The sequence below is a fragment of the Serratia sp. Res13-Sevr-LER1-36-b genome (assembly GCF_015673035.1).
GTDB classification, from domain to species: domain Bacteria; phylum Pseudomonadota; class Gammaproteobacteria; order Enterobacterales; family Enterobacteriaceae; genus Chania; species Chania fonticola_C.
Genome location: NZ_JADACK010000044.1, coordinates 57,672 through 173,014 on the forward strand (window position 1 = coordinate 57,672; position 115,343 = coordinate 173,014).

Below are 115,343 nucleotides of genomic sequence, written 5' to 3' on the forward strand. Positions count from 1 at the left end.
TATCAAAGCGGGAGAAATCCAGCCCGCGGTCGTTGTAGCGGGTGGTCGGCAAGAAGGAGACATCGCCCTCTTTTTCCACCAGGAACATCACTGGCTCGCGTTCGTTGGTATACACGTCCAACGATGGGAAACGCACGTGCCCATTGGCATCGGTCACCTGGCTAAGCAGCGTCACGCCGTTTTTGGCGATCACCGAAACCTTGGCGTTACCGACTGGCGCACCGCTGTGGATAGATTGGACAAACACATCACGCGTTTTATCCTGTGAACGTTTGGCAATGATGCCCAGATCGGTTACGACAACAAAGCGCGAATCCCCCACGCTAGGTGAATCATCCCCTTCTTGCTCGCCCTGATCGCCTTCATCCTCTGCGGCCTGCGTCTTTTTCTTTTCTGGCTGCCATTCCGACAGCGTCAGCAGGAACACGCCGCGATGGGAATCCGTGCTGGTGGACAGGTAACGTGAGAGATCGATGCCCTTATAGCTCACTTCACCCGGTTGATCGTTGTTGATGACCGTTTGATATTTAAAGTGTTCGGTAAAATATTCATCGTTAAGCTGGTTGAACTGGGCCGAAGAGTATTCGCTGCTTTTGAATGAGACGATATGTTGCAGCTGGCTTGGGATCACCCGCTTGATATCGAGACGCAGGCCGGGCACGTTACGCGCCGCCACGCTGATTTGCTTGTCACCATTCACCGACAGCAGAGAACCCTGTGACATAAACTGCAAGGTTTTCGGGAAGTCTGGTACTTCGACGATACGGTAGACCTTCTCCGGCATTTTATAGCCGCCCGAAGAGGTCATCAGGTTAGTGATTTCCAGCAGCATAAAGCGGTGAGCCGGTGCGTCAAACTTGAAGCTGAACTGCGGTTGATAGGTCTCTTCCGCTTCATTCAGGGTCAGCGTCAGCGGCGTAGACTGGGCCATTACGCTGTTTTCGATGCTCTCGGTCCCGCCCCACTGATAAAAATCGTCCGGTTCGTTACTGGCTTCGGAATCGTTAGGATTATGCTGCGGCAACAGCCAGGCCTTGACCGCACGCCCGGCATCTTTGTCTTTGATCGCGTCGCTGAAGGCGACGATCAGCGCACGCTGGCCTTTGCTGCCATCGCTATCGACCACCTGGGCGCTAGCATCCTTCACCGTGAGGCTATACAGAGTTGGCACCGACACCCAGCTGTCTTTCGATTGAGAGATTTCATTGGCAGACACCACCGACTTGATGCCCTTGCCCAGTACCAGATGCACTTTACCACCGTGATCCAGCGCTTTCAGCGGTTCAGAATGCACCCAGGCGTTCAGCTTCTTGGCATCGTAGACCAGGGAAAAATTGAGTTTCTTCTCAGATTTGGCGTTGGCTTCGATCAACCCCATGGCGATCTGCTTTTCAAAGCTGGCCACGTCCACTGGCGCATTGAATTTGACGTTGAAGATAGCGCTGCGCTTTTGCGGATCTTGTGGGTCTTGAAAATACTCAGCTTGCCCAAGTTGATAGTCAAAAGCCGGGGCACTAAAGCTGTAGTTGGTATTGGCGAGTTTAATCTGCGGGGCCAGCAACACGGCGGGCTCGAGCTTAACCTCATATTTGCTGCCCATCGGCAATGGGTTTTTCGGCGTGAAGACCAGGGTCCAGGCATTATTCCATTTCCACTGCCCTTCAAGGGCCGGGCTGATGGAGATACCTTTTTCCACGGCCTTGCCGGCATCGGTCAAGGGTGCCACGGAGTTTCTAAAGGTGAGGGTGACCTGCTGCGGCGCAGATTTCTGCACGGCATAGTTAACCGGCTCAGGATCGGATACCCGCACGCTGGTTTCCTGATACACCATCGGTGCCGGTTCAATCGGCTGTGGCCGATTCAGCCACCATTGCCATCCGTAGAAGGCACCACCCGCGGCGCACAACAGCACCAGCAACGACAGGCTAATGGCTTTGGGATATTTGTCTACCCCGCCTTCCAGCCGCAGGAAGCCACGCTTCACACCGCCAGATACCGCTGCCCACCAGGCAGGTGCATTCCAGTTCAGGTTGCCCACCACCGGCTTGAACAGCCGCCCCAACAGGCCAAAAATCAGGGCCAACAGGCGGAACAGGCCTTTGATCAACGTAAAAGGCAAACGGAGGATAAACTTCAGCAAATCCATGATTGCAGCACCTTTTTATTCCTTGAAAGACACCCAGAGACAAGGTTCCCGACGGCGGAACCTAAGCAGCTAACAGCCCGCACCAATTCCAGAAATCAGTGACAACACCAATACAATAAGAAGAATGGTCATGATCACGCCAAAAGCAAACATGGCAATTTGAAAAGCCAGCGTACCAATACCGAGCATTACCGCAGCAGAAACCGCGCGCGGGTTTTCCTTACACGCCCCAGCAATAGCGCCCAGGATCACGGCCCCCACCGCCAATACGGCAGTGACGATCTTCAATATTCGATCGGCATCATACTGAGGCCGCGAGACCTTTTCGGGGATTTGATGGCCAGCCAATGAGGCCAACAGTGATTCTTTGATAGCCACCGCTTTGCCCGCAACGAGGCTTTCCAACGTCTGCTGAGGGGCAAATGGCCCGGCATAGAAATGCACCATCGCCAATAACAGCGCCAAACCGCCTAGCGCGATCCCCGACCAACCGAATATATTTTGTCTGAGCAAGCGAAACCCTCCCTGGTGACTCGCGATAATGTGCACATTATCTACTAGTTCCACACGGCGGTGGAAACACTATTGTAGCCATACCGCGTGAATTGCGCATTACCACGCATAAATCGGAAATTGCTGATCAAACGCAACGAGTTCACAACAGATAGGCTAAGCGGGCGCAGCATGCGGCGGCGCCCTACGGTCGAACATACAGCGCGATTACAGCTCGATATTGAGCAGTGAATCCAACTGCTGTAGCAGCAACAGCAGCGGCAGGCAGTTCGGCTGTTTATCTTTTAGCGCTTCTTCAAAATAGGGGGTGATGGCAAAACGCGTTGGTAGTGGCGCATTGGCATCGAGCAGCGCATGCATCCTTGGCAACAGTATCCACTGCAACCACTCTTCGGCCTGCATGCTGTCGATGCAAAAAGGTTCCGTGCTGGCAAAAGCCTCGGCTTCCGGCGGCGTCAACTGCCACAACGCCAAATCCCGCATGGACTGTTCAATCGCCTGTAAATTGTGGCGAACCTGGTTGGATATACTCATCGACATTCCCGAACAATTTAAGCATGTTAATCAGCCTACGGCTGCAAGCCGCAAAGCATAACATTTAAGCCCAAAGCACCCAATTTTATCTGGTGGCGCCACGCCTGGCACGGCACAATACGCGCACCCAAAAATCACTCATGATAAAAGACATGCCCGCAACATCACTCAATAAAAATCACGCTACGCCCGGTAAAGCCATGCTGGCTTCGGTTACCGGATATGCTATGGACGGCTTCGATCTGTTGATACTCGGCTTTATGCTGCCGGTGATCACCACTGAACTGGGTCTCACCTCATCACAAGCCGGTTCGCTGGTGACCTGGACATTGATCGGCGCAGTGATTGGCGGCGTGATCTTCGGCCATCTCAGCGACCGTTTTGGCCGCATCCGCGTGTTGACCATCACTATCCTGATGTTTTCGCTGTTTACCGGCCTATGCGCCGTTGCGGTCGGTTACTGGGACTTGCTTGCCTATCGCACCCTGGCCGGGATTGGACTGGGTGGCGAATTCGGTATTGGCATGGCGTTGATCGCCGAAGCCTGGCCCGCTGAGAAGCGTAACCGTGCCTCAGCCTATGTGGGCATGGGTTGGCAGCTCGGCGTGCTTGCCGCAGCCTTCCTCACCCCGCTGTTGTTACCTTATATCGGCTGGCGTGGCATGTTCCTGGTGGGCCTGCTGCCGGCGCTGGTTTCCTTCCTTATTCGCCGAACCATGGGCGAACCCAAAGAGTTTACGCAGCAAAAAACCAGTGAACAGCAACTCTCCTTTACTCAACGATTAAAGCTGCTATTTAAAGATCGCGCCACCAGCAAGGCCAGCCTGGGGATCTTTATCCTCTGCTCGGTGCAGAACTTTGGCTATTACGGGCTGATGATCTGGATGCCGACCTATCTGGCCAAAAACTTTGGCTTCTCGCTGACCAAATCCGGCGTCTGGACAGGGGTCACGGTGATTGGTATGACCTTCGGTATCTGGCTGTTCGGCGTATTGGCCGACCGCTTTCCCCGTTGGATCATCTTTGTCATTTATCAGGTTGGTGCCGTGGTGATGGTCATAAGCTATGCGCAGCTCACCGATCCCACGCTGATGCTGTTTGCGGGTGCACTGATGGGGGTGTTTGTTAACGGGATGATTGGTGGCTACGGCGCGCTGATTTCTGACACCTACCCGGTACAGGCTCGCGCCACAGCACAGAATATCCTGTTCAACCTGGGCCGCGGCGTTGGTGGGCTAGGGCCATTGGTGATCGGTGCGCTGGTCACTCAGGTTTCCTTTACCGCCGCGATCAGCCTGCTGGCTGCTATCTACCTGTTGGATATTTTCGCCACGCTGTTCCTGCTACCGAAGAAACAAAGCACGGGCGATACGTTGGGGGCAATCGGGTAAACCTTGAGGGGGAAGCCAGGCAGGATTTGCTGTCTGGCCTTTGCTCCAGACAAAAAGTTGGGGGCACTGCGTTAACAGTGCCCCCGGTTCGTTTTATAGCTAATCCCGCTACAAGTGTGCTCCCTGCTCAATCCCTGAAAACTTTTCCTTTCGGCCATCCTGACCAAAACAATCCTTCGCAAAATCCTCTAGCATCATCCTGACGCGGTTCCTCGGCCTTCCTGACCCACCAACAATCCTGTGCTGGCTCTCTATCTCCGTCCTGGAGGTGTCCTTGGTTTCAATCCTGAAACATCCTGTGTATCATCCTGATACCAATCCTTTTCACTCTTCCTGAGTGCATCCCTTTCTTCTTCCTGAAGCTGCATCATCCTGACGCTTTCCTGCTCCATCCGGCTTCCTTCCGGTAGACATAAGATCGCTTATTTCCTTTCCGTTAACAAGGGCATGTAGAACGGATTACAGTAAATTTGACTTAACCTACATCGTCTAAAAAACATAACAAACTGATATATATAACTAATAATTAAAAAATGGCTAACTAAAATGAAAAATTAAAAGCGATCTCTCACAGCTTTTGTAAGAGATCTCGCACACGCACTAAAGGCAAATTAGCCAATTACTTAACTCTGGGGCGTAAAGCATTGAGAAAATCCCCCAAACAAGCGGCTAATAGCGTGCGTTTTTTGCTGCCAAATTGCTCAAGCAGCACGTTGCCGCTGACATTACACAGCGACACCACCGTCATTTCCGATTCTGTGGTTGCCAGGAATAACGTAGGCGAGAGCTTAAGGCGTTTTTGCGTCACCAGATGCCCAATCAGATTCTCCTGCAGGCGAATAAAGTCGTCTTCACTCCAGACCTGCAATAGCGTCAACGAATGCTCGCCAAACTGCGCACTCATATCCCCGGCATATTGTTGGGTATAGAAGGTGTGGATATCCGGCTGCAGTTGCAGTTCCAGCGCCTGCTCCACCTTTTCCAGGCTAGCCGCTGGCGTAAAAGGCTGCGGCAGCCACAGCACCGTATCATCGCGATTTTCGACAATACAGGGGGAAGCCACGCCGTACAGTTCCTGGCTAGCCGGGGCATGGCCGTACTGCTGCTGCCATTCGTCAACATAGCGCTGGGTAAATTCACGCAGGGCGTGCGATACATCATGGTCCATATTTTTTCTCGCATACGGTAAACTGGTGCCTATTGTACCTATCTCACACCAAGGTGACAGCTCATGTCCTCCTATCAAGATCATCAGGCTCTGGCGGCACTGACGCTGGGCAAACCAACCGCATACCGTGACAGCTACGATGCCTCACTGCTACAAGCGGTTCCTCGCAGTATGAACCGGGAGCCGCTGGGGCTTTATCCCGATAACCTGCCGTTCCACGGTGCCGATATCTGGACGCTGTATGAACTTTCCTGGCTCAATGCCAAGGGGCTGCCGCAGGTCGCGGTGGGAGAAATCAGCCTGAATGCCAACAGCGTCAACCTGATCGAGTCCAAAAGCTTCAAGCTCTATCTCAACAGCTTTAACCAAACCCACTTCCCGGACTGGGAAGCGGTACGCTCTACGCTACAACGCGATCTCGCCGCCTGCGCGCAAGGGGATGTCAGCGTGAGCCTGTTCAGCGTCGATCGGCTTGAAGGCAGCCCAATCGCCCGGTTGGAGGGCGAATGCCTTGACCACCAAGACATCAGCATTGATAACTACGAGTTCGATACGGGCTACCTAGAAGGCGCAGCCGGTAGCCAAGTCGTAGAGGAAACGCTGGTCAGCCATCTGCTGAAGTCCAACTGTCTGATCACCAACCAGCCTGATTGGGGCTCGGTGCAAATCCGCTATCGCGGCCCGCAGATCAACCGTGAAGCCCTGCTGCGCTATCTGGTTTCGTTCCGCCATCACAACGAATTCCATGAACAATGCGTTGAGCGGATCTTTAACGATCTGCTGCGTTTCTGCCAGCCGCAACAATTGAGCGTTTATGCCCGCTATACTCGGCGCGGTGGTCTGGATATCAACCCTTGGCGCAGCAATGTGGCCTTCGAACCGGCGCATGGCCGTCTGGCCCGCCAATAATGCTCAACAACTGAGCTAACAGGCGGTTTGTATTGGTAAAAATCCGGAGACGGCGGTAAGGTTAAATCAAGAGTGCCCGCTTTTTGCTCAGGCATTCCAGTAGGCAATACAAAATTCTTACCGCAGTGCACAGAGACAGGTAAGGATTATTATCGCCCTATTTATGGGCGCAAAGGAGTTACCTTGATTACACATATCAGCCCACTTGGCGCTATGGATTTGTTGTCGCAGCTGGAAGTTGACATGCTGAAGCGTACCGCCAGCAGCGACCTGTACCGTTTGTTCCGCAACTGCTCCCTGGCGGTGTTAAACTCCGGCAGCCAGACCGACAACAGCAAACAGCTGCTATCGCGTTATGAAAACTTTGATATCAACGTGCTGCGCCGTGAACGCGGCGTAAAACTGGAGCTGGTGAACCCGCCAGAAGAGGCTTTCGTTGATGGCCGCATTATTCGTTCACTGCAGGCCAACCTGTTTGCGGTGCTGCGCGATATCCTGTTTGTCCACGGCCAAATTGACAGCGCCGGGCGTTTCCAACACCTGAATTCGGAAGACTCCATTCATATCACCAATCTGGTGTTCTCCATCCTGCGTAATGCCCGCACGCTTCACCTCGACGAAGACCCGAATATGGTAGTGTGCTGGGGTGGCCACTCGATCAATGAAAACGAATATCTTTATGCCCGTAAGGTCGGCAGCCAGTTGGGTCTGCGCGAGCTGAATATCTGTACCGGCTGTGGGCCAGGGGCGATGGAAGCGCCAATGAAAGGGGCCGCCGTCGGTCATGCGCAGCAGCGCTACCACAACAGCCGCTTTATCGGCATGACCGAGCCCTCTATCATTGCCGCCGAGCCGCCAAACCCACTGGTTAACGAGCTGGTGATCATGCCAGATATCGAAAAACGTCTGGAAGCCTTTGTGCGGATCGCACACGGCATCATCATTTTCCCTGGCGGGGTCGGTACTGCGGAAGAACTGCTTTATCTGCTGGGCATTCTGATGAACCCGGAAAACAGCGAACAGGTACTGCCGCTGATCCTCACCGGGCCGAAAGAAAGCGCCGATTATTTCCGCGTGCTGGACGAATTCATCATGAATACGCTGGGCGAGAAGGCCCGCCGTCACTACACCATCATCATCGACGATCCGGCCGAAGTGGCCCGTCAGATGAAAAAGGCCATGCCGCTGGTGAAAGAAAACCGCCGCAATACCGGTGATGCTTACAGCTTTAACTGGTCGATGCGCATTGCACCGGATCTGCAGCTCCCCTTCGAGCCAAGCCATGAAAACATGGCCAACCTCAACCTGTACCCGAATCAACCTGCAGAACAGTTGGCCGCGGCCCTGCGCCGTGCATTCTCGGGGATCGTGGCGGGTAACGTGAAGGAGAACGGCATTCATGCCATCGAACAGTTCGGCCCTTACAAGCTGCATGGCGATCCGTTGATGATGAAGCAGATGGACAACCTGTTGCAGGGCTTTGTCGCCCAGCACCGTATGAAGCTGCCGGGTACCGCCTACGTACCTTGCTACGAAATTGTAGCCTGATCATCACCTCTGGGCGGCGTCATAACCGCCCTTATTTTCTGACGTTGTTGCCTTACCTATGCCTATACATTTACTGATTGTCGATGCTTTGAACTTAATCCGCCGCATTCATGCGGTGCAAGGCTCCCCTTGTGTCAACGCTTGCAAGCATGCGCTACAGCAGTTGATTCAACACAGCCAGCCCACTCATGCCGTGGCGGTGTTCGACGAAGACGACCGTAGCGAGAGCTGGCGCCATCAGATTCTGCCCGATTACAAAGCCGGACGTTCGCCGATGCCGGAAAACCTGCATCAGGAGATGCCGCAGCTGCGCGAAGCGTTTGCCGAGCTTGGGGTGGCCAGTTGGCATTCTGCAGGCAATGAGGCGGACGATCTGGCTGCGACCCTGACGGCCAAAATTGCCGCTGGCGGGCACCAGGTGACGATTGTCTCTACCGACAAAGGCTACTGCCAACTACTGGCACCCAGCGTACAGATCCGTGACTACTTCCAGAAACGCTGGTTGGATATGCCGTTTGTGCAGCAAGAGTTTGGCGTGTTACCGCAACAGCTCACGGATTATTGGGGGCTGGCAGGCATTGGTAGCAGCAAGATCCCAGGCGTTGCCGGTATCGGGCCAAAAACGGCAGTATTGCTGCTGCAACAGATGGGGAGTCTGGATGGTCTGTATCAACACCTGGAGCAGGTGCCGGAGAAGTGGCACGGCAGGCTGTTAGAGCACCGCGAGCTGGCCTATATCAGCAAGCAGGTCGCCACCCTCCGTACCGATCTGACGCTGGATGGCAACCTACAACAGTTACGTTTGCCAACAAAGTAAGGGCGCTGCCAGCAGCAACGCCCATATGCCTTACTCCCGCTCGTCGCGGCGGCCAGGAATAGCTGACCACATGCGGCGCACGTGTACGGTGATCTCTTCACGATCGTGGTACAGCTGCTTGGCATGGATCTCTGCGCTAATCCCCTCGTTGGCCAAGGCTTCGTGGATACTTTGCAGGTTCTGCGCCACCTCTTCGTAGCGCTTCTTCATCGGCAGCTTCAGGTTAAAGATCGCCTCACGGCACCAGCCTTTGAGCAACCATTGGATCATCAGGCTGGTCACTTTTGCCGGTTTCTCCACCATATCGCACACCACCCAGTAGTTTTTGCTGGTGGTCGGTTCAAAGCGGAAGCCGTCGGCACGATGATGGGTCACCTGCCCGGTATCCATCAGGCTCTGTGCCATCGGGCCGTTGTCCACCGAATGCACCATCATGCTGCGTTTGACCAACTGATAGGTCCAACCGCCAGGGCAAGCCCCCAGATCGACCGCAAACATCCCGCTACCTAAACGCTCGTCCCATTCATCTGCCGGGATGAAAACGTGGAAAGCCTCTTCCAGCTTCAGCGTAGAACGGCTTGGTGCATCGGACGGGAACTTCAGCCGCGGGATCCCCATATAGAACGGGGAGTTATTGTTGCTGTAGGAATACCCCACGTAGCAACAACCCGGCGCGATAAAGAACACGTGAACCACTGGACGAGAGGGATTCTCACGCGCCATCAGCACTTTCTGCTCACGCAATGCACCGCGCAGCGGCACAGTCAGCTTGCGGCAGAACTTCAGCAGCTCTTTGCTTTCGTTGGTATCTGGCACTTCTACCCGTAATTCACCGCCGCGGTCGACCACGCCCATCAGCATGCCGACAATCGGTGAAACCCGATCTTCCGGCGGCAAATCACGCAGCAGTTCTCCCACCACCAACATCTGGCGGGCAAAGATCAGCTCACGGAACGGGATTTCTTTCGCCAGGCGATCGGCATCGTCCGGCTGATAGCATTCAAACAGCACATAGCCGCTGTTGTCTTTAACCCTGGCAAAGCCAAACACTTCCAACTGGGCGGCCTTGTCGGTAATTTCCGCCGCGCACTCTTTCTCAAAGCCTTGGCGGCAGTACAACGCGATCTTATTCATGGCGCTCGGCCTTTTTCCTCAGACGCAAAGCGCCAATCAACATCAATGCCCAACCGATCAGGAAGCAGGTCCCGCCTACTGGCGTGACATAAACCCAAACCTTTTGGTGAGACAGCGCCAGACAGTACAGGCTGCCGCTGAACAACACGGTGCCGAGCGCCAACAGCGCTCCGCTCCAGTAAAACCACAGGCTGACCCGACGCTGCATGGCAACAGCCAGCCCCAGGATAGCCAGAGTATGGAACCCCTGATAATCAAGCCCGGTGCGGATCCAGGCCATTTCATTGACCCCAAGCGCACTACTCAATACGTGCGCACCAAACGCGCCCAGAGCAACATAGACAAAACCACTGATAGCAGCAAAAATCAGCATAGAACGGCTACTCATCATTATTCACCTTAATCGAGATTAACCAGCCACAACGTCACCGCAGCCGGCCTTATTGTTCATAGCGAAAGCGGAACTTCTCCTGTTCGCTGGCCGCACGCGCCAAGATCCATTGGCGAAAGGCGGCTATTTTACCCAGTTCTGCCTGGCTGTCATGACATACCAGATAAAAAGCGTTTTTACTTACCAACACATCGTTAAACGGGCAGACCAGCCGACCGGCTTCGATCTCGGTTTGCGCCATCACGTTATTCACCAGCGCAATCCCCTGGCCGTGAACGGCCGCCTGAACCACCATGGCGCTATGGCTAAAGATCGGCCCTTGCTGCACGTTGATATGCTGTAACCCCAGTTGGCGGGTGTATGCCAGCCAGTCGCGGCGTGAAGTATCATGCAGAAGCGTATGATAAGCCAGATCGCCCGGCACTTTCAGTGCATGATCGCCCATTAACAGGCTGGGAGAACAAACCGGCAGCAGATATTCCGCATACAAACGCTCGGTGCGCACTCCCGGCCAGTTGCCACGGCCATAAAAGATCGCCACGTCAACATCATCCGCCAGCTTTTCTTCTTCGCGGTCAATAGCCTGGATGCGCACATCGATCCCCGGATAAGCTGAGTTAAAGCTGGAAAGACGTGGCACCAGCCACTGAATGGCGAAACTGGGCGGCAGGCTGACGGTCAAAGCCCCCTTGGCACTGCGAGCCTGAAGCTTGCGTGTTGCCTCATTGATCGAAGAGAAGATCTCTTTGATATCCAGGTAATAACTCTGCCCCTCTTCCGTCAGCAGCAGCGAACGGTTACGCCGTCGAAACAGTTTCAGCCCCAGGAAATCCTCCAGAGACTTGATCTGGTGGCTGACTGCGGCCTGGGTAACAAACAGCTCCTCTGCCGCCTTGGTAAAACTCAAATGGCGGGCTGCCGCGTCAAAAACCCGCAGAGCATTAAGTGGAGGGAGACGTTTAGACATGAATTAACCCTTTTGTATTGCAAACTGCGGCGTTGTCGGCTGAATGCGCCTTTATGCCGCCTGGCTGTGCCGAACAGGGATGTTCAAATGCCGCGAGCGCAAGGATATGCCTACGCGGCCAATCTGCAATTCATCGGCTTTAGTTACATTTATGTAACAAATGACCACCGGGTTTCGCAAACGAGATCAGGCTGCACGATACATAACGCCACTAGCCCATCCGCGTGGACTATTGCCATTAGTTTTTTTAATCCGAGCCATTATAAATTGTCCGTTGAGCATGCGCCAGTAAATACCTATAGTGGCGACACTTCCTGGGCCGGAACGAAAAGGGATTGGGTGTCGAGGACGCCGATGAACTTTTGGCTTGTGGTTGTGATGTTGTGTTTGCAATTTGTCCGCCAATTCGGACATGGTAGCTAGGCTACTGTTTTTCACTTCCTGTACATTTACCCTGTCTGTCCATAGTGATTTTATGCAGCACCGCCAACTTCGCGGTGCTTTTTTTTGCCTGAAACTTACTGTTTTATCTGAAAATTACTGATTACCTTCAACCATTTCCTTCACGTCGGCACGGTTAATCTGCTGCTCAACGCCGTTGGCGTCTTTGTAGCTGATCATCCCGGTATCGTCATCCACCTTGGGTTTTCCATCGGCGACAATGGTGCGCCCATCGCTGGTATGCATGACGTAGTTGCTTGAGCAGGCTGATAGGGTAAACGTAAGCATCAGGGCAGAGATAACTGCGGCTGTCTTGTTCATTTGTGACTCCTTGTAGATAAAAATGCTGTAAAACTCATTTCTGTTATTTAAGGGACTCATTCGAACGCCAATATTCAGCATAACAAACTTTCGTCAGATTTCCAGAAAACAGCGACAATTGTTCGGGACAACTTGTCTCTGACGGCAAAATAGGACAGGATCAATGGCTGACAAAGCCACTGATAATCAGCCGATGAAGCCTTTTGAGCCTACCTTGTTCCGCAGCCAGTTCCCGGCCCTTCAACAGGCAGGAATTTATCTGGACAGTGCCGCTACCGCGCTAAAACCGCAGGCGGTGATCGACGCCACGCAGCAGTTTTACAGCGCAGATGCCGCCACCGTACACCGTAGCCAACATCGTGCGGCGCAGGATTTGACCCAGCGCTTTGAACAGGCACGCCAGCAGGTCGCCACCTTGATTAATGCCCCCTGTGCGGACGATATCGTTTGGACCCGTGGCACCACGGAAGCCATCAATCTGGTCGCGCAGAGCTATGCTCGCCCACGCCTGCAGCCTGGGGATCAGATCCTGGTTAGCGAGGCGGAGCATCATGCCAACCTGATCCCGTGGTTGATGGTGGCAGAACAGACCGGTGCCAAAGTGGTAAAGCTGCCGCTTGGCCCCGATCGCCTGCCAGATTTGACGCTGCTCCCTACCCTATTGTGCGAGAAAACCCGCATTCTGGCCTTGGGGCAAATGTCCAACGTCACGGGAGGCTGCCCGGATATCGCGCTGGCTATCGAGTTGGCTCATGCGGTGAACGCGGTAGTGATGATCGACGGCGCACAGGGCATTGTGCATTGCCCTGCCGACGTTCAGCGGCTCGATATCGATTTCTACGCCTTCTCAGCGCATAAACTCTATGGCCCAACTGGCATTGGTGCGTTGTATGGCAAAACCGCGTTGCTGGCCCAAATGGGGCCATGGCAAGGCGGAGGGAAAATGCTGACGCAGGCTTCTTTCAGCGGCTTTACGCCACAAAAACCGCCGCACTGTTTTGAAGCCGGTACGCCAAATATTGCCGGAGTGCTGGGGCTGGGTGCCGCGTTGAGCTGGCTGGAAACGCAGGATATGGCCGCCGCCGAACAATACAGCCGCGCTCTGGCGCAAAATGCCGAACAGCGTTTGCAGCAATTACCCGGATTTCGCAGCTTCCGCAGTTCCGGCTCCAGCCTGCTGGCCTTTGATATCGCCGGGATCCACCACAGCGATATCGTCACCCTGCTAGCCGAACAGAACATCGCGGTCCGCGCAGGCCAACACTGCGCCCAACCATTGATCGCCGCATTAGGGGTCAGCGGAACGTTACGTGCGTCATTTGCGCCTTATAATACGCCGCAAGACGTCGATGCTCTGGTGCTGGCGTTAACTAACGCCATCGAATTACTGGCGGAATAAGATGCAAAATGGAGAACCGATGCTTGCCCCTCACCCTTTTGGCCGTGAAATCACCGCCGAGACGCTGATAGCAACCTTCAGCGCGCTAAAACAGTGGGAAGACCGTTACCGCCAACTGATCATGCTGGCGAAACGCTTACCATCGCTGGCGGACGACCTGCGGCATACGGAGATGGAACTGAGCGGTTGCGAAAACCGGGTCTGGTTGGGGCACCAGCGGTTGGCTGATGGAACACTGCATTTTTATGGCGACAGCGAAGGACGCATTGTGCGCGGCCTGCTGGCGATCCTGCTGACCGCCGTCGAAGGCAAAACGCCGCAGCAGGTACTAGCCATCGATCCCTTGGCCCTGTTTGATAGCTTGGCGCTGCGTGCACAACTCAGCGCTACCCGAACCAGCGGCCTGGCAGCCTTGGCGACAAGGGTGCACGCCATCGCTGCCAGCTATGCCTGACGAGCCGCCTTTGCCACCATCTTCTTCAACGCGTGGGAGACGGCAATAAAGCCAAAAGTCGCGGTGACCATGGTCGCCGCACCAAAACCCGCGCTGCAATCCATTCTCTTTGGCCCTTCTGCGGTACTGCGTGAGGCACACACTGAACCATCCGGCTGCGGATACACCAGCGGCTCGGTGGAGAAGACGCAGTCGATCCCCAGCTTGCCTTTGCTGTTTTTCACCACATTAAAGTCGTTCTTCAACCTTTCACGCAGCTTGGCTGCCAACGGATCCTGGATGGTTTTGGCCAGATCGGCCACGGCGATCTGCGTAGGATCGATCTGCCCACCGGCACCGCCGGTAGTGACTACCGGGATCTTGAAACGTCGGCAATAGGCCAACAACGCCGCTTTGGGCCGCACGCTGTCGATCGCATCAATCACATAGCTGAAATTATGGTTCAACAGCTCGGCGACGTTGTCCGGGGTAATAAAATCATCCACGCAGGTCACCCGGCATTCCGGGTTGATCGCCAGGATCCGTTCCGCCATCACTTCGGTCTTCGACTGGCCAACATGCTGGCGCAAAGCATGGATCTGCCGGTTGGTGTTGGTGACGCATACGTCATCCATGTCGATCAGAGTGATCGCACCAATGCCGGTTCGCGCCAGCGCTTCAGCCGCCCATGAACCGACCCCGCCAATGCCGATCACACAAACGTGCGCCTGGGCAAACAATGCCAATGCCGGTTGGCCATACAGGCGCGCCGTGCCGCCAAAACGCTGAAGATAGGCCTCTGAATAGGCTGTACTCATTTCGCTTTACTTACCTTGGTTGCAAATAGTCAGGGCCGGAAGATCCGGCCCTGCGGGTCAATCTATATGCCATCGTTCTCAGCGAGTCACCAACTGGGAACCACTCGAGGCGGTCAATGGCTGATTGGCGCTAAACAGCTGCGCCCCAGGATTACCGCCTTTCAATACCCAGACCCGGCCATAGTGATTGTAGAACCCGGCCGAGTGACCGGCTTCTGGGCCAATCCCCTGGTACATATCAAAATGCTGGCCCTTGATGGCGCCACCCACGTCAAGAGCGACCATCAGGCGCATTTCATATTTTCCCGTGAACTTGCCCTTGTTGTCCAGTAGAGGGACTTCTGCCAGCAACGTGGTACCAGCCGGGATCAGGGAGCGATCGGAAGCCACTGAGGCTTTGGCGATCAGCGGCACCGCGCTGGCCCCTTTCACCGGAGCGAAAGGCACCGGGTGGAAGAACACGAACGACGGGTTTTGCTCCAGCAGTTCGCGCACTTCAGCTTCGCTGTGGGTATCCGCCCACTGGCGAATGGCCTGCATTGACATATCGGCCTTGGCCACTTCACCGCGATCGATCAGCACCTTGCCGATACTGCGGTAAGCATGGCCGTTCTTGCCGCTATAACCAAAGAACACCAATGGCTGGCCGTTGCCGAAATCAACATAGCCGCTGCCCTGCACTTCCATCATGAAGTTATCCATCAGGGAGTTGGTGTAAGCAATGATGTAACGGCTGTCCAGCGCCCCTGAGTAGATACCGGCACGATCCGGCAGGCGGCGCTTGCCTTTGGCTGGCATGCTGTACAGCGGGTAGCGGAATTCCCCCTGTTGGGTATAACGAGCCTGCAGCACCGGGGTGTAATAGCCAGTGAACTGGACGTTGCCATAGCTATCTACGCCTTCCATCTGATAGGCGCTGAGGCCGAATTGGTTCAGTTGGCGCGTATCCGCCCCCGCCGCCATCCAGTTTTGCACCGCCTGATAGGTGGAGTTATTGCGGTTAAACAGCGACGGCGAAGCGTATTTAATCTCCATCAGCTGGTTGGAGTAATCCTGGCCGTTGATCGGGGCGCCTCTGGCATTGGGCCGATTCACCAACTCCAGCGACTGATCCAGATGACCATCTTTATACTGCTGCCCCCGGTCGGTCGGTTTTGACGAACAACCGGCCAGTACCGTAATCACTAACCCACCGAGCAGGTATTTGCCCCAACGTCCTTTCATTGCACACTCTCTCAGACTGATATGTTCCATACCCAATGGATACGGGTAAACTGGCTGAACGATAACAAACGGCTATAGATAAAGGAATCGCTACCGCTAAAAATTCCCAGCCAGATGATTATGATGAAAAAAAACGCAAATTGGGGACTAATGCAGCATAAAAATGGCTTTCGGTGAATTATATGCAAAAAGGGTTTGCAACAAAATGCCTGGAGAGTATAGTGCGCTTCCATCGGACGCGGGGTGGAGCAGCCTGGTAGCTCGTCGGGCTCATAACCCGAAGGTCGTCAGTTCAAATCTGGCCCCCGCAACCAACCGATACTGTGATAACGGTATCAAAAACAGGTTGGATTCGATGAAAGAAAAGGTATTATACGGACGCGGGGTGGAGCAGCCTGGTAGCTCGTCGGGCTCATAACCCGAAGGTCGTCGGTTCAAATCCGGCCCCCGCAACCAACCGATACGGCAATGGCGGTATCACATGAAGGGTTGGTTCGATAATATCAGTATCAAGACGGACGCGGGGTGGAGCAGCCCGGTAGCTCGTCGGGCTCATAACCCGAAGGTCGTCAGTTCAAATCTGGCCCCCGCAACCAATCTTGATAACATCAGACAAGCACCTTAACGGGTGTTTTTTTGTATCTGTATTTCCCCTACCTTCCCCATTAACCACGCCGCCCCTCCTTGGGCTACGCTGGTTTAACGCCGTGCCAATGCGCCACCGTTGGCGAAATAGGCTTTGATCCCAGCCAGAATAGATTGCGCCACCTGCTGCTGAAAATGGCTGGTGCGCAGCTTGCGCTCTTCTTCCAGATTGCTGATAAACGCCGTTTCCACCAGGATCGACGGAATATCCGGGGCCTTCAATACGGCAAAGCCGGCCTGATCGACACGATTCTTATGCAGACGGTTAATTTTACCCATCCGGTTCAGCACTTCCTTACCGAACTTCAAACTGTCATTGACGGTGGCGGTCTGCAATAGATCGAACATGGTGTGATCCAGGTAGCGATCGCCACTCTTGCTAACCCCGCCAATATCGTCGGCGGCATTCTGGGTTTGCGCCAAAAACTTGGCGGCGTTGCTGGTTGCCCCTTTGGTAGAAAGCGCAAACACCGAGGAACCGCGTGCCGAACGATTGCTGAAAGCATCGGCGTGGATCGAGACGAACAGATCGGCCCGCTGCTTACGAGCTTTGGCTACGCGCACCTTCAAGGGAATAAACACGTCTTCATTGCGCGTCATAAACACTCTCATGTTGGGTTCGCGTTTGATCAACGCACTGAGACGGCGGGCAATCTGCAGCACGATGTCTTTTTCACGGGTTTTGTTTTTGCCAATAGCCCCCGGATCTTCACCTCCGTGTCCAGGATCCAGCATGATCACAATCGGCCGATCGCGCCCAGCCTTACCGGCCTGCGGTGCTTCCGCCGGTAACGTCCGCTCCAGATCGCCCTTGTTGTAATCTTCCAGTAACGCCAACAGCGGATCATACTCTTCACCGCTGCCCCCCTTGGTAGGATAAAGATCCATCACCAGGCGGTTACGGTATTCGGAGACGGGTGTCAGGGTAAACATATTTGGGCTGACGCTTTGCTTGAGTTCCAGCACCAGCCTGACGGTATTCTTGTCAAACTGGCCGACCCGCGCCTGTTTCAGATAGGGATCTTCTTTGCGCACCTGCCCGGCGATACCTTTAAGCACGCTATTTAGCTGTACCCCTTCCACATCCACCACGATGCGCTCTGGATTGGTCAGGGCAAACTGTTTGTATTTCAGTGGAACATTGGATTCCAGCGTGACTCGGGTATAGGTCGAAGAAGGCCAGACACGGACGGCAATCACATGAGAAGCAGCGGCGAAACCAACGCGACTCACACTCAGCAACCAGGTTGCGGCAACCCCCTGCAACAAACGACGGCGGCCCGGATTGTGATTTGAGTTAGGCATGCGGCTCCGGTAAAAATAACGATTAAAAAAACAGCAAAAAAAAACAATGGCAAAAACTTTACCCAATCCATTCACCGCTGTCATCAGAAAATCTTTTTATGATCTTTCAATTTATTAATCAGTTAGCGCATTTGTCAGAAAAATCGTGCTCATTTCCTACTTGCCTTTGGCGCAATAAAAGAATAAAAATACAAAAATACCGTATAAATATGCAAATGAGGTCTTGCCGTGAAGGAACGTAGTACAGAGCTGGTGCAAGGATTCCGTCACTCAGTTCCCTATATCAATACTCACCGTGGCAAGACCTTTGTCGTCATGCTGGGTGGCGAAGCTATTGAACATGAAAACTTTTCCAGTATCGTCAACGATATCGGGCTGTTACATAGCCTGGGCATTCGTTTGGTGGTGGTCTACGGTGCGCGGCCACAGATTGACAGCAATCTGGCGCAGCATAACTACGAGCCGATTTATCATAAGCATACCCGGGTGACCGACGCCCATACGCTAGAGTTGGTCAAACAGGCCGCCGGCTTGTTACAGCTGGATATTACCGCACGGCTTTCCATGAGCCTGAATAACACCCCATTGCAAGGGGCGCACATCAACGTAGTGAGTGGCAACTTTATTATCGCCCAACCGCTTGGCGTGGATGACGGCGTCGATTATTGCCACAGCGGCCGTATCCGCCGTATTGATGAAGAAGCCATTCATCGCCAACTAGACAGTAAGGCCATCGTGCTGATTGGCCCAGTGGCGGTATCGGTGACCGGCGAAAGCTTTAACCTGACCTCGGAAGAAGTCGCCACCCAGTTGGCAATCAAACTGAAGGCCGAGAAAATGATCGGTTTCTGTTCATCACAAGGGGTGACCGATGCGGAAGGCAATATCCTTTCCGAACTGTTCCCCAACGATGCACAAAAACGTATCGAGCAGTTGGAAGAGGCTGGTGACTACCATTCCGGCACCGTGCGCTTCCTGCGCGGCGCGGTAAAGGCCTGCCGCAGCGGGGTACGCCGCAGCCACCTGATCAGCTATCAGGAGGATGGTGCACTGGTACAGGAGCTATTTTCACGCGACGGTATCGGTACCCAAATCGTCATGGAGAGCGCCGAACAGGTACGCCGGGCGACCATCAATGATATCGGTGGGATACTTGAGCTGATCCGCCCGTTGGAGCAGCAAGGGATTTTAGTCCGCCGTTCGCGCGAGCAGTTGGAAATGGAGATCGACAAGTTCACGATTATCGAACGCGATAACCTGACCATCGCCTGCGCCGCGCTCTATCCGTTCCCGGAAGAGAAGATTGGTGAGATGGCCTGCGTGGCGGTGCATCCGGATTACCGCAGCTCGTCGCGGGGCGAGATGCTGCTGCAGCGGGTAGAAAGCCAGGCTCGCCAGATGGGGCTACAGAAGCTGTTTGTGTTGACCACGCGCAGCATCCACTGGTTCCAGGAACGCGGCTTCACTCCGGCGGAAGTCGACGTGCTGCCGATGCAGAAACAGGCTTTATATAACTACCAGCGCCGCTCGAAGATCCTGTTGGCCGATCTTTGACTTACCCTGGCTAACCCATTGAATATCAGACGGGCGCAGCGTGCTGCGCCCCCTCGTTGTTACTTCCCGATCTGCAAGCGTTCGGCCAACCCGCTGCGGCGCTGCGTGGGGGTGCGGATAGCGCTTACCAACACCTTGTCTACCGCATACAGCGAAAGCCGCTGGCGTGCGCGTGTAATGGCGGTATAAACCAGCTCGCGGGTCAGCACCGGCAGAAAATGATTCGGCAGCACTAGTGCCGTATGGTCGAACTCCGAACCCTGTGATTTATGCACCGTCATCGCATAGGCGGTTTCATGCGCCGGTAAGCGGCTAGGCTGTACCGATTTGATGCTGCCGTCCGGTAATTGGAAATGCACGCGCAGATCGCCGCCCTCACCGGGTAAGGCAATGCCAATATCGCCGTTAAACAGCCCCAGCGCGCTATCATTACGGCCAATCATCACCGGCCGCCCCAAATACCAGCGCCCGGCGGGGCCAGGATTACGCCGGATCAAACCGGCACGCTGCAGCCCGCTTTCGATACGCTCATTCAGCCCGGCAACGCCAAATGGCCCTTCGCGCAGTGCGCAAAGCAACTGGAAGCGGCCAAAAGCATCCAGGATCGTCACGGCCCCAGCCCCTTCTGCCACCAGCCGCAGATAGTCGCGATAACCGGCAACGCAGCTATCCAGCAGCCGTTGATAATCTTCGGTTTCTGCCAGCGGGTAACCCGCCACGTCAGCATAGCTGCCGTTCAACGCTGCCAGGGCGCGCTTGCTATCGCCAGCATTCACCGCCAAAGCCAACTGGCCAATGCCGGATTTGGCATCAAACCGGTAACTCTTGCGCAGTAGGCACAGGCTATCGCGCACCGCTGCCTCGGCCTCCGCTGGCTGCCCTTGCACGGGGCAACCGGTCAGACGCGCCAACTGTGCCGCACGGGCCTCGCTATATCCCTGCTCGGCAAACCGGCAGATATCCCCCAGCACGGCTCCAGCCTCCACCGAGGCCAGTTGATCGCGATCGCCAAGGAAGATGACTCGCGCCTTGGGGGGCAAGGCGGCAATCAACCTTGCCATCATGGGCAAATCCACCATCGAAGCCTCGTCCACCACCAGCACATCCAGGTGCAACGGGTTCCCCCGGTGATAGCGCATGCGCTGGCTGTTTGGCTGGGCCCCCAGCAAGCGGTGTAACGTTGCCGCTTCCGTAGGGAATAAGGCTCGTTGCTCCAGGGTTAAATCCAACTGACGGCTAGCGCTTCCCAAGGACTCGGTTAGACGAGCTGCTGCTTTACCGGTAGGCGCAGCAAGTTGAATGCGCAGACGCTCCCCGTCCGCCAACTGCACCAGTGCCGCCAACAGCTTGGCAACGGTGGTCGTTTTGCCGGTGCCGGGGCCGCCGGAAATAATCGCGATGCGGCGCGTGGCGGCTACCGCTGCGGCAATTTTTTGCCAGTCGGGTTCGTCCGTAGCCGCGCCAAATAACCGATCGAGAATGGTGCGAAGCTGCGCCTCTTCAAGTTCCTGTGGCACGCTGTCGCTACTGATGAAAGTGGCGACATCACCTTCGCTCTGCCACATGCGTTGCAGATACAGCCGCTGCTGTTGCAGGACCATCGGCGTTGCCGTACTGCCATCGCTAACCGCAGGCGATCTCGCCAGACGCTGTTGCCAACTAGCCACGTCCGGTTGCCCGCAGGCCTGCCAGGCAGCCAGGGCCAACTCAGGCTGGCGGCCATCAAACAGATTTTCCGGCAATAGCTGTTCGAGCAACAGACAAACGTGGCCCGCACCGGCCTCCGAGCTCAGGCAGGCGGCGGCCAGCAGGATATCCGGTTCATCATCGTTGGCGACCACCTGGGCAAATTGCACGTCCAGCGGTCGCAAGGCGCCCAGAGCCAACGCCTGATGCAAAATCTCAATCATTGCCCATCCTCAACGTTGGCCGTTTCACCGCTAAACAGGCGATCCATTCCTTCAACCAGAGCATACTCCGGACGACAGGCAAAAATACCGTTGCCCTCATGCTCGGCATCTACCCCGCGTAAAAACAGATAAATCACCCCGCCAAAATGGCGCTGGTAATCATAATCCGCCAGGCGATGCCCCAGATAGCGGTGCAGCGCCAAGGTATAGAGTTGGTATTGCAGATCGTAGCGGTGTTCCGCCATCGCCCGCGCCATCGCCTCTTGGGTATAGGCGCTGCTGTCTTCGCCCAGCCAGTTGGATTTGTAATCCAGCAGGTAGTATTTACCCTGCCAGCAGAATACCAGATCGATAAAGCCTTTCAGCATGCCCTGAACCTGTTGGAAATCCAGCGCCGGGCAGCCAGCAGAAAGGGGATCGTAGCGTTTTACCAACTCATCCAGTTGCTGCGCTTGCAGCAGGCCACCGATCGGCAGATAGAACTGTAATTCTGCCTGCCTGGCTCCTGACGGTAAGGCGGATAGCGCGACGCCGCTGCTATTAAGCGGCGCATTCAGCAGCACGTGCATCCAGCCGGATAATACCGGCAACCAATGCTCCTCCAGCCCTTGGTGTTGCAACTGCTCCAGCAGCCACTGCTCATCTAGCGGTTGGGTAAAATCCAGCGCCTCAAACAGGCTGTGGAGGAAAGTGCCAGGGGCCGCACCGCGCGGGAAAGTATGGGGAGTAAATGCGGGGGGTGTAACCGTATCGCCCTCACCAACGGCATCAACGTCCAGGCGCGGCAACAGCTCCTGCATCCGGCTTGAGCCATGCTGTTGCAAGCCGGTATAGCTGGTTACCCGCCAGAAATCCTGCATCCTGCGTGGGAACTGCCTGGCCGTCAGTTCTGCGGCGGTTGCCGTCTGCGGCTGCCAGCTCTGTTCACCTGGCGCATCCACCAGCGACAGCGCAATGCCTTGGGTTGCCAACTGCTGCAGGCAGGTTTGCAGATAGGCAGCATCGCCCGCCTGCCCGGCCTGCACCAGATATCCCAGGGCACTGCGGTGCAAATCCGTATCGCCCTGCTTCTTGCGCGTACCGAGAAACAACGGCGCAATACCGATACTGCAGTGATATACCGAACGGGTCAGCGCCACATACAGCAGGCGCAAATCCTCTGCCAACCGTTCCTCTTCCGCCCAGGCCACGCTTTCTTCGTTGGCATTAAGATCCAGCAGGGCTTTAAAGGTCTGGCGATCGTGATACAGCACCTGCTGCTGCTGGCGGAAATTCCCCACAAAAGGCAGCCACACCAGATCGAACTCTAACCCTTTCGACTTGTGGATGGTGATTACCTGCACCAGATGACGGTCACTTTCCAGCCGCAGTTGCTGATTATCCGACTGGCGATTCGGCTGAGCGATCTGCTGCGCCAACCAACGTACCAGCGCATGTTCACCATCCAACTGCGCCGTGGCTTCCTGCAACAGCTCCCCCAGGTGCATGACATCGGTCAAACGGCGCTCGCCCCCTGGGCTGGCCAGCAGGTTTTCAGCCAGATGCCGCTTGGCCATCACCTCACGCAGCATCGGTAATACGCCACGGCGCAGCCAGTGGCTACGGTATTCATCAAACTCGTTGACCAAATCATCCCAAGCGGACTCGTTATGGTTTAGCCCATCCAGCGTCAAGGCATCCAACCCCAATAGCCCGGTGGCCAACGCGCAGCGCAGGGTTCGCTCCTGTTCGGGAGCCAGCACCGCCTGTAGCAGCCAGAGTAAATCTTTGGCTTCCGGCGTATCAAACACGCTGTCACGGTTGGAAAGGTAAACCGAAGGGATGGCCAGCGCGCTGAGTGCATCACGTACCAACGCCGCTTCGGCGCGGCTACGCACCAGAATGGTAATATCCGATGCCTGAACGTGGCGACGTTGACCCCCTTTGACCAGCCAGGCTTCTCCGGCCTGCCCGGCACTCAGCCAGTCGCGGATCTGGGCTGCGCACAAGCGCGCCATTAATTGTTGGTAATCACTTACTCCGGCCCCATCCCCGGGTTGCAACCAAAATTGCATGGCCGGTTGCGGTTTATTCTGCCACTCGAAGACCAGTTCCTGATTCTTCGCTGCGGCTGCTACCTCGATAAACGGGATTTGGCCAAACAGGAACGGCTTTTCCACCTGAGCAAACAGGCGGTTAACGCTGCCAACCATAGCCGGTGATGAGCGCCAGTTTGTCTCTAAGGTGTAGTGGGCACTTACCTCTGAGCGAGCCTTCATATAGGTAAAAATGTCTGCCCCACGGAAGGCGTAAATCGCTTGTTTTGGATCCCCAATCAGCAGCAGACCACACTCTTCCCGGCCAACATACAGTTTCTGGAAGATCCGGTACTGCTGTGGGTCAGTATCCTGAAACTCATCGATCATCGCCACCGGATAACGCTGACGGATCGCCAATGCCAATTGTTCACCACCGGCGCTTTGCAGTGCCGCATCCAGCCTGCTGAGCAGATCGTCAAAACCCAGTTCGGCACGCTGACGTTTTTCCTGTTGAATAGAAAGGCGTATTTCACTCAGCGCCCGTGCCATGATCAGGTCACGCAGGGTCAAGGGTTCGGCAAATAGCTCATCAACCGCCACAAACAGCGGATGCCTCGGGGCTTCACCTTTTTTGGTTTTCTCCAGCAGCACCGATTGGCGGAACTTCTCCAGCTCTTTAGGTAACTGGTAATCTTCGGTTTCCTGGCCCGCCCATTCCCCGACCTTATTCAGCCAGTTGGGTAAATGTTTGCTGCTGTAGCTGCGTTTGTCGACGCCAGACTGACTGATAAGCGCTTCCAAATCCGCCGCCGATGCCTGCCATTGCGCCTTGAGGGCATCGATCCGCGCAACTATCTGTTCATGGCGCATCAGCACCGTTTCTTCATCTTTAGGGGGCTGACGCAGAGTGGGAGCTTCGCCATGCAGGTAGCCCGAGAGATCGCTCAACAAGGCCTCTGGGCCGCTCCACTCCTGACTAACCGCCCGGGCAACGCCCAGTGGCAATGGGTAGCAGTGACGCCGCCAAAAATCGGCGCAGGCCTGACGGCGCAACGGTAGTTCGTCCTGCACCAGCGTTTGTTCAAACAGAATGCCCGACTCGAATGCATTGTGAGTGAGCATTCGCTGACAAAAACCGTGGATAGTGTAGATCGCCGCTTCGTCCATCTGGCGCTCGGCAGCCAGCAATTGCGCTGCGGCCTCTGGCAGATCGCCAATCTCCGCCATCAGCGCGGCAAACAGCGGGTCTGAGCTATGCCCACGTACGCAGGCAATGCGTAATGCGTGGATATTGCTGCGAATGCGGCCCCGGAGTTCCTCCGTCGCCGCTTCGGTAAAGGTAACTACCAGGATCTCTTCTACCGTGAGCGGCCGTGGAAACGCCGCTGCCTGGCCTAAGCCAAGCAGCAAGCGCAGATACAAAGCACCGATAGTGAAGGTCTTCCCTGTCCCTGCCGAGGCTTCGATCAGCCGTTCACCAAACAGCGGCAACGTCAGTGGATCAAGCCGCTGAGGAACGCCTTTCGTCATGGCGTCGCCACTTTACGAGGCAGCGTTTTTTGCAGGGACGAGGCGTTAGGATAGGTCACCCAACCTTCACCCGGCGCAGCAAAGTCGGCTTTCTGCTGGCTGCTGCCACTCACCTGAGACAACAGTGCCAGACCCTGTGGCTTAATCACCGCCTGATGGAAGTAATCCGCCAGTTTGGCAGGCGTTAGAGTCTGCACCTGGGCGATCAGCTTTTCACGGGTATCGAAGGCGAAATTACCGCGATCGAAATCGCTACTGAAACGGCCCGCTTCTTCACCTAAGGTCTGTGGACGCTGTTGCAGCTCATTGATCATGGCCTGTTTGTATTGGGTAAAATCGGCATCGCTCAATTCACGCAGGCGCTTTTCCGTCTTCGGATAGAAATCTTGATAGCGCTGGTAGAGATAGGCTGGCTGCTTACTGTTGCTTTGCAGCAGGAAACCTATGCCCCACTGGCGGCCAACCGGCATCGCAAAGGAGAACACCGCATAGCCGAGCTGCTCTTGGGTACGCAATTGGCTGTAGAACCAAGGTTGGATGATCTGCCCCAGCAATGAGCTATACGCCATGCTGGTCACTTCGTCATACCCCGTTGGGACATACACCGCCGCCAGCGCCGAATCGGTGCTGCTGCCAGGACGCTGCAGATTGGCAAACTGGTTTTTATCAATCACGACGTTTTCGCCGTGCCACCATTCCACACCGGTACAACCCAGGCTCTTCTTCAGTGAAGAGGCCAGCGTGTCCACCTGTTGCTTGCTCATATTGCCCACTACCAGCAACTCCGGCGTGGCCCCGGCCATCAGGCTGTCGCGGTAAGCCAGCACGTCTTGCAACGTTATGGTTTTCAGCACTTCGCGGCGTTCACTGCGCTCGGAGTAAGGCACGCGGGACAGCATCTGTACCGGCTGGATCGCCAGCTCAAAGGCTTTGCCCTTCTCGGCGGAATCCAACTGTTCCAGATACCAGGATTTCGCCTGTTCCAACTGCTCTTGCGTTGGGGTAAAGCTGGAGTAGCCTTCAATCAATGAGGTCAACAGCTGTGGCAAACGCTGGGTAAAACCATTGGCGCTAAACATCAGGCCATTATTGGGCGCGGTAGAGAAGCTAATCCCGCCCACCGAAGCCTGATAGCTCAACTCATCGAGCGAGATCCCCGCCAGATAATCCATCAACGAGAACAGCACCTGATTACGCGCCGAATCCATGGTTTTGGCGTTACGCAAAGCTACCGTCACATCGGCCTTGGGTTCATCGGCAAAATAGCGGCTTGGCATATACAGCACCCGCAACCCTGGCTGGTTCACCACCATTTCCGGTTTGGTAAACTCATGTGAGGGCTTGTTCAGGGTAAACTCATCCGGAATATAAGGGTTCAGCCCCGGTAAAGAAAGCGCGATATCTTTACCCAACTGCTGCCATTTCGCGAAGCGTCCCGCGCTGATTTTCTCAACCTGATAAGGTGCATCAACAAAGTAAGCCGTTTTGTTGTGCGGCTCATTCGGGCTGACAAACCAGATACGCGCATTTTGTGGCGTCATCTGACCCAGGCGTTCAGCGATGGCTTTAGGATCGTAGCGATCGGCCAGGTACGGCGCATCCAGCGTATTCTCTACCGGTACGCGCAGCATGGTGTCCACCAGCCATTCGATGTAATTCATGTCGCGGGTAATCGACGGGTAGCGGAAATCCAGATTCAGCACATGGGCGATCTCGTCAAAATAACTTTGTTTGATCCCTTCGCCCTGCAGCATTTTCAGATAGCTGAAGATCGCTGCCACCACCTGGTCACGCTCCGCCAGCCCCTTGTCGGTCAAGGAAACGCTGATTGAGAATACGCCGCCGTTGCGATCGACCATCGGGTCGGCACCCGCATTGATGGCATCTGCCAGCCCCTGCTTCTGCAGCCAATCGGAAAGCGTATTGGTGCTGCGGTTGCCAATCAGGTAGCTGATATAGGTATCGGTTTTGCTGCGGAACTCGGCGCTGTTGTTATCGATACGGAATTCGACCTTCAGCTGCTTGCGCGGCTGCGCCGGTACATAATGAATAATGATGCCCTGCTGCTCCGAGGTAACCGCCGGAACGGTGATCGGTGGCACTTTCGCATCATGATTAGGAATGCGGCCGAAGGTTTTAACCGCCAGCGCTCTCAGTTCAGGCAGGGATTGGTTGCTATACAGCACACCCTTCATCAGGTTGGCAGAATAGTAACGCTGATAAAAACCAACGAGTTCTTCGTGCAGCTTGCTGCCTGGCTTATCCTGCAAAGTCTCGAGGTTGCCGCCAGAAAAACGTGCACTAGGGTGAGCCGGATTGAGGGTTTCTGCCCCAACCTGCGCCATGCGCATACCGTCACGGGAGCGCGCCATCGTTAACTCGGCATTCACCGCGTTGCGTTCACGGTCCGCGTTGCCGGGATCGAGAATAGGTTCGGCAATGGCATCGGCCATGCGGTCGACTGCGGGCTCTAAAGCGTCGTTTTCCACTTCCAGATAGTATGCGGTGCGATAAGACGCGGTGCTGGCATTGTGGCTACCACCGTGCTTTTTCAAAAACTCGGAGAGGTTCTCGGGTTCTGGATAGCGCTTGGAGCCCATCAGTACCATATGTTCCAGGTAGTGAGCCAGGCCAAGTTGGCTGTTGGGATCTTCCAGCGAGCCTACCGGCAGCGCCAGGGCAGCCAGTGACTTTGGTGCCAGCGCGTCAGACACCAGCAGTACGGTCATGCCGTTATCCAGCTTGATAGCCTGATATTCACGCGGATCGTGATCGCTTTTGTTGATCTTTTCCGCCAGCGGTTGCCAGCCTTGTGCGGCCCAACTTAACGGCGCCCAAAACATAACCAATAACATCAACCCGGTAATGCGGGTCAACAGTCTGCGCATATCCAAAATAAACCCCTGTTCTCTGGCTGTCACGCCAACTCCCTGACGGTGACAGCATGGTGCAAAATGACACAACCGGAAGCGATGCCCAATGAAATTCAATTTCTAACTCAAAGCATTACGGTTTTAAACACTCAACTCACTATAGCCCACATCGTTGGGGGCGTTACGTACGCCACTCTACAACGTATATGCCTATACGTTATGTAAGACCAGACTTAACCTCAATGGTTGAGTATAAAAGCGTAAAATTTTTATCATCTCACTGCGACCTGTGTCACCGAGGGGGTATTACCCCAGGTTATTGCGGGCCACGGGCAACAGGTAACGCTCTGTTTCTTGCAGGATTTGTTCAAGGCGAACATTATCCATTTGGCGGAAAACGCGCTGGGTATAGGGATCTGCCCCCTCGCCCGGGATCCGCTGATCGCCCTGCCAGGCTTGCAGCAGCTTGGCACGCGCCTTGATCTGGACTTCTTCATCCCAGTCTATCTGCTGCGTTTGCGCCTGATAACATTGGCTCAACCAGGCCCAACCGCTTTTATTGAGCAGCATCAGCGGCTGCGACAGGCCACGGCGGTAGCCCGCCACTAGCTCCGCCAACTGCTCATGGGCCTCCTCGCTCGTAAGCGCAGCGAAGCGCCAGGCGGAATTCTTGCTGCCAAACATGCGGCTTTCGCCGCTACCACCAACGCAGCAATACACCAGGTGCTCCAGCCAAAGTAAGATACCGTCTACGGCCGAAAGCGTTGCTGGCCGCCAGCGTAGCAAGCCATCCTGCTGTACCTGATGCAGCCAACCGGTGATACGCATGCCCGCCACCTCGATATCCAGCTCCAGGCTGCCATTCTCCTGGCGCTGTTCACGCACCCGTTCAGCCAGCTCCGCCATTTCTTCCTGCTGCTTTTGCCAGTAAATCTCACCGAAAGCTCCGTAAGGTAATCCCCCCGATGCCCGCACCCGTTGGTATAACTTGCCTGCGTCCTCCCCCTCGATCAGCGTGTTCAGCAATTGGCTGTTGAACTGATAGCGGCTGAGGTTATCCAGCGTAAAAGGCTCGTCTTCCGGCAGATCGGTCTCTTCCAGAATGAAGTTAACGCCCAGACGTAGCTGGAAGAAAGCACGGATCGGATGGCGGTAAAAACGGAGCAGTTCATCAAGAGAAACCTGGGTTTTCTCTTCCACCAGCAGCGGTTGATTAAATTCCGGATGTGCAGCGCCACGACCATCAGCAGCGGCCAACCATTCTGCCGCATAGCTTTGATCTTCACTCCCCGGCAGGAAGTTTTCCGCAGCAAACGGCATGCGGGCATGGCGTTTAAGCAAGTGCTCACCGACCCTGCGTGCGCTGCCGTCCGCATCCAACGCTTCATCGCCGGGCAAACAGTAGCTTTGCTGCAGATATTCCAGTAGTTCAGTGACCAATACCGAAGGATAACGCTCACTGTTGTCCTGAATGGAACGGCCGATAAAGCTGATGTACAACTGGTGCTGGGCAGAGAGGATTGCCTCCAGGAACAGGTAGCGGTCATCGTCACGGCGGCTGCGATCGCCCCGCTTAATCTGCTGCGCCATCAGGTCAAACCCCAGCGGCGGCAAGGTGCGAGGGTAGACACCGTCGTTCATGCCCAGCAGGCAGACCACCTTGAACGGAATGGAACGCATGGGCATCAGAGTACAAAAGTTGATCTGGCCGGCCAGGAAACGCTGGCTGATGCGTTGTTGATCGAGCCGTGCGGCCAGTTCATCGCGCAGCAGCGTCAACGGCACGGCATCGGGATAGCGTGCTGCCAGGCCAAAGCTGGCTACTTTCTGCCACTGCTCTTCGATCAGCGCCAACGCCTCTTCCGTTTCGCTGTCCGTCTCAAAGAAGCTATTGAGCAGTTGGCGGCACAGCGGCAGCCATTCGGCTAACGGCCGCTCTTCGCTGAGGATTTGCCGCCAACGGCTGAGTTGTGCCAGCAGATCGGCCAATTGCCCGGCCAGTTCGGCCACTAATCCACTCGACTCATCATAAGGTAATACGCCCTGCCAATCTCCGGCGTTACTGTCCATGGCGTAGCCCAGCAGCATCCGCGTCAGGCCAAACCGCCAGGTATGCTGCCCGGTTGCGGGTAGATCCAGCTCACGCACGTTGTCATCATCCAATCCCCAACGTACCCCTGATTCGCCAGTCCAGTGGCGTAACAGGCTTAACCCCTCTTCCTGAATCGAGAAACGCGCCGCTAACGCGGGCACGTCCAACAGCGCCAATACCTGCTCTGAGGTAAAACGGCTTTGCGGCAGATCCAGCAAGGAAATAAAGGCTTGTAGCGCGGGATGCGCCTGCCTGGCCTTGCGATCGGAAATGGCAAACGGCAGGTAGCGCCCGGCGGGGGCATTGCCAAACACCGCCTGAATATACGGGGTGTAGCTGTCGATATCCGCCACCATCACGATGATGTCGCGCGCGGTAAGTTGGGGATCTTCTGCCAGCATGGCCAGCAACCGATCGTGCAGCACCTCGACTTCGCGCTGCGGGCTATGGCAGGCATGCAGACTGATGGAGCGATCCTGCGGATCGAGCTGGCGCTTATTGTCACTGCGCTCCAGGGTTTCTGGCGTGGTGCCGATCAGTGCGTGATCTTCCAGCTCCAGCATGTCGTGCTGAATGGCGTGCAGCAAACTATCTGCCGGGATCTCGACAAAGGCATCCACCTCCTGCACCGCCTCCATCTGCGACAGTAAATACAGATGATCTCGCCCCAGCTTCCCCCAGGAAGCCAACAGCGGGTTACTCAGCTGTTGTTCGCCCTCGGCATCAAATAGTTGGGCTGCCTGTTCTGGCTGACGGAACAAGCCTTGCTCGCGTGCCTGGTGATAGTGGCGGCGTTTGCGGCTCTGCAAACGGGCCAGGAAGGCGTAGTCCTGAATGTCGCCCCAATAATAGCGACAGGGGTTGGTAAACATCAGATGGATATCAATATGTTTACCCAAAGCCTGCAGCGCTTCCAGGTAAATTGGCGGCAAGGCAGAAATCCCGCAGATAAACACCCGTGGCGGCAATCCTGTAGGGCATTGAGTGGCATTCTCCAGCGCGCTGATAAACCGGCGATACAAGTTGGCGCGGTGCCATTCGGGCTGGCCCAGCTCGTGGGTATATTCCACCAACCGATGCCACAGGGGGGCTTGCCAGCTTTGCGCCTCTGCCAGCCCTTCTACCGCCTCCCCACGCTGCCAACTCTCCAGCCACTGCGGGCGATAAACCAGATATTGGTCAAACAGATCGGCAACGCGCCCGGCGAGCTGGTGGATCTTGCGCTTGTCGGCGTCATCGGTCAGGTAATGCTGTAGGGGAGCAAACTCGGGCCGGGTCAGCATGCCTGGCAGCAGCCACATCAGCTTCCAGGTCATGGCATCTTTGCTAAAGGCGCTCTCTTTGGGAATGCCGGGCAATACCTTGGTAAACATGTCCCAGATAAAGGTCGCCGGGAGCGGGAAAACGATATTCGCGGCAATGCCAAACTGCTCGGCCAGCTGCATCTGCAACCACTGCGCCATACCGGGGCTTTGCACCAGCACCACTTCCTGTTGAAACGGATCGGCCAAAGGTTCTCTGGCTATCAGCGCGCTGGTCAGCGTTTTCAGCAAGTCCAACTGATTGGAATGATAAACCGTAAACATGAGGCTCCTTGGAAGCGAAAAAGGGCATTACCAACTACTAACTCAACGTCCCCTCACCCTACCCCTCTCCCAAAGGGAGAGGGAACCGATCGAGAACACCTCGACCAATATAGAGAGGGATATCGATCAAGACGACTGACGAACCTCACCGGCCCACTACGTAGGGGCACTACATGTAACGCCCGCGCTACTGCCCGCAATACCAGCGGCTGAGTTCAATCTGTTGGTGCAGCGGCGTTTGTATCTTCACCGTACGCCTCAAGCATGAGCCTTGCGCCTGGTGGGTTTCGACTTGGTAGTGCCAATTAGGCGGTAGCGATATGGCATGGGTTATTTCAGCTCCAGCACTGAATATTTCCAGCTGTTGGTGCGCCAGTGACCAGGCCTGTCGATATTGCCACTGCCGTTGAAAAGCCTGCAACAGCACCTGCTGATATTGTAACAGCCCTAGCAGCGAGACGGCGAACAACAATGCCGCGATCAACACTTCAGGCAGGCTGAAACCCCGTTGAGTTCGCCAGCCAGCTCGTTTATTCAGCACAATCGCTTTCCCGCTTTTCCGGGCAAAAATCCAGCCAGCCGCCTTTTTGCGCTTTCAGCAGGTGGCCGCCAGCCCCGCCTTGTTGTGTAGCCAGTTGGTATAGCCACAAGGGCTCAGATCCCGCGATATCCCCAGCCCCACGAACCATCACCAAACCGGTACGGGCCGAGAGCCGAGCGCAGGCTTGCAAAGCCTCGCCGCTTATCTGCTGGCAGGACCAATGGCTCGCCTGTAGAGACTCCCGTGGCCACGGCTGCGCCAGCCCCCAACTTAGGGCCGAAGCCGCCTGGTTGTAGGCCCGCAGATAGCGCTGCTGATCGACAGCCAGCAGCAGCGCACTGTCCAATTGCCGCTGCTGGGCGGTAAGCAGCATCAGCCCCATTACCAGCAACAACATCACCGCAGCCAATGTGCTGCCCCCCTGCTGCCTATCCATCCCTAGCGTGCCTCCATGCTAACCGCCCACTCCAGGCGGCGCTCTATATTTGCCCGCACCGTTGAGCGGCCACTTAGGGCAAACAACATCAAGGATTTGCCATCGCGCCCTGCAATCTGGCTGACAGAAAAAGACGCAATCCGGACCTCTTCCTGATCGAGCAAGCGTTCCCAGCCACTGCCTTGGCACTGGGTCACGCCGCTTTGCCCCTCCAACCCACCGGCCCGCAGGCGGTAACCAAAATACTCGGCATCGCCACCGCGGTCCCAGTTGCCATTGCGGTTAAGATCGTAGGCCACGATCACACAGCTGCCCGGCGCTTCACCCTCCGCATGGCTAATCAGCAGCGAACGCCCATTACACTGACCGGCACAAAACCCGCTACGGCGCAGATCCTTTTCAATCCCGAAAGCCAGCTGGCGTAATACCAGATCCAACCGATAATGACGGCCCATATCAACCGTCTGCTGACGCAGCATCGGTAAGGTTTTCGCCGCTGCCAATGCAATCAGGCTGCCGAAAGTCATCGCCAGCAGCACCTCAGGCAGGGTAAAGCCTGGTTCTAGGGTTCGCATAAGGGCAGGCTCCGAATGGCGGTTTCTTCGCTGCACAGCCGCAAACGCCCTTTGGCGGAGAGCACCAGACGTATGCGGCCAGCCTGATTGCCTAGCAGGATATGCCCGGCCTGCGCACTGTTGCGCACGCCATAAAATCCCATTTCCTTTTGGGTATAACCTTGTAACTCCACATCCAGATGTTCTGGGGTAAATGCCCGGCCCGCCAGTGCAGTACAAGATGCCACCCGCGGGCCGCTGCCTATGCACCAGATTTTGCCTGGCCGAAACCACAATAAAGCGTTGCGGTTATGCCAGTTGGCATCGGCCTGTAAGCGCGTTAAGAATGCCAGCAGTTGCTGGGCGGTCTGCTCCAGCCGCAGCGCCTGTTGATAGTGATGCCACTGGCTAACCCCCCAAGAGGTCAGCATCCCCGCCAGGACCATCACGATCATCAGTTCGATCAGCGTCAGGCCTTGCTGGTGTTCGGGGCTATTTTTATATCGGTTCATACGGCGAGTGTAATCGGCCAGAGGCACGATGAAAGGCACCTTTTCTCAGGCTGGCAAATGATGCGCAGAATTTTTAGTTAGCAGGTAACAAACTGGGGGAAATTGAGTACGGCTTCGCATTTTTGGCAATGCAGCACGGACGCAGCATGTGGCGCGCCTACTTTCAGTGGGATGATGAAAGAGGGCCGGATACGGCCCTCAGCAAATCAGATAGCGACAGGAGCCTTGATCGGCGGGTGCGGATCGTAGCCTTCAATCTCAAAATCTTCAAAGCGGTAATCAAACAGCGAGGCTGGCTTGCGTTTGATCACCAGCTTCGGCAACGCACGCGGCTCGCGGGTTAATTGCAGCTGCGTCTGCTCCATGTGGTTGCTGTACAGATGGGTATCGCCACCTGTCCAGACGAAATCGCCCACTTCCAGATCGCACTGTTGCGCCATCATATGGACCAGCAATGCATAGCTGGCAATATTGAACGGCAGGCCGAGGAACACGTCGCACGAGCGCTGATACAGCTGGCAAGAGAGTTTACCGTCCGCCACATAGAACTGGAAGAAGGCATGGCACGGTGCCAGAGCCATCTTATCCAGCTCACCCACGTTCCAGGCAGAAACAATAATACGGCGCGAGTCCGGATCCTGTTTCAGCTGTTGCAACACGGTGCTTAGCTGGTCAATCTGGCGACCATCCGCCGCGCCCCAGGCACGCCATTGCTTGCCATAGACCGGGCCAAGATCGCCGTTTTCATCGGCCCATTCGTCCCAGATACTGACGTTGTTTTCGCGCAGATACGCCACGTTGGTATCGCCGTTCAGGAACCACAGCAGCTCATGAATGATCGACCGCAGGTGGCATTTCTTGGTGGTCACCAACGGGAAACCTTCCTGCAGGTTGAAACGCATCTGGTGGCCGAAAATCGACAACGTGCCAGTGCCGGTACGGTCGGCTTTAGGGGTGCCCTCGGCGAGCACTTTGTTCATCAAATCCAGATACTGTTTCATTTTTCCTCACGACTGTTGTTGCTGTGGACGACGACGATACGCCCAGATCATCATAATAATACCGGCGAGCACCATCGGCACGGACAGGATTTGCCCCATGCTGATCACCCCGTCAAACAGGCCAAGCTGGGCATCCGGCTGGCGGAACGCCTCGACGATAATGCGGAATGTGCCATAGCCAATCAGGAACAGGCCCGAAACGGCCCCCATCGGACGTGGTTTGCGGATGAACAGGTTCAGAATGATAAACAGCACGATGCCTTCAAGCACCATTTCATACAGCTGCGACGGATGACGTGGCAACACGCCATATTCATTGAGCAGCGGCAGCAGTTGAGGATTGGCGGCAGCGATGGCGATGTCTTCCGGACGCGAGCTTGGGAACAGCATCGCCCAAGGTGTATTGGTGGTGACACGCCCCCACAGCTCACCGTTGATAAAGTTACCCAGGCGACCAGCGCCCAGACCAAACGGGATCAGTGGGGCAATAAAATCAGAAACCTGGAAGAAGTTGCGCTTGGTGCGGCGGGCAAACCACAGCATCACCGCGATCACGCCAATCAGGCCGCCGTGGAATGACATACCGCCATCCCATACTTTGAACAGGTAGAGCGGGTTATCCAGGAACAGCGGCAGGTTGTAGAACAGCACATAACCGACACGGCCACCGATAAAGACCCCAAGGAAACCGGCATACAGCATGTTTTCCACTTCGTCTTTGGTCCAACCGCTGCCGGGCTTGTTAGCGCGGCGTACCGCCAACCACATGGCAAAAACAAAGCCAACCAGGTACATCAAACCGTACCAGTGCAAAGAGACCGGGCCGATAGAGAAAATCACCGGATCAAATTTTGGAAACGCCAGATAGCTAGTGCTCATCTATCACCACAATATGTCTGTTATTCATCCCCAAGCGGGGGCGGCAGGTGCCAAACGCGGTGCAAAGCCCGTGCAACGGGAGCACCGCATTGAGATGGCGCATCATAACATAGGCTTAACCACGTCCGGGCTTGCCGGCAGGGAAAAGTTCTGTAAAAAAATCGGTCAACGCTTAACGGGCTGGGCAACGCCTAATCAGCGGCCGCCGCGGATCAGCCCACCCATGCCACGCCGTTCCATAAATGCCGCGACCTGGTGGCGAACCTCGGTGGTCATCTGGGCACTCAATACCCGCTGGGCCAGCCCTTGCGCATCTTCCAGTTCGATATGGCGCAACAGATATTTGATTCGTGCGACGCTGCGCCCGTTCATGCTCAGATTGCGGTAACCCATTCCCACCAGCAGCAGAGCGCCCATCGGGTCTCCCGCCAGTTCACCGCACAGGCTGACCTGCAACCCGGCCGCCGTCCCCTGATCGATGATCAATTTCAGTACCTGCAACATGGCTGGATGCAGGCTGTCATACAGCGAGGCAACGCGGGTGTTATTACGATCCACCGCCAGCAGGTACTGAGTTAAATCGTTGGTTCCCACCGAGATAAAATCGACGCGTGCGGCCAGATAAGGGATCAGGAAGATCATCGACGGCACTTCCAGCATGACGCCAATCCGCGGTTTGGGTATGTCGTATCCCAGCATCTCTTCCACTTCTCGCCCGGCGCGATCGATCAGGCGTTTGGCCTCGTCGATCTCTTCCAGGCTGGTGATCATGGGCAACAGGATCCCCAGATTGCCGGTTCCCGCATTGGCACGCAGCATGGCGCGCACCTGGATCAGGAAGATTTCTGGCTGATCCAGCGTAATGCGGATCCCCCGCCAACCGAGGCACGGGTTTTCCTCGCTGATCGGCATGTAGGGCAGTTGTTTATCAGCACCGATATCCAGCGTACGCAGCGTTACCGGCTTATGCGGATAGAAAAGTTGCAGCATGCCCTGATATTGCGCCACCTGCTCCTCTTCCGACGGGAAGCCGCTTTGCAGCATGAACGGGATCTCAGTGCGGTACAGGCCAACACCGTCCACGCGCGCGCCCAGCAGTTGTTCATGTTCCGGGCTAAGACCAGCGTTCAGCATCACCTGGATCCGCTCACCGCTTTTCAGCTCTGCGGGCTGTTCAACGTCGTCTTCTGCCAGCTTGCTGAGCTCCTGCTCTTCGCTGATCAGACGTTGATATTCCTTCACCAGCACCGGTTCCGGATCGACCAGCAGCTCGCCGCGATAGCCATCAACAATCAGCATTCGCTGGGCCAACAGCGCAGGCTGGATGTCAGCCCCCATCACCGTTGGCACGCCCATGGCCCGCACCAGGATCGCGGCATGGGAGTTGGCAGCACCGTCCCGCACGACCACGCCAGCCAGGCGATCCTGTGGCACTTCGGCCAACAAGGTCGCCGTCAGCTCATCGGCGACCAGCACAAAACGGGCTGGCCATTGGCTGGCCCCTTGGGTGGTATCGTCGAGGTGGAATAGCAGGCGTTGGCCAAGCGCGCGCAGATCGCTGGCACGCTCGCGCATATAGGTATCTTGCAAGGTCGCAAACTGGGCTGCGAACGCTTCAATCACCTGTTTTACCGCCCATTCGGCCACCGAACCGGCATCAATCTCCGCGTACAGTTCACGTTTGAGGCGAGCATCGTTGAGCAGGTGGGAATAGAGATCGAAGATCGCCGCGCTCTCTTTTTGCGAGCTGGCGCTAAAACGCTTACTGAAGCGGCGGAACTCTGCCCCAGCCTCTTCCAACGCCTGTGTCAGGCGTTCGCGCTCGCTGACGGTATCCAGCGTGGAGGCTTTATACACCTGATCGAGTGAAGGCTGGCTGCTATCTAACCACCCCTCCGCCACTGCCACACCAGGAGCCGCAGCCAGCGCCCGAATGCGGGTCTGGCGATACTGGCCAAAAATGGCGTTTAGCTGTGATAACGAGAGGATCCCGGCCATTTGGGTGGCCAGGGTAACCATGAAGGATTCTTCGCTTTCGTCAAACTGGCGCAGTTCACGTTGCTGCACCACCAACACGCCAAGCAGCTGGCGGCGATGAATGATCGGCACGCCAAGGAAGGATCGGAAACGATCCTCTTTGACCTGCGGAATATATTTGAAGCTGGGATGGCTTTGGGCATCCGCCAGGTTGATCGGCTCTGCCCGCCGCCCAACAAGGCCGACGATGCCTTCGTCAAAGGCCAGGGCGATAGTACGCCCACGGGGCTTTTTCAACCCGCGCGTCGCCATCAGGTAATAACAGCGGCGGTCGTTGTCTGCCAGATAGATGGAGCAGACTTCGGTGTCCATCGCCAGACAGGTTTCATTGACCAAAAGATCCAGCGCATCTGTCAGACTGGCCGCCGCGGCCACTTTCTCAACAATTTCTCGCAAGCGCGTGAGCATAGTCGGTTTGACTTAACCTCTCTTTCGGCGATAAGCAGGAGGCTGCCGTTGCGCTGCCAGTTCCTGCATTGGCATGACGGTTGCGGCAAACTCTTTCATAACCCGGCGGTACACGTCGCGTTTAAACGACACCACCTGGCGCACCGGATACCAGAAGCTCACCCAACGCCAGCCGTCAAACTCCGGCGTACTGCTGCGCTGCATGTTGATATCCGCGTCATTGCACATTAACTGCAGCAGAAACCATTTCTGCTTTTGGCCGATACAAACCGGCTTTGTGTCCCAACGCACCAAACGTTTTGGCAATTTATAGCGCAACCAGTTGCGGGTTGAGGCCAGGATACGCACATCCTTTTTACTCAGCCCCACTTCTTCGAACAGCTCACGGTACATCGCCTGCTCAGGCGTTTCGCCAGGGTTTATTCCCCCTTGGGGAAACTGCCAGGAGTGCTGACCGTAACGGCGGGCCCATAGGACCTGCCCCTGACGATTACAGATTACGATACCAACATTCGGGCGGTAGCCATCATCATCGATCACCGGACTACCTCGATAAGCATAAATTCGTATTGATAACCTGATTGTTTCACACAAGCCACAGGCGGTAAACCACTGCTTTGCAGCACCGTCGCTCGGATAACATTGGGATAACTCACAGATAATGGCAAAGTTATAAACATGTAACGAGGTTCGAGGGCGGTTTTATTCACTTTTTCTGTGGATAGGTGTGTGAAGAACTCTAGGGATAAGCCGGGAAAACTCGATTGAACTTAAAATCCGCCGTATTTTTAACTTTTTATTATTCCTTTAAATACAATGAAATAAACACTTAAACACAGTTATGAACAGGGTAAAAATGTGATCTATGCACGCTTTGGATCTTTCTCTGGCGAAAGATCCACCAATGCGGATTTTATCCACAGATTATTATACCCAGTGACCTATAAAACCGCCAAATTCGTAAAAAATGCCCCGCGTCAAGGCTGTAAATCAAACCAGTGATCGGCAAAAAGTTGGGTTATCCCAGAAATCTGTGGATAAATAGGTGTAAGATCCTGTTTATTGTCGGTGGCTACAGGTGCACAACCCCGCAATGAAATTTTTCTACCGCGGTTGGGTAACCAAAAAGTCATGCAAAATCATGCTACTATTGTTGTTTTCCCCAGCCTGCTTTTCCCTTTTAAGGCTGTGAGTAAATTCGGTACGTTTTTTAACCATAATGCATAGGTCTGATTTATGGCGTGTTTATCCCCGCTGCCGCCAGAAAACGAGCAGCAATTATTAGCCCGTGCCCAGGCGCTGGCTGGCTTTAACCTTGGCGAACTGGCCGCCCGTGCGCAGGTCAGTATTCCCAAAGATCTCAAGCGGGATAAAGGTTGGGTCGGCATGCTGCTGGAGCTATATCTGGGGGCCATGGCGGGCAGTAAGCCTGAACAGGATTTCCCAGAGCTGGGCATCGAGTTGAAAACCATTCCGGTCGACGCCGCCGGTAACCCACTGGAAACCACTTTCGTCTGCGTAGCCCCACTGACAGGCAATAGCGGCGTCACTTGGGAAAGAAGCCACGTACGCCACAAGCTGGCACGGGTGCTGTGGATCCCGGTGGAGGGCGAACGACAAATCCCGTTGGCACAACGCCGCGTAGGTTCCCCGCTGCTGTGGCAGCCCAATCAGGAAGAAACCGAGATGCTGCGCCGGGATTGGGAAGAGCTGATGGATCTTATCGTGCTCGGCCAGGTTGAGCGGATCACCGCCCGCCATGGCGAAGTGCTACAGCTGCGGCCAAAAGCGGCCAACAACAAGGCACTGACCGAAGCCACCGGCGAACAAGGCCAACCGATCCTTACCTTGCCGCGCGGTTTCTATCTGAAGAAAAACTTCACCCGGGCGCTGCTCGCCAGGCACTTTACGCTTTGATTAGCCCTCCGCCCTCTGATTTCACTGTCATTTCTCCTTACACAGATGGGATACGTCCGAAAGCCATCTTTGGCAGAGTTTGCTACTCTATTAAGACAATTATTCCATGTATATAAGGTGTTCGGCATGAAAAAGTGGGTAATGGCTATTTCCGCCCTGATGATGGTCGCCGGATTAGCAGGCTGTTCCAGCGACTATGTGATGGCCACCAAAGACGGCAATATGATCCTCACGCAGGGTAAGCCTAAAATCGATAAAGATACCGGCCTGATCAGCTATCAGGACGAGCAAGGCAACCAGCGCCAGATTAACGGCGATCAGGTCTCGCAGGTTATCGAGCGTTAATCCCAGCCCCCGTATCATCCTGACCCCTGACGGATTATCAATCAGGGGTTTAGCCCGTCAGTTAATTACCCTATGGATTTCAAGCTGCAGCTTGAAAGACGGCGGGTATAATCCTCTTCCACCATCTGCCACGCTTGGTTATAGTCAAGTAAGGCGTGTTACGCCGTTGGATCTCTGGCTTCTGTTTTACCGGGCATCACGCCCGTAAGCGCTAACATTGAAGGAAGGCCGTTAATGCAATACCACCGTATTCCCCACAGTTCTTTAGAAGTGAGCGTGCTGGGACTGGGCACCATGACCTTTGGCGAACAAAACAGCGAAGCCGATGCCCACGCACAGCTGGATTATGCATTAGCCGCTGGCATCAATCTGATTGATACCGCAGAGATGTATCCAGTGCCGCCGCGCCCGGAAACCCAAGGGCTGACAGAGCAGTACATCGGCAGTTGGATCAAAGCGCGCGGCAACCGCGATAAAATCGTGCTGGCAAGCAAGGTCTCCGGGCCGATCCGGGGTAATGACGCGGGCATTCGCCCACAGCAGGCATTGGATCGCAAAAATATCCGCGCCGCCCTGGACGCCAGCCTGAAACGGTTAAATACCGATTATCTGGATCTGTACCAGCTACACTGGCCACAGCGCACCACCAACTGTTTCGGCAAGCTCAACTATCAGTACACCGATGAAAAAGCCACCATCCCGCTGTTGGAAACCCTGGAAGCGCTAACCGAGCAGGTCCGTGCCGGCAAAATTCGCTATATCGGCGTCTCTAACGAAACCCCTTGGGGCGTGATGCGCTATCTGCAACTGGCAGAAAAACACGAACTACCGCGTATCGTGTCGATCCAGAACCCCTATAGCCTGTTAAACCGCAGCTTTGAGATTGGTTTGGCAGAGATTAGCCAACATGAAGGCATCGAACTGTTAGCCTATTCCAGCCTGGCCTTCGGTACGCTGTCGGGTAAATACCTCAACGGTGCCAAACCGGCCGGGGCGCGCAACACCTTGTTCAGTCGCTTTACCCGCTACTCTTCAGCCCAGAGCCAGGCGGCGATCGCCGAATACGTGGCGCTGGCGAAAAAGCACGGTCTGGATCCTTCACAGATGGCATTGGCATTCGTGCGCCAGCAGCCGTTCGTTGCCAGCACCTTGCTGGGTGCCACCACGCTGGAGCAGTTGAAGATGAATATCGATAGTTTTGACGTGGTGCTGAACGAGGAGGTGTTGCAGGCCCTGGAAGAGATCCACAGCCGCTTCACCATTCCAGCGCCATAAATGCCCCCTCACGCTAACCCTCTCCCACAGGGAGAGGGGACCGTTCGAGTTCGATTTCGGTTTCAGAAATCTACCTGACCCCCGCACTGAATCAGTTCTCTTTTATTGATCACGGTACCTGATTACGACACCATTCCAGCTCCCACAGGGGACCGAAAGTGCCACTATCTAAGTTCTGTCTCTAACCTCAGCACCGCACCAACTCCCTCACTTTTGGCAATGAGCGTTGAAACAGCCACCCCCCTACTCCATACCCAACCATAACGCCGAATCAGCGCCCTCTCCCTATGGGAGAGGGTTGGCGTGAGGGGACTATTGTTAGGCTTTCGAGCGGAACTGAGATATCCACAGTACGGTGATGGCAAGGCCGAACACGACGCCAAAACCGATCCCGACGCCGATCACCGGCACGCCTAATTTGACCACCAAAGAGTAGAGGCCAAGCATCAGCAGCATGGCGGTGTTTTCACCCAGGTTCTGTACCGCGATGGCATTCCCCGCCCCAACTGAGCGTTTGCCCCGCTCTTGCAACAGCGCATTCAGCGGCACCACAAAGAAGCCCCCTAGCACACCAATCACCAGCAGTACGCCATAAGCATTCAGCATGCTGGTTTGCACGGCGAAGAAGGCCACGGCGATGCCGATCAGGATCCCGGCAGGCATACAGCGCTTAACCGTTTCCAGCGTCACAAAGCGGGCTGCCGCCCCGGCTCCGACCACGATACCTATTGCCACCATCGCGTTGAGCATGGTTGGCGTGGCGTTATCGCTAATGCCCAGCGCTACCGGTACCCACAGCACCAGCAGGAAGCGCAGGGTGACGCCAGCGCCCCAGAACAGGCTGGTACCGATCAGTGAGAAACGGGTTTGGCCATCGCGCCACAGCACCACGCAAGCGTTGAAGAAAGTGCTCCCCATGACGCGTGGGTGCCAGGAGGCTACCTTATGGGCAACCGGCAAGCGCGGGATATAGAGGTTAGCGACGACCGCCGCGCCGTAAACCACGGCACACACCGCCAGTGCGGCCACGATATGCCAGTCTGCCAACATGCCACCGGCTACCGAGCCCACCAGGATGGCAGCAATGGTGGAAGCCTCCATCAGACCGTTGGCCTTCACCAGCTTATCGCCGCTGATGATCTCACCCAGGATGCCGTACTTCGCTGGCGAATAAGCCGCCGCCCCGATGCCGACCAGGGTATAGCCCAGGAAAGGGTTCAGCCCAAAGCAGATCACCAGCGCACCGGCCAGCTTCAAGCCGTTGGCGACCATCATCACCCGGCCTTTGGAGAAGCTGTCGGCGATTTGGCCCACAAACGGCGCCAGGATGATATAGGTGGCCACGAAGGCCATTTGCAGTATCGGTTGGCTCCAATCGGGGTACATTTGCTGTTTGATCAGCGCCAGGGTAGCAAACAGCAAGGCGTTATCGCCGAAGGCCGAGAGAAACTGGGCACAGATCACCGCGATCATTGAACGTGACAGCAGTGGGGAATCAGTTGCATTCATTATGCCTTCTCCGGCTGTTCAGCCATTTGGCGCAAAGTAACGAAATCCGGTTTGCCGCTGCCCAGTAACGGCAACGCCTTCACCAGGCGAATATCGCGTGGCACCGCCAGCTCCGGGGTGCCCTGCTCACGAGCCACCCGCAGCAAGCTATCACGGGTAATGCTGGCGTCGTTGGTGAACAACACCAGCGCTTCGCCTTTGCTGCTGTCGCTTTTCACCGTGGCCGCATGCAGCCCTTCCGGTGACAGGCGCACAGCCAACTGTTCCACGCTCTCCAGCGAGATCATTTCCCCCGCCAGTTTGGCAAAGCGCTTCACGCGGCCACGAATGGTGCAATAACCCTGTTCGTCGAAGCTGACAATATCACCGGTATCGTACCAGCCAGCTTGCAGCACGCCGTTTTCGTCCTCGGCTGCCGGAGCTTCCAGCTCGCCTGGGCGTTCAACCCGCAGGTAGCCCTTCATGATGTTCGGGCCTTTCAATTGCAGACGGCCGCCGTTATCGATGCCAGCCATCTTGATCAAACGTGCTTCCATCTGCGGCATAATGCGGCCTACGGTGCCAACTTTGGCCGCCAGAGGCACGTTGATCGATACCACCGGAGCACACTCCGTGACGCCATAGCCTTCTAAAATGCGGATGCCGTATTTGTCCTGATAAACCTGTTTGGTGCTTTCGGCCAGCTTCTCTGCCCCGGCCACCACATAGCGCAGGCGGGCAAAATCATAAGGATGGGCGAAGCGGGCGTAGTTGTTGAGGAAAGTCGCCGTACCAAACAGCACGGTGCAGTTGCGGTCATAAACCAGTTCCGGCACCACGCGATAATGCAGCGGGCTTGGGTAGAGGAATACCCGGCTACCGGTCATCAACGGGGTGATCAACCCGACAGTCAGGCCGAAAGAGTGGAACAGCGGCAGCGAGGACATAAAGCGATCGCGCGGGGTGAAATCCGCAATGGTTCGGATCTGCTCCACGTTGGCCAGCAGGCTGGCATGGGAATGCACCACGCCCTTCGGATGGCCTTCCGAGCCGGAGGTAAACAGGATCAGCGCCGCATCCTCTGGTTGCTGTGGCACCATTGCCTTTTGTGGCTGGAACAGGTGACGCAGGATCCACAGTTTATCGTCGCGGGTGACGGTATCTTTCAAATCTTCCAGATAGACCCAGTTGGCTTCCGGCACCTGCTCTGGCAGGTGTGTCAGTTTGCCCTTTTCCAGGAACTGGCGTGAGGTAACGATGGTTTTAATGGTGGCCGCGGTCATCGCGCTTTTCAGCCCGTTCACACCGGCGGTGTAATTGAGCATCGCCGGGATCCGGCCACGTAATGAAGCGCCAAAAATGGCGGCAGCGGTAATAGTGGCATTGGGCAACAGCAGGCCAACATGCTCTTTCGGCGCGGTAAAGCGTTCCAGGATGCGGCTGACGCCCAGCGATTTTTTGAGCAACGTATGATAGCTGTCTTCCTTGAAGCCCACGTCTTCGATGCAGGGCTTGAAGCGGCCATAACGATGCTGCGCGGCCAACAGCGCGCCGAACAGGGTTTGCGGTTTGAGGGTATCCATGCGCGCCTGCATCATGATCTGATGCAGCCTGTCACCGGCCAACTGCCGGCGTTGACTGGCCTTTGGCGCATCTGGCATCGGTAAAGTGGTTGGCGGCAGAATGCTGATGGTGGTCTGTGGGAAGGCGCGGAGTTTATACACCCCGGCCATACGGCCAAACACGCTGAATTCCGGGCCATCGATACGTACCGGCACGATGGTGGCGCCAGATTTGGCGGCGATAAAGGCCGCCCCGTCGTAGACCTTCATCAATGAACCGGTCACCGTAATGCGCCCTTCCGGGAACACCACGATCGGCCTGCCCTGCTCAACCATGCGCACCAGATGCTTGATGGCCATCGGTTTGGTGGGATCCAGTGGCACGAAGTCGATATAAGGCTTCAGCCAACGCATAAACCAACGTTCGGAAATGCTGGAGTAAACGGCAAACACCGGTTTTATCGGTAAGAACAACGCCAGCAGCGCGCCATCCATGAAAGAAACGTGATTCGGGGTGATCAGCAGTTTCTGCTGCTCAAAATGCTTGGCGTCGCCTTCGACACGAACACGAAACATCAGGCGAAACAGCGCACGTAACACGGTATATATCATCCCACTCTCCCTCGGGGTTGATGGCCTTAAAAATTGTCTGAGGGAAGAATACTATACGGCAGGCAAAAAAAAACCTACGCATCCGCGTAGGTTGGTGCAATTGAAAATGGCTTCAACATACAGAGTATGTCGATTGCTCACCAATCAATACCTCTGGGACAGTCAATTTACCCCGCCACGCCAAACTCTCGCCAGCGGCCAATCGCAACAGTCAGGCGCAAAGTGTAACCAGCGATGTAGTTTTGCCTTTGATAGACATGGTTATGAAACTATTGAAAAACCTCAACCAACCCGGATCGTTGGGCACCGCACGCTGCATCCGTTAACCCTGGATCCGCTTGGGGGCGAAAAGGTGAATTTAAAAGCCATAAATGCAACGCTCACCACAAGTTAACGATACCAGCCCTTGCGGCGCGCGATTTTTTCCGCAAAACTGAGGAATGTAAGCGATTACCCAGGAAGTGTTGCAGATATGGCCACGATTAAGGATGTTGCCAGGCTGGCGGGTGTTTCCGTCGCCACGGTGTCCCGCGTAATAAATAACTCCCCAAAAGCCAGCGAAAGTTCACGGACCGCCGTGCTGGCCGCCATGGAAAGATTGCAGTATCACCCTAACGCCAATGCCCGTGCGCTGGCACAGCAATCCACCGAAACCCTGGGCCTGATTGTCTCTGACGTTTCCGATCCCTTCTTTGGTGCCATGGTAAAAGCCGTGGAGCAGGTGGCCTACGCCACGCATAATTTTCTGCTGATTGGTAACGGTTACCACAATGCCGAAAAAGAGCGCCAGGCCATTGAGCAACTGGTGCGCCATCGCTGTGCGGCCTTGGTGGTGCATGCCAAGAAGCTTACCGACGATGAGCTAACCGTCTGGATGCGCCAGATCCCAGGCATGGTACTGATCAACCGTACGCTGCCTGGCTTTGAGCCCCGCTGCGTAGCGCTTGACGATCGCTATGGTGCCTGGCTGGCCACCCGTCATCTGATCCAGCAGGGCCACCAGCGGATCGCCTTCATCTGCTCCAACCACCAGATTTCAGATGCTACCGATCGATTGCAGGGCTACCTGGATGCATTGGAAGAGCACGGTATTGCGGTGGATGAGAAGCTGGTTGCCTACGGCAAGCCGGATGAGATTGGCGGCGAGCAGGCCATGACCGAGTTACTGGGCCGTGGTAAGCAGTTTACCGCCATCACCTGCTATAACGATCCGATGGCCGCCGGGGCGCTTTCGGTGCTCAGTGATAACAGCGTGGACGTTCCGGGCCAGATTTCGCTGATTGGTTTTGATGACGTACTGATTTCGCGCTATCTGCGCCCACGCCTGACCACTATCCGCTACCCGGTGGTGGCGATGGCGACGCAAGCAGCAGAGCTGGCATTAGCGCTGGCCAACAACCAGCCGCTACCGGAGATCACCAATATGTTCAGCCCGACGCTGGTACGCCGCCATTCGGTCGCCAGCATCAATAACGCTTTCGAGCAAAACTAATCTAGCAGGCGGTGGTAGAGGCGCACGGGGCGATCCGGGTACTCCAGCGCCTCGCCGATGTGCTGCCAGCCATGGCGTTCGTAATAACCGCTAAACTCGGCATACAGATACAGCTCCTTGAACCCGGCCCGGCGGCTGTATTCCTGCACATATTGCTGGAGCTGCAGCCCCAGCCCGCTGCCGCGCTGGCTCTCTTCAACGTAAAGCGCGGCCAGCCACGGCGTTAAATCCTGGCGGCTGATCAAATCACAGCGCCACAGCCCCACGGTGCCTACCGGCTTGTCATCCAACAGGGCGATAAAGGTGATCGGCAACCCTTCATGCCGCAGGCTGCTGGCCACCACGCTGGCAAAGAATTCCCGGCTGTTTTCGCTGCCAAACGCCTGCCACTGCCAGTCGATAACCTGTTGCTGATACTGCGGATAGTCCGCCAGATGCACGATACGAAACACGCTAATCCCCTCTGAAAAATGCCTTAAACGCCAGCACCGTCAGTGTACGCGAATCAATGCATGGGTGCCCCAACAACATATGTTGCTGAATTTGTAGGGGTCGAACATGTTCGACGCGATCTAACCCTATGCTAGACTCAGCAATATTTACCGCAGCGGACGTTGAAAGAGGGTAGCCATTGATGATCACCATGTTGGATGTTTCCATGCGCGCGGGGGTATCGAAAGCCACGGTTTCCCGCGTTTTAAATGGCACCGGCCAGGTGAAGAAGAGCACGCGTGATGCGGTGTTCAAGGCAATGGATGAGTTGGGCTACCGGCCAAACTTTCTCGCCCAATCGCTGGCCAATAAAAGCTCCAACAGCATTGGGCTGGTGGTCTCCAATTTTGACGGCCCCTACTTTGGCCGTTTGCTGCGCCAGGCCGCCAAACTGGTCGAGGCCAGCGGCAAGCACCTGATCGTCACCGACGGCCACGACACGCCAGAAGATGAATTGCAGGCGGTACGGCTGCTGGCGGATCGCCGTTGCGACGCGATTATCCTGTACACCCGCTTTATGGGCGAAAGTGCCCTGATGGAGTTGCTGGAAGACCTGCCGGTTCCGGTGATGGTCATTAATCGCGATCTGCCGCAGGCCCGTGAACGCTGCGTGTTCTTCGAACAGCAACAGGCCGCCTTCAACGTGGTGGATTACCTGATCCGTCAAGGGCACCGTGAGATCGCCTGCATCACCGGGCCGATCGATACCCCCACCGCCCAATCCCGCTTGGCGGGTTATCGTCAGGCGTTGGAACACCACCAGGTTGCTTTCAATAATGCCTTGATCACCAACGGTGATAGCAGCGTACCTGGCGGATACCTTAGCTGTAAGGCTCTGCTGGCTAGCGGCAACGCATTCAGCGCGCTGTTTGCCAGCAACGATGATATGGCCATCGGCGCGATGAAGGCCCTGCACCAGGCTGGCAAACGCCTGCCTGAGGACGTTTCGCTGTTTGGTTTCGACGATGAGCCAAGCGCCGCCTATCTGCAACCGGCGTTGTCTACCGTCTACCTGCCGATCGACGCGATGATCGAAGCGGCGATCGCCCAAGCCCTGCGTCTGATTAACGGCGAAGCGCTGCAACCGCTAACGCCGTTTGTCGGTGAGTTAAAACTGCGTGAGTCCGTGGTACCTGGCCCCTACGCTTAAATTAACTCCAGCCCGATCAATTCTTCAATCGTCTGGCGGCGACGGATCAGCCGAGGCTCACCGTTTTCAAACAGCACTTCCGGCAGCAGCGGGCGGCTGTTGTAGTTGGAGGACATCGACGAGCCATAGGCCCCGGTGTCATGGAATACCAGATAATCACCGACCCGCACCTGCGGCAACGGACGGGTTTCAATACCGCCACCCGCTTGCTGGGTAAACACATCACCCGACTCACACAGTGGCCCGGCGATCACGGTGTCTTGCAGCGGTTGATTATCAGTATTGCGGCCGTCGGCAGGCAGCAGGGAGATATGGTGATAGCTGCCGTACATCGCCGGACGCATCAGATCGTTAAACCCAGCGTCCACCAGGACAAAGTGGCGGCTGCCCATCTGTTTTACCGAACGCACTTCGGCCACCAGCACGCCTGCTTCGGCCATCAGGAAACGCCCCGGCTCGATTTCCAACTTCACCGGATGGCCCAGATGTGCGGCAACTCGCTCACGTGCCCGGTTCCACAGGCCGTAATAGTGTTCGGTATTGATCGCCTCTTCTCCTTGCTGATAAGGGATAGAAAGGCCGCCACCGGCGGAAATAGCCGTAATGTCCTGCCCCAGCGCAATCACCTGCTGCACCATCGCATCACACACGCGCTCCAGGTGCTGGTAATCCACCCCAGAACCGATGTGCATATGCAGCCCGATCAGTTTCAGGCCGTATTGCTGCACCTTGGCGACCGCCTGCGGCAGATCGGCATACCAGATACCGTGCTTGCTGTTTTCACCGCCGGTATTGGTTTTCTGGCTATGGCCGTGGCCAAAACCAGGGTTGATCCGCAGCCATACCGGATGCCCGGCAGACACCTGGCCAAGCTGTTCCAGCATATCGATAGAACCGGCGTTGACCGGGATTTTCAATTCACTGACGCGCGCCAGCGTGGCGTGATCCAGCACATCGGCGGTAAACACGATATCTTCGCCACCCGGCTCAAAACCGGCTTTTAACGCGCGCTCGATTTCCCCCAGCGACACCGAATCCACCTTGACGCCCTGCTCGCGCATCAGGCGCAGAATATGAATATTCGAGCAGGCTTTCTGGGCAAAACGGATCACGTCAAAGTGCTGCAACTGGCTGATACGCTGGCTGATGATAGCCGCATCATAGGCCCAGACCGGGCAACCAAAGCGTTGGGGCAGCGCCAGCAGATTGGCGGCGTTCAGGGCGGTAGAGGTGTCGTTCAAGGAGCGTGGCATGGTTCGGTTCCCATAATCAAATTTTCCACCATCATGCCGCAGCGGCCCCGGTGTGAAAAATATCTATTTCGCCATAGTCTATTCATTTATGATATGGCTTTTCCTCTCCGTGGAGTTTCGCCATGTACGCCATTACCCTGCGCCAGATTGAGATTTTCCACGCGGTGATGACCACCGGCAATCTGACCGAAGCGGCGGCGCTGCTGCAAACCTCACAACCGACCGTCAGCCGCGAGCTTGCCCGCTTCGAGAAGCTAATCCAATTGCAACTGTTTGACCGCGTACGTGGTCGCCTTTACCCGACGGTGCAGGGCTTGCGGCTGTTTGAAGAAGTGCAGCGCTCTTATTACGGCCTGGATCGCATCAAGAATGCGGCCGCCGGTATCCGGCAATTCCAGCAGGCGCAGCTTTCCATTGCCTGTCTGCCGGTGTTTTCCCAATCGCTGCTGCCTGCCGTGTGCAAACCTTTTGTCGATCGTTATCCGGAAGTGAGCTTCAGCGTGATCCCGCAGGAGTCACCGTTGCTAGAAGAGTGGCTTTCGGCGCAGCGCCACGATCTGGGCCTGACGGAGAATACCCTGACGCCCGCTGGCACCGAGCGCATGACGCTGATGACGATGAATGAGGTGTGTGTGCTGCCTGCCGGGCACCCATTGCTTGCGAAAAGTACGCTGACACCGCAGGACTTCAACACAGAAAACTTTATCAGCCTGTCGAGCACCGACAGCTACCGGCAACTGCTGGACGCACTGTTCCATGAACAAGGCATCGAGCGCCGGATGGTGATGGAGACCCACAGCGCCGCTTCGGTGTGTGCGATGGTCAAGGCCGGCGTCGGCATCTCAATCGTCAACCCGCTGACCGCGTTGGATTACGCCAATAATGGCGTTCATGTGCGGCCCTTCAGCGTCGAGGTGCCGTTTACCGTGAGCCTGATCCGCCCGCTGCACCGCCCCTCTTCCGCGCTGGTCACCGCCTTTGTGCAGCACTTGCAGCAGCAGGCGCAACAGTTGCCCGCCCGCCTGGCTTCGGTTATCCAACGCTAGCGCAGCGTGGCGCGCCAGCCAGGATCGGTGGCAAACCATTCCACCAGGAAGTCCAGCATGGTACGCAACGTGGCGGGCATTTGTCGGCGCGAGGTGTAGATACCGTAGATCCCCATCGTCTGTGACAAATACCCCGGTAACAGTTCCACCAACTCCCCCTTTGCCAACAGTGGCGCAGCGGAATAATAAGGCTGCATGGAGATCCCCGCACCTTGCAGCGTTCCTGCCAACAGCACCACCGATTCGTTGGCACTGAGGTTGCCACTAACCGCCACCGCCGACTTCACGCCTTGCTCATCAAAGTGCCACAGGCTTTTACCAAAGTAGGAATAGGTGAGGCAGTTGTGCAGAGCTAAATCTTGCGGGTGACGCGGGGTACCATGAGCGGCCAGATAGGCTGGAGACGCACAGATCACCGAAGCGCAGTTGGAAAGCGGCCGGGCAATCAGATTGGGATCCAGTTCGTTGGTGATGCGTAGTGCCAGATCGATCCGCTCCTCCACCAGATTGACCGCTCGGTTATTCATTTGCAGATCCACCGCCACCTGAGGATGACGCTTCAGGTACTGCGCCACCGCCCCCACCAGCGCCGTTTGGCCAAGCGATTGCGAACAGGTGATTCGTAGCAGGCCACGTAAATCGTCACTCTGCTCGTTTTCCACCAGATCGATATCTTTCGCTACCGCCAGCATTTGGCGGCAACGTTCCAAGGTGCGCTCTCCGGCATCGGTCAGGCTGAGCCTACGCGTAGTACGGTGCAACAGCCGCGCCCCCGCCCATTGTTCCATCTGCGCCAGATAGCGCGTCACCATAGCTCGCGACATCGCCAGGGTATCCGCGGCAGCAATCATGCTGCCGCGTTCGACGATAGTGACAAAAACCTCTGCGGCGGTAATGCGATCCATGATTCGCTCGATTTACGCAATGAATAATTGCTTATTATCCGGTTTTTCTCCCTTTCTATGCAACCTATCATCTGGCCAACGACAACAAATACCCAAAAGGCACCTGCACATGTTTAAGAAATCATTACTGACCCTGGCCGTAACCGGCTTAGTTTCATTCAGCACCTTCGCCAATGCGGCTAATACTCTGACCCTGGAAGTGTACAACCCAGGCGAAAAGAGCGTTTTCCCGGTCTCTTCCGAGATTGTCAGCGGCCCACACGAAGTGGCGCTGATCGATGCCCAATTCCAGCGTAACGATGCGCAGGAACTGGTGAAAAAGATTAAGGCCACCGGTAAGAAGCTGACCACGGTCTATATCAGCCATTCGGATCCGGATTTCTATTTCGGGCTGGACGTGATCAAAGCCGCCTTCCCAGAGGCAAATATCATTGCTTCACCGGAAACGATCAAAGCGATCAATGCGACCCAGGCAGGTAAACTCGCCTATTGGGGGCCGATCCTGAAAGAGAATGCGCCGAAAACCGTGATCGTGCCGCAGCCGTTGCAGGGCAGCAGCTTTAGCATCGATGGCCAGCAGGTCGAAGTGAAAGGCCTCAATGGCCCAACGCCAGACCGCACCTTTGTGTGGATCCCGTCGTTGAAAGCTGTGATGGGTGGCGTACCGGTAGCCGGTAACAATATTCATCCGTGGATTGCGGATAATCAAACCGTCGAGTCACGCGCTCATTGGCAGCAAACGCTGGAAAGCATCAAGGCGCTGAAACCGCAGGTGGTGGTTCCGGGGCACTTCCTGCCAGGAGCGGCGCAAACGCTGGAGTCGGTGACCTTTACCCACAATTACCTGACCACGCTGGAAAGCGAGTTGCCAAAAACCAAGAACTCCGCGGAACTGATCGCGGCCATGCAGCAGCACTATCCAAAACTGCAAGATGGTTCTAGCCTGGAACTGAGCGCCAAGGTGCTGAAAGGCGAAATGAAGTGGCCGCAATAAAGCGGTAGGAGCAAAAACATGACGACCCTGCATTACATTTTCGATCCGCTGTGCGGCTGGTGTTACGGTGCAGCACCGCTGGCCAAGGCCGCGCAGGCTATTCCAGGCCTGACCGTTGCCCTGCACGCCGGTGGCATGATGACCGGCAATGCCCGCCGAACCATCAACGAGGAATGGCGCAATTACGTGATGCCGCATGACAAGCGGATTGCCGGGCTAACCGGCCAGCCTTTCGGCGACGGTTACTTCAACGGGCTGCTGCGAGACACCACGGCGGTGATGGACTCTGAGCCACCGATCGTTGCGATCCTGGCCGCTGAACAGCTCGCCGGACGGGGCCTGGATATGCTGCACCGCATTCAGGAAGCTCACTACCGGGAAGGGCGACGTATTGCCGATGCGCCAGTGTTGGAAGCGCTGGCGAAAGAGTTGGGCCTGGATCCTGCTGCCTTTATTGCCGAGATGCGTTTGAACAGCGGCGCGCCAACGGCACAGCATATCGCCGACAGCCGCGCACTGCTCGCCAGAGTCCGTGGGCATGGCTTCCCAACCTTTGCCCTGGAGGATAATCAAGGGCGGCTATCCCAGATCCCCGTGCAGGAGTATTTGGGAAATGTTGAAGGCTGGAAAGCATTACTGAAAGATGCCGTGAAATAAATCTGCAGGGGCGAGCACATGTTCGCCCCGAACTTAGTTGTAACAATTTCATTTTGTGTTGTGATTTTCCGCCGTGCCAAAAATGCCTTCGCCTTACTCTACTCAACGTTACTAGCGCTCGTTTTATCTCTGCTGTATTGCAAATAATGAGCCACGTCAAAACTGCTTACATGTGGCGGTTTGTTTGTTACCAACCTCGTGCCCATGCTAGAAGAAAACGATACCTTCTGGATTTTTATGAACACGAGCACCACACAAAAACGGGCCGTCTGGCAGTTGATCAAACCCTTTTGGGTTTCGGAAGAAAAATGGCGCGCCTGGGCGATGCTGATTGCCATCGTGGGCCTATCCCTGGGGCTGGTCTATATCAGCGTGCTGATCAACCAGTGGAACCAGGTGTTCTACGATGCTCTGCAAAATAAAAACTACCCGGTGTTCAAAGCCCAGCTGTGGCGCTTTACCTATCTGGCGTTGGCTTTCATCGTGCTGGCGGTCTACAAAATCTACCTGACCCAGGGCCTACAGATGCGCTGGCGGCGCTGGATGACGGAAAAATTTATGGGCAAGTGGCTGGCACACCAGGCCTATTACCATACCGAACAACAGCAGATTATCGATAACCCCGATCAGCGTATCTCTGACGATCTCAACGTCCTGACCCAGTACACCTTATCTTTATCGCTCGGCCTGCTCTCCAGCCTGGTGACGCTCTGTTCGTTTATTACCATTCTCTGGCATATCAGCGGGCCGATGACCTTTGTGATCGCCCAACATACCATTACCCTGCCCGGTTATATGGTGTGGTTTGCCCTGTTGTACGCGGCGCTGGGATCGTTGCTGATCTGGTGGGTCGGCAAGCCGCTGGTTATGCTCGGCTTTAATCAGGAACGCTATGAGGCGAACTTCCGTTTCGGGCTGATACGTATCCGTGAAAATAACGATGCCATCGCGCTGTATCACGGTGAGCCACGCGAGAAGCAGCAGCTAAGTAACCGTTTTGAGGCCATCCGCAGCAACTGGTGGTCGATCATGCGCATCACCCGGCGGCTGAATATCGCCAGTAACTTCTACGGCCAGTTTGCCATTGTCTTTCCGCTGCTGGTGGCGGCACCTCGCTATTTCTCCGGTGCGATCCAGATGGGCGGGCTGATGCAGATCTCCTCCGCGTTTGGCCAGGTGCAAGGCTCGCTGTCATGGTTTATCGACGCGTTTTCCAATCTGGCCACCTGGAAAGCCTGCGTTAACCGTCTGGCTGGCTTTAACGCGGCGGTGGACGAGGTGCATAACCAGCCCCGTGGCATCAGCCTGCAACAGGAAGACCACTCACCGCTGATGCTGCGCGATGTTGGCCTTACGCTGCCCGATGGACAGCCTCTGTTAAGTGCAGCAACCATGACGCTGCAACGCGGCGAGCGCGTACTGGTCGTCGGCCCTTCTGGCTGTGGTAAATCTACGCTGCTACGTGCCATTGCCGGGATCTGGCCTTACGGTTCGGGTGAGATCGGCCAGGATAAACATCTCACCACGCTGTTCCTGCCACAGCGCAGCTATATTCCGATCGGTACGCTACGTGAAGCGTTGAGTTACCCGCATCAGGATAAAGACTACAGCGATGAGCAGTTGTTGAAAGTCCTGGAAAACTGCCGGCTGAAGCACCTGCAACGCTGGCTGGATACCAGCGCCAACTGGAGCCATCGCCTTTCACCGGGCGAGCAGCAGCGGTTGGCGTTTGCCCGTGCGATCCTTACCCGCCCGGATGTGCTGTTCCTGGATGAGGCCACCAGCGCGTTGGATGATGAAACCGAACAATTGATGTATTGCCTACTGGTTGACGAACTGCCGGGGGTCACGCTGGTCAGTGTGGCACACCGCAACAGCGTGGCGAAATATCATCAGACCTGCTGGCGTTTCAGCCGTAATGAAAATGGCCCAGCCCAGATGGCGCTTAGCCCGTTGCCGATACCGAGTTAGCCTCAATAGCTCCTCTCACTCCCCCCTTTGGAAGGGTTGGAGTGAGAGGGCACCTGATTAAATCCCATCAGCCTCGGCGTTGGCGCATTTCACCTTACGCCGTTCATGCCACAGGCTGGTCAAGCCGCGTTTGCCGCAGGCCAGCGCCATGTCACGGAACTCGGTCAGGCTCAGCCCTTCGCGCTCCAGCATCATTTCGGCAGCCAACTGCATATTAACCCCGGTAAGCACCTCACAGCTACCATGCGCATCGGCCAACTCGCAGGCACTACGGAAAGGCGATCCCCCCAGCATATCGGTAAGGAATACCACACCGTCCGCTTGTTCTACCGCTTGCAGCGCGGCACTCAACGCCACTTTCAACTCCGCCGTGCCCATATGGACAGGGAAGTCCACCGCGATACAGGCAGGCTGTTCCCCTACCACCTGCTCTACCGCCTGTAGCAGGCCACTGGCGAAGCCGCCGTGGCCGGTAATGACAATTCCTGGCATGTTCTCTTCCTCACAGCAAACCGATAAATTTACCCACTACGCCGATCACCACCGTCACACCAATCAGTTTCACCGGTGAGAAACCGCGCTTCATCAGGAAGAACACCAGCAACGTGAAACACAGCGGCAACAGGTTGGGCATCAACTTATCGAGCACGTCCGTTTGCAACGCCACGGTGGCCTTACCGGCATGCATGATCAGCGGCGTAGAAAGATGTACATAAGAGGCCACCAGCGCACCGATGACCGTCATGCCCACGATCGACGCCGCATGGGATATTCGTTTGGTATGGGTTTTCAACAGCGTCAGCGCACTGGTGCCCGCCTGATAGCCATAGTGCGCCAGCCCAAAGCGCAGCCCGAAGTGGAACACGTTGAACAACAGCAAGAACACTATCGGCCCAAACAGGCTGCCTTCCAGCGCCAGAGATGCCCCGATGCCCGCACAAATCGGCAACAGCGTCAGCCAGAACAGCGCATCACCAATGCCTCCCAACGGCCCCATCAGCGCCACTTTCACCGCTCGAATGGTGGAGACTTTCTCCTTGTTTTGCTCCATCGCCAGCACCAGCCCCGAGAGGAAGGTAACGTCGAAGGGATGCACGTTGATAAACTCCATATGCATCTTCATCGAATTCGCCAGATCCTGAGGATTGCGATGGATCTTGCGCAAGCCCGGGATCAAGGTGTACAGCCAGCCACCGGCCTGCATACGTTCATAGTTGAACGATGCCTGCAGTAACAGCGAACGCCAGGCCATGCGGTTGATATCGCTGCGCGTCAGCGCTTCTGCCGGGCGGCTATCAACGTAGTCGTCCTGCTCGACCTGGCTGGTGGCCAATGCCTGTTCCAGGCGTTTTGCTGCTTTTTGTGCCAGCAGATCGTCAGAATCATTAAATGCCATCTTCAGCGTCCTCCGGTTGAACAGGCTTTCTGGTCACATCCGCATCTGCCCGTTGACTGTTAAAGAAATCGATCAGCGCGATCGCCAATGCCCCCAGCGCCACCGCCAGGATCGGCAGCTTAAGGAAAGTCACCGAAATAAAGCCGAGGATGAAATACGCCACGTAGGTTTTCTTCATCATCACTTTCATCAGCAGTGAGAAGCCGATCGCCGGCATCATACCGCCCGCCACTGCCAGCCCATCCAGCAGCCAGGTCGGCGCTTTCTGCACCATGGCGCTGGCCGCATCGGCACCGAAGTAGATCGGCAAAAACGCCACCACAAAGTAGAAAACAAACAGGATACTGATACCGAGGTAGTTCACCCGCTCAACGCCACGCCAGTTCAGCTCCTGTACCATGCGATCGCAGCGGTGCATCATGGGTGAAAACGCAGTGAACAGCAGCGTGATGCAGCCCTGTACCGCAATGGCGAACGGCACCGCCACGCCAATGGCCACCTTGGGATCGGCCTTGGTGAGGATGGCAAACGCCGTGCCGACCACCCCGCCGATAACCACGTTAGGCGGCTGCGCACCGGCCAGTGGCACCATGCCCATCCACACTAGTTCCAGCGTCCCGCCCACCAGCAAGCCAGTGGTGACATCCCCCAGGATCAGGCCAACCAGCGGCCCCATCACTACCGGGCGGTGGAAGTGGGTCAGGCCGTCGAACAGGTCGACCCCGGCCAGCCCCGCCAGCAATGCAATCAATAACGCGTCAGTTAACATGCTTCCCCCTGCGCTCAAGCGAGCAGTTTGCCTATCGCTTCACCGGCTTCATCCGGCACCCGGCGCACCTCGCAGGCTACGCCCAACGCCGCCAGCTCACGAAAGGCGGCAATGTCATCGTCATCCACCGAGACCGTCTTGTGGATTTGCCGTTTCCCTGCGGCGAAGTGCATATTGCCAACGTTGACAAAGGTGATGGGCACTCCGCCCTGCACCAGTTTCAATACGTCCTGCGGCGTTTTGCACACCAGAAAAATCTTTTGCCGATCCGCCGCCTTGTGGATCACGTCGATGGTTTTTTGCAGGGTGAAGTAACGGGTCTGCACGCCTTCGGCCACCACCATGTCCATCAGGTTTTGCTGTACCGGATCGGCGGCGGCATCATCGTTGGCCACCACCACCAGATTGGCGCCCAGCGTGTTGGTCCAGGTCACCCCTACCTGGCCATGCACCAGGCGGTTATCGATACGAGTCATCAGAATATTGGGCATATCAGCGCACCTCCGGGTAACAGGCTGAGTGGTAGTCGTCGAGCACCTGGGTAATTTTGTGGATCACCCAATCTTGCGGATCCTGACTCAGCTCACCGGCATTCAAGGCCCGTGCCTGATCGGGTAAATACTGGCTGAGTAAGGCCAGCGGGATTGGGTTACTCCGTAGATTGTCCATCAACGCATCCACGGCCTGCTGGACCTGTGGTTGAGGCCAGTAATAGCGCACGCGATCGCTCAGGCTGTAGTGCCGATCCAGATACTGTTGATGCGGGCTGCCGTGATAATAGCGGCTCCACTGCTGCGGCTGTTCACGCATCACCTGCTCAAGCGTGGCGCACAGCTGGGCTGAACGATGCTCCCCTAACCATTCACGTTCGATACGATCGAGGGCAAACAGCGCCTCACGCAGCGCAAAAGTGAGCGCCGGGCCAACTTTCAGAATGGCGAAATGGTCACGCACCAGCTGCGAATAAGCCTTCGGTGCCTGGTAGTCGGTCGAGTGGGCCTCATACAGCAACCCCGGTTGGCGTTCGATAAAGCGGCTCAACGCCTGCGCCGCCTGCGGTTGGTAATGTTCGACGCTGTGATGGTCGAACTCGACGCCGGGTTGCACCACCAGGGCGATCACTCGTGACCAGGCGCTGCTCAGCTCTGCTTGCTGCCAGGCATGACGGTGCGCCTCTAACGTGACGGAGACGGCCTGTGGCGTAGTCACCTGGATGCCTTGCAGCGTTTCCTGCGCACCGCCCGGTACTGGCACTTCGGTTCCGATTACATACACCGGGGCTTCACCACCCGCTTGCTGCCAGGCTCGTTCCGCCACTGCGCACAGGCGCGCTGCACGCTGTGCCACCACTTCATCTCCCAACGGGGTGGGATCGTCAGCGCAGGACATGGAGCAGTCGAGGTGGATCTTGCGAAATCCGGCGCGCACATAGTCGTCAATCAGGGTTTCGGACAGCGCCATCGCCTCTTGTGCCGGGCGGTCTTGCCAGGCGTTAGGGCCAAGATGATCGCCCCCCAGCCAAATAGCGCTCCTTGGCAACCCGATGTCATCCGCCATCTGCCACAGCGCATCACGAAACTGTGCGGCGGTCTGGCCGGTGTAGCCGCCAAACTGGTTAACCTGGTTTGACGTCGCCTCGATCAATACCGGCGTGCCACGTGCCTTTGCTTGCCGCAAGGCGGCCTGCAATACCCAAGGATGCGCGGAGCAAACGGAAAATATTCCCACCGGCTGGCCGGCCTTGTGCTGTGCTACCAGTTGTAACCACTGCTGCATGAATCCCCCATGATGGCACCCTATTCGCGATCGGCTATCACCACATCTACGCCTAAATCGCTGAGCGCCTGCTGATAATCTTGTGGAAGACGGCTATCTGTGATCAGCCGATGAATTTGCCCGACTTCGCGGATCATGCAAAAGCTCTTGCGACCAAACTTGCTGGCATCCGCTACCGCGATAATTTCGCGCGCCACCTCGCACATCACACGATTGAGGTGTGCCTCACCGGGATGAGGCGTAGTGATCCCCGCAACCAGATCGAAACCGTCGACGCCCAAAAACAGTTTGTCGAAGCGGTACTGGCGCAATTGCTGCTCGGCAGCCGGGCCATAGAGCGAATAGGAGTTCTGCCGGACGCTTCCCCCCAACACCATCACTTCCACCCCGTCGTAACCTGAAAGCTCATAGGCAATGTTCAGCGCATTGGTCATCACCACCAGATCGCGGCGCGGTTTCAACCAGGGCACGATCTGGGCCGTGGTGGAACCGGAGTCCAGGATCAGCGCATCACCGTCCCGCACGTAGCTTGCCGCTCGGCAGGCAATCTGTGATTTCACATCTCGGTTCAAGCGCCCCTTGTCGTGTAATGGGCGATCGAAGGCAAACTGCTGGTTGAGCATCGCCCCGCCATAGGCACGCAGCGCACAGCCTTTGCGTTCCAGAAAGCGCAGATCGTTGCGGATCGTCACCGTGGAAACGGCAAACTGTTTGCTGAGCTGTTCCACCCGCACGCTTCCGTGCTCGCAGAGCAGATCGATAATGTGTTCACGTCGTTTAGCGGTGTTCACTGGCATGAGCAATAGGTCCTCAGGTTTCCGGTTTCGGCCGGGAGATGATGGCTTTCGCTCTACTGCGGCGGTATTACAACAAAGCGAAAGCAATGAAATTGTGATCGGGGTTACAGGGCAGTTTTAGCAGCAAATGGGGGTAAAAAGCTTTCGGATCGAAATGAAATGAAACTATTTCCTCGGCGGGCGCGAGAAAAGTGAAATCTGCCGCAGGCCGATAGGGCGGCAGGTTAAGAGTATGTGAAAAATAGCACAGTGAAAGCGGCTTTGGCGGGCAGCAGCGAAAAGGCTTTTCTTTCCTTAGGTGATCAACATCACAAAACTGTTAATTGGCTCAGTTTAGCCAACCGACACCCAGGTGGGTCACCAGACCAACAATCACCAAAATCACGATCACGGCGATGGTGTAAAGCACAATACGGCGGGGGCTGTAGAAAGAAGACATAGCGATTCCTCACAATAAGTTTACTGCCGTTACTATCCGTTATAGCGGGCCATGCTGCCAGCAATAGTTGCCCTCGCGTTGATCAAAGTCACCTGGTGGGTGCCAAGCGCGGTTTCCTTAACCTCTTGTCAGGCGAGATGATCTTTCCTAAACTGGCACGCAGATACTGGCAGCCCTGCCAGTACGTAAGCGTTAACGTCAATCAACGCATCTCGTCATGCAGTAATGATTGGCTGCATGCCTGATGCGAGGATCTCATGCCCCAACCTGAACCACCCGCACATTGTGTTGTTAAACGCAGCCGTTTGACGCGTTTCTTATTGCTGGCCGGCATCATGCTGGTGGCGGCTAACCTGCGTGCCCCTTTAACCAGCGTAGGCCCGTTACTGGAACAGATCCAGCAACAACTGATGCTTTCTGCCACCGCCGCCGGGTTACTCAACTCCCTGCCGCTGATCCTGTTTGCGGTGTTATCGCCATTAACGCCGTCGCTGGCCAAACACATTGGGATTGAACGTACACTCGGGCTGGCGCTGATGCTGCTGGTCGCCGGGATCGTGCTACGTTCACAACCGTGGGATGGCATGCTGTGGCTGGGAACGGTGTTGATCGGCGCTGCCATCGCCTTTGCCAACGTGGTGCTACCAACGCTGGTAAAACGCGATTTTCCTCATCGGGCTGCGGTGATGATCAGTACCTATGCGGCCGTGATGTCACTGGTGGCCGCTATCGCCTCCGGCATGGCGGTGCCGTTAGCGGCATTCAACGATAACGGCTGGCGTTTTTCACTGCTGTGCTGGAGCCTGCCGGCGTTTATCGCGCTGGCGATTTGGCTACCCCAACTGAAGCGCAAACCCATCCCGGTTACCCGAACCGGCACGCCGGTGGCCGCAGAAACCTTTCGCTCTCCCTGGAGCAGCGCCCTGGGTTGGCAGGTGGCCCTGTTCATGGGGCTGCAATCCATCACTTTCTACACCATTATCGGTTGGTTCAGCGCCTTTGCCGCCAGCCACGGCACCTCACCGCAGCAGGCGGGGTTCGAGCTGTTTGTTTATCAGATCGTGGCTATCGCCGCCAACTTTGTGATGGTGTTTGCACTACCACGCGCTCGCGACCAGCGGGGGATCGCACTGGTCAGTTCGCTGTTGATCTTTATTGGCGTCGGCGGATTGCTGTTGCTGCCTGCCCACTCGCTTATCTGGCTGATATTTGCCGGGCTGGGGGCGGGGAGTTCGTTGGTGCTGGCACTGTCCTTCTTTGGTCTGCGCAGCCAGCACCACCATCAGGCAACGGTGCTGTCAGGGATGGCGCAGTCCATCGGCTATCTACTGGCCGCATTGGGGCCGACCTTGTTTGGCCTGGTGCATGATTTGACCCAAGGCTGGACGGTGCCGTTGACGATTTTGCTAGGGTTAACGCTGCTACAGATGCTGTTCGGCATCTTGGCCGGGCGTCGCAAGATTATCGGCTGAACCGGGCATGGCATGATCTTCCACCAGCCAAAGATCTTCGATAAAGCGCTGTTGCCGCTCATTGAGTTGCCAGGATGGCGGAAATCTTAGCGTTTCCGCTAGTGGAACCTCTGTGGTGGGAATGAGTGATTGATTGTCCATCGGCGCGTTCCTGCTCCCCTGGCTACCCTGTTGCCAATTGAAATCGGTACCACGAGCGCAATGCCATGTACCGTTTTCCCCTAGACACAGAGTAAATCATTGGCGGCGATTTTGATTATCGATATAAACAATCACTCAACTAGCCTAGGCCTATGGGACGACAGATATTCCTCAACCAAGTCGCTATGTCGGGGCGAATATTAGCGCCCCGACAAATTCAGCAATTCAATCAAGCTGGCTAACCGAGTCCCGACTCGCCTGATGGCGATCATCCCCAATCAGTTCGCTCAGATGCCCATCTCGCATTTGCAGCAGGCGATCAGCATGTTCAAAGTAATGGTCGTCATGGCTGATAGCAAACACGGTTTTTCCCATTTCGCGCAGTTGGGGCAGTAACTCACGGTAGAAAGTACGGCGGAACTGGGGATCCTGATCCGCCGCCCACTCATCCAGCAGTAAAATATCCCGCTTTTCAGCCACCGCCAGCAGCAGGGCCAGGCGCTTGCGCTGCCCTTGCGACAGCTGTGGATTGGTGACGCGCGTACCGTCGAACTCCAATTTGCTTTTCATTTTCAGGCGCTGTAACCAGGTTTCCACCAGTTCGGCGTCCGGTTGTTCTCCTTGCGGCCCCAACAGATGGTGAAACTGGTAGAAATCCGTAAAGATGGCAGAGAACAAGCGGCGATAATCTTCACGATCGGCAACCGTAATCGGTTGACCATCCAGCAGGATCTGCCCACTAACGGGCACATACAGCCCAGTGAGCAGCATGGCCAGCGTCGATTTACCGCTGCCGTTGCCGCCAATCAGGAACACCAGTTCGCCCCGCCGTAACGTCAAATTGATCGGCCCAACCGCAAACCCTGATTGCTGTTCACCCGCCGCATAGTGGAATGCCACGTCACGCAGTTCCAGCGTTTGCCACGCGCGAGCCTTAGGAGCCGGAAATGCCGGATCATACTCCGCCAGTTTGAGCGCCTTCACTTTATTGAAGGCCACTTCGGCCGCAATCAGCGTCGGGAATGCCCCAACCGCCTGTAATAAGGGGGTACGCAGGAACAATAGTGTCAGGGAATAGGTCGCCGCCACCGTGGTGTTCGCCCAGCCCAGGCTGTTTGCCATATAGAACACCAGGCCAATAGCGCCCAACATCATGATATTCGACCAGTTCACGGCGCTAAGGTGGAAAGTATCTGCGCGGATAATATGGTGACGGTAGTCACCGGCATCGGGCTGGTAAGCCTGCTGGAATAGCATTTTTGCCCGATCGCGGTTCAGCGCCAGTTCTTTGCGCCCGTCGATCGCCGCTTGATAATGTAGATAGAGTCGCTCTTCCGCTTCGCGCACGCTGCTCAGGTGGCTATAAACCCGCGAGACCAGATACCAACTCCCCAAAATGGTGACCGTCACCCATATCGCTGTCACGCCCAACATGGCAGGCGACAACCAGCCCAGATAAGCAGCCGATCCCAAGGTCAGGATCACCCCCTGAACCAACTCCGGTAGGCGGACAAAAGCAATGGTGATATTGCGAATATCGCTCGACAGGCTAGCCAGCAGTGAGGCACTACCCAACTGCTCCAACCGTTCAATATGGGTATCCAATATTCGCTTCACCAGTTGACCACGCAGCCGGTAAACAAAATAGTGCCCCAACGAGGTCAACGCCAACTGAGAGCCGAGCGTAACCGCCATCAATAGGGCCAACAGGCCGAGAAACTGCGGCAACACCACTAGCGGGTTACCCGCCGCGCCCATCAGTTGCACGTTAATAAATGCAATGATGCCGATCCCCAACGCCGCACTGGCCATGGTTAACGCCATTACCGCCAGAAACGGCCAGCGATACTGCTGGAACACCACCCGTAACAACTCCATCAGAAACCCTATTCAAAAATCATGCACTGGCGGGCATTGTAGTTGGCGAAAGCGTGATATCAATAACAATTCTCATTTTGTTGGGTAAGAAGATGCTGACCCTGGCCTGTCCGTGCAGGCCAAACGCAGGGCGATGACTAAAGAAAATAGAGGGCAAGCAACTGCTTATCGGGCTAAAAAACATTATTAACACAATAATAAAAATCTCAAAAATAGGCATAAACCCAAAGATGTTCAGTCGTTCTAGATAAACAGCTAACGCATTAGATTAAGTAAATCATTTCTAAACATACGGTTTTTAAACCCATCAAACAGGGTTTGCTGATGATCAAGTGAGTTGATTTTTTCTTAATAAATAACCATTAACCCCCCTTTAAACCTAGCAATAAGATAATACCTCAGAATTAATCCCGCAGTGACACTGCTATTTCGTTTGCTGATAAGGGTATTCAATGTTTAAATGAATAAACCACTCGCCATATTTGCTTTATTTAACTTAGGGATAAGAGAATGACAAAACGCAAATATCTCAGCCATATTGAAATTGAGAGAATGATCTCCGCCGTCCCGGACGGCGCCAACGGTTGCCGCGATCGCTGTATGCTGTTGATGTGCTTTATTCATGGATTACGCGTCAGCGAACTACGGGGGCTGCGGCTGGAGGATATTGACCTGGCTACCAACCGCTTACACGTATCCCGCCTAAAGAACGGTTTTTCGGTCCAGCATCCTATTCAAATCCGTGAGCGTATCGCGCTGGGCCTTTGGCTGGCAAAACGCCCAAGCTACCTGGAGCCTGATAGCCCCTGGCTGTTTCTTTCTCGCCACGGTGGGCAAATTTCTCGCCAACAACTTTACCGATTAATAAAGTCCTACGGTGAATTAGCCGGTATCGACGTCCAGGTCCATCCCCATATGCTACGTCACTCCTGCGGCTATGCCCTGGCAGATAGAGGGATCGACACCAGACTCATTCAAGATTACCTGGGCCATCGCAACATTCAGAACACCGTTATTTATACTGCCAGCAATGTTGAACGCTTTCGGGTAATACATATTTAACCCAACGCCGGCCACCGTTCCAAACTGGCACCACATTTTTTACTTCGCAAGTGTAGCTAGCTGCGCAACAGCCTATATTCTTACGTTATTATCATAGTCGATCACGATGGGATATCAGGGGCTGGTCTTTATTGCCATAAGCCAAACTTGGCGGAACGACCATCATGATACTGTCGTGATTTGGCATCTTCGAGATCGCCGGTCGGAATATCTATGGATAGCTGATCAGTAACTGGGTGATCGAGGTACTGCTCCGTCAGCTCTGCGGTATGCCCCGCCATACTTGATGGCAGCACGGCGGGGCATCGAGCGATTTCCAGCCATCAATCACAGGCAAACTGCTGGCTAATGTTTTTTCTCAGCGAGAACAACTCGCTGTCGTTTTTAACCTGGAGTTTGCGCATGGCATTACATTTGTGCGCGCTGATGGTCTTGATGCTGCGTTGTTGCAGTTCAGCAATTTCCCGCAGGCTCATCCCGTTGAACAAGAAAGACAGGACATCATTTTCGCAACGGGTAAGATGATGTAAGCTTGAAACATCTTCAGGATCGCTACGCGCCAGATAAGAGCCGATCAACGGGCTCAATACGCGCTCACCGTTAAACACCCGGTGAAAGAACTCCCCGACCAGCGGCAATTCATCCCCACGGGACACCACGCTGATATTGGCCACCTCAAGCAGTTTGCACAGATCCTCCCCTGTCTGGCTACGGGTATAAACAATGACCCGTAACTCAGGCTGCTGCGCACACAAATTAAGTAAAACTTCACGGCACTGCGCGATGGTTTCATTCAGGCCATTGAGTTCAGTGATGAGAATATCGACGGGTTGGTACAGCAACCTTTCGGCCACCGCAGCCATGCTGGTTTCCTGCACGATAATCTCATTGGCGACGTCAAGCGTGCCAATAAAGCAAGACAGCCCAGTAAGTGTGAGCGGGCTGCGATCCATTAACGCCAAGCCAAGCGGCTTTTGTGACAAGGGTTGCATAAACGACTCCTGTATAAATATCTCGTTGATTCCATCCAGAGAATAAGTGCTTAGCGGTATCAAAGGTTAGCGGGCAAACACCGGGCCGGTCTTTGCCATCCACTTGCCCTGCAAATAAAGTTCACCATCATTTTGAAAGCCCAACTTATGCATCGCATTCCGCTTGTGGGTACTAACGGTACGGACATCACGGTGCATCATCAACGCCGCGGTGGTTACGCTTTTGCCGGAAAACAGGTGCGTCAACACATCCAGCTCACGGGACGTCAAGGCTTTGCCAATGGCGGACTGACTGCTCAGCAATTGCCGCACCTTATGGCTATAGCTACGACACCCCGATAAGACCTGCTTTACGCATTGCGCCAGCGCAACGCCAGGCTCCTGCTTGAGCACCAGCCCTTTGATGCCTGATGCCGTCAGCAATTGCAGCACCCGAGGATCGTCAAGAGCAGTACACACGATCATCGCCGTGGTTGGCCAATGCTCCAGGCACTGTGCAATCAGCCTTAAACCATCCAGAACCGACTCTTCTTCACCACACAGTTCCATAATCAATAGCCGGGCCGGGCGGTGGCGCATCAATCCTGGGATTTGCTCCAGATTACTGACCCGTTGTACCTCGTCCGTCAAGCCACAGGACTGGGCCAAAATATTACGCATTCCGAGTGCCGTAATGGGGCAAGATTCCATTACAATCACACCGTCCCCTTTTAACCCATAGGGGCTGGGGGAATGCGCACTCCCTCTCTGATAAGTATGAACTATTGTCATATTGAACCTCCCATTTCTGCTAAATACCCTTTTTTACTTCCTTGATAAATTGGTGTGCAAAAATGTCATTCCCTCTCATATTTATGAGGGCTATCTTTTCTTGTTTTTATTGATCAAACAACATATTGAAAATAAAACCAGCTACCAACATTTAATAAGCCCCAGGCAAATAACTTAACAGACACAGGTAAAGCTAAAGCGGCCATAAAAAAATGGGGCCAGGTTTCCTTATGGCTAGAGGGTATTACTGGTGATTACTGATAGGTGAGTGCCACCTGCACAACACCCTCAATACTGCCTGGGGTTGCACCACCGTTAGTGCTGAAGGCGCGCGCCTTCAGTGGGAAGCTCGCCTTATTGGTAGAGTGATCGACAAGCACGGTCATATCACTGCCGCTGCCCAACCGGCGATTAGCTCCTGATGTACTCCCATCAACCATTTCAATCTGAACAGCACCGGCAGGATTGGCCGCGGCATTTTTATACAAATCCGCGCTTTCATCCGCTGCCGTACCGGTGAATGTCGCAGTAACGTCAGTGGTTGAAACGGGGCAATCACTCAGATCCAGACTAAAACTCTCCCAATCGCTCCCCGCCCCCGCCGTCAGAGTATGTGCCTTGACCTCTCCCAGATCGACATTGACATCGCCCCCCACGGCATCGACCGTACACGGCGAAGCTTTGACCGTACCGGTGATCTTTATGCGTGCATCGACCGCCAGAGCCGAGTAACTGATCCCCATACCACCGAGCGCCAGGCACAATGCAGTCGTTTTAAAAATTGCTTTCATGTCCATAATAAATATCCTTCTCCATTTTAGTTAAACTTACTTTCGCAGAAAGCCCAAGATTTCCGATGCAAACGGGATTATTCCATTTTTACCGTAATAGTCGCGGTTGCCTCAAAATCTCCAACTTTCGGTGCTTTGCCGGTCGTGCTAATAGGGTAGATGTTCAATGTCGTCTGACTATCACTATCGATATTACCCAATCCATTCATTTCCATAGACAGTTTGTCCCCAGGCGAAATAACCTGGGTATTTCCGCCACGTTTCTCTTCAATTCTGATCGCAATATCATCATTATCCGACGTCACCGAACCATTGGTGGTAGTGGTCTTCAGGGCAGTAGGATCATGAGGATTTACCTCGCCCTCAAACAGCAAGCTGATTTTTGCACGCGTCGATAGGTTGGTGCACTCCAGATACAGGGTTTCTTCATGTATCTGGACGGTACTTGGTTTTTGGCCTTTATCTTTAAAATCGGTGGACATAATGCTGCCAAAGGGCACGGTAATCATTGGGTTTTTAAGTTCACACTTTTGCGGCACGGTGATCTTACCGCTCATGCTCACTGATGCCGTTGGCCTGCTCCCCCGGCCTACATTGGGATCCGAATTAATATAGACATCCAAAAGGGGAGAATGAGTTATTGTCGACGTGCCAATAACCGCCTGCCTGAAATAGAGATGAACTAATCCTTGTGCACCACTATCATAGAGTACGCCCTTACAATCCTGAGGCCGGTTAAAAAAACCATTCCCCCTCCATCCGTTGCCGGGGAAAGGCACAGGGAAATACTTATTGACAGCACCGGCAATATACACGTCCATAGCTGCAGAAAAATCATCGCTGCCGCTCAACGAATAAAACTGCCTACTACCGTCCCCATCCGGCAAAGGCGCCCCCCTTGGGACAGCCATAATAAACGACTCTTTCATCCGAGTTTCACTACCGCAGTCGCAGTTGACCAGATACCCGTCCCCCTCGTTCTGCCACACATTTTCGGCCTTATTCACCTCATAAAAAGTCTTGCCAGCCGTGTTCTTATCCGGATGGTCGAACAGCTGATTAAAGGTAAAGTGATAACCCATAGTCGAGCCAGCAGGTTCGCATTGCCCGATGGCTGCCTGCGCCGACGGCAGGATCCCCAACCCCAAGGCGATAACTCCCCCGATTGCTGAATAATGCACTAACGATTTCCATTTATTCATCATTAAAGCCTTTATAAACATTGGCCATTCATCAGACGGATCCCGGCGCTATCTTTTTGCTCCGGCACACTGTAAGACACTCGGCATTGTTGCGACGCGGCGTTGCCCCATTTGACCAGCAACTTGCCGCTACCGGCCATCCCTGAGAGGAATACCTGACCACCGTCACCGACGATGCTACCGTTGTCCCCCCCATTGCTATCGGTTACGGTGGCACCGAACGGTACTGGCGCACCGCCCTGCCTCAACAGGGTCATCAATACCCGCTGACCGACATTAGGTTTGAACTCGGCACGCACGATGGCACCACGGGTTGGGATCACCGTCTGACTGGTTATCGTCATATCGACATCATCTGGCAAAGTAGTGGTGTTTATCGCAATATTGTTTTTGCGATATACCGTGGCATAAGGCACTACGGCATAACCACGCCAGTCGGTAGTCACCCCTGATTGGTTGGCTATATTGACACCCTTGGCTCCCGGTGCTTTCACCAGCACCGCCGTCTCATTCATCTGTTGCGAGAGTGTCAAACCGTCTTCGTGCAAGAGGATCCCGCCCTGTACCCCGTAGTTGAGGCGTTGATCGGAACGGTTATAGCCATACCCCACGTTGACTCTGCCCAAGCCGCCACGATAGCCAAGGCTGCTATTACCGTAAGCCCCGACGCCCTGGCTGGTGTACCCCTGACTGACGTTATAGCTCAGGTTATTACTGGGTAATGCGGTACCGTTAAGGCCGACCGAGTTACTGGTGGTGCCTTTGCGGCTGGTATTCAGGTTGTAGCTTGCATAGCTGTCAGACAGCCTTCCGCCCAATGGCATGCTGATATTAAAGGCGAGAATATGGTCGTCATAGTTGACACGTTCGCCGCTGCTGTCATAACCATCTCTGCTGAAGGTGTAGTTCAGGCCATAGCTGATACTGTTCCAGCTATTGTTATACCCGACGCTCACCGACTGATTACGACGCCGATCGTTCCAGTAATCTTCGCTGTAGAGACTGAGCGACAGTGAACCGGCACCTTCCCATAGCGCCTGGCTCATCGACAGTTCAGCACGACTCTTCTTGTGATTCTGACTTTGTGATGTTTTGCCGCCGGTATAGGTATTTAACGTTTCCTGCAGCGTATAGAACCCCGCCGTAGAGTAACGATAGCTGGCCAAGGTGAAGCTGGTACCCGTTTCGACAAAGTTCTTGCCGTAACGCATACGCCACGACTGGCCGCGCTCTTTGGCAGAAAATTCAGGTTTAGACCAAGCCTGGGTAACATCGGCAGAAAACGCGCCGATAACCCCCATGTTTTGCCCCCAGCCGAAAGCCAGTGCCTGATATTTGCTGGCAGCCTGCACGCCGCCGTAAAGGGTGGCCCCTCTCGGCAAGCCATAGATCGCCGTGCCTTGAGTAAACAGCGTATCATCCACGTTACTGTTGGATGAACGATATTGGCCGCTGGTCAGGCTGTATTTGAAACGCCCTTGCCGCTGTAACACCGGAACGGAAGCAAACGGCACCACTAACCTTTGCTCACTGCCATCGCTCTCTTTAATGCTCACTTGCAGATCGCCGCTGCCCGCCGTCGGATAGAGATCGCTGATTTCAAAGGCCCCAGGTGGCACATAGCTCTGATAAATGACATAGCCGTTCTGGCGAACGGTGACCTGAGCGTTACTGCGGGCAATGCCGCGTACCGTCGGTGCATAACCCCTTAAACTCTCTGGCAGCATGTCATCATCCGAGGCTAACTGACCGCCGCGGAAAGGTACGCTGTCAAACACCTCGCTTTGAGAGGAACTGTCGCCCAGTATCAACTGACTCTTCAGCGCCACGATGTCGCGCTGTAAATAGGTATTGATGGAATCCCAGTGACTTTCACCATCAGAGTCACGATTCCAGGTTGAGTAGTTACGCAGACGCCAGGCGCCGAGGTTGATCCCTGAACGCAGGTTGAGATAATAGCTATTGCTGTCCGAGCTGTTACTGCTTCGTGCCCAGCTGTTGGCACCGCTAAAGTTATAGTTGACCAACAGCGCCGGTATTCCCTGATCCCACTGGTCTGGTGAAACATAGCCACGGACGGACGAGTTCAATGCCGCCTGGGGGATGCTGATATCCAACCGCTGCTGATTAAAACGGAAAGAGGCCGATGCATGGGGAATGATCTGCGCCAGATTAACGCACTGCCCAGAGGCCGGGATAGCGGGGAAGGAGGCGATCTTCACGCCCATTGCCTCCAGCATATCGCTGCTTAGGCAAGGCTGCAGGCTATCCTCACCTGCCGGGCTTCTCTGGAGGGAGAAATCAAGATCCTGGGTATCAATCATCGCCCCATTCAGATAGATATCAACCCGGTACGTACCTGGGGCCTGAGTCTGACCATCTTCAAAAACCGTCAGATCAGCCCCTCGCTGAGACGGATTATCAAGCTCCAGCAGTGCCGGGTTAAAGTAATCGCGGGACTGTGCGCTACCGGACATTCCCATTAACATGGCAACCTGGCATGAGATCAACCACGCCAGCGGGGTACGGTTAAATCCGCGCGAGTCTATACGCTTCGGGTTTTTCATCCATTTAACTCCATTTATCAGCCGCGCCAGCAAATTCCGGCAAGCCGCGTCCCTTCCCTGTACTACCTGTGCAGGGATTAGCTGTATTTAATCTGGTGAATGCCTTATAGATTCCCGATAAACGGTTTAGTAATACCGCCGTAATCGTTAATAACTTCCCAGCTCAATGCCCCACCAGAGCTACCGTTGGGTAGTTCGAAGCGTGCACTGGACTTCGGTGCAACCATGCTGACATTTTTCAGCGGGGTACCATTAAGCTTGACTGAGAAGAGAGTGATAAAATAGGGCGATGCATTGGTCACCTGAACCGCGTTACCGCTACGCTGCCAGGTTAATGTCTTGGCGGCGTCCTCTAACGTACCGGGTAACCCCTGAGGGCGATAAATCAGCTTGATGCGCGTCTTGACCGCAATTTGCAAACTGTTTTCCTGTTTCTTAGCCGAAGGAATAGATTTGATGTTCAGCCAATAGAGAGATTCTTTATCGGTCGGCAAATTCCCCCCGGCACGCACTACGCGTAGGATATTATTCTGCTCACCATCCAAACGGAATAAAGGGGGGGTAATGATAAATGGCACCTTGGAGGTGCCCCCTTCATTTGTGTCAACCCAGGATTGGATGAGATAGGGCACCTTATCTGGGTTATTGATCCCTAGGGAGGCTTCTTTTTTACCACCGTCATAAACCAGGCGCGTTCCGCCGACAATAATGCCCGCCTGTACCTGCGCATCAAAGGTTAGTAACAGCGCTGCGACTATTATGCTCCGCCAGACTTTCATTTCTTATTCACCACTTCGCCCATTGAGAGAAAGGCCAGGGGGTAACTTTCGCTCCCCTGACCAGCCTTATGCCGCCCGTATCAGCCGAGCGGATAAAACTTACTGATAGATAATGGTAAAGTTGCTCACTGCATTAGCCTTGCCAGCAGTTACGGTGGCTGAAGTCGCGTAGTAACGTGCAACAAACCCGAGCACGTTATCATCGGTGCTGCTCAGCGGGTAAACGCTTGAATCCGTGTGCAGGTTAATCACTTTGTTGTTGTTGTCAGCAATCTGAACACCAACACCCGTGGCCACACCCGGCTCTTCGGTCAGCGCCAGAACGGCATCGTTACCCGCGACCTGGATACCATCAAAACGCACTGTCGCCGCCGTAACCGTATCTGGGCAGTTTTGCAGGATCAGGGAGAAATCCTTAGAGGCAGCAGTTACGCCAGCGCCACCTTTGAATGCGCCGACATACACTTTACCCAGAGTAACGGTCTGGTTTTCTGAGTCAGAATGTACGGTACAAGCTTGATCGATGATCTCACCAGAGAAGTTTACTTTGCCGTCTGCAGCGAACGCAGCGGTGGAAAACGCGGAGGCGGCCAGTACAGCCACGGCGAGCAGATTCTTGTTCATATACTACTTTTCCTTTTAAATAATGCACTTCGAATGCGCGCATTTGTTTATTTTTGACATAACCCTATGTCATTCCTTTTTATTTAGTTCATCGACTGAAAACCGCCTCCGCAAATAGCGATGGGGCAGCAATACCTTTCCAGCCAAACGATTCATTTTGAACTAAAGTGACTCCTTTGGTTTAATATGCCAAGGATGGCCATAAAATAAACAACACGTAGTTCAATATTCCAATAATCACGAATATAAAAGGATTATGAACTAGACATAAAACAGACAAATTTTGTGCTTGGATTTTTTTAGGTGTTTGAGTAAGAAAACACTTAAGGCTGGATGAGGGTTTTTTATGGCGGAAATTATCTAAATCGTTGTTATTTAATACATTTATCAATCAAGATGAATTATTGAATAGTTAGTGTTGACATTATTTTTGAGTATCCCTAGAGTATGTTGCAATTTAGTTCAAAGTGACTCATTAGACATATTTCCTCATACTTCAATCACCATACCTCCTTAAACCTTCTGGCATTACTTGCCGTATATAACACCGTATTCTGAATATTCCTATGGCCAAGAAAATCCTGAATCAAACGCGTATCAATTCCCCGGTCTGCCAAGGCAAAACCGCAGCCATGACGCAGCATATGGGGATGTGCATTGACCTCCAGATTGGCTGCCTCACTGTAATTACGAATGAGCCAATAAATACGTTGGCGTGATAAACGAGATCCCCGGTTAGAAAGAAACAACCACTCGCTATCCGCGCCACGGTAATGTTTTCTCTTGGCCATCCAACGCTGTAAACACTTCCGCTCGCGTACATACAAAGGATGAACCGTTGAGAAGCCATTTTTCAATCGATGAATATAAATATTGCCACCTTCAAGATCGATATCTGACAGTCGCCAGCTATTGATTTCACTCACGCGGCAACCATGGATAAAACACATATAAATCAAACAGTAGTCACGTTCTGGGTTCTTGCCTTTCAGCGTTGCCTCTAGCAGTTTCTCCACTTCGGAAGGCGTTAAATGTTTACGACTGGTCATAGTACCTCTTTGACTTTTCACCAAAAGTATGTGGATTTTCCCTCCCTTTTATTTCCACAACAACGCTCAGGAGCATTGCCCCCTATCTTCGGATAACATCCTGGATCCTTAAGTGGAGTATAGCCGATAAGTAATCACGAAACAGCCAGGTCATGGAACAATGCTAATTGCTTATGATCTAACTCAACTTAACTAACAATGAGATTAAAATCAGTAGTTCAGTTCATCTGTAGGTTAATAAAACATCAAGGTTAAATTATGCAACATAATAACAACAGGATGAACGCAAGAAATACAACATATAAACACCTCGATGGGAAATTAAATAATATCCATCCCCAATAACCGAATGGGACGTTAAGTAGAGAGGCGTCCTACAACGGATCCATCAAAGAATCATCCCAAAATAAAAACACATAAAAAAATGACAAACATAAGCTCCACCTATACAAATAGGCGACTCCATCGGAAAATACGCATATGAGTGGATTAAAAATCAAACGGACCTGAATAAATTCGCGGGAATATACGGCAAAAAAAAGGGCACCGATAGACAGTGCCCCAACATAATACAGGAGGTATTAATGCGTTCAGACGGTCAAACCCCCGTCAACGATCAGGCTTTGGCCCGTCATATAACGGCTGTCATCACCGATGAGAAACGCGGTGGTACGCGCCACTTCGCTGGCTTTGCCCAGGCGGCGCAGAGGAATTTGCTTACGCAGCGCCTTCAGCGCCTCCGGCGGAATGGCCCGCGTCATCTCACTTTCGATAATCCCGGGCAGCAGGCAGTTCACCCGGATACCAAAACGGGCCACTTCCAGCGCCAAAGATTTCCCCATGCCGATCATCGCCGCCTTACTGGCCCCATAGGCCGTTTGCCCGGTGTTGCCCTTGATGCCCGTCACCGAAGACATCAGCACCATCGCTCCTTCCCCCTGCGCCATCATGGCGGGCAGCAGGTGGCGGTTCCAGTAGAAGATGGCGTTAAGGTTGGTGTCGATCACCTGCCGCCAGCGCTCACCGGTTTGCTGGATATGCAAATCATCCAGCGTGATCCCGGCGTTATGGATCACCGCATAAGGCGCACCGAGGCGGGCCAGCAACTGCGGAGCCACTAGTTCCACCGCCTGCTCGTCACTGCCGTCACACACGCAGCTTTCCACCCAACCCGGCAAACCCGCGCAGGCTTCAATCACCGCCGCGCTGGCCGACTTGCCGTTACGGCAGGTGAACACCACGTTCCACTGCCTGGCCAACTCTTCCACCAATGCGCGGCCAATTCCCCGGCTTCCTCCGGTCACCAACACCCATGGTTTAGTCATGGGATTACTTTTGCGCATCAGCCAGGTTCTGACAGAGTTCACCCAGCGTCATAGTCGGCTGATTGATGAACATTTCGGCGGTTAGCGTGGCCCCGAACTCGCGTTTGGCCAGCACCATCAGCTCCACATAGTCCAGGCTGTCCAGCTTCAACTGCTGCAGGGGCATCTCTGGCACCAGATCGGCCATCTCGAGATCCTTGGCATCACAAATCATTTCCGTGACGGTGTCGTAAACCTGTTGGTAGTTTTCCATGGTTATATCCCTATGTTAATGATCGGCCAATGGCCATGTTTTTAAGGTGACGGAAGTCGCAAGCAGCGGATGCCGCTGCGTTCTGGCCTCGATCACCGTGCGTAACACCAATCCGCTGCTTTTATTCCCAATAACCAGCATCGGCTGAATGCGGTAGTAGAGCCGGTCTTCGGGTGCAAAAAGCGTTTCGGGGTTGAATAATCGGGCGCTGAAGTGGGTTTCATGATGCGTCTGTACCACGGGGCTCTGGGCAAACACCTCAATCAGCGTGGTGGCCTGCAGTTCCGGCAGCGCCGTCGTCAGCGCCGCCAAGGTTTCCGGGGATTTCACCAGCAGTTGGAACAGCAGGGCGTCAAAGAAACTCCACGCCTGGGTGATCTCCGATGCCTGCCCCGGGAAAGGCTGGCAGAGTGCCATCACCTCGTTAACGGTCAGCGCATGCTCGTGATCGGAAGTCACCAAGTCTAGTGACCTGGCCGGAGCCAGCTTGCTGTTGAAACAGCTTTCCTGCGTAGCGCAATCCCGCAACTCACCGGTGATCTGCTTGCCGTTGCCCGCTATCTGCAAGTGATACGGCGTCTGGCACAGCACCGGCCGGCGCATACGGGTGCTGAAAACATAAAAGTCATGCTCCAGCGGAGTCGCAAGCAACACCGCACTCAGATGACGTTTCACATCCAGCATCGCACGCATCCCGTGAACACTCAGTTGATCGGTTCCCATTTTGCGCACGTGTTGCAGATCAAAGTGGATCGGGTTGTAGTCGCCGGAAAAGGCGGCCCACTCCTCGGCATCGCGCAAGGTGTAGTTGAAGATCATGCTCATTCCTGCCCGATAACCAACGCCGCGTTAGCGCCGCCGAAGCCGAAGCTCAGATTCAAGATGTTCTGTAACCGGGCCGGGCGATGCCCTTCGCTGACGTAATCCAGATCGCACTCCGGATCAGCATTTTTCAGGTGACAGGTGGCGGGTATCAGCTGATGCTGCAACGCTTGCAGACAGATGATGGATTCAAAGCTGCCTGCCGCCGCAATCAGATGCCCGGAGTAAGACTTGGTGCTGGAAAGCGGCGTGCTATAGGCCGCATCACCAAAGGCCAGCTTGATCGCCTGGGTTTCATTCAGATCGTTGAGGGGCGTAGAGGTGCCGTGTGCATTGATATAGTCAATCTCCTCCGCCGTCACCCCGGCCTGCCGCAAGGCGTGCTGGATGGTTTTCACCCGGGCAAGCTTGTCTTCCGCAGGGGCGGTAAAGTCGAAGGCATCAGAGTAATTGCCGTAGCCCCTGATTTCCCCCAGGATGGTTGCCCCACGCGCCAGTGCGGCTTCGCGCTCTTCCAGGCACAACACGGCCGCACCTTCCGAGAGGACAAAACCGTTGCGATCGAGGCTGAACGGACAGCAGGCCTTGCTGATGTCGTCCTGCTCACTCGTCAAAGCACGCAGCACATCGATATTCCAGACGGCAGTGTCGCTGCTTAACGACTCCCCAGCCCCAGCCAGCATCATCGAGGCACGGCCACTGCGGATCACCTCAAACGCATCGCCAATGGCGATCGTCCCGGTGGCGCAGGCCGCAATCGGGCTATTCTGATAGCCGCGCAGGCCCCAGAACAGGCTACAGGCCGCCGTCGCGACATTCGGCATAGACAGGAAACAGCCAAAGGGTGAACCCAGTCCTGCACGCAGAAAGTCCTCATGATTGTTTTGTATTTCATCCTGGCCCGCCCAGCCGCTGCCAATGATGGTGCCGCAGTCCAGCAGATCGTAATAGGCCGCCGGGCTTTCCCCATGGAAGGCCATCTCCATTGCTTCGCGGGCCGCCCCCAAGGCTAACCGGGCAAAGCGTGGCAAACGGCGGCGGATCGCGGCAGGTACCCCTTTCAAGTCAGGTTCGTCGTCTATCACCCCCAAAAAATGCGACTGGATCCCCATGGCAGATTTATCGCAATAGCGATAACCCAAGCGGTAATCCATCATCGCCGCCCAGCTTTGCTCGGTATTCATCCCCAATGGCGTGACCGCACCATAGCCTGTAACCACCACGCGACGTGGCAAAGCATCTCTATTCATGATTTCATCCTGTTATATCACCGTCTTTTTCCACACCGCCGCCCAACGCCAGCCACAGCTTCATGGTGGCATTGAGGTAGTTGTACTGCAGATCTGACAAATTGCTTTCAATGGTCAATAACGCATCCTCGGCATCCAGCAAGATCTGGAGAGAGACCGCACCGGCCTGATACTGGCTGTTGGCCAGCGCCAAACGCTGCTGACCAAGCCGCAGGTTGCGTTGTTGATTGATTTTTTGCTGTTGATAGCTAAGCCGTTGCGACATGGCGTTATCCACGTCGGCCAACGCGTTGTAGACCTGGCTGCGGAAAGTGATCCCCGCCTGCTTGACGTCCAAATCGGCTATTTCGATGGTCAGTTGCACGGTATTCCAGTTCAGGAAGGGTAAAGCAACGCTGCTCCCCAAGCTTCTGCTCGGGTTGCTGAACCACTGCTGGAAAATCGTGCTGCCCGCATTAAGTGAAGCACTCAGCGAAAGCGTAGGATAAAAGTTCAAACGCTCCACATCCGACCCTGCCAGCGCAGCACGCAAGTTCTTTTCTGCCGCCTGCACATCAGGCCGACGAGCAATGACGTCTACCGGCAAAGCGCTCGCTACCGGCACTTCCTGATTGATATCAAGGGAGCGGCGTTCGGCCTGATGATCGGTGGGCGAACGGTTGAACAGGATCGCCAGCGCATTACGGTTCTCTTCCCGCTGCTGTTGCAGCGTGCGGTAGGTGTTCTCACGATTGATCAGCGATTGCTGCGCCTGTTGCAGGTCGAGTTGCCCGGCGGCACCGGCGTCATAACGGGATTGCACCATAGCAAGCGTCTGTTGGCCGATTTCCAGCCCCGCCTGCTGTTGCTTGATTTGCTGATTAAGGTTGGCGATCTGCCAATAATACTGTGCCGTGTTGCCGATCAGCGTCAGCGCAGCGTTTTGCCGATCCTGTTCCTTGGCCTCAGCCTGCCACTGCGCCTGCTCCCTGGTTCGCGCCAGTTTGCCCCACAAATCTAATTCATAGCTTAGCTCCAGCCCACTGCTGTAAGACTCTGTGGAGTTCGTATTCTGGCGTAGATTCTTGCTATTACTGACCCCGCCGTTTGCCGTCGCGGTTGGCGTCAGGTTGGTATTCTTCAGCCCGGCCGCCAGCCTCGCCTGCTGGAGTTGCAGCCCGGCAATGGCCAGATCGTTGTTGCTGGTCAGCACCCGCCCAATCAGCACGGAGAGCTGAGGATCGTCGAAGTTATCCCACCAATGCTCGGTGTGTTGCAGAAAATCGCTTCCGGTCTGCTGCATCCGCCACTCAGCAGGTACTGACAGCATTGGCCGCTGATAGTCGCTTTTCGTCAAGGAGCCACAGCCGCTCAGCAGCAGGGGCAACAGTAGTAGAGGGAGTTTGTTCATCATCATTCGCGCGCCAACGCCTCCGTTGGATGCAGACGCGCCGCGTTGCGCGCCGGGAAAAAGCCAAAACCCAGGCCGATCAACGCTGAGAAGCCACAGGCCAGCACCAGCGGCGGCCAGGTAAAAATCATGGTGAACTCCTGCGTCACCAGGGAGAAAATCACCCCGGCCAACCCGGAGCCAATAACGCCGATCAACCCGCCCAGCGAGCAGATCACCATCGCCTCAATCAGGAACTGGCGCATGATGTCCGCAGGCCGCGCACCGACCGAAAGGCGTATGCCAATCTCGTGGGTACGTTCGGTGACCGACACCAGCATGATGTTCATCACGCCAACCCCGCCCACCAGCAGCGAAATCCCGGCAATGGCGGTGATCAGCAGCGTCATGGAATCCGAGGCTTTACGGATGGCCTTGGTCATCTGGTCATTGGTCTGGGTGAAAAAGTCGCGCCGGCCATGCGCCTGCTCCAACAGCCGTTCGACGCGCCCCTGCACTTCAATAAGCGAGGTCCCTTCATGCACACGCAGCATAATCGACTCGATCGGCATATCGCCGGACATGCGCTCCAGCACCGCGGTATAAGGCATCCAGGCGCCCAGCATCATGCCGCTGTATTTGCCGCCTTTACGTTCGGCAACGCCGATCACCCGGTAAGGCGTACCCGCAAGCTGGACGATCCCACCTTCAGCCACTTCATCCAGCTCAAACAGTGTGTCGCGTAATTCCGGATCGATGATTACCACCGGTTCACGCTCATCCAGATCGCGCCGGGTAAAACCGTTGCCGGAAAGGAAATTCAGGCCCTGCACACGAAAATAGGCGTTGCTGATACCGGAAATCGAAGCCATCGCCTCTTTGCCACCGCGCACTGCGGCCACGGTATTGCTGACCACCGGCGACACGCTGTCGACATAAGGCTGGAGCTCCAGCAGCTCAACATCAACCACCGTCAGCGAGCGGGCGAGGTCCGGACGCGGTTTATCCCACCCCAGGCCGGGGCGAACATCTAACGTGCTGGTGCCCAATTGGCTAATTTCATTGAGTATATTTTGCCGAGCACCCTCACCCACCGCCATTGACGACACCACGGAAGAGACGCCGATAATGATGCCCAACATCGACAAAAAGGCCCTTGCGCGGTGCCCCAGCAACGCACGCCAGGCCATCTTGACCGCCTCTTGCACGCTCGGCCAAAACGGGTTGCGCCCGGTAGCCGCGGCAACCGGCAGCGCAGGTTTGGTTTCCTGTAGGGCTTCCGCCTCATTACGCTGGTCGGCCACGATCTCACCGTCGCTGATTTCGATGATACGCTGCGCCTGATTGGCCACGTCCCGATCGTGGGTGACGATAATGATGGTATGCCCCGAACGGTGCAGGGAGTGCAGGATCCCCATCAGTTCCTGACCACTGGCACGGTCGAGCGCACCAGTCGGTTCATCGGCCAGAATAATTTCCGCCCCGTTCATCAACGCCCGGGCAATACTGACGCGCTGCTGTTGCCCACCGGAAAGCTGCGCGGGTTTGTAGTTCATCCGCTGCTGCAACCCAAGCCGGGTCAACAGATATTCGGCCCGCGTCTGGCGTTCCGCCGCAGGCATAGCGGTATACAGGGCGGGAATGGCGACGTTTTCGGCAGCACTTAGATAAGGCATCAGGTGATAGCGCTGGAAAATAAACCCGATGTACTGACTGCGTAGCTGGGCCAACTGCTCACTGCTGGCAAGCTGGGTGGAGATACCTTTGATCTGCATCTCACCTTCGGTGGGTTTATCCAGGCAGCCGATGATATTCATCAGCGTGGATTTCCCCGAGCCGGACGCGCCAACGATCGCTACCATTTCGCCACGCTGAATGGAGAGGGTGATATTTTTCAGCACTGCCACGGTCTGTAAACCGGAGAAAAAATGGCGGGAGATACCGCTCAGTGCGATCAAGGGAGGGCATGGCTTAACCATTGCTAGCACTCCCGGCGACATGCTGCGCCAAGACTACGCGGTCGCCCTCTTTCAGCCCCTCTTTCACTTCGGCAAATTGGCGGTCGTTCAGGCCGATGCGGATCCAGCGTGTTTCAAGCTGTTTACCGTTCATCACCTGTACCTGATAGCGATCGTGCCCCTGTTGTTCACCAAAGGCGGCCACCGGCACGCGCAGGGCATTTCTCACCTGTTCAGTGATAATAAAGACCTGGGCGGTCATCGAGGTGCGCAACAGACGTTTGCTGTTAGCAATGGCAAACACGCCGCTGTAATACACCGCCGAGGCTTGCTGATTGGCAGAGCCTGACGAGTTGTCTTCCTGCAAGGCTTCGTTCGGAGCTTCCTGGATCGAGCCCATCACGCTGTCGTAGCGCTGTTTTGGATCGGCAACAACGTAGAACCACAGCGGTTGCCCCACGCGCACCTTCAGGATATCGGTCTCCGAAATACGGGTGTGCACCGTCATGGTGTCCACATCCGCCAACACCAGAATGGTCGGGACGGTTTGTGACGACACGATGGTCTGCCCTTCTTTAGTGACGATCCCTAGCACTTCACCGTCGATCGGCGCGACGATGCGGGTGAAGCCAAGATTGGCTTTCGCGGTTTGCTGCTCCATCTGCGCCTGAACGATCTGCGCATCGTTGACCTTCAACTGGGCAAGCTGGGTTTGGAACTGCGCCTGCGCCTTCTCCAGATCGCTTTTCACACCCGAACCATCGCGATCCAGCTTCATCTGACGCTTCAACTCCTGCTGATACTGCTTGAGCGTTGCCTGGGTGACCTGTTTCTGCGCCTGAGCGCTTTGCAAGGCAGCCTCCGATTTACGCAACTCATTCTGTTGCAAGGTCGGATCGATCTCCGCCAGCAGTTGCCCTCGGGTGACGCGATCGCCCTGCTTCACATACAGCTTTTGCAATTGTCCGTTAACCTGCGCACCGACGCTGACCTGCAGAGCCGGTTTGAGGATACCGGTGGCCAAGACGGTTTTCTCAATATCGCCACGGGCGATCTCTTCGATGTCATAGGTATTATTCTGCGTAGGCCCAACGATGAACCAGGCGATCGTGCCGATCAACACCACCTGGCACAGCAAGGCAATCGGCACTAGCCTGCGTTTATCCATGCCAAACATTTGCAACTTCATTAACTCACCGCCGTGGTTAACGCCGCTGGCGCTTCAAGCTCCGTGGCAACGCTCACCACATGGCCGTTGTTCACGCGGTATACCCGATCGAACATCGGTAATACGCTTTCGCTGTGCGTCACGGTGATCAACGTTTTATGCTGCTCGCGGCAATGTGCCAGCAAGGTGGTCATCACCTGGTGCGCAGTTTCCTCATCCAGGTTGGCCGTAGGCTCATCGAGTACCAGCACCGGACGATCGCTGTACATAGCTCGCGCCAGCAGCAGACGCTGGCGTTGCCCCAGAGATAGCCCTGCATGGCTTTCGCGGATCAGGGCATTCAACCCCCCCGGCAGTTTTTCTATCACCAAGCTCAGATTCAGCCCTGCAAGGGAGCGCTCGATCTGCCGATGTTTGCGCTCATCGAACTCCTCATCAAACAGGGTGATATTTTGCAGCACCGAGGCATTGAACAAGATGTCCTCCTGGCTTTGCAGGAAGAACAACGCGTGCACCTGCTGATAATCGAGCGGCTGGCCATCAACAATCACCTGCCCCTGCTGGGGGGGCATCAGGCCGGTCATCACCTTCAGCAAGGTGCTTTTTCCCGCACCCGACTCACCCACAATGGCAATGCTTTTCCCCGGTTTGAGCGACAGGGAAAGGTCGTGCAATACCGGTTGCTGGGCGTCATAGGCAAAGGCGATATTTTTATAACGTAACTGCGAAGTGAATTTTGGGATGGGGGCAGGTAGCGCATCCTCCGCCCTATCCTGTTCAGACCGCGACGGGAACAAGTCTCTGGCTCGGGTATCGATCACGTGCAGTTGGTTCTTTTGCAGGACGGAGTAGAAAATCTTGGTGATATAAGAGGTAAAGATTTCACGCACAAAACTGTAGGCAAAGAACTCACCCAGCGTGATAGTGCCGTTTTTCAGCAACGGCAACGCCAGCAACATAAAGAACACCATCTCCAGGCTACCGATCAACTGATACAGGCTGCTTTTGACCTGCTCGTACATCTTCTGCTGCTGGCGACAGGTAAACAGCGCCAGAGCAAACTTGGCGAACATCCCTTTACGCTGGCTGTCCAACCCAGCGGACTTGATGGTGGAGAATCCTTGAATACTCTCCAGAATAAAGTCGCTCTGCTCGGCGGTTTTTACCTGCAACTGCTGGGTGTAGAAACGGTCACGATAGATGGCCCAAACGCTGACCAACCCCATCAGGGTGACCCCCACACCAGACACCATGGCCAGCAGCGGGCTCATGTAGCACATCACCGCCAGTGCGATAGCGCCGATGATCCAATCGGTACGCAGGCCGTTATCCAGTTCGATTTTAGTCCCCGACGCCATCTGCCAGTTGGAAAAACGGCTGAAGACTTCGCCCGGTGCGCGTTTATCAAAGAAGTTCAGCGAATTGCTGAGCAAGCGCGAGAATCCAGCCACGCTGTTGATCACCACAAAGCGTTTGATAAAGCGCTCGGTGATCCAACGCACGCCGAAGGCCAGCGTGGTCGAAACGACAAATGCCAACAGGAAGTAGAAGTAAGGGAAGTCGGTTTCACCTGCGCTGGAAAAAACCTGATTGATGGCGCTGCTGACCATCGTCGGCATGATAAACAGCGTTAACGAGATCAGAAACGCCAGTATCATCAGCCGGTAAATACCGGGGATACGCGCGGTTTCTTTCAGGCTCATGGTATCGGACGCACTGAAGCGTTTACTGGGCTTAACATTGGCCAACGCCTGAGGGTCAGGCTGGGCTTCACTGTCCAGTACCAACGCATATCCGCTGATTTCCATTTTTAGCGCATCAATCGGCAACAGTTGCTGGCCAATGCCTGGGTTCATCACGCAAACGTGATTACCTTTACGGTAGGCCAACACCACATAATGGCTCGCCCCATAATGTAAAATGGCAGGCAGCGGTATTTCCGCCAGTTCACCGTGCTCGAAGGCAACGGGATAGGCGGGCATCGCCAGCTCGGCCATAATGTCGCACAGCGTGGCCAACGAAGTGCCGTGCTGCGAGGCGGGATAGCGCTCACGCAGGCTTTCCAATGGCGCACTGATGCCCTGCGTTTCCGCCATCATGGCGATGCAGGCCAGTCCACATTCATTCGTTTCGCCTTGAAACACCAGCGCCGGGATTATCTTTTCCATGATCTGACTTCTTCAATTTCCAGGTTATTCATTGATAAAAAATAACGAATGTGAGTGCCATAACAGCCAATCTTCAGGGTGCCTGACGATCGACGTTTCAATCAGTTCCGGCAGTTTGGCTTTCAGGTTGCAGGCCGCTATCGGCGGATAGATGTGGATCTTTATTCCCTGGTCGTAATACAGGTAATAAGAGACCACCTGCGCAGACAAGGCTCTGGCGATTCGAATAACGCCGCTGTGCAGGTTGGCCGGGCGATCAAACAGGCGACAACGGAGCTTCGCCGTTTTTGCCTCATTGGTATTGACGGTGTAATCCGGTGAGATATCAGGGAAAATCATGATATTGCGTTGATGATCGGCCGCCGCCATAATCGCGCTCGTCAAATTGCCAGCAATCGCCCGGTTATCGTCATGGATAGAGCAGTAAGACAGGTTAATTCCCGCTTGCTGTCGCGTTCTTTCCTGATAGACCTCTGCACTGGCAGAAACCACCACCGTTGCCTGCCCTGGAAAAACCCCGGCCCCTACCATGCCAGCCAGCACGTCAGAGACCATATGCAGCGGTGCAAGCACCACCGGTTGCCCTGCTCGGTGCAAGGGTTCGACTACCGCGTTGAGCTGTACCTGACAGTGTTCCAACTGGGCCAGGAGCTGGGCATTACCGGCATAGGCAGCGGCCATATCCAGCAAGCGACGCCGCTGACTGATCTTGGCAAAATCCACCTTGCGGCCATCGTTAATCAGGCATTGCTTATTGGCTGCAGCCACAAAAGCACGCCTGCGCTCCCCCCTGTTACTCAACCGCAGCCAGCGGCTAAGCGCCGCCAGCCAAAGAAACCAACGATAATCACCATGCCGCAGCAACCAGCAAACGCTCTTGTTCTGTGCTCTGCGCAACGGCAAAAAACCCCGCGCGACTTTTGCCAGGGTATCTCTCCATGCCAGGTAAACCCACACGGCAAAGAAACGCATTATTGCTCCAGCGGTTTATCATGCTGCAGCAGCGACAGCAGGTGATCGGCAAACTCAGGGAAATCGCGATCCTGCAGGGCCAGCCACTTCTTGTTGACGATAAAGGTTGGGGTCGCGTTGATTTTGTAGTGTTCGGACACGGTGGTCATATAGCTCAGCAACTCTGCGACCTGCGGAGTTTGACTGGCAGCCTGATAAGCCGCGAGGTCGATACCGTTCTCCGCCAACCAGCTATCACGATGTTGAGGATGACTCAGATCGCTTTTTTGTTTGATGACGGCGTTATAGGCGCTTTCACGGTGCTGCGGTTCAATACCCATCACCGTCAAGGTGGCAAATAATGGGGCGAAACTTGCCAGGCCATTGCTCTGTGCATTATTGAGATGCAGGCGGACCAGTTTTGTACCTGCTGGCATACGCGCCTCCAGCTTGGCAATATTCTCTTCGTTTATGGCACAGTAGTGGCAGCCGTAAGAGAATATCTCGACGATGGTATTACCCTCTTTGATCGGGCTATTTTTTATTTTGTTATCGCTGACGGCAACCAGAGCTTGCTGTTCGATGCCCTGATTCAATACAAAATAGTGGAAATAGGCCGTCGTGATCAACGAGGAAATAACGATGATCGCCAAGGTGTAAATGAGAAGCAGCAGGGGTCTTTTGAACATAAACCGTACATCCTAAAAAAGGCACACCAATGAGATCTTATAACGGAGGGATAGCCATTTTTATTTAGCACGTAGCGCCGTCGGCAAGCCAACAGCCATTACATCCCTGTCCATCAATAAGCCCTATTTTCAAACAGGCCGATGCAAAAATCCTATTGCATCAGCCCCAAATTATATCCTGAAACTCAGGAAGCGCTTACGGCCGGCCAGCCGGGCAGTTAGCAGGATCAACAGAGGAGCTAGTCTGACTCACAATTCGGCCATTCTTATCCAGGCAAGTTCTGACGACATAGCAAGCACCACCAGCGCCACCCACATACTCAACAGCACAGACTCTTTTACATTTACCACCAACAATTGCACCTGCATCTATGGTATTAACTTTTTTCACAGTATCGTCCTTTTTATAAAAGTGAAACAAAAACAGCCCGAGTAACGTCTATCATCAGTGATAGAGTAATCCTACGCTTGATATAAAGGTACGATTAGCCATACCTTTATTAAAGCGCAGAAGATAAGTCAAACTGAGTTATTTCGTTCTTTCAAAAGAGTTATGACCCAAGGATAGCCCGACGTTTAAAGCAGATCAATAATAATTTTTGTGGCAATTGACATATTCCAAAAAAATCATAACACCGCTAATGCAGGATATTTCTCGTTAAATAATAAGATTGAATACAATAAAAAATACACTACTAGATATACAGTAAAAAATAACAATAATTAATAAAGGATAATTCCCTGAGCGTAAAGTCAGCCCCACATCAAGAACGAAAGATATTAAAGAAAATCTAAACGGTATTACGAGGCGATAATCGGAAGGAGAAAGCGGAGCAACTTGCAATGTTGATAACGCGAGGCGTACGGCAATGGGCTTTTTATCATAGCCAACACAATAATGCGGAAAATGATTCAGATCATAACCAGGAATCATCTTAATCCGTACCATCATCGGCATCCTGCCACCGCGGGTACTCATTATCTTAGCCGGGAAATCATTAGCGTTGATAGATTAACCATAGCCAAAAACCGGGCCGACGGCATCAACTGAAGATAATTTACTCACATTGGCAAACGGCATACTAAGCTTGAAGAGTCTACGAGTGGTTGAAACTGAAGGAAACAATATGGGTTGCGCACGCCCGCTAGTGGGTAAGGGGAATAGCGCCGGGAGTGCGTGAAATCCGAGGCGGTTGTGTCCTACGGTCACAGTAGCAAGATTAAGTTCCCGCAGCAGCGAGAACAAAGGCCGGAGCTGGCCTAGACGAGCGGTAAGACGTGATGCATATGGTCAACGAGTTAACTCATCGCTCCCCCTAAAATCCGATCCTAAGAGATTGCATCGTGAATATAAAACTGGTTGCCGTTGTGCTTTGCACACTTTTTCTTACTGCCTGTGACAGAGAGACGCCTGAAGAACCCACAAGCGTCCGTCCGGTGAACATTTTTGAAGTTAGCAACAGTGCCCAGCAAGGAGTACGCATCTTCCCTGCCAGGATTATCGCGGGTGACCGTACCGACCTGGCCTTTAAGCGCCCAGGGCAACTGCAGCAATTGCTGGTACGAGAAGGGGAACGAGTCAACCAGGGGCAAGTGATTGCCGAGCTAAACAGTAATGACGCACGCCTGCGGCTACGTGATCGGCAGGCCACATTCGATCTGGCGCAGGCTCAGTTCAATCGTTTCGCCACCCTGAGTGCCCGCAATGTTATTCCCCGTGCCGAACTGGATGTTCATCGCGCAGCGCGTGACTCGGCACAGGCCGCCTTGAAGTTGGCCAGGGAAGAAGTGAGCGATATGCAAATCCGTGCCCCCTTTACCGGTGTGATTGCCACGCTCACTGCCCGTAACTATCAAGTGATCCCGGCAGGCCAACCGATAGCGACCCTGAACTCGCTGGATTCGCTGGATGTAGTCTTCAGCATCCCCGAAAATCTGTTCATTGTGATTGATGAAAACAATGCACAGTACCAACCTATTGTTCTGTTGAACAACTTGCCAGGCCGCGAGTTTACCGCTCGCTATAAAGAACACACCACCAATACCACAGCGGGCTCATTGACCTATCAAATGACCCTGACCATGCCGCGCCCACAAGATCTGCCACTACTCTCGGGAATGAGCGGCAGCGTGAAAATCAATCTCGGTAATCTGGCCGGGGCTTCGCAGAAGGCCAATGTCATTGTGCCCGTAGAAGCGATATTTAACCCAGATAACAGCCCACGCAATCAGCCCCATGTGTGGGTGATCAAGGAACGTGATGGCAAACTGTTTGTGGAATCTCGTCAGGTTGAAACTGGACAACTGACCGCGAACGGAATACAGATCGTCTCCGGTCTGGCCGATGGTGAACGGATTGTCGCCGCCGGTACTCGCGAACTGCGCCCAAATCAGGAAGTGCGCGCCTGGGTCCGTGAGCGAGGTCTGTAATGAAACTGACAGAGAACTTTATCAACAACGGCACCCGAATCTGGCTGGCGATCCTGCTGCTAGGTATTGGCGGCGTGCTGGCGTTTCTCAACATCGGCAGGCTGGAGGATCCGGCCTTTACCATCAAGACTGCGGTGGTGGTCACCCGCTATGACGGCGCTTCGGCCCAGCAGGTGGAGGAAGAAGTCACCCTGCCGCTGGAAAATGCCATTCAGCAACTGCCTTATATCGACAACGTTACCTCCATTTCCAGCGTGGGGCTGTCGCAGATCACCATTAATATCCGTGCCGAATACGGTGCCGCTGAACTGCCGCAAATCTGGGATGTGTTGCGCCGGCGCATTGGCGATGCCGCGATACGGTTACCGCCCGGTGCCAGCCCTCCGATAGTGAACGATGATTTTGGCGATGTGTACGGCTTCTTCTTCTCGCTATATGGCGATGGCTTTAGCAATCAGGAGCTGCGCAACTTTGCCGAGCTGCTACGCCGTGAGTTAGTGGTGGTGCCGGGCGTAGGTAAGGTAGGGATTGTCGGGGTGATCCCGGAAGAGGTGCAGATTGAGATTTCCCGCGCCCAGATGACTGCCGCCAATATTATCCCACAGCGGCTTTACGATCTGTTGAGCCGGCAGAACGTGGTATCCAACGCTGGGGATCTGTTGGTGGGCAGCGAGTCGATCAGGCTGCATCCCACCGGGGAATTTGCCAGCGTGCAAGAATTGGGGAACCTGCTGATTAGCGAGCCAGGCAGCCCGCGCAGCGTTTACCTGCGCGATATCGCCACTATCAGCCAGGGCGTAACCCACTCTCCCAATAATATCTACCGTGCCAACGGGCGGCCTGCGCTCTCCATCGGCGTATCCTTTGCCCCGAATGTGAACGTGATTGTGGTGGGCGAGGCGGTCAAGGCCCGGTTGGCCCAACTGCAAGCAGAACGCCCCGCCGGGATGGATATCAGCGTTTTCTACGATCAGTCCCATGAAGTAGAAGGCGCGGTGAACGGCTTTATCATGAACTTCTTGCTGGCGCTGCTGATCGTGGTCGGCACCCTGCTGATCTTTATGGGGGTGCGTAGCGGGCTGGTGATCGCCGCCTCGCTGGCGCTGAACGTGCTTGGCACCCTGCTGATCATGAAGCTGTTCAACATTGAGCTGCAGCGCGTTTCGCTCGGGGCGCTGGTGATCGCCTTAAGTATGTTGGTGGATAACGCCATTGTGATCGTCGAGGGCGTGCTGGTTGGGCGGCAACAGGGTGAAAAGACCCTGCAGGCCATTAATAACGTGGTCAAACGCACCATGTTCCCGCTACTGGGGGCGACGGTGATTGCCATTCTGGCGTTTGCACCGATCGGCTTATCCAATGATGCCACCGGGGAATACTGTAAGTCACTGTTCCAGGTACTGCTGATTTCCCTGATGCTGAGCTGGTTCACCGCCTTGACCCTGACGCCGGTATTCACCAAATGGGCGTTTGAAAAACAGAAAATGGCCGAGCCAAAACCCGATGAGCCGGTCAAATCCCCTTATGATGGTTGGCTGTTCCGGGTCTATCGCAATCTGTTGGGCAAACTGCTGCGCCAGCGCACCATTACGTTGGGGGTGCTGGCTGCGTTGATGGTCGTCTCGGTGATCGGCTTTGGCAACGTGCGCCAAAGCTTCTTCCCGCCGTCCAATACGCCGATCTTCTTCGTCGATCTCTGGCTGCCCTACGGCACCGATATCGCCTACACCGAAAAGATTGCAGCCCAGATCGAGCAGCATATCCAGGCGCAAGACGGCGTCAGCGATACCATGGTCACCATCGGCCAGGGGGCAATGCGCTTTATGCTCACCTACAACGCGCAGCGGCAATATTCCAACTATGCACAGATAATGGTACGAGCCAAACAGCTCAACCAGATCCCGGGTATGATCGGCCAAATAGAGGGCTACGTACGCAACAATTTCCCCCAGGTGAACGCCCAGGCCAAACGCATCATGTTCGGGCCATCGAATAACAGTTCCATTGAGGCGCGCTTTATCGGCCCGGATCCGAACGTGCTGCGAACGCTGGCGGCCAAGGCAGAAACCATCGCCAGCGCGGACCCCAATGCCGACGGCGTTATGCACGACTGGCAACAGCGCAGCAAGGTCATTCGTCCGCAGTTCTCGGATTATCTTGGCCGTGAATTAGGGGTGGATAAACGCGAAATCGACAGTGCGCTGCGCATGAGTTTTGGCGGGATAGCCGTTGGCCTATATCGTGATGGCACACGGTTAATGCCGATTGTGTTAAGAACGCCGGACTCGGAGCGGTTGAATGCCGAACGGTTGAACGACGTGATGATCTGGAGCCAGGCGCGGCAGGCGTTTATTCCCATCGACAACGTGGTCAACGGCTTTACTACCGAGTGGGAAGATCCTCTGATCATGCGCCGGGATCGCAAGCGTACCCTGACGGTTCAGGCCGATCCTAGCTCCCAAAGCGGTGAAACCTCTGCCGAACTGTTGCAACGCATCAAACCGGATATTGATGCCATCCCATTACCGCGCGGCTATGAACTGAATTGGGGCGGCGACTATGAAAGCACCAAGGAAGCCCAGGCCGGGTTGTTCACCAGCCTGCCGGTGGCCTTTGTGATCATGTTCATCATCACCGTGCTGATGTTCAGCTCGCTGAAAAATGCCGTCGCGATCTGGCTGACCATTCCACTGGCCTTGATTGGGGTCACCGTGGGCTTCCTGCTAACCGGTATTCCGTTTGGCTTTATGGCGCTGATTGGCCTGTTGAGTTTAAGCGGCATGTTGATCCGTAATGGCATTGTGCTGGTAGAGGAGATCGGGTTACAGCGGCAGGAAAAACCGATCCTGGAGGCCATCATCGACGCTTCTACCTCGCGTTTGCGCCCTATCCTGCTGACGGCCTTTACCACCGTACTTGGTCTGGCCCCACTGCTTAGCGATGCTTTCTTCCAGAGCATGGCGGTGGTGATCATGTTCGGCCTGGGCTTCGCTACCGTGCTGACGTTGTTGGTGCTGCCGGTGATCTACAGCTGTATGAACTCCGATAAGCAAAAGGTCACACCGCAAACCGAGGGCTAAGACTGAAGTAAAGGCACTGCATAAGCCCGGTTGAATATTTGTATTCGATCGGGCTATTGCAAACGCGGGCATTGGTTTACTGTGTAGCCAGTTCAAAACCAAACAAGGAGAAGTACAAAGTGATTAAAGAAACAATCTTGGGATGTTCGCTGCTGTTGGTCTCTGCCACAGCGTTGGCCGGGGGTTGTGACAGCCCGCGTACCCCTTATGACGTGACCTACTGCGCGGCATTGGAGATGGTGCAGTTGGATCAAGAAATCAATGTGCAATACAAAAAGGTGATGGGGCTGCTGACTCAGCCGCAAAAGCAGACGCTGAAGCAGTCGCAGATCGAATGGCTGAAAAATCGGGACAGTCAATGTAGCGACGACTCCATGATCAATGTCGCTTGCTCAAACAAGACCATGCAAAGCCGTATCGATTTTCTGAAAAGCGTAGAGCGGGAATGCAAGAGTACCGGCTGTGACAGCAAAAAACTGGCTCAACAGCAGTAATAGGATCGGGGCGCCTACGCTGCGCCCCGACTAAAAAATCACTATTTGGTTAACGCGATAATGCCCAATGTCAGGCCAGCCACCGCTGCCGCCCCGCCTGCAATCGCCCCAGCGGTTTCCCAGTTATCCTGGGTGGTGCCTTTCATACAGGTATTGGTATGAACCAGACGGCCTTGGTCATCATAGACCGGTACGCAAGGCGACTCGGTAGCACACCCGGACAGTAAAACGGCCAGCAGGCCCGCAGCAATAAACTTACTCATACTCACACCTCGGCGTTCAACAGCCAAAAAAACATCAAATGAATGAAAATCGCGCCACTGTACCACCGATGCCTATAGCGATGGATCCGGAATAGTCGCAAAATGTGTGGGGGTGAAACAATTAGATTAGGGCTGGTGATGGTAAAGTTGGTTCATGCTTTATCGCGCTACCTTCAATGGATAACGGACACAGTATGAAAAAATGAGTAGATGAAGGAGTTCAGCATTTCCCCCCTTCACACCACTAGCGCTGTTGATATTTTCTGATGGCAGGCTTGAGCAAACCACCAAACACATTGACCAGCAAGCCCACGATGATAACCAATGCACCGATCATTTGTTGCAATGATAGCCTTTCGTCTAATAGCCATGCGGCAGAGAGAATACCGATAACCGGCACCAGCAGCGTCAACGGCGCAACGCGCCAGGTTTCGTAACGGCTCAACAGGTTACCCCAGATGCCATAACCCATAATGGTGGCAACAAACGCCAGATAGATCAGCGCTAGAATAGTTTCGCCTTGAATATGCACCAGGCTGTCAATCAACTGAGTTTTCCCCTCAAACAGCCATGAGCATATGAAGAACAGCACCACTGGTACGGGCGTGCTCCACACCACCAGTGACATGATCGGCACATTGCGATCGCGCATAATCACCTTATTAGTGATATTCCCCAGTCCCCAGGATAACGCTGCGGCCAGCGTCAACATCATGGTGGTCAACGTGATGCCTGCCGTCGTTTGCCCAGCCATGCCCGCACTAGCCAACATAAACATGCCAACGGTGGCAATCATAATCCCGGCAATATGGTTCCACTTCAGCTTTTCGGCCAGCAGCAGCGCGCCGAGCAAAATGGTAAAGAAAGCCTGAGCCTGCAACACCAGTGATGCCAAGCCCGCAGGCATGCCAAGCTTGATCGCCATAAACAGGAAAGCGAACTGACCAAAGCTGATGGTGATACCGTACGCCAGCATCCAGCGAAGCGGGATCTGCGGTGGTTTGACAAACAGGATGGCAGGGAACATGACTAGCGCAAAACGCAGGCCTGCCAATAAAAACGGTGGCATGCCATACAGCCCAACTTTAATCACCACAAAGTTCAGCCCCCAGGCTACCACCACGAACAGCGCCAATAACCTATCCTTCACTGACATCATGCATTCCTTTTATTTCCCGTAGAGAGGCTGCGACTTGTCAGGCCAGCGGCCACAGTATCAAGACGATTTATTGTTTATAGCCGAAATGTTAGCATTAACGGGCGGCATAAGATGCTGCTGCACTACCTCTCGTATTATCGCGGCTGCTGAACCCCGATAACACCGATGAGGCATTAACATGACTGACATACGTGGCCGGGCCTGGCGCCTGGTTAACAACAAACGCAACAAACACCGTGAGATGGGGGATTTTCAACCCAAGTTCACCAAAGAGAAGCGGTGGAAAATGCTCTACACCCGCTCACATAAAATAACGCGAGCGAGTCAATTAGGCATAGAGTATCCGCAGATATCCCGCGCCGTAGCCCGGCGTAACGCACTCGATGAGATCGAATAACCATGAATGTGCTGTTTGTCTGCAGCCGTAATCAATGGCGCAGCCCTACCGCAGAACGCATCTGGCAACGGACTCCCGGCCTGACCGCAAGGTCGGCCGGGACCAGCCGTCATGCCATAAAAACGGTGACACCGGAGTTATTGCACTGGGCAGATATGATTTTTGTCATGGAGCAAAAACACAAAAACCGGCTGGTGGCCGAGTATCGCCGCCTGTTGGAACATAAACCGCTGCATGTTCTCGATATACCTGATGACTACCAATATATGGACCCCGAACTTATCACTCTACTAGAGCAATCTACTGAGCCATTCCTGTTGCCTTTCATCCTGAAATAATCTTCTAGGGTACATGTCCCCGTAAGTGGTGGATGCCAGTAAACGCTCTCTGCTCATCCAGATTAACCTTTCCTGAATTCCAGGTTCAACGTACTAATAATCAATAGGATAACGTCATCGTAACGGTATCTTTATAGCTCCCCGCCGGCACATTCTGTTGTGATGGATCGGTAGCATAGAAGACTCTCAATTTTTGCTCTTTGCCATTACCCTCCCCCGCGGCTTGATTTGCATCCCATACCTGAGTATGTAATTCATCTTTATACATCTGGTAACGTAAAAAAGTATCCGAGGTCTGTGATTTCATCTGGTGCCAACCAATGCTGTCGTTCTCCCCCTGAAAGCTAATGGTATAGGGGGTCGTGTTAGTACAACGCAGGGTAATATCTTGCGTTTGCGTCAGCTCCGATGAAAAGGCACCATCAAAATGCACATCTGGGGTATTGATAATGCGGCAGTCGTCTTTCAGCGTTGCCGTCAAGGTAACCGTCGGGTTGTTATCGGCGGTCAAGTCAAGATCAGGGATGAGGGTGCGGCCAGAAGCCACCTGCCCGTTGAGACGAAGAGTAATGTTATCAGAGTAAGCTCCTGGTATAGGAGGCGATAAGGCAATCTTTTTCGGATCGGTGGTGATATGCACATGCGCAACGTAATCATACGGTCCACTGGGGATAGGCCATATACGACCTTTACCGCATGTGCCCTTTGTTGCACAATCATCAGGCATTTCTCCATCGGTGACTTTCTGAAAAATCTGCGGCATCAGAGAAGGAACAGATGCATCCGTTCCCCAATTGTAGGTTATTTTTTTATTCACCGTATCGACGCAAAGCAGATTGGAGCCATGATTACCAAGGCAAAAGACAAAGGGCAATAAACTTTGGTTCGCCTGATTTGCCGACATGGCCAGAAAAGAAGTCGCGCTATTATGCTGCTGCTCTACCACTAACCCTATATGCTGAGCATCTTTGGTGGTGATATCGGGAGCTTGATCGCACCAGACATGAACCGCTTGGCTGTAATCCTGCGGGGTATCGGCAAGATCCAACGGAGAAACTGCCCCACCCGCAGTGAAATCGACCACTTCATCCGTCCAACTAATATCACAGATCTTAGACCAGTTTATGGTAATAGCCCAAGTCGAAGGCACAAAAGTCAGGCTAAGCGCCAGCAAAAGAAAATGCAGGGTTATTGTGCGCATGTTTCCACCTCAATGCCGTGTTTATTTTCTGCTGAAAGCTGGAAGGAACACCGTTTTTGTCCGTCCGAAACCAGCGTGTAAGTCTCGGTCACCCGCGGCCTTTTCATTGAAACCAAGTCACCATTACCCAACAGCGCGACGGTATGGTGATGTTGATCCTGGATCTCGCTTCCTGATGTTAAAGTCACTCCACGTGGCGGAACAAGGCGCAGCAATACTTGGTCATTCAAGTTTTGTAGGGAAAATTTCGCGCTGTAACCCGAGTTTTCCGGCACAAAGAAACTCTTTCTCACGTCAGTGACATTGACATCTTCAGGCAAATAGGAAGGATCGATCGTGACCAGATTCTTTTCATAGGGGACGACGTCAATGATAAAACCAATCCCCTGATTATTCGTTTTGCCTTTCAAGGCTCCATCCAGGTAATACGGGACCCCCTCTACGCCATAGGTGTCCACTTTGACAAACGCATTTCCCACCGTTTTGGTGAAAAAGACGCTTTTATCCATAAACACTACACTCCCCTGCAGCCCAACCCATGGCGTTAGATCCCTGTAACCGTATGCCCCACCACTGGCGATGAACGCTGGCATTTTCCAAGTGGCAGACATATCGCGATAGCCCATGTCGGCATTTCTCTCGCGGCTATAATTCAGATCCCAATCAACCCCTAGATCTGAACCGGAGTTATGCGTCAGTGAAACGACATTCGTACTGGCGTTACTGTTGCTCTGCATATTTTGTACACCGATTCGGGTATTACCGCCGAAAGGAAGTGATATCCCTAGCATAAAGTTATCCGCCCGGTCCTCAGAGAAGGCTTTACTGTAAGAAATCGACAGACTGAAAAGATTGGCGACAAGGGTACTGTATGACAAATTGGCTATTTTATGCGTAATGCCAATATCATCGCGCTGATAAATAAACCCAGCCCCCAGGACGCCAGCCGAAGCGCCAAGTGCATAAGAAGCAAATATCTGATCCGAGGCTAATGCACTACCGTAATCAGAATCAAAACTGTCTAAATCCCGGTAGCCGCCGCTTGAGCGGATGTGACTGATGTTAATATTGGCGCGCTGGAATTGTTTGCTGTAACCAAGGTATTCTCTGGCACCTCGCCGCGAGTATTGCGCATCACTCATGGTGACCGTGGCATCAAGACGGCCCCAGCTATTCATATTGAACTGGAATCCCCCCCCCAGCATCTTCAACCCATCCGCACCCTCAATATGGGAAAGTGCGGTGAGGCGGTCGGTCATACCATAGCGATAAGAACCACTGAGGGCGATATTCTTGTATTGATCATCCTGCCAACCATAATTGTAGCGCAGCGCTCCAACTGAAAAATTGAAGTCGCTTAATCCAGGACGCAGCATGTCAGTCTGGATACTGTAAGGAATACGGCTAGAGACCTGCCGACCATTCGCATCGGTGGTCACTACCGTCATTGTTCCATCACCATTAATAAAAGGGATATTGTTGATAACATAAGCGCCAGGATCGACATGAGAACTGGCCGAACGATAGCCATTCACAAAAAAGTCTAGCGAAGAGGGCGTCGAAGCAGTGCCTCTCAGACGCAGAGAGGGATAAGTGACAATATCGGGGCGTAGCGTGTAGTCCCGACGGAGCTGAATTCCCCCCATGTAGACACCACCAAAACCATTGCCCGAATCGGTTTGAATGTCACCAAGTATCAGCTTTTGTGCACTGTTGCGATTATTGAAAACCCAACTGGTATTCAGCCGCTTGAATCTGGAATAGCCGTGCCCCCCTTGATGGAGATTGATATACTGCCCGGAAAGATTCACGTAGCCAAAATGATTAAAGTAGCGCCCATTCATCCAGGAAGAGAAATAACTACTGTTACGAGGGTGCTCATCATAAATATCGTAATCAAAGACAAAGCCTGGAGTTACATTCTCAGCGTAATAGGGGGAATTCCAGCGATCCGGGATTTTAACGAGCTGTAATGGTATCCAATCTGGAGGGATATCAATCGCCAGCTCCAGAGTTTTGGCATTATAAATGGCGGTGACACCGCTGATTTTTCTTATATCCACATAGTGATCTTTCACCTGATAGCCTGCGTAACGAATGTGTAGGCTGTCCAGAGTCTCTGTAGGCAGAGCAATCATACTGCCATTCATGATGACCCGCTCAGGAGAGGGCAAATGTTTTCCGTTTTCGCTAATATTGACCATGAAAATATGGTCCTGCCTTGCGTTGTTCTGGGTGGGAATAGTGTCAACGTAGGTTGCTGCATGAACCATTGTCGTCGGTATTATGATTAGCAGACATACCGTAATCTTATTCATTATCATTTCGCTCTCGCTCTCAGCCAGGCGCAGGGAAAATTGCTGCTACTTATCTGGATGGATGAATTTCCAAAGCGCTTGCAGCAGCTGGAATTAAATGATCATGAGGGAGTACGAACGCCATTTTAGCATTTGGCAAAACATAGCTGACGGGAATATCCTGGTGATAGCATGCTTTTTTTCCACATTTAAAATCAATGGAGGTGATTTTTACGTGCGTCTTATCATGATTCTCTATCCATAACGTATTTTTTTTAACAGACCAGATTAAATGATGTTTTTCTTTTGGTACACCGTCTGCACCAGGAAGAATAGCGGATTGCAACTCTTGCCCATAGACAAACAGGGGGAGAATATATTGCATGCGGATTTTTATATTGCTCTGTGTGCTCTTTTGATTTACATCAGGCGTCGGTAACTCGTCGATAATAACCTTTAAGTCATGCTCTTTGTCGCCTTGATTCTTGATACCATATATCCTTATCGGGATCTTTTTTTGCGGCGGGATAATGGTAAAAGCAGGTACCGTATAAACCTCATTTTGTTCTGCATACAAGTTATTAGAGTCTGCCTGTTGCCAGTTCAATACCCTGACTTGCAGACTGACACTTTCACTACCTACGTTTTTTAACCAAAAAACGCTGTTCTTAGCACTACCAGTAAAAGAAATCGTGACCGGCCAGATTTCCATATTTGCTGCTGCAAAGCAATGAGTAGAAAATGCCAGCATGGCAAAAGAAAAAAGTAATTTATTCATGCGGTATTCCACCAAATAATTTATTTTGCATTTAGTAAGAGACAGTTATAGTTGCTGTGTCTGTATAATGACCTGGTATAAGTGGAGATGGAGGGTGATTTATTTCCACGTCAATTTCAATTTTGTTATTTAACTCATAGGGGGTGAATATAATGGGAGTTTCCCATTCAATCTTCTTTCCCTCTTTCACTGCAAAAATCTGATAGGGGATCAGTTGGTCATTTCCTCCATCCAATGCTAACGCTCGGTTACCCCTGCTTAAGGGATGCTGCCCACTATCAATACCAATGGTTGCGTTAGCACCAGGTGTACACTGCAGGTTAAAATAGGCTTGGCTGGAAACTGAGGATTGGCCAATCAATAGGTCAGGCAGATCCACAGAAAGTTTATTGCTCCCTATGAATCTGCAACCGTTATTAATAGTGGCCGTGACATCAAACTTCGCGCTGACTTGCTGGCCAGCCTTAGCCTGTACAGGGGAATTCATGGTGGATAACCCCAGCACCAGTATCAAGGATGTTGAAGACAATTTGATGCCCATGACCTTCAATTACCAGCTTATGGTGGCTTCAATGGTATCCGTATACTTCCCTGCCTGAGCATTTTGTGGGACAGTGGCCTTAGCATAAAGTGAGACATCGCCAGAACTGGTGATTTTTACTGGCTGATTCGGTTTGATAATACTGGTACCTTCTTGAACAATGGAAAGGGTATAGGGCATTTTCGTTGTATTATCTTCATTCAACATATTGTATGCGTCGTTATCACCCTGTTTCCCTGCATCTAAAATCAATGAAGGTTGTGCTCCCGCCGTACATTGAATATTAATTTTATCTTGTGCGTTTAGTTGAGAGCCTGCAGTTGCACCTGTATCAGGAAAAGCTAACATCATCCATTGCTGGCCATCAGAAACGGTGGATAAATCACTGGGTTGCTGGGCAGATTTAACAACGCAGCCGGGTAATACATTCAAGGAAACTGAAATTTCACCAGAAATAGAGTTGCTATTTACACTCGCATTAGCCACGACAGAAATTGCCGCCCCCAGTATAAAACACAAGCTTCTTGCTTTGAAAAAATGACATTTCATTACAACCCCTTAAATATTAATTAAGAATTTTCGCAAAAGACTAAATCAATAATACTCGCAGTAAAACACGTTATTACCAATGAAAATTCCTCAATCGATCGTTTTTATCTATGTTACAGAATGGATATAAAACACAACAATCCCTTGTTTTAATTGCGATTTATAGGGAATAAGAAAATCCGTTGAAATCTTTAGTTTCATAAATAAAAACAGCCTTACAGAAATATGTTTTTTGATTTACACTTTGATATATCCCCTTACCAATTCCGTGATACAAAATAATTATCATCATTCAAAAAATGAAAGATAATTTTAATGAAAAATAAGACCAGCACACAAAAATAGAGTTCAATAATAATTATCATTATTGAAGTGATAATGGGATCTATTAACTGAATAAATTCATTATCATTACTGGTAATATTAAAACATATGGTCTGCCATCCGTGGACCAGTACAGCCCGACGTTGAACGGTTGAAGTAACTTGAAGACGAGAATGCGCAGCCCGAAGAGGCTGCTCGTACATGTCATATTAGATAAGGAGGTGCTATAAGTAGGTCTGGACTGAAAGCATGACAAACTAAAGTAGTGTTGATGCGTGATATGACCAGGGCATTGCAACGTTTCGCCTGCAAGATCGCCTGAGTTAAAACCCTGTTTAATCTATTTACATGTGAATATCAATAATAGATAAAAGTTCCTTTGTAGTATATGCAATATAATCTGGCTTAACTTTCCAGTGTTTAGGTTCAGAAAGACTATATGCTGCAGCTACTGAGATAACATTAACGCCGAGTTCGGATTGTATGTTACGAGCAAATTGCGTATCAGACTCATGGTCGCCTATATACATAATTGAATGATTTTTAGCATGGCCAAAAATTGACTTTAAACATTTAACACCACCAAATGGATGTGGTTTTTGGTAATGATTTGGAACATCATCGTAACCAACAATAGCTTTAAAAAATTCAGACACCCCATTTATTTCAAGCACTCTACGGATATTTCCCTTTGAGTTTTGTGAGCAAATACCATGAGGGATATCTCTTGATTTAATTAAAACATCTTTAATATCATCAAAAAGCACAACTTTGGTTTTATTTTTATCTTGAAACTCTGCCCACAGGCTTCCGGCAATTAACATTTCTTCATGCGACAACCCATAGTAATCAATATATAGCTCTTGCCAATTTTTAGCTCTATGATTAGCGATATGGTATAACTCTTCACTCTGTAAGCATTTGGGTGAATTTTCTTTTGTCAAATGTGGCGCGACAATGGATAGAATCTCCTTAGTGATGGAAATATTTTTGGGGACGGTATTAACCAGTGTTCCATCATAATCCCAAAGTATTGCATCTAACTTCATTTAATCAATCTCTTACTCATAGTTAATCAAGCTCAATCATAGCATAAAATCATATGCCATTAAACATTACCCAACATTAAACCATGCCTAGAAAAATCACTCCCCCCAATCATCAAAATGGATTACATGAAAGGTATTATTAAAATCACTTTTAATTTAAAGTAAACAATCATCATGGATTTTAAACTGCATTTGTGGCGCTGCTGCATTGATTATAAGTTAAACTATAGTAAGTAATGTAGCCAATTAGTAAGTAAGATGTGCATGGTAATGATGCTGCTGTGTAACCTTTAAAAACAAAACAAATATAATACAATATGTTAGTGATACGCCATTTGTCATTACTTAGGTATATTGAACATCTTGGCTTCCATTTTTATTTTTTTCTTGATTTCCCTGTTTTGTTGAATGATAATTGACGCAAAGGTAATGGTGCTCTACCTTCTCCGAACCGCCACTTATAATTAACCTATAAAGTGGATAATGGCGCCTGATATATTTTCGCTTATTCAAATAGGCTAACTTATCAGGTATCGTCATGAAAAAATCAACAAAAACCTATTATTACTTGGTACACGTAGAGAATAAACCCTCTAAATCCATCCTTGCCTTTGTTTTACCCTGTATTTATTACCTCTCCTATTCCTCACGATCTGTAATTAGCAATAAAAAACATCATGAAATGTTTTTTAAAACAGTGAGTTATAAAAATACGCATATTTTGGACATTGCCATCATGAATAAATTTTTAAAAACCCTATTTTTAATAGGTACCATTCTTTTAGTTAACAATATGGTGAGCGCTTCTATGAGAGGAGTGTCAAACCATCATCCCACCCATACAAAAACCGCAATTAAAAGACTAGGTAGATTATCTTTTAGAGTATCAACAAATAGACGAAACCATTGTTTAGTTTGTTAATACTACCATTAGGAATTACATCATGGTGATATTAAAAAAAATATTTCCCACCATAGAACGTTTAGTTATATCTAAGGAGTGTATTTTGAAAATTAAAAAAACATGCTATGCTTTGCTTTTCCTCATTGCTCCACTATCTGCACTTGCGGGGCAAGAGTTATCTTTAAATTCTGGAGTTACTTATATAGAAGGTAATGATGCAGGTGGTCATATACAAATAGGGTATCAATATGGTTTTACAAAAAACCTGGGCATTTATACTGGCTATGCCTATGGACATGCTAGTCTAGCTGGCGATACAGCCCTAATTATTTCAGATGGTTACGCTCATCCTGAAAATATAACCTATCATACAATTCCGCTCGCCTTGCAAGCCATGCTGCCTTTGGGGCATCATTCACTCTATATTCGAGCAGGCACTAACCTTTATCATGAAGATAATACTATTGAGAGTAAAAACGGACTTGGCCTTTATGGCGCCGTTGGGTGGAAGTATTATTTTGGTGATGAGCGGCATTGGAGTATCGGCTTATCTTATCAACGTATGAAAATGCACAATTACAATGTAAACATAGGGACGTTTGATATAGGATATGGCTTTTAGTGATTAGCCTGCCATTATTCCATCACTGGAGCACACCCAATTCTACAGACAGTTTCTTTCCTCACGATGAGGCCTTTTCGAAGGCCTCTGGACAGATGCCGCTGTGATAACGGTGGCGCCGTGTCCGGTTGTAGAGTACTTCAATGTAGTCGTGAAACGTAGTTCAGAATAATAAAATTCACCTAGAATTCAAAGTAGTGAAGCTTTAAACGATTTTCTGAATGTCAGGAAAAAAATGATCACGGTCAAAGTAGGCGGCATTTTTGTTGCACAGATTATAATTTTGCCCTATGCTTTTTTTCAAGGTGATGGTGTTCCACCTTTCCCAACCGCCGGACTGTCCAGTTCGGATGATGACGCCTGATATACATTTTTGCTTTTATCCTTAGGCACGTATGTCAGGTACACTTATGAAAAAAAATCATCTTTTACCTTTGATCTTTCTTGCGTCTGATACCTCAGAGGAGACGCTGAAATGATCTATGTCTTTGGCCATCAGAATCCCGACAGCGACAGCATCTGCAGCGCACTCATTACAGCAGACTGGCTGACAAATCTCGGCAAGCGCGCGACTCCTTTTAGGCTCGGTGAAATTACACCTGAAACGGCATTTATTCTGCAGCAGGCCGGCGTAGCCCCTCCCCCCTTGCTCGACGAAGACCTCAGTGGCAAACAGGTATGGCTGGTCGACTTTACCGATCTGGAACAGGGCCCTTCCTCACTTGCCGACGGCAACATTGTTGGCATCATAGACCATCACCGGCTGGGCACCGTTATGACACAGGATCCCCCGGATGTTTGGATACGTTCCTATGGCTGCTGTGCCACGGTGATCTGGCAAATCCTTACCCTTGAAAATCCTCAGCCGATCTCTTCATCTCAGGCCATTCTGATGTTAGGAGCGATACTGAGTGATACTGTTGCGCTCACATCACCTACCACTACAGCTCAAGACATCGCTGCCGTGCAGTCATTATCCTCCATAAGCCAACTCAATTATGACTCTTTCGTGAAAGAGTTGCTGATCGCGAAAACAGATATTGGGGGGCAAACACCAGACTCACTTCTTAAGAAAGATGCCAAACGCTACCGGATTAACGCCCAGTCGGTGCTGCTTTCTCAAATCGAAGTCGCCAGCATGTCAGCAGTAGATGCAATGCTCGCTGACCTACTTATCGCATTAACAAAAGAGTGTCAGTCCGGCGATTTTGACATTGCGATGTTGGCTGTCACGGACATCTTTAAGAAACACACAACGATATATTTCTCAGAAAATAATGCGTTCAATCTAACGTGTCTGTCTCTTCCAGGCATTATAAGCAGGAAAAAAGAGATACTGCCGTGGCTGACGGATACTCTCTCAACCTCCTCGAGGTAATCAATGCAAATGTATAAACATGCTCTGTTAATGCTCAGCGATGAAACCGACGGCCAGTTTCTGCTTCAAAGTGTCGCCAGGGGTTTTCATGAACAAGGGACGGTGATCACCCTTGGACACCTCACTTCAGATCTTCAAGAGTTAGACATTACCTCAGACTCTTTAACGAAAGACCGGCAGTCTGCTGAAATTATTGCGGTAAAAGCAATGCTTAGTCGGTTAGTGAAGACAGTCAATTTTCCCGTGGATGTGAAAGAGATAGTGACGATCAGCCGCTTTAAAGACGTAGAGGCCTACGTCGCCGATGCGGGTGTAGATCTGGTCATTATGGGACATAAAAACAGACTTTTCGGGATGCTCTCTTCCCATTCAATTGAATTCGTCAACCATCTGACCGTTGACGTGTTGATTAAGCATATTGCAACCAACTGATATTAGAGGTTTATATGAGCTTTATTATTGAAACAATCCATGCCCGTGAAATCCTGGACTCTCGGGGTAACCCAACCCTGGAAGTCGATGTTTCAACCCAATGCGGTACTGTTGCAAGAGCCTCCGTCCCCTCCGGAGCAAGTACCGGTTCGCGAGAGGCTATAGAGCGCCGCGATGGTGATAAAGCGCGCTTCGGCGGGAAAGGAGTCCTCAACGCGATCAAAAGCGTTAACACTGAGATTCATAACAGCCTTAAAGGGCATGATGTACGCGATCAGCGCGGCATCGATAACATTATGATTGCCCTGGATGGGACGGATAATAAAGCGCGCCTGGGGGCAAATGCTATTTTGGGCGCTTCATTGGCCGTATCACGGCTCGCCGCTCAACTATCTCATACGCCTTTGTACCGCTATCTTGGTGGGATTGGGGCAAATCTGCTGCCGGTGCCTTGCATGAATATCATCAATGGGGGCGTTCATGCCCGCGGTCAGGGGGCTGACTTTCAGGAATATATGATTGCGCCTTACGGTGCACCAACGTTCAGGGAGGCCATGCGTTGGGGTAGCGAAGTATATCAGTCGCTTCGTCAGGTTCTTCTTGAAATGGGCCTGTCGACCGGTGTGGGCGATGAAGGCGGTTTTGCCCCGGCAGTTTCTTCAAATCGTGAACCGCTGGAACTGATTGTCCTTGCCATAGAGAGAGCAGGGTTCCGCCCTAATGAAGATATCGTTATCTGTATGGACCCAGCCTCCAGTGAGTTTTATCGAAACGGAAAATATCATCTGCGTACGGAGAATGCCGAGCTGACCTCGCAGGAGATGGCGGACTACTACCAGATGCTGGTTAAAACCTTCCCGATTGTCCTTATTGAAGATGGCCTTGCGGAAGATGACTGGGCAGGATGGAAAATTCTGCATGATCGATTGGGAGATCAGATTGAACTGGTTGGTGACGATCTGTTTGTGACCAATGTGAAGTATATACAGCGCGGGATTGATGAAAATCTTGCGAATGCTGCATTGATTAAACTCAATCAGATTGGCTCCCTGAGTGAAACCTTTGATGCGGTTCAGCTCTGCCATGACAACAACTGGGGTGCCTTTATCTCACACCGCAGCGGAGAGACGATCGACAGCTTTATCGCCGATATGACAGTGGCCATGCGTGCAGGTCATCTCAAAACAGGAGCCCCGTGCCGGGGTGAGCGTATCGAAAAATACAACCAGCTCATGCGAATTGAGGATGAGTTGGGCTCGTCAGCACAGTTTGCAGGAAAGTCAGCCTTTAAATAACCTATTATGGCAATAACCCTGGCGAACCGCCGGGGTTATTAATGGATGTATATTTATTCTTTCTATGCTTACACCCGCGATGCAAAGCTTGATTGTCATAAACAGGAAAGCGAACTGACCAACGCTACTGAACCCCGATAACACCGATGAGGCATTAACATGGCTGAAATACGCGGCCGAACCTGGCACCTTGCATCCTGCAATAATCTTGTCGGGCACATGCCCACAGAAGCGGAGATTTCCCTTGCAGTGAGCCGTTTATCATAAGCAGAAAATAGTCCCTGAGTCTGGTAATCTACCAGGCTTGAGCTCTTGGGTTTTAAGCCTTCCGGCTAACTACCTATGGTACAGTAAGGCATCACGTCAGTGATTATGTGATTGATTATAGGGATATAAAAGTATGATTGCCGAACATACCGCGTTTTTCGCCAGCCCCTCCAAGCGATGTGATGATGTGTCTGCCATCGAGCGTAGAATAGCGACAAAGACGCTCTACTTATTGCTTTCTCCCGTTTTCACACTTGTTTTCATTGCATCTCTGGCTACGCCAACCCTATTTTTTATCGAGGGTGACACCTTTCTACTGGGTGTTTTATTTTTATTGTTCCTTCTCCCCCTGAATTATTTATTCTTTAAAAGAATTAGCGACAACTTAAAATTAAAGCATGGAGAGGTATACTTTAACGTCACCTCTGAAGGTGTTTTTTATACGCGATACAACGATCTTTCAGGCGGTGTAAGTCATTATCAGCTACTATGGCCAGAAGTCACTGGCTCGTTAGAGGACGGCACCAAGGCCACGATTGGCTTTCGTAATACGGGCTATAAAAACAACACTAAAAACCTGGTTATCTACACCGTAAACCAATCTGGTGAAACGAAAGAAAATTTAGTCCCGGTGCATGAAATAAAGAAATTCAAGCATTACTGGGATATTACACGTGCAATACTGATGCAGATTGCCTCGCTGCAACGGCCTGAGCTGGTGATTTCTGAGGAGGTTTTCTATGACTTCAATGTTAACCCCTCGACGTTTCAGTTTCAGAAGAAAAGCCTTCGAAGAAGGCTGGCAAACTTCGTTGGGATCACTACGTCACTTATCCTTATATGCGGGGCCTTGTATGGTGTATCTATAGGGCTTACAACGATTGAAATGAGTGGCTTCTGGTTTGCGATGTCTCTGGTGATTTTGTTTTTGGTTATGTTATTAATCATCGCGTTCACCGTGGTGATCTTTGGTCGCATCCCTTTCTTTAGGAATAGTTTTCCAACGTATACTTTGGTTGCGTACAGGGCTGAGTAAGAGGCATCAGGCGTTGCCATCAACGTGAGCGCTCCGTAGTATGGACCAGCTGATTTAAGGGATAGAGAACTTTTAAGGGGGTGGTAACCATGCGTTTTTTGGCTTTGCTTTGCTTTTCTCTCCTTTCGTTTGCTGCACTCCCACAGCCCGCATTGGCCATTGAAAATCCCAGTGCCTTTTTAGCACGGATTTATGCCACCTATAGCCATGATGATGTTTCAGTCGCATTCATTAGCCAAACGGGTCCGAAGCGCATTGCTTCAAAGAAATTCATCGCGGTGCTGGCAGAGGATCAGGCGCTAACCTTGCCGGGCGATATAGGCTATCTTGACGCTGACCCGATCTGCCAGTGTCAGGATTATCAGAACCTGGTGGTGAAGAATATCAATATTCTCTCTAACGATAATAAAAAATCGCATGCCACAGTCACCTTTCGCGCTTTTAGTGATAGCAACCTTACGACAACCACCGGGTTTGATTTAGTGGCTGAGAATGGGCAATGGTTTATTGACGATATTTTTGATACCAATCAGCAAAGTGTTCATCATGCTATTGATGCAAATAATAAAGCCCTACGTATAAAGGGAGAAACATTGCCATAATCGCTAGTTGCCTTTGTCATTTGAGGGTTCATTGCGAACGCCTGGCGCTATCGTGCCTTGCGCTTTTTCATCGCGCCATTGCTTGCGCAAAGAAAACATTTTCTCCAGGGCACGTCGTATGGTAGTTATCCAACCGGCCGGCCGTGGATCCGCCAACATGCTTAATGCACGTGCATAGTCAAGCACCAGCCCTGGTGTCCAGGCCATCGTTTTTGCTCGTTTACGTATTTGTACCGCCACCCATAATTCCGGCGTCGTGAGAATTTTACTCAACACCCACCAGTGGCCACGTTGTCCCCATATTTTGCTCACTACACCTTCCAGCGCCGCTTCAAGACCCCGCGCCACACTGCTTGAGCAGTTACGATGCGTAAGATTATAAGTATTGTCTTCACGATAAACTTCCCAGAAACGTTTCAGACGTTCAGCATCGTAGTTTCTGATCCGCACGCGCTGGGTTGAAGGACACCATGCACCTGACTCAGTCACATAATCCGGTTGGAATCTCCCTTCAACATTATTGTCTGCGGTTGCCCGTAGCAAGCGGGTAAATTGATCTGGCGACCGGTCAATATCGACCGCCGGATACAAACTGATATAAATACCTTCCGGAGATTCAAGTGCAGCATGGCCAGTGGAAATCACTCCGTTTTTATCCACCGCAGCAATATAACGATCAATAACAGGATGAGGCACCGTTGCACTCTTCGAGGATCCCACTGGAGTCCAGACATGTATGGTCAGTGCAGGTTCATCATCAGCCGGAGGGCCTTCCCATTCAGTTACCAAAGGCGTGGTTATTGCGCTACTGGCTTCCTCTGCGGCCTTATTACCCAAAACTGCTGGGTTGACCTCCAGCTTTTTGACGCGCATCGCCAGCATAACCATATTCCACCCACCAAACATCAACCCCAGGCCTAAACAATAAGGCACGGTGCCGACATAATGGGTCGGATAGGGCTGAAAGAAGAAAATAGCTAACATGACTTCCAATACACCGCCAGCCACCACCAACTTCCAGTTTTTATAGCGCACGACCCCAGCAGAGACAATTTGCAGTAGCCCATCGGCCAAAAACAAAGTGCCAAAAATCATCGATAAAATAAAATGGCCATGGTGTTGTCCACTCAAGATCAATACCGCAGCCAGGGAAAATGCGCCCCCTTTTACGTAACGCAAGGTACGTTGCCCGCCGATGCCGGTATGCGCGACCATCAGCGTTGCCAGTCCCTCAACCAACAACAGGAAAGCGAAGGGATGCAAAGGGAAATAAATCGCGTTATCTAACGCATCGATGAAAACGATTAAGCCCGCTAACACACCTAACCAACCGGCAGTCATCAACCCTCGCCAGCGGTTACGCAAATAATCGACCCCCAATAAAATCATTACCAACCGAACCATGCCTTATTCCCCTCTAATTGTAAGGCGGCTTGTCAGATCTACGCAGAAGTGGTTTTCCAAGATGGCATGAGTATAGTTTCCACCTCTGAAATCACGCAATTTGTGTCGTTTCAAACTGCATAGGTGCAACTACACGCATTTCTGCACAAGATACTGGGTTGATTGGGGAAATGCGGGTTAAACCAAGTTGATATAGAAAATGATAAAAACGCTGTTAAATCAGAGAGTTGTTGATTTTGGTGGAGTTCGGGGAGACTTGAGATTGGAGCGGGTGAAGGGAATCGAACCCTCGTATGCAGCTTGGGAAGCTGCCGTTCTACCATTGAACTACACCCGCTTAGGTGTGCGACTGGCATTATAACCGGTTATGCGCGCCGGGCAAGAGAAGAAAGTGCATAACTGCCGATGTTTTAAGCGGTTAGCAACACCCCGCTCTCTTCAGGCGAAAAAAAACCGGCACAGTCGCCTGCACCGGTTTAATCACTTGGCGAAGATTACTTGCTCGGGCGCATGGCCGGGAACAGGATCACGTCGCGGATGGTGTGGCTGTTGGTCAACAGCATCACCATACGGTCGATACCGATGCCCAAGCCTGCAGTTGGCGGCAGGCCGTGTTCCAGCGCGGTGACGTAGTCTTCGTCGTAGAACATCGCTTCGTCGTCACCAGCATCCTTCGCGCTAACCTGATCGGCAAAACGCTGCGCCTGATCTTCTGCGTCGTTCAGTTCCGAGAAGCCGTTACCGATTTCACGCCCACCGATGAAGAATTCGAAACGGTCGGTGATTTCCGGGTTCTCGTCGTTACGGCGTGCCAGCGGAGAAACCTCTGCCGGATACTCGGTGATGAAGGTTGGCTGGATCAGATGGCTTTCCGCGGTCTCTTCGAAGATCTCGGTAACCACGCGGCCCAGGCCCCAGCTCTTCTCAACCTTGATGCCGATCGACTCGGCAATCGCTACGGATTTAGCCATATCGTTCAGATCGTCCAGATTGGTTTCCGGGCGATATTTCTTGATCGCTTCACGCATGGTCAGCTTGTCAAACGGCTTGCCGAAGTCGAACACCTCATCGCCATAAGGCACTTTGGTGTCACCCAGCACGTCCTGCGCCAGCGTACGGAACAGCGACTCAGTCAGTTCGATCAGGTCTTTGTAATCCGCATACGCCATATAGAGTTCCATCATGGTGAACTCTGGGTTATGACGCGGGGAAACGCCTTCGTTACGGAAGTTACGGTTGATCTCGAACACGCGCTCGAAGCCACCTACCACCAGGCGCTTCAGATACAGCTCTGGCGCGATACGCAGGTACATGTCGATGTCCAGCGCGTTGTGGTGAGTAACGAACGGACGAGCAGACGCGCCGCCAGGGATCACCTGCATCATCGGGGTTTCGACTTCCATAAAGCCTCGACCCACCATGAAGTTACGGATCGCCGCCATCACCTGAGAACGGATCTTGAAGGTGTTACGGGATTCTTCGTTGGCGATCAGATCCAGATAACGCTGGCGATAACGGGTTTCCTGATCGGCCAGGCCGTGGAACTTGTCTGGCAGTGGACGCAGTGCTTTGGTCAGCAGACGCAGCTCGGTACAGTGGATAGACAGTTCGCCAGTTTTGGTCTTGAACAGCTTACCGCGTGCGCCGAGGATATCGCCCAGGTCCCATTTCTTGAACTGCTCGTTGTAAACGCCTTCAGGCAGATCGTCACGTGCGACGTAGAGCTGAATGCGGCCACCCATGTCCTGCAGCGTCACGAAGGAGGCTTTACCCATGATACGGCGGGTCATCATACGGCCAGCCACGGTCACTTCGATACCCAGAGACTCCAGCTCTTCATTTTCTTTGCTGCCGTATTCGGCATGCAGCTTGTCGGAGGTGGTATCACGACGGAAGTCGTTCGGGAACGCAATGCCGTTCTCGCGCAGCGCGGCCAGTTTTTCACGGCGTGACTGCAGCTCGTTGTTGAGATCCAACGCCTGTTCGGCGCCTTGTGCTTGTTGCTCAGACATTTCTGTTCCTCATAACCCGGCTTTCAAACTTGCCTCAATGAATTTATCCAGGTCGCCATCCAGTACGGCCTGCGTATTACGTGTTTCGACGTTGGTGCGCAAATCCTTGATGCGGGAGTCATCCAGCACGTAAGAACGGATTTGGCTGCCCCAGCCGATATCAGACTTGTTGTCTTCCAGCATTTGCTTATCAGCATTTTTCTTTTGCATCTCGTATTCATACAGCTTGGCGCGTAGCTGTTTGAATGCCTGATCCTTGTTCTTATGCTGAGAGCGATCGTTCTGGCACTGCACCACAATGTTGGTTGGCAAGTGGGTAATACGCACCGCCGACTCGGTTTTGTTAACGTGCTGACCACCGGCACCGGAGGCGCGGTAAACGTCAATGCGCAGATCGGCCGGGTTGATTTCGATATCGATATCGTCATCCACTTCCGGATAGATAAATACGGAACTGAAGGAGGTATGGCGACGGCCACCGGAGTCGAATGGGCTCTTGCGTACCAGGCGATGCACGCCGGTTTCAGTACGTAACCAGCCAAACGCGTAGTCGCCGATAACCTTGATGGTTGCCGATTTCAGGCCCGCGACGTCGCCGTCGGACTCTTCAATCACTTCCGTTTTAAAGCCTTTGGATTCCGCCCAACGCAGGTACATGCGCAGCAACATGCTGGCCCAGTCCTGTGCTTCTGTGCCGCCGGAGCCTGCCTGGATATCCAGGTAGCAGTCCGCGCTATCATATTCACCAGAGAACATACGACGGAATTCTAGTTGTTCCAGCTTGGCGCTCAGTTGATCGAGCTCAACCACGGTCTCGTTAAAGGTGTCTTCGTCTTCCGCCTCGACCGCCAGTTCCAGCAGGCCCGTGACGTCTTCACAGCCTTGTTCCAGTTGATCGATGGTTTCAACAATGGCTTCCAGCGACGAGCGCTCTTTGCCTAATGCCTGTGCGCGTTCAGGTTCGTTCCAAACGTCCGGCTGTTCCAGCTCGGCGTTAACTTCTTCTAAGCGTTCTTTCTTGGCATCATAGTCAAAGATACCCCCTGAGAACGGCTGTCCGCTCGGACACATCCTGAATGCGGTTTTTTACCGGATTAATTTCAAACATGATTTTTTGCGTTCTTACGTTGATGTCGTCGATGGCGAAATGCCATTGGAACCGGTAATTCTAGCGGATCCAGCGGCCAGTTTATAGCGAGTTGGTCAGTTTTTGTGGGGGATTGAGATCAGGGCACCCGAAGGTGCCCTGATAAACCGGTTAACGCGGCCAGAGGTGTTGGATTAGCAACTGCACGTTACGGTTGCCACGGAACTCATTCACGTCCAGCTTATACGCCAGTTCCACTTCTTTGATGCTGCTGTCCGGCCACTGCGTGGTATCGATGTTGAAGGCGATGCCGTCCAGCAATGGGCCGCCACCGAGCGGTTCGATCATCAGCTTCAGGTGTTTTTCGCCCACCAGCCGCTGTTGCAGGATACGGAACTTGCCGTCAAAGGTTGGCTCAGGAAACGCCTGCCCCCACGGCCCGCCCTCACGTAGAAGTTCTGCGGTGGTCAGGGTCAGCTCTTGCATCATCAGTTCGCCGTCCGACCAGATCACGCCTTCCAGCATGGCGGGATCTAGCCATTCGCCGACCAGTTCGCCAAAACGCTGGCGAAACTCGTCAAACTTGGCCTCCTCCAACGACAAGCCCGCTGCCATCGCATGGCCGCCGAACTTCATCATCAGCCCAGGATTCAGGGTATCGAGCCGCTCCAACGCATCACGCATATGCAACCCGGCCACCGAGCGGCCAGAGCCTTTCAGAATGCCGTCGCCCGCAGGGGCAAAGGCGATCACCGGGCGATGGAAACGCTCTTTGATACGCGAAGCCAGAATGCCTACCACGCCCTGATGCCACTCCGGGTGATACATCGCCAACCCGTAAGGCAGCTCAGTGGTCGTGCGCTCCAGTTGATCGCAAAGCTCCAGCGCTTCCACCTGCATCCCCTGCTCAATCTCACGCCGGGTGTGGTTGAGCGCGTCGAGATCGTTGGCCAGCATACGCGCCTGGGCAATATCGTCGCTCAACAGCATGGCTACGCCGATCGACATATCGTCCAGCCGCCCTGCCGCGTTCAGCCGTGGCCCAAGGGCAAAACCGAGATCGCTAGCGGCCAATTGCCGCGCATCGCGGTTGGCCACCTCCAGCAAAGCGCGGATACCTGGCCGACACTTGCCAGCCCGGATGCGGTTCAGCCCCTGATACACCAGAATACGGTTGTTGGCATCCAACGGCACCACGTCTGCCACCGTGCCCAATGCCACCAGATCCAGTAATTCGGCCAAATTAGGCATAGCCAGCGCACGCTGTTCGAACCAGCCGCTGTCACGCAGCTTGGCCCGCAACGCCAACATCAGATAGAAGGCAACGCCAACACCAGCCAGGGATTTGGAGGGAAAATCACAGTCACGCAGGTTCGGGTTAACGATCGCCTCTGCCGCAGGCAAGGTATCCCCAGGCAGATGGTGATCGGTGACCAGCACCTGTATTCCCAAGCCGTGCGCAACGTCTACACCCGCATGAGAAGAGATGCCGTTATCGACCGTAACGATCAGCTCGGCACCCCGAGCCGCCGCCTGTTCCACCACTTCGGGGCTCAGGCCATAGCCATCTTCAAAACGGTTGGGCACCAGATATTCGATGGAGCTACAGCCCATGCTACGCAAGGCCAGCACCGTCAGTGCGGTACTGGTGGCACCATCTGCATCAAAGTCGCCCACCACCATGATGCGACGACCATCGGCCAGTGCCTGCTGCAATATCGCTACCGCAGCATCGATACCGCTTAACTGTTGCCAAGGCAACATGCCCTTGACGCTACGCTCCAGTTCCTGCTCGCCCTTAACTCCACGCAACGCGTATAAACGACGCAACAGGGGGGGCAGGCTGGCGGGTAAATGGCTGGCATCTGCCGCCTCGCGGCGGCGTAATTGGGTTTTAATACTCACCGTGACTTATTTCGTGGCTGCGGAGGCTGCATGCGCATCCAACATCGCGGCCATCTCTTTCGGCCCTTGGTAGCCAGGGACAACCATGCCGTTTTTCAGCACGATAGCCGGAGTACCGTTGATACCAAACTGTACGCCCAGTGCATAATGCTGGCTGATATCGGTTTTGCAGGTTGCCGGAGACACTGCGTCGCCCTTCATGGCGGCATCGAAGGCTTTAGCCCGGTCTGCGGTACACCAGATGGAACGCATATCTTTCTCTGCCTGAGATTCCAGGCCCTGACGCGGGAACGCCAGATAGCGTACGGTGATCCCCAGATCGTTGTACTCTTTCATCTGCTCGTGCAGCTTGTGGCAATAGCCACAGGTGATATCGGTAAACACGGTGATCACGTGTTTCTCTTTCGCCGCTTTGTAGACGATCATCTGATCTTTCAGCGCTTCCAGACGGGTCATCAACAGTTGATTAGTCACGTTGACCGGCTCACCGCCGCTGACGTCAAACAGCGGCCCTTGCAGCACGTGTTTGCCATCTTCCGTCACATACAGCGTGCCGCCTTCGGTCAATACGGTTTTCAAACCGGCGACCGGCGAGGGTTGCACGTCTGCCTGCTTAATGCCCAGGCTACCTAGTGCTTTCTGAATGGCTGCATCGTCAGCATGGGCCGCGCCGGTAACCGAGGCCACCAGCAGGGAGAGCAGCATTAAACCTTTTTTCATTCTTCCAATCCTTTCGATCCCTGCGCGTCAGGCGCGCGGGTGATGCTGTTGATGTAGCTGTTTCAATCTTTCAGTGGCTACATGAGTATAAATTTGTGTGGTTGAGAGGTCGCTATGCCCCAATAACATCTGTACGACACGAAGATCGGCCCCATGGTTCAGTAAATGGGTGGCGAAAGCATGGCGCAGCACATGCGGAGACAGCCGTTCGCTGTCGATACCCGCTAGGATCGCATAGTGTTTAATCCGATGCCAGAACGTCTGGCGGGTCATTTGCTGGCTGCGGTTGCTGGGAAACAGCACATCCAGCGTCTGGCCGTTCAGCATCCAGGGCCTGCCGTGTTCCAGATAATTTTCGATCCAGTACACCGCTTCTTCGCCCAACGGCACCAGGCGCTCTTTGTTGCCTTTACCGATCACCCGCACCACGCCCTGGCGCAGGCTGACATCGCTGATGGTCAACCCCACCAGCTCCGACACGCGCAAGCCGGTGGCATACAACACCTCGAGCATAGCCTTGTCACGCAGCTCCAACGGTTGATCGACGCAAGGCGCCTGTAGCAAGGCCTCAACCTGCGCTTCGCTCAGATCCTTGGGTAACCGCTGCGGTAATTTGGGCGAGGCCAGCAACGCGGTGGGGTCATCCGCCCGCATTTTTTCACGGTTGAGATATTGGAACAGGCGTCGCATCGCGCTTAACAACCTGGCTGAGCTGGTCGCTTTGTATCCTCCCTCTACCCGTTCGGCGAGAAAGGCCTGTAAGTCCAGAGCTTCGGCCTGTAAAAGGCTGCGGTTGTTGAGAGCCAGCCAACCGGCCAGCGCCTGTAAATCGAGCCGATAAGAGGCCAGCGTATTCTCTGCCAGATTGCGTTCGATCCACAACGCATCCAGGAATTGCTCAATCAGCGCACTGTCTTGCTGTTGCACGCGGTCCCCTCTTCATTATCTTCATACCCTATGGATTTCAAGCTGCAGCTTGAAAGACGACGGGTATATGCCACAGGCATTATGCCTTAAGGTATACTCGTTGCAATTCTACACACGGCATTATAAACGGTTTAAATATGAAGATTGGTCTGTTTTACGGCTCCAGCACCTGCTACACCGAGATGGCGGCAGAAAAAATC

Annotated in this window: 99 protein-coding genes, 4 tRNA genes and 1 riboswitch (2 of these 104 cut by a window edge); of the genes, 33 read left to right on the forward strand and 70 right to left on the reverse strand. The window is 53.6% G+C overall.

The features are described from left to right. From IMQ33_RS24115 to IMQ33_RS24125, 3 genes are all read right to left on the reverse strand, one after another. Positions 1 to 2,146, reverse strand: the 5' end (the start) of a protein-coding gene (locus IMQ33_RS24115) for an MG2 domain-containing protein (protein ID WP_196062807.1). Its footprint begins 3,851 nt before the window's first position; the window shows 2,146 of its 5,997 coding nt (coding positions 1-2,146); its start codon is at positions 2,144 to 2,146; its stop codon lies off the left edge, out of view. Between the two features lie 69 nt (positions 2,147 to 2,215). Continuing rightward, positions 2,216 to 2,659, reverse strand: coding sequence for a hypothetical protein (locus IMQ33_RS24120; protein WP_065684157.1), 444 nt, complete (start codon positions 2,657 to 2,659; stop codon positions 2,216 to 2,218). A 207-nt stretch (positions 2,660 to 2,866) separates the two neighbouring features. Next, entirely contained in the window at positions 2,867 to 3,193 is a 327-nt protein-coding gene (locus IMQ33_RS24125; protein WP_024484306.1) for a YqcC family protein, read from the reverse strand. A 152-nt stretch (positions 3,194 to 3,345) separates the two neighbouring features. On the opposite strand from IMQ33_RS24125, the gene IMQ33_RS24130 reads away from it, so the two are divergent. Beyond that, entirely contained in the window at positions 3,346 to 4,584 is a 1,239-nt protein-coding gene (locus IMQ33_RS24130; protein ID WP_024484305.1) for an MFS transporter, read from the forward strand. A 619-nt stretch (positions 4,585 to 5,203) separates the two neighbouring features. Here IMQ33_RS24130 and syd read toward each other — a convergent pair. Then, on the reverse strand, positions 5,204 to 5,752 hold the full coding sequence (gene syd / locus IMQ33_RS24135) for a SecY-interacting protein (RefSeq protein ID WP_173408826.1): 549 nt from the start codon (positions 5,750 to 5,752) through the stop codon (positions 5,204 to 5,206). A gap of 63 nt (positions 5,753 to 5,815) precedes the next feature. Here syd and queF point away from each other — a divergent pair, with 63 nt between their 5' ends. The 3 genes from queF to xni all read left to right on the forward strand — a co-directional run bounded on the left by queF (position 5,816) and on the right by xni (position 9,026). Continuing rightward, complete coding sequence (gene queF, locus IMQ33_RS24140; RefSeq protein ID WP_065684155.1) at positions 5,816 to 6,661, forward strand: NADPH-dependent 7-cyano-7-deazaguanine reductase QueF; 846 nt, start codon at positions 5,816 to 5,818, stop codon at positions 6,659 to 6,661. A gap of 183 nt (positions 6,662 to 6,844) precedes the next feature. Further along, positions 6,845 to 8,209 carry a nucleotide 5'-monophosphate nucleosidase PpnN gene (gene ppnN / locus IMQ33_RS24145; protein ID WP_021179892.1) on the forward strand — a complete coding sequence of 455 codons (1,365 nt, stop codon included), beginning with the start codon at positions 6,845 to 6,847 and terminating at the stop codon, positions 8,207 to 8,209. Positions 8,210 to 8,267: 58 nt separating this feature from the next. Further along, positions 8,268 to 9,026 carry a flap endonuclease Xni gene (gene xni, locus IMQ33_RS24150; protein ID WP_173408824.1) on the forward strand — a complete coding sequence of 253 codons (759 nt, stop codon included), beginning with the start codon at positions 8,268 to 8,270 and terminating at the stop codon, positions 9,024 to 9,026. A gap of 30 nt (positions 9,027 to 9,056) precedes the next feature. Here xni and rlmM read toward each other — a convergent pair whose 3' ends face one another. The 4 genes from rlmM to IMQ33_RS24170 form a co-directional block, all read right to left on the reverse strand. Beyond that, positions 9,057 to 10,160: a 23S rRNA (cytidine(2498)-2'-O)-methyltransferase RlmM gene (gene rlmM / locus IMQ33_RS24155; protein ID WP_065684153.1), complete on the reverse strand. Its 1,104-nt coding sequence runs from the start codon at positions 10,158 to 10,160 to the stop codon at positions 9,057 to 9,059. Beyond that, positions 10,153 to 10,548: a DUF423 domain-containing protein gene (locus IMQ33_RS24160; RefSeq protein ID WP_024484299.1), complete on the reverse strand. Its 396-nt coding sequence runs from the start codon at positions 10,546 to 10,548 to the stop codon at positions 10,153 to 10,155. Before IMQ33_RS24160 ends, rlmM begins: the two co-directional genes overlap by 8 nt. 52 nt (positions 10,549 to 10,600) lie before the next feature. After that, complete coding sequence (locus IMQ33_RS24165; protein ID WP_024484298.1) at positions 10,601 to 11,518, reverse strand: transcriptional regulator GcvA; 918 nt, start codon at positions 11,516 to 11,518, stop codon at positions 10,601 to 10,603. 537 nt (positions 11,519 to 12,055) lie between these two features. Further along, entirely contained in the window at positions 12,056 to 12,280 is a 225-nt protein-coding gene (locus tag IMQ33_RS24170) for a YgdI/YgdR family lipoprotein (protein WP_024484297.1), read from the reverse strand. Positions 12,281 to 12,473: 193 nt separating this feature from the next. Here IMQ33_RS24170 and csdA point away from each other — a divergent pair, with 193 nt between their 5' ends. Together csdA and csdE are read left to right on the forward strand one after the other, a co-directional pair. Further along, on the forward strand, positions 12,474 to 13,679 hold the full coding sequence (gene csdA / locus IMQ33_RS24175; RefSeq protein ID WP_173410119.1) for a cysteine desulfurase CsdA: 1,206 nt from the start codon (positions 12,474 to 12,476) through the stop codon (positions 13,677 to 13,679). Between the two features lie 19 nt (positions 13,680 to 13,698). Beyond that, positions 13,699 to 14,133 (forward strand): cysteine desulfurase sulfur acceptor subunit CsdE, encoded by a 435-nt coding sequence (gene csdE / locus IMQ33_RS24180; RefSeq protein ID WP_196062808.1) that lies wholly within the window; start codon positions 13,699 to 13,701, stop codon positions 14,131 to 14,133. On the opposite strand, the gene tcdA is transcribed toward csdE, so the two are convergent. Next, complete coding sequence (gene tcdA / locus IMQ33_RS24185) at positions 14,124 to 14,930, reverse strand: tRNA cyclic N6-threonylcarbamoyladenosine(37) synthase TcdA (RefSeq protein ID WP_024529484.1); 807 nt, start codon at positions 14,928 to 14,930, stop codon at positions 14,124 to 14,126. The two genes, csdE and tcdA, sit on opposite strands and share 10 nt — an antisense overlap. A 78-nt stretch (positions 14,931 to 15,008) precedes the next feature. Continuing rightward, positions 15,009 to 16,154, reverse strand: coding sequence for a murein transglycosylase A (gene mltA / locus IMQ33_RS24190; protein ID WP_173408822.1), 1,146 nt, complete (start codon positions 16,152 to 16,154; stop codon positions 15,009 to 15,011). 237 nt (positions 16,155 to 16,391) lie between these two features. Between mltA and IMQ33_RS24195 the strand changes: the two genes are divergently transcribed. The 3 genes from IMQ33_RS24195 (at position 16,392) to IMQ33_RS24205 (ending at position 16,750) form a co-directional block, all read left to right on the forward strand. Further along, positions 16,392 to 16,468, forward strand: a tRNA-Met gene (locus IMQ33_RS24195). Between the two features lie 65 nt (positions 16,469 to 16,533). Further along, positions 16,534 to 16,610 (forward strand) — tRNA-Met (locus IMQ33_RS24200). A gap of 63 nt (positions 16,611 to 16,673) precedes the next feature. Then, positions 16,674 to 16,750 (forward strand) — tRNA-Met (locus tag IMQ33_RS24205). Between the two features lie 103 nt (positions 16,751 to 16,853). Here IMQ33_RS24205 and amiC read toward each other — a convergent pair. Continuing rightward, positions 16,854 to 18,104 carry an N-acetylmuramoyl-L-alanine amidase AmiC gene (amiC, locus tag IMQ33_RS24210; RefSeq protein WP_024484292.1) on the reverse strand — a complete coding sequence of 417 codons (1,251 nt, stop codon included), beginning with the start codon at positions 18,102 to 18,104 and terminating at the stop codon, positions 16,854 to 16,856. 228 nt (positions 18,105 to 18,332) lie between these two features. On the opposite strand from amiC, the gene argA reads away from it, so the two are divergent. Next, positions 18,333 to 19,658 carry an amino-acid N-acetyltransferase gene (gene argA / locus IMQ33_RS24215; RefSeq protein ID WP_065684151.1) on the forward strand — a complete coding sequence of 442 codons (1,326 nt, stop codon included), beginning with the start codon at positions 18,333 to 18,335 and terminating at the stop codon, positions 19,656 to 19,658. Between the two features lie 59 nt (positions 19,659 to 19,717). Here the strand turns inward: argA and recD are convergent, their stop codons facing one another. The 12 genes from recD to rppH form a co-directional block, all read right to left on the reverse strand. Beyond that, the gene (recD, locus tag IMQ33_RS24220) at positions 19,718 to 21,568 is read right to left on the reverse strand and encodes an exodeoxyribonuclease V subunit alpha (RefSeq protein WP_065684150.1); all 1,851 of its coding nucleotides are present in this window, start codon (positions 21,566 to 21,568) and stop codon (positions 19,718 to 19,720) included. Continuing rightward, on the reverse strand, positions 21,565 to 25,116 hold the full coding sequence (recB, locus tag IMQ33_RS24225) for an exodeoxyribonuclease V subunit beta (protein ID WP_196062809.1): 3,552 nt from the start codon (positions 25,114 to 25,116) through the stop codon (positions 21,565 to 21,567). Before recB ends, recD begins: the two co-directional genes overlap by 4 nt. After that, complete coding sequence (ptrA, locus tag IMQ33_RS24230) at positions 25,113 to 28,004, reverse strand: pitrilysin (RefSeq protein ID WP_196062810.1); 2,892 nt, start codon at positions 28,002 to 28,004, stop codon at positions 25,113 to 25,115. Before ptrA ends, recB begins: the two co-directional genes overlap by 4 nt. A gap of 291 nt (positions 28,005 to 28,295) precedes the next feature. Continuing rightward, on the reverse strand, positions 28,296 to 31,667 hold the full coding sequence (gene recC, locus IMQ33_RS24235; protein WP_196062811.1) for an exodeoxyribonuclease V subunit gamma: 3,372 nt from the start codon (positions 31,665 to 31,667) through the stop codon (positions 28,296 to 28,298). A 187-nt stretch (positions 31,668 to 31,854) separates the two neighbouring features. Next, on the reverse strand, positions 31,855 to 32,211 hold the full coding sequence (locus IMQ33_RS24240) for a prepilin-type N-terminal cleavage/methylation domain-containing protein (RefSeq protein ID WP_065684186.1): 357 nt from the start codon (positions 32,209 to 32,211) through the stop codon (positions 31,855 to 31,857). Continuing rightward, a complete protein-coding gene (locus IMQ33_RS24245) occupies positions 32,198 to 32,644 on the reverse strand; it encodes a YgdB family protein (protein WP_065684147.1) in 447 nt (148 codons plus the stop codon). Before IMQ33_RS24245 ends, IMQ33_RS24240 begins: the two co-directional genes overlap by 14 nt. Positions 32,645 to 32,646: 2 nt before the next feature. Then, on the reverse strand, positions 32,647 to 33,219 hold the full coding sequence (locus IMQ33_RS24250; RefSeq protein WP_196062812.1) for a prepilin peptidase-dependent protein: 573 nt from the start codon (positions 33,217 to 33,219) through the stop codon (positions 32,647 to 32,649). Beyond that, entirely contained in the window at positions 33,207 to 33,710 is a 504-nt protein-coding gene (locus tag IMQ33_RS24255) for a prepilin peptidase-dependent protein (RefSeq protein WP_186581093.1), read from the reverse strand. The genes IMQ33_RS24250 and IMQ33_RS24255 overlap by 13 nt, the downstream gene beginning before the upstream one ends. Positions 33,711 to 33,916: 206 nt before the next feature. Continuing rightward, positions 33,917 to 34,711, reverse strand: coding sequence for a thymidylate synthase (thyA, locus tag IMQ33_RS24260; RefSeq protein ID WP_024484282.1), 795 nt, complete (start codon positions 34,709 to 34,711; stop codon positions 33,917 to 33,919). A gap of 6 nt (positions 34,712 to 34,717) precedes the next feature. Continuing rightward, the gene (gene lgt, locus IMQ33_RS24265; RefSeq protein WP_021179871.1) at positions 34,718 to 35,590 is read right to left on the reverse strand and encodes a prolipoprotein diacylglyceryl transferase; all 873 of its coding nucleotides are present in this window, start codon (positions 35,588 to 35,590) and stop codon (positions 34,718 to 34,720) included. A gap of 195 nt (positions 35,591 to 35,785) precedes the next feature. Continuing rightward, entirely contained in the window at positions 35,786 to 38,035 is a 2,250-nt protein-coding gene (gene ptsP, locus IMQ33_RS24270) for a phosphoenolpyruvate--protein phosphotransferase (RefSeq protein ID WP_065684145.1), read from the reverse strand. Between the two features lie 12 nt (positions 38,036 to 38,047). Continuing rightward, positions 38,048 to 38,575, reverse strand: a complete 528-nt coding sequence (gene rppH, locus IMQ33_RS24275; RefSeq protein ID WP_021179868.1) for an RNA pyrophosphohydrolase — start codon at positions 38,573 to 38,575, stop codon at positions 38,048 to 38,050. Positions 38,576 to 39,271: 696 nt separating this feature from the next. Here rppH and mutH point away from each other — a divergent pair. The 3 genes from mutH (at position 39,272) to IMQ33_RS24290 (ending at position 41,572) form a co-directional block, all read left to right on the forward strand. Continuing rightward, positions 39,272 to 39,952 (forward strand): DNA mismatch repair endonuclease MutH, encoded by a 681-nt coding sequence (gene mutH / locus IMQ33_RS24280; protein ID WP_186529074.1) that lies wholly within the window; start codon positions 39,272 to 39,274, stop codon positions 39,950 to 39,952. Positions 39,953 to 40,078: 126 nt separating this feature from the next. Next, complete coding sequence (locus tag IMQ33_RS24285) at positions 40,079 to 40,297, forward strand: YgdI/YgdR family lipoprotein (protein ID WP_021179865.1); 219 nt, start codon at positions 40,079 to 40,081, stop codon at positions 40,295 to 40,297. A gap of 234 nt (positions 40,298 to 40,531) precedes the next feature. Then, positions 40,532 to 41,572, forward strand: a complete 1,041-nt coding sequence (locus tag IMQ33_RS24290; protein ID WP_024529471.1) for an NADP(H)-dependent aldo-keto reductase — start codon at positions 40,532 to 40,534, stop codon at positions 41,570 to 41,572. Between the two features lie 318 nt (positions 41,573 to 41,890). Here IMQ33_RS24290 and lplT read toward each other — a convergent pair whose 3' ends face one another. Next, positions 41,891 to 43,081, reverse strand: a complete 1,191-nt coding sequence (lplT, locus tag IMQ33_RS24295) for a lysophospholipid transporter LplT (protein ID WP_196062813.1) — start codon at positions 43,079 to 43,081, stop codon at positions 41,891 to 41,893. Next, positions 43,081 to 45,234, reverse strand: a complete 2,154-nt coding sequence (gene aas / locus IMQ33_RS24300) for a bifunctional acyl-ACP--phospholipid O-acyltransferase/long-chain-fatty-acid--ACP ligase (protein WP_186529076.1) — start codon at positions 45,232 to 45,234, stop codon at positions 43,081 to 43,083. Before aas ends, lplT begins: the two co-directional genes overlap by 1 nt. Positions 45,235 to 45,706: 472 nt before the next feature. Here aas and galR point away from each other — a divergent pair, with 472 nt between their 5' ends. Beyond that, entirely contained in the window at positions 45,707 to 46,726 is a 1,020-nt protein-coding gene (gene galR / locus IMQ33_RS24305) for an HTH-type transcriptional regulator GalR (RefSeq protein WP_196062814.1), read from the forward strand. Here the strand turns inward: galR and IMQ33_RS24310 are convergent. After that, the gene (locus IMQ33_RS24310; protein WP_065684142.1) at positions 46,723 to 47,178 is read right to left on the reverse strand and encodes a GNAT family N-acetyltransferase; all 456 of its coding nucleotides are present in this window, start codon (positions 47,176 to 47,178) and stop codon (positions 46,723 to 46,725) included. The genes galR and IMQ33_RS24310 overlap by 4 nt on opposite strands. A gap of 182 nt (positions 47,179 to 47,360) precedes the next feature. Between IMQ33_RS24310 and IMQ33_RS24315 the strand changes: the two genes are divergently transcribed. Beyond that, a complete protein-coding gene (locus IMQ33_RS24315; RefSeq protein ID WP_065684141.1) occupies positions 47,361 to 48,368 on the forward strand; it encodes a LacI family DNA-binding transcriptional regulator in 1,008 nt (335 codons plus the stop codon). Here IMQ33_RS24315 and lysA read toward each other — a convergent pair. Then, positions 48,365 to 49,621, reverse strand: coding sequence for a diaminopimelate decarboxylase (gene lysA / locus IMQ33_RS24320; RefSeq protein ID WP_186529078.1), 1,257 nt, complete (start codon positions 49,619 to 49,621; stop codon positions 48,365 to 48,367). The two genes, IMQ33_RS24315 and lysA, sit on opposite strands and share 4 nt — an antisense overlap. A 122-nt stretch (positions 49,622 to 49,743) precedes the next feature. On the opposite strand from lysA, the gene IMQ33_RS24325 reads away from it, so the two are divergent. After that, positions 49,744 to 50,667, forward strand: a complete 924-nt coding sequence (locus tag IMQ33_RS24325) for a LysR family transcriptional regulator (RefSeq protein WP_161738718.1) — start codon at positions 49,744 to 49,746, stop codon at positions 50,665 to 50,667. Here the strand turns inward: IMQ33_RS24325 and IMQ33_RS24330 are convergent. Beyond that, on the reverse strand, positions 50,664 to 51,572 hold the full coding sequence (locus tag IMQ33_RS24330) for a LysR family transcriptional regulator (protein WP_024529463.1): 909 nt from the start codon (positions 51,570 to 51,572) through the stop codon (positions 50,664 to 50,666). The genes IMQ33_RS24325 and IMQ33_RS24330 overlap by 4 nt on opposite strands. Positions 51,573 to 51,681: 109 nt before the next feature. On the opposite strand from IMQ33_RS24330, the gene IMQ33_RS24335 reads away from it, so the two are divergent. The 3 genes from IMQ33_RS24335 (at position 51,682) to IMQ33_RS24345 (ending at position 55,194) form a co-directional block, all read left to right on the forward strand. Beyond that, on the forward strand, positions 51,682 to 52,566 hold the full coding sequence (locus tag IMQ33_RS24335; RefSeq protein ID WP_098929905.1) for an MBL fold metallo-hydrolase: 885 nt from the start codon (positions 51,682 to 51,684) through the stop codon (positions 52,564 to 52,566). Positions 52,567 to 52,584: 18 nt separating this feature from the next. Beyond that, entirely contained in the window at positions 52,585 to 53,223 is a 639-nt protein-coding gene (locus IMQ33_RS24340) for a DsbA family protein (protein WP_065684138.1), read from the forward strand. Positions 53,224 to 53,460: 237 nt separating this feature from the next. After that, positions 53,461 to 55,194 (forward strand): ABC transporter ATP-binding protein/permease, encoded by a 1,734-nt coding sequence (locus tag IMQ33_RS24345; RefSeq protein WP_186529084.1) that lies wholly within the window; start codon positions 53,461 to 53,463, stop codon positions 55,192 to 55,194. A gap of 57 nt (positions 55,195 to 55,251) precedes the next feature. Here the strand turns inward: IMQ33_RS24345 and agaF are convergent, their stop codons facing one another. From agaF to agaR, 6 genes are read right to left on the reverse strand one after another with little or no spacing between them, the layout of a single operon-like run. Continuing rightward, positions 55,252 to 55,686, reverse strand: coding sequence for a PTS galactosamine/N-acetylgalactosamine transporter subunit IIA (gene agaF, locus IMQ33_RS24350; RefSeq protein ID WP_065684137.1), 435 nt, complete (start codon positions 55,684 to 55,686; stop codon positions 55,252 to 55,254). Positions 55,687 to 55,696: 10 nt separating this feature from the next. Continuing rightward, the gene (locus IMQ33_RS24355; protein WP_065684136.1) at positions 55,697 to 56,590 is read right to left on the reverse strand and encodes a PTS system mannose/fructose/sorbose family transporter subunit IID; all 894 of its coding nucleotides are present in this window, start codon (positions 56,588 to 56,590) and stop codon (positions 55,697 to 55,699) included. Next, on the reverse strand, positions 56,580 to 57,359 hold the full coding sequence (gene agaW, locus IMQ33_RS24360; protein WP_021179850.1) for a PTS N-acetylgalactosamine transporter subunit IIC: 780 nt from the start codon (positions 57,357 to 57,359) through the stop codon (positions 56,580 to 56,582). Before agaW ends, IMQ33_RS24355 begins: the two co-directional genes overlap by 11 nt. Before the next feature lie 14 nt (positions 57,360 to 57,373). After that, complete coding sequence (gene agaV / locus IMQ33_RS24365; RefSeq protein WP_024529457.1) at positions 57,374 to 57,850, reverse strand: PTS N-acetylgalactosamine transporter subunit IIB; 477 nt, start codon at positions 57,848 to 57,850, stop codon at positions 57,374 to 57,376. A gap of 1 nt (position 57,851) precedes the next feature. Further along, on the reverse strand, positions 57,852 to 59,135 hold the full coding sequence (locus tag IMQ33_RS24370) for a D-tagatose-bisphosphate aldolase, class II, non-catalytic subunit (RefSeq protein WP_196062815.1): 1,284 nt from the start codon (positions 59,133 to 59,135) through the stop codon (positions 57,852 to 57,854). Positions 59,136 to 59,155: 20 nt separating this feature from the next. After that, on the reverse strand, positions 59,156 to 59,932 hold the full coding sequence (gene agaR, locus IMQ33_RS24375) for a transcriptional repressor AgaR (RefSeq protein WP_037375671.1): 777 nt from the start codon (positions 59,930 to 59,932) through the stop codon (positions 59,156 to 59,158). A 696-nt stretch (positions 59,933 to 60,628) separates the two neighbouring features. Between agaR and IMQ33_RS24380 the strand changes: the two genes are divergently transcribed. After that, positions 60,629 to 61,843 (forward strand): MFS transporter, encoded by a 1,215-nt coding sequence (locus IMQ33_RS24380; protein ID WP_196062816.1) that lies wholly within the window; start codon positions 60,629 to 60,631, stop codon positions 61,841 to 61,843. Between the two features lie 366 nt (positions 61,844 to 62,209). On the opposite strand, the gene IMQ33_RS24385 is transcribed toward IMQ33_RS24380, so the two are convergent. Continuing rightward, on the reverse strand, positions 62,210 to 63,862 hold the full coding sequence (locus tag IMQ33_RS24385; RefSeq protein ID WP_098929902.1) for a multidrug ABC transporter permease/ATP-binding protein: 1,653 nt from the start codon (positions 63,860 to 63,862) through the stop codon (positions 62,210 to 62,212). 510 nt (positions 63,863 to 64,372) lie between these two features. Between IMQ33_RS24385 and IMQ33_RS24390 the strand changes: the two genes are divergently transcribed. Next, on the forward strand, positions 64,373 to 64,924 hold the full coding sequence (locus tag IMQ33_RS24390; RefSeq protein ID WP_161738722.1) for a tyrosine-type DNA invertase: 552 nt from the start codon (positions 64,373 to 64,375) through the stop codon (positions 64,922 to 64,924). Between the two features lie 323 nt (positions 64,925 to 65,247). On the opposite strand, the gene IMQ33_RS24395 is transcribed toward IMQ33_RS24390, so the two are convergent. The 20 genes from IMQ33_RS24395 to IMQ33_RS24490 form a co-directional block, all read right to left on the reverse strand. Further along, a complete protein-coding gene (locus IMQ33_RS24395) occupies positions 65,248 to 65,916 on the reverse strand; it encodes a response regulator transcription factor (RefSeq protein WP_065684132.1) in 669 nt (222 codons plus the stop codon). Between the two features lie 66 nt (positions 65,917 to 65,982). Then, positions 65,983 to 66,576 (reverse strand): response regulator transcription factor, encoded by a 594-nt coding sequence (locus IMQ33_RS24400; RefSeq protein WP_021179842.1) that lies wholly within the window; start codon positions 66,574 to 66,576, stop codon positions 65,983 to 65,985. A gap of 365 nt (positions 66,577 to 66,941) precedes the next feature. Next, the gene (locus IMQ33_RS24405; protein ID WP_098929900.1) at positions 66,942 to 67,484 is read right to left on the reverse strand and encodes a fimbrial protein; all 543 of its coding nucleotides are present in this window, start codon (positions 67,482 to 67,484) and stop codon (positions 66,942 to 66,944) included. Positions 67,485 to 67,555: 71 nt separating this feature from the next. Next, a complete protein-coding gene (locus tag IMQ33_RS24410) occupies positions 67,556 to 68,701 on the reverse strand; it encodes a fimbrial protein (RefSeq protein WP_065684130.1) in 1,146 nt (381 codons plus the stop codon). After that, positions 68,692 to 71,247, reverse strand: coding sequence for a fimbria/pilus outer membrane usher protein (locus IMQ33_RS24415; RefSeq protein WP_196062817.1), 2,556 nt, complete (start codon positions 71,245 to 71,247; stop codon positions 68,692 to 68,694). Before IMQ33_RS24415 ends, IMQ33_RS24410 begins: the two co-directional genes overlap by 10 nt. Before the next feature lie 104 nt (positions 71,248 to 71,351). Continuing rightward, positions 71,352 to 72,026, reverse strand: a complete 675-nt coding sequence (locus IMQ33_RS24420) for a molecular chaperone (RefSeq protein ID WP_161738724.1) — start codon at positions 72,024 to 72,026, stop codon at positions 71,352 to 71,354. Positions 72,027 to 72,125: 99 nt separating this feature from the next. Beyond that, entirely contained in the window at positions 72,126 to 72,650 is a 525-nt protein-coding gene (locus tag IMQ33_RS24425) for a fimbrial protein (protein ID WP_074031379.1), read from the reverse strand. A gap of 500 nt (positions 72,651 to 73,150) precedes the next feature. Then, a complete protein-coding gene (locus tag IMQ33_RS24430) occupies positions 73,151 to 73,699 on the reverse strand; it encodes a tyrosine-type DNA invertase (protein WP_021179836.1) in 549 nt (182 codons plus the stop codon). 590 nt (positions 73,700 to 74,289) lie between these two features. After that, on the reverse strand, positions 74,290 to 75,024 hold the full coding sequence (locus IMQ33_RS24435) for an SDR family NAD(P)-dependent oxidoreductase (RefSeq protein ID WP_196062818.1): 735 nt from the start codon (positions 75,022 to 75,024) through the stop codon (positions 74,290 to 74,292). 4 nt (positions 75,025 to 75,028) lie between these two features. Continuing rightward, positions 75,029 to 75,277 carry an acyl carrier protein gene (locus IMQ33_RS24440; RefSeq protein WP_065684124.1) on the reverse strand — a complete coding sequence of 83 codons (249 nt, stop codon included), beginning with the start codon at positions 75,275 to 75,277 and terminating at the stop codon, positions 75,029 to 75,031. Positions 75,278 to 75,292: 15 nt separating this feature from the next. Beyond that, positions 75,293 to 76,096 carry a MaoC/PaaZ C-terminal domain-containing protein gene (locus IMQ33_RS24445; RefSeq protein ID WP_196062819.1) on the reverse strand — a complete coding sequence of 268 codons (804 nt, stop codon included), beginning with the start codon at positions 76,094 to 76,096 and terminating at the stop codon, positions 75,293 to 75,295. 2 nt (positions 76,097 to 76,098) lie between these two features. Further along, entirely contained in the window at positions 76,099 to 77,349 is a 1,251-nt protein-coding gene (locus IMQ33_RS24450; RefSeq protein WP_196062820.1) for a beta-ketoacyl synthase, read from the reverse strand. A gap of 4 nt (positions 77,350 to 77,353) precedes the next feature. Next, the gene (locus IMQ33_RS24455) at positions 77,354 to 78,745 is read right to left on the reverse strand and encodes an efflux transporter outer membrane subunit (RefSeq protein ID WP_230326838.1); all 1,392 of its coding nucleotides are present in this window, start codon (positions 78,743 to 78,745) and stop codon (positions 77,354 to 77,356) included. After that, a complete protein-coding gene (locus tag IMQ33_RS24460; protein WP_230326839.1) occupies positions 78,742 to 80,697 on the reverse strand; it encodes an ABC transporter permease in 1,956 nt (651 codons plus the stop codon). Before IMQ33_RS24460 ends, IMQ33_RS24455 begins: the two co-directional genes overlap by 4 nt. After that, entirely contained in the window at positions 80,690 to 81,865 is a 1,176-nt protein-coding gene (locus tag IMQ33_RS24465) for an efflux RND transporter periplasmic adaptor subunit (protein WP_196062822.1), read from the reverse strand. The genes IMQ33_RS24460 and IMQ33_RS24465 overlap by 8 nt, the downstream gene beginning before the upstream one ends. Further along, the gene (locus tag IMQ33_RS24470) at positions 81,865 to 84,012 is read right to left on the reverse strand and encodes a peptidase domain-containing ABC transporter (RefSeq protein WP_196062823.1); all 2,148 of its coding nucleotides are present in this window, start codon (positions 84,010 to 84,012) and stop codon (positions 81,865 to 81,867) included. Before IMQ33_RS24470 ends, IMQ33_RS24465 begins: the two co-directional genes overlap by 1 nt. A gap of 24 nt (positions 84,013 to 84,036) precedes the next feature. After that, a complete protein-coding gene (locus IMQ33_RS24475; protein ID WP_196062824.1) occupies positions 84,037 to 84,984 on the reverse strand; it encodes an ABC transporter in 948 nt (315 codons plus the stop codon). Then, positions 84,984 to 85,652, reverse strand: coding sequence for a DsbA family protein (locus tag IMQ33_RS24480; protein WP_196062825.1), 669 nt, complete (start codon positions 85,650 to 85,652; stop codon positions 84,984 to 84,986). The genes IMQ33_RS24475 and IMQ33_RS24480 overlap by 1 nt, the downstream gene beginning before the upstream one ends. 196 nt (positions 85,653 to 85,848) lie before the next feature. Then, positions 85,849 to 86,043, reverse strand: coding sequence for a DUF4762 family protein (locus IMQ33_RS24485; RefSeq protein WP_186529100.1), 195 nt, complete (start codon positions 86,041 to 86,043; stop codon positions 85,849 to 85,851). Between the two features lie 267 nt (positions 86,044 to 86,310). Continuing rightward, positions 86,311 to 86,631: a hypothetical protein gene (locus tag IMQ33_RS24490; protein ID WP_196062826.1), complete on the reverse strand. Its 321-nt coding sequence runs from the start codon at positions 86,629 to 86,631 to the stop codon at positions 86,311 to 86,313. 365 nt (positions 86,632 to 86,996) lie between these two features. Here IMQ33_RS24490 and IMQ33_RS24495 point away from each other — a divergent pair, with 365 nt between their 5' ends. The 3 genes from IMQ33_RS24495 (at position 86,997) to IMQ33_RS24505 (ending at position 91,656) form a co-directional block, all read left to right on the forward strand. Beyond that, positions 86,997 to 88,082, forward strand: coding sequence for an efflux RND transporter periplasmic adaptor subunit (locus tag IMQ33_RS24495; protein WP_065684459.1), 1,086 nt, complete (start codon positions 86,997 to 86,999; stop codon positions 88,080 to 88,082). After that, positions 88,082 to 91,162 carry an efflux RND transporter permease subunit gene (locus tag IMQ33_RS24500; protein WP_065684460.1) on the forward strand — a complete coding sequence of 1,027 codons (3,081 nt, stop codon included), beginning with the start codon at positions 88,082 to 88,084 and terminating at the stop codon, positions 91,160 to 91,162. Before IMQ33_RS24495 ends, IMQ33_RS24500 begins: the two co-directional genes overlap by 1 nt. Before the next feature lie 119 nt (positions 91,163 to 91,281). Further along, positions 91,282 to 91,656, forward strand: coding sequence for a lysozyme inhibitor LprI family protein (locus IMQ33_RS24505; protein ID WP_024484999.1), 375 nt, complete (start codon positions 91,282 to 91,284; stop codon positions 91,654 to 91,656). A gap of 41 nt (positions 91,657 to 91,697) precedes the next feature. On the opposite strand, the gene IMQ33_RS24510 is transcribed toward IMQ33_RS24505, so the two are convergent. Beyond that, a complete protein-coding gene (locus IMQ33_RS24510; protein WP_021179822.1) occupies positions 91,698 to 91,919 on the reverse strand; it encodes a hypothetical protein in 222 nt (73 codons plus the stop codon). A 244-nt stretch (positions 91,920 to 92,163) separates the two neighbouring features. Next, positions 92,164 to 93,075 carry an EamA family transporter gene (locus IMQ33_RS24515; RefSeq protein ID WP_161713908.1) on the reverse strand — a complete coding sequence of 304 codons (912 nt, stop codon included), beginning with the start codon at positions 93,073 to 93,075 and terminating at the stop codon, positions 92,164 to 92,166. A gap of 181 nt (positions 93,076 to 93,256) precedes the next feature. Between IMQ33_RS24515 and IMQ33_RS24520 the strand changes: the two genes are divergently transcribed. Beyond that, entirely contained in the window at positions 93,257 to 93,475 is a 219-nt protein-coding gene (locus tag IMQ33_RS24520; RefSeq protein WP_024531042.1) for a hypothetical protein, read from the forward strand. 2 nt (positions 93,476 to 93,477) lie between these two features. Beyond that, complete coding sequence (locus tag IMQ33_RS24525) at positions 93,478 to 93,813, forward strand: low molecular weight protein tyrosine phosphatase family protein (RefSeq protein WP_065684463.1); 336 nt, start codon at positions 93,478 to 93,480, stop codon at positions 93,811 to 93,813. 100 nt (positions 93,814 to 93,913) lie between these two features. Here IMQ33_RS24525 and IMQ33_RS24530 read toward each other — a convergent pair whose 3' ends face one another. The 6 genes from IMQ33_RS24530 to IMQ33_RS24555 all read right to left on the reverse strand — a co-directional run bounded on the left by IMQ33_RS24530 (position 93,914) and on the right by IMQ33_RS24555 (position 100,552). Next, positions 93,914 to 95,014, reverse strand: coding sequence for a spore coat U domain-containing protein (locus IMQ33_RS24530; RefSeq protein WP_186529103.1), 1,101 nt, complete (start codon positions 95,012 to 95,014; stop codon positions 93,914 to 93,916). After that, entirely contained in the window at positions 95,002 to 97,332 is a 2,331-nt protein-coding gene (locus IMQ33_RS24535) for a fimbria/pilus outer membrane usher protein (RefSeq protein WP_196062827.1), read from the reverse strand. Before IMQ33_RS24535 ends, IMQ33_RS24530 begins: the two co-directional genes overlap by 13 nt. A 49-nt stretch (positions 97,333 to 97,381) precedes the next feature. Beyond that, a complete protein-coding gene (locus IMQ33_RS24540) occupies positions 97,382 to 98,089 on the reverse strand; it encodes a molecular chaperone (RefSeq protein ID WP_196062828.1) in 708 nt (235 codons plus the stop codon). Positions 98,090 to 98,120: 31 nt separating this feature from the next. After that, entirely contained in the window at positions 98,121 to 98,630 is a 510-nt protein-coding gene (locus IMQ33_RS24545; RefSeq protein WP_196062829.1) for a spore coat protein U domain-containing protein, read from the reverse strand. Between the two features lie 9 nt (positions 98,631 to 98,639). After that, complete coding sequence (locus IMQ33_RS24550; RefSeq protein ID WP_196062830.1) at positions 98,640 to 99,179, reverse strand: spore coat protein U domain-containing protein; 540 nt, start codon at positions 99,177 to 99,179, stop codon at positions 98,640 to 98,642. 668 nt (positions 99,180 to 99,847) lie between these two features. Beyond that, positions 99,848 to 100,552, reverse strand: a complete 705-nt coding sequence (locus IMQ33_RS24555) for an HAD family hydrolase (protein WP_196062831.1) — start codon at positions 100,550 to 100,552, stop codon at positions 99,848 to 99,850. 944 nt (positions 100,553 to 101,496) lie between these two features. Here IMQ33_RS24555 and IMQ33_RS24560 point away from each other — a divergent pair. The 6 genes from IMQ33_RS24560 (at position 101,497) to IMQ33_RS24585 (ending at position 107,088) form a co-directional block, all read left to right on the forward strand. After that, positions 101,497 to 102,078, forward strand: coding sequence for a porin family protein (locus IMQ33_RS24560; protein ID WP_196062832.1), 582 nt, complete (start codon positions 101,497 to 101,499; stop codon positions 102,076 to 102,078). A gap of 295 nt (positions 102,079 to 102,373) precedes the next feature. Further along, positions 102,374 to 102,448: riboswitch (Fluoride riboswitch) on the forward strand. A gap of 105 nt (positions 102,449 to 102,553) precedes the next feature. Beyond that, entirely contained in the window at positions 102,554 to 103,456 is a 903-nt protein-coding gene (locus tag IMQ33_RS24565) for a manganese-dependent inorganic pyrophosphatase (RefSeq protein ID WP_196062833.1), read from the forward strand. Between the two features lie 3 nt (positions 103,457 to 103,459). Further along, complete coding sequence (locus tag IMQ33_RS24570) at positions 103,460 to 103,888, forward strand: universal stress protein (RefSeq protein ID WP_196062834.1); 429 nt, start codon at positions 103,460 to 103,462, stop codon at positions 103,886 to 103,888. Positions 103,889 to 103,902: 14 nt separating this feature from the next. Next, complete coding sequence (gene eno / locus IMQ33_RS24575; RefSeq protein WP_196062835.1) at positions 103,903 to 105,183, forward strand: phosphopyruvate hydratase; 1,281 nt, start codon at positions 103,903 to 103,905, stop codon at positions 105,181 to 105,183. Positions 105,184 to 105,583: 400 nt separating this feature from the next. Next, entirely contained in the window at positions 105,584 to 106,486 is a 903-nt protein-coding gene (locus tag IMQ33_RS24580) for a hypothetical protein (RefSeq protein ID WP_098929873.1), read from the forward strand. 89 nt (positions 106,487 to 106,575) lie between these two features. After that, on the forward strand, positions 106,576 to 107,088 hold the full coding sequence (locus IMQ33_RS24585) for a DUF3828 domain-containing protein (RefSeq protein WP_196062836.1): 513 nt from the start codon (positions 106,576 to 106,578) through the stop codon (positions 107,086 to 107,088). Positions 107,089 to 107,091: 3 nt separating this feature from the next. Here the strand turns inward: IMQ33_RS24585 and IMQ33_RS24590 are convergent, their stop codons facing one another. From IMQ33_RS24590 to xerD, 7 genes are all read right to left on the reverse strand, one after another. Further along, the gene (locus IMQ33_RS24590) at positions 107,092 to 108,492 is read right to left on the reverse strand and encodes an HdeD family acid-resistance protein (RefSeq protein ID WP_196062837.1); all 1,401 of its coding nucleotides are present in this window, start codon (positions 108,490 to 108,492) and stop codon (positions 107,092 to 107,094) included. A 263-nt stretch (positions 108,493 to 108,755) separates the two neighbouring features. Then, positions 108,756 to 108,829 (reverse strand) — tRNA-Gly (locus IMQ33_RS24595). Between the two features lie 157 nt (positions 108,830 to 108,986). After that, complete coding sequence (gene lysS / locus IMQ33_RS24600; RefSeq protein WP_065684477.1) at positions 108,987 to 110,504, reverse strand: lysine--tRNA ligase; 1,518 nt, start codon at positions 110,502 to 110,504, stop codon at positions 108,987 to 108,989. Between the two features lie 9 nt (positions 110,505 to 110,513). Beyond that, positions 110,514 to 111,612 (reverse strand): peptide chain release factor 2 gene (prfB, locus tag IMQ33_RS24605; RefSeq protein WP_196062838.1). Its coding sequence is split into 2 segments (ribosomal slippage): positions 110,514 to 111,536 and positions 111,538 to 111,612, totalling 1,098 coding nucleotides; the frame shifts between segments, so codons are not numbered across the junction. Between the two features lie 150 nt (positions 111,613 to 111,762). Then, positions 111,763 to 113,496, reverse strand: coding sequence for a single-stranded-DNA-specific exonuclease RecJ (recJ, locus tag IMQ33_RS24610; RefSeq protein WP_065684478.1), 1,734 nt, complete (start codon positions 113,494 to 113,496; stop codon positions 111,763 to 111,765). Between the two features lie 6 nt (positions 113,497 to 113,502). After that, a complete protein-coding gene (gene dsbC / locus IMQ33_RS24615; protein ID WP_024530768.1) occupies positions 113,503 to 114,216 on the reverse strand; it encodes a bifunctional protein-disulfide isomerase/oxidoreductase DsbC in 714 nt (237 codons plus the stop codon). 27 nt (positions 114,217 to 114,243) lie between these two features. Next, positions 114,244 to 115,143: a site-specific tyrosine recombinase XerD gene (gene xerD / locus IMQ33_RS24620; protein ID WP_021179811.1), complete on the reverse strand. Its 900-nt coding sequence runs from the start codon at positions 115,141 to 115,143 to the stop codon at positions 114,244 to 114,246. A 137-nt stretch (positions 115,144 to 115,280) separates the two neighbouring features. On the opposite strand from xerD, the gene fldB reads away from it, so the two are divergent. Further along, positions 115,281 to 115,343 carry the start of a flavodoxin FldB gene (fldB, locus tag IMQ33_RS24625; protein WP_021179810.1) on the forward strand. 456 nt of this gene lie beyond the right edge of the window, so 63 of the gene's 519 nt are visible here — the first part of the coding sequence; it begins with the start codon at positions 115,281 to 115,283; its stop codon lies off the right edge, out of view.

Bases quoted from the DNA above. Each gene is read 5' to 3' on its own strand.
- agaW (WP_021179850.1), bottom strand. From the start codon at position 57,359: ATGTTAACTGACGCGTTATTGATTGCATTGCTGGCGGGGCTGGCCGGG.
- IMQ33_RS24520 (WP_024531042.1), top strand. From the start codon at position 93,257: ATGACTGACATACGTGGCCGGGCCTGGCGCCTGGTTAACAACAAACGC.
- IMQ33_RS24160 (WP_024484299.1), bottom strand. From the start codon at position 10,548: ATGAGTAGCCGTTCTATGCTGATTTTTGCTGCTATCAGTGGTTTTGTC.
- IMQ33_RS24430 (WP_021179836.1), bottom strand. From the start codon at position 73,699: ATGACCAGTCGTAAACATTTAACGCCTTCCGAAGTGGAGAAACTGCTA.
- IMQ33_RS24545 (WP_196062829.1), bottom strand. From the start codon at position 98,630: ATGGGCATCAAATTGTCTTCAACATCCTTGATACTGGTGCTGGGGTTA.
- IMQ33_RS24315 (WP_065684141.1), top strand. From the start codon at position 47,361: ATGATCACCATGTTGGATGTTTCCATGCGCGCGGGGGTATCGAAAGCC.
- IMQ33_RS24290 (WP_024529471.1), top strand. From the start codon at position 40,532: ATGCAATACCACCGTATTCCCCACAGTTCTTTAGAAGTGAGCGTGCTG.
- IMQ33_RS24245 (WP_065684147.1), bottom strand. From the start codon at position 32,644: ATGGATAGGCAGCAGGGGGGCAGCACATTGGCTGCGGTGATGTTGTTG.
- IMQ33_RS24460 (WP_230326839.1), bottom strand. From the start codon at position 80,697: ATGGTTAAGCCATGCCCTCCCTTGATCGCACTGAGCGGTATCTCCCGC.
- recC (WP_196062811.1), bottom strand. From the start codon at position 31,667: ATGTTTACGGTTTATCATTCCAATCAGTTGGACTTGCTGAAAACGCTG.
- lysA (WP_186529078.1), bottom strand. From the start codon at position 49,621: ATGCCACGCTCCTTGAACGACACCTCTACCGCCCTGAACGCCGCCAAT.
- aas (WP_186529076.1), bottom strand. From the start codon at position 45,234: ATGATATATACCGTGTTACGTGCGCTGTTTCGCCTGATGTTTCGTGTT.
- IMQ33_RS24330 (WP_024529463.1), bottom strand. From the start codon at position 51,572: ATGGATCGCATTACCGCCGCAGAGGTTTTTGTCACTATCGTCGAACGC.
- IMQ33_RS24555 (WP_196062831.1), bottom strand. From the start codon at position 100,552: ATGAAGTTAGATGCAATACTTTGGGATTATGATGGAACACTGGTTAAT.
- IMQ33_RS24340 (WP_065684138.1), top strand. From the start codon at position 52,585: ATGACGACCCTGCATTACATTTTCGATCCGCTGTGCGGCTGGTGTTAC.
- IMQ33_RS24255 (WP_186581093.1), bottom strand. From the start codon at position 33,710: ATGAACCGATATAAAAATAGCCCCGAACACCAGCAAGGCCTGACGCTG.
- IMQ33_RS24355 (WP_065684136.1), bottom strand. From the start codon at position 56,590: ATGGCATTTAATGATTCTGACGATCTGCTGGCACAAAAAGCAGCAAAA.
- IMQ33_RS24515 (WP_161713908.1), bottom strand. From the start codon at position 93,075: ATGTCAGTGAAGGATAGGTTATTGGCGCTGTTCGTGGTGGTAGCCTGG.
- IMQ33_RS24490 (WP_196062826.1), bottom strand. From the start codon at position 86,631: ATGAGTACCCGCGGTGGCAGGATGCCGATGATGGTACGGATTAAGATG.
- syd (WP_173408826.1), bottom strand. From the start codon at position 5,752: ATGGACCATGATGTATCGCACGCCCTGCGTGAATTTACCCAGCGCTAT.
- IMQ33_RS24125 (WP_024484306.1), bottom strand. From the start codon at position 3,193: ATGAGTATATCCAACCAGGTTCGCCACAATTTACAGGCGATTGAACAG.
- IMQ33_RS24390 (WP_161738722.1), top strand. From the start codon at position 64,373: ATGACAAAACGCAAATATCTCAGCCATATTGAAATTGAGAGAATGATC.
- recD (WP_065684150.1), bottom strand. From the start codon at position 21,568: ATGATTGAGATTTTGCATCAGGCGTTGGCTCTGGGCGCCTTGCGACCG.
- IMQ33_RS24530 (WP_186529103.1), bottom strand. From the start codon at position 95,014: ATGCGCACAATAACCCTGCATTTTCTTTTGCTGGCGCTTAGCCTGACT.
- IMQ33_RS24325 (WP_161738718.1), top strand. From the start codon at position 49,744: ATGTACGCCATTACCCTGCGCCAGATTGAGATTTTCCACGCGGTGATG.
- IMQ33_RS24470 (WP_196062823.1), bottom strand. From the start codon at position 84,012: ATGGAAAAGATAATCCCGGCGCTGGTGTTTCAAGGCGAAACGAATGAA.
- queF (WP_065684155.1), top strand. From the start codon at position 5,816: ATGTCCTCCTATCAAGATCATCAGGCTCTGGCGGCACTGACGCTGGGC.
- ptrA (WP_196062810.1), bottom strand. From the start codon at position 28,004: ATGCGCAGACTGTTGACCCGCATTACCGGGTTGATGTTATTGGTTATG.
- ptsP (WP_065684145.1), bottom strand. From the start codon at position 38,035: ATGCTCACGCGCTTGCGAGAAATTGTTGAGAAAGTGGCCGCGGCGGCC.
- IMQ33_RS24570 (WP_196062834.1), top strand. From the start codon at position 103,460: ATGCAAATGTATAAACATGCTCTGTTAATGCTCAGCGATGAAACCGAC.
- IMQ33_RS24380 (WP_196062816.1), top strand. From the start codon at position 60,629: ATGCCCCAACCTGAACCACCCGCACATTGTGTTGTTAAACGCAGCCGT.
- galR (WP_196062814.1), top strand. From the start codon at position 45,707: ATGGCCACGATTAAGGATGTTGCCAGGCTGGCGGGTGTTTCCGTCGCC.
- IMQ33_RS24560 (WP_196062832.1), top strand. From the start codon at position 101,497: ATGGTGATATTAAAAAAAATATTTCCCACCATAGAACGTTTAGTTATA.
- IMQ33_RS24535 (WP_196062827.1), bottom strand. From the start codon at position 97,332: ATGAATAAGATTACGGTATGTCTGCTAATCATAATACCGACGACAATG.
- IMQ33_RS24285 (WP_021179865.1), top strand. From the start codon at position 40,079: ATGAAAAAGTGGGTAATGGCTATTTCCGCCCTGATGATGGTCGCCGGA.
- IMQ33_RS24445 (WP_196062819.1), bottom strand. From the start codon at position 76,096: ATGATCTTCAACTACACCTTGCGCGATGCCGAGGAGTGGGCCGCCTTT.
- IMQ33_RS24335 (WP_098929905.1), top strand. From the start codon at position 51,682: ATGTTTAAGAAATCATTACTGACCCTGGCCGTAACCGGCTTAGTTTCA.
- csdA (WP_173410119.1), top strand. From the start codon at position 12,474: ATGAAGCCTTTTGAGCCTACCTTGTTCCGCAGCCAGTTCCCGGCCCTT.
- rlmM (WP_065684153.1), bottom strand. From the start codon at position 10,160: ATGAATAAGATCGCGTTGTACTGCCGCCAAGGCTTTGAGAAAGAGTGC.
- IMQ33_RS24435 (WP_196062818.1), bottom strand. From the start codon at position 75,024: ATGACTAAACCATGGGTGTTGGTGACCGGAGGAAGCCGGGGAATTGGC.
- IMQ33_RS24410 (WP_065684130.1), bottom strand. From the start codon at position 68,701: ATGTTTATAAAGGCTTTAATGATGAATAAATGGAAATCGTTAGTGCAT.
- IMQ33_RS24370 (WP_196062815.1), bottom strand. From the start codon at position 59,135: ATGCAGCAGTGGTTACAACTGGTAGCACAGCACAAGGCCGGCCAGCCG.
- IMQ33_RS24475 (WP_196062824.1), bottom strand. From the start codon at position 84,984: ATGCGTTTCTTTGCCGTGTGGGTTTACCTGGCATGGAGAGATACCCTG.
- agaR (WP_037375671.1), bottom strand. From the start codon at position 59,932: ATGCCAGTGAACACCGCTAAACGACGTGAACACATTATCGATCTGCTC.
- IMQ33_RS24580 (WP_098929873.1), top strand. From the start codon at position 105,584: ATGATTGCCGAACATACCGCGTTTTTCGCCAGCCCCTCCAAGCGATGT.
- IMQ33_RS24440 (WP_065684124.1), bottom strand. From the start codon at position 75,277: ATGGAAAACTACCAACAGGTTTACGACACCGTCACGGAAATGATTTGT.
- IMQ33_RS24425 (WP_074031379.1), bottom strand. From the start codon at position 72,650: ATGAACAAGAATCTGCTCGCCGTGGCTGTACTGGCCGCCTCCGCGTTT.
- csdE (WP_196062808.1), top strand. From the start codon at position 13,699: ATGCTTGCCCCTCACCCTTTTGGCCGTGAAATCACCGCCGAGACGCTG.
- IMQ33_RS24585 (WP_196062836.1), top strand. From the start codon at position 106,576: ATGCGTTTTTTGGCTTTGCTTTGCTTTTCTCTCCTTTCGTTTGCTGCA.
- IMQ33_RS24510 (WP_021179822.1), bottom strand. From the start codon at position 91,919: ATGAGTAAGTTTATTGCTGCGGGCCTGCTGGCCGTTTTACTGTCCGGG.
- IMQ33_RS24165 (WP_024484298.1), bottom strand. From the start codon at position 11,518: ATGTCTAAACGTCTCCCTCCACTTAATGCTCTGCGGGTTTTTGACGCG.
- eno (WP_196062835.1), top strand. From the start codon at position 103,903: ATGAGCTTTATTATTGAAACAATCCATGCCCGTGAAATCCTGGACTCT.
- IMQ33_RS24170 (WP_024484297.1), bottom strand. From the start codon at position 12,280: ATGAACAAGACAGCCGCAGTTATCTCTGCCCTGATGCTTACGTTTACC.
- IMQ33_RS24525 (WP_065684463.1), top strand. From the start codon at position 93,478: ATGAATGTGCTGTTTGTCTGCAGCCGTAATCAATGGCGCAGCCCTACC.
- lplT (WP_196062813.1), bottom strand. From the start codon at position 43,081: ATGAATGCAACTGATTCCCCACTGCTGTCACGTTCAATGATCGCGGTG.
- mltA (WP_173408822.1), bottom strand. From the start codon at position 16,154: ATGAAAGGACGTTGGGGCAAATACCTGCTCGGTGGGTTAGTGATTACG.
- IMQ33_RS24250 (WP_196062812.1), bottom strand. From the start codon at position 33,219: ATGCGAACCCTAGAACCAGGCTTTACCCTGCCTGAGGTGCTGCTGGCG.
- IMQ33_RS24500 (WP_065684460.1), top strand. From the start codon at position 88,082: ATGAAACTGACAGAGAACTTTATCAACAACGGCACCCGAATCTGGCTG.
- lgt (WP_021179871.1), bottom strand. From the start codon at position 35,590: ATGAGCACTAGCTATCTGGCGTTTCCAAAATTTGATCCGGTGATTTTC.
- IMQ33_RS24345 (WP_186529084.1), top strand. From the start codon at position 53,461: ATGAACACGAGCACCACACAAAAACGGGCCGTCTGGCAGTTGATCAAA.
- IMQ33_RS24480 (WP_196062825.1), bottom strand. From the start codon at position 85,652: ATGTTCAAAAGACCCCTGCTGCTTCTCATTTACACCTTGGCGATCATC.
- IMQ33_RS24130 (WP_024484305.1), top strand. From the start codon at position 3,346: ATGCCCGCAACATCACTCAATAAAAATCACGCTACGCCCGGTAAAGCC.
- IMQ33_RS24590 (WP_196062837.1), bottom strand. From the start codon at position 108,492: ATGGTTCGGTTGGTAATGATTTTATTGGGGGTCGATTATTTGCGTAAC.
- mutH (WP_186529074.1), top strand. From the start codon at position 39,272: ATGGCGTGTTTATCCCCGCTGCCGCCAGAAAACGAGCAGCAATTATTA.
- lysS (WP_065684477.1), bottom strand. From the start codon at position 110,504: ATGTCTGAGCAACAAGCACAAGGCGCCGAACAGGCGTTGGATCTCAAC.
- IMQ33_RS24550 (WP_196062830.1), bottom strand. From the start codon at position 99,179: ATGAAATGTCATTTTTTCAAAGCAAGAAGCTTGTGTTTTATACTGGGG.
- IMQ33_RS24540 (WP_196062828.1), bottom strand. From the start codon at position 98,089: ATGAATAAATTACTTTTTTCTTTTGCCATGCTGGCATTTTCTACTCAT.
- dsbC (WP_024530768.1), bottom strand. From the start codon at position 114,216: ATGAAAAAAGGTTTAATGCTGCTCTCCCTGCTGGTGGCCTCGGTTACC.
- IMQ33_RS24465 (WP_196062822.1), bottom strand. From the start codon at position 81,865: ATGAAGTTGCAAATGTTTGGCATGGATAAACGCAGGCTAGTGCCGATT.
- agaV (WP_024529457.1), bottom strand. From the start codon at position 57,850: ATGCCCAATATTCTGATGACTCGTATCGATAACCGCCTGGTGCATGGC.
- IMQ33_RS24565 (WP_196062833.1), top strand. From the start codon at position 102,554: ATGATCTATGTCTTTGGCCATCAGAATCCCGACAGCGACAGCATCTGC.
- IMQ33_RS24415 (WP_196062817.1), bottom strand. From the start codon at position 71,247: ATGAAAAACCCGAAGCGTATAGACTCGCGCGGATTTAACCGTACCCCG.
- IMQ33_RS24385 (WP_098929902.1), bottom strand. From the start codon at position 63,862: ATGGAGTTGTTACGGGTGGTGTTCCAGCAGTATCGCTGGCCGTTTCTG.
- IMQ33_RS24405 (WP_098929900.1), bottom strand. From the start codon at position 67,484: ATGGACATGAAAGCAATTTTTAAAACGACTGCATTGTGCCTGGCGCTC.
- recB (WP_196062809.1), bottom strand. From the start codon at position 25,116: ATGACGAAAGGCGTTCCTCAGCGGCTTGATCCACTGACGTTGCCGCTG.
- amiC (WP_024484292.1), bottom strand. From the start codon at position 18,104: ATGCCTAACTCAAATCACAATCCGGGCCGCCGTCGTTTGTTGCAGGGG.
- IMQ33_RS24450 (WP_196062820.1), bottom strand. From the start codon at position 77,349: ATGAATAGAGATGCTTTGCCACGTCGCGTGGTGGTTACAGGCTATGGT.
- thyA (WP_024484282.1), bottom strand. From the start codon at position 34,711: ATGAAACAGTATCTGGATTTGATGAACAAAGTGCTCGCCGAGGGCACC.
- agaF (WP_065684137.1), bottom strand. From the start codon at position 55,686: ATGCCAGGAATTGTCATTACCGGCCACGGCGGCTTCGCCAGTGGCCTG.
- IMQ33_RS24395 (WP_065684132.1), bottom strand. From the start codon at position 65,916: ATGCAACCCTTGTCACAAAAGCCGCTTGGCTTGGCGTTAATGGATCGC.
- IMQ33_RS24455 (WP_230326838.1), bottom strand. From the start codon at position 78,745: ATGATGATGAACAAACTCCCTCTACTACTGTTGCCCCTGCTGCTGAGC.
- IMQ33_RS24400 (WP_021179842.1), bottom strand. From the start codon at position 66,576: ATGCGTAATATTTTGGCCCAGTCCTGTGGCTTGACGGACGAGGTACAA.
- IMQ33_RS24420 (WP_161738724.1), bottom strand. From the start codon at position 72,026: ATGAAAGTCTGGCGGAGCATAATAGTCGCAGCGCTGTTACTAACCTTT.
- xni (WP_173408824.1), top strand. From the start codon at position 8,268: ATGCCTATACATTTACTGATTGTCGATGCTTTGAACTTAATCCGCCGC.
- tcdA (WP_024529484.1), bottom strand. From the start codon at position 14,930: ATGAGTACAGCCTATTCAGAGGCCTATCTTCAGCGTTTTGGCGGCACG.